The 115,343-nt window shown below is 32.4% G+C and carries 110 protein-coding genes (1 of these 110 running past the window's edge); 55 read left to right on the top strand and 55 right to left on the bottom strand.

The window, feature by feature from the left end:
* Positions 1-74, top strand: partial view of an aldo/keto reductase gene (locus BUC03_RS11495; protein WP_073152073.1) — the final stretch only. The gene continues 946 nt to the left of window position 1, outside the view; 74 of the gene's 1,020 nt are visible here — the last part of the coding sequence; the start codon falls outside the window, past its left edge; its stop codon occupies positions 72-74.
* A gap of 143 nt (positions 75-217) precedes the next feature.
* Complete coding sequence (locus BUC03_RS11490) at positions 218-754, top strand: TrmH family RNA methyltransferase (RefSeq protein WP_073152070.1); 537 nt, start codon at positions 218-220, stop codon at positions 752-754.
* Between the two features lie 8 nt (positions 755-762).
* On the opposite strand, the gene folK is transcribed toward BUC03_RS11490, so the two are convergent.
* The gene (folK, locus tag BUC03_RS11485) at positions 763-1,887 is read right to left on the bottom strand and encodes a 2-amino-4-hydroxy-6-hydroxymethyldihydropteridine diphosphokinase (RefSeq protein WP_073152314.1); all 1,125 of its coding nucleotides are present in this window, start codon (positions 1,885-1,887) and stop codon (positions 763-765) included.
* Positions 1,888-1,987: 100 nt separating this feature from the next.
* Between folK and BUC03_RS11480 the strand changes: the two genes are divergently transcribed.
* From BUC03_RS11480 to rpsU, 4 genes are all read left to right on the top strand, one after another.
* Entirely contained in the window at positions 1,988-2,677 is a 690-nt protein-coding gene (locus tag BUC03_RS11480) for a queuosine precursor transporter (protein WP_073152067.1), read from the top strand.
* A 1-nt stretch (position 2,678) separates the two neighbouring features.
* Positions 2,679-5,303 carry an AsmA family protein gene (locus BUC03_RS11475; RefSeq protein ID WP_073152065.1) on the top strand — a complete coding sequence of 875 codons (2,625 nt, stop codon included), beginning with the start codon at positions 2,679-2,681 and terminating at the stop codon, positions 5,301-5,303.
* A 30-nt stretch (positions 5,304-5,333) separates the two neighbouring features.
* Complete coding sequence (locus tag BUC03_RS11470; RefSeq protein ID WP_073152062.1) at positions 5,334-6,200, top strand: sigma-70 family RNA polymerase sigma factor; 867 nt, start codon at positions 5,334-5,336, stop codon at positions 6,198-6,200.
* Positions 6,201-6,373: 173 nt separating this feature from the next.
* The gene (rpsU, locus tag BUC03_RS11465; RefSeq protein ID WP_073152060.1) at positions 6,374-6,568 is read left to right on the top strand and encodes a 30S ribosomal protein S21; all 195 of its coding nucleotides are present in this window, start codon (positions 6,374-6,376) and stop codon (positions 6,566-6,568) included.
* Between the two features lie 285 nt (positions 6,569-6,853).
* On the opposite strand, the gene BUC03_RS11460 is transcribed toward rpsU, so the two are convergent.
* Positions 6,854-7,654 (bottom strand): DUF2797 domain-containing protein, encoded by an 801-nt coding sequence (locus tag BUC03_RS11460; protein WP_073152057.1) that lies wholly within the window; start codon positions 7,652-7,654, stop codon positions 6,854-6,856.
* 91 nt (positions 7,655-7,745) lie between these two features.
* Here BUC03_RS11460 and BUC03_RS11455 point away from each other — a divergent pair, with 91 nt between their 5' ends.
* Positions 7,746-9,266: a GH3 auxin-responsive promoter family protein gene (locus BUC03_RS11455; protein WP_073152054.1), complete on the top strand. Its 1,521-nt coding sequence runs from the start codon at positions 7,746-7,748 to the stop codon at positions 9,264-9,266.
* Positions 9,267-9,369: 103 nt separating this feature from the next.
* Here BUC03_RS11455 and BUC03_RS11450 read toward each other — a convergent pair whose 3' ends face one another.
* Genes BUC03_RS11450 through BUC03_RS11435 form a run of 4 tightly spaced genes read right to left on the bottom strand, consistent with a single transcriptional unit; the run spans position 9,370 to position 12,932 of the window.
* The gene (locus tag BUC03_RS11450) at positions 9,370-9,813 is read right to left on the bottom strand and encodes a GNAT family N-acetyltransferase (RefSeq protein WP_073152051.1); all 444 of its coding nucleotides are present in this window, start codon (positions 9,811-9,813) and stop codon (positions 9,370-9,372) included.
* A 25-nt stretch (positions 9,814-9,838) separates the two neighbouring features.
* Complete coding sequence (hemL, locus tag BUC03_RS11445; protein ID WP_073152048.1) at positions 9,839-11,128, bottom strand: glutamate-1-semialdehyde 2,1-aminomutase; 1,290 nt, start codon at positions 11,126-11,128, stop codon at positions 9,839-9,841.
* Between the two features lie 24 nt (positions 11,129-11,152).
* Complete coding sequence (locus BUC03_RS11440; RefSeq protein ID WP_073152045.1) at positions 11,153-12,022, bottom strand: glucosaminidase domain-containing protein; 870 nt, start codon at positions 12,020-12,022, stop codon at positions 11,153-11,155.
* Entirely contained in the window at positions 12,012-12,932 is a 921-nt protein-coding gene (locus BUC03_RS11435) for a 1-aminocyclopropane-1-carboxylate deaminase/D-cysteine desulfhydrase (protein ID WP_073152042.1), read from the bottom strand. The genes BUC03_RS11440 and BUC03_RS11435 overlap by 11 nt, the downstream gene beginning before the upstream one ends.
* A gap of 97 nt (positions 12,933-13,029) precedes the next feature.
* Between BUC03_RS11435 and BUC03_RS15205 the strand changes: the two genes are divergently transcribed.
* From BUC03_RS15205 to BUC03_RS11425, 3 genes are all read left to right on the top strand, one after another.
* The gene (locus BUC03_RS15205) at positions 13,030-13,200 is read left to right on the top strand and encodes a C1orf53 family protein (protein ID WP_159432717.1); all 171 of its coding nucleotides are present in this window, start codon (positions 13,030-13,032) and stop codon (positions 13,198-13,200) included.
* 122 nt (positions 13,201-13,322) lie between these two features.
* Positions 13,323-15,305, top strand: a complete 1,983-nt coding sequence (locus tag BUC03_RS11430; RefSeq protein ID WP_073152039.1) for a urocanate hydratase — start codon at positions 13,323-13,325, stop codon at positions 15,303-15,305.
* A 132-nt stretch (positions 15,306-15,437) separates the two neighbouring features.
* Positions 15,438-15,977 carry a DUF4136 domain-containing protein gene (locus BUC03_RS11425; protein WP_073152036.1) on the top strand — a complete coding sequence of 180 codons (540 nt, stop codon included), beginning with the start codon at positions 15,438-15,440 and terminating at the stop codon, positions 15,975-15,977.
* A 44-nt stretch (positions 15,978-16,021) separates the two neighbouring features.
* On the opposite strand, the gene BUC03_RS11420 is transcribed toward BUC03_RS11425, so the two are convergent.
* The 7 genes from BUC03_RS11420 to BUC03_RS11390 form a co-directional block, all read right to left on the bottom strand.
* Complete coding sequence (locus BUC03_RS11420; RefSeq protein WP_073152033.1) at positions 16,022-16,906, bottom strand: PPK2 family polyphosphate kinase; 885 nt, start codon at positions 16,904-16,906, stop codon at positions 16,022-16,024.
* 122 nt (positions 16,907-17,028) lie between these two features.
* A complete protein-coding gene (locus BUC03_RS11415) occupies positions 17,029-18,405 on the bottom strand; it encodes an MFS transporter (protein ID WP_073152030.1) in 1,377 nt (458 codons plus the stop codon).
* 46 nt (positions 18,406-18,451) lie between these two features.
* On the bottom strand, positions 18,452-19,783 hold the full coding sequence (locus tag BUC03_RS11410; RefSeq protein WP_073152028.1) for a DcaP family trimeric outer membrane transporter: 1,332 nt from the start codon (positions 19,781-19,783) through the stop codon (positions 18,452-18,454).
* Between the two features lie 276 nt (positions 19,784-20,059).
* Complete coding sequence (locus tag BUC03_RS11405) at positions 20,060-20,503, bottom strand: ferritin-like domain-containing protein (RefSeq protein ID WP_073152025.1); 444 nt, start codon at positions 20,501-20,503, stop codon at positions 20,060-20,062.
* 142 nt (positions 20,504-20,645) lie between these two features.
* Complete coding sequence (locus BUC03_RS11400; protein ID WP_073152311.1) at positions 20,646-22,703, bottom strand: alpha-ketoacid dehydrogenase subunit alpha/beta; 2,058 nt, start codon at positions 22,701-22,703, stop codon at positions 20,646-20,648.
* Positions 22,704-22,770: 67 nt separating this feature from the next.
* Complete coding sequence (locus BUC03_RS11395; protein ID WP_073152022.1) at positions 22,771-23,136, bottom strand: four helix bundle protein; 366 nt, start codon at positions 23,134-23,136, stop codon at positions 22,771-22,773.
* Between the two features lie 37 nt (positions 23,137-23,173).
* Positions 23,174-24,484, bottom strand: coding sequence for a dihydrolipoamide acetyltransferase family protein (locus tag BUC03_RS11390; RefSeq protein ID WP_073152019.1), 1,311 nt, complete (start codon positions 24,482-24,484; stop codon positions 23,174-23,176).
* 172 nt (positions 24,485-24,656) lie between these two features.
* On the opposite strand from BUC03_RS11390, the gene BUC03_RS11385 reads away from it, so the two are divergent.
* Positions 24,657-25,133, top strand: coding sequence for an Lrp/AsnC family transcriptional regulator (locus BUC03_RS11385; protein ID WP_073152016.1), 477 nt, complete (start codon positions 24,657-24,659; stop codon positions 25,131-25,133).
* On the opposite strand, the gene BUC03_RS11380 is transcribed toward BUC03_RS11385, so the two are convergent.
* The 19 genes from BUC03_RS11380 to alaS form a co-directional block, all read right to left on the bottom strand.
* Positions 25,134-25,733 carry a TetR/AcrR family transcriptional regulator gene (locus BUC03_RS11380; RefSeq protein WP_073152013.1) on the bottom strand — a complete coding sequence of 200 codons (600 nt, stop codon included), beginning with the start codon at positions 25,731-25,733 and terminating at the stop codon, positions 25,134-25,136.
* A gap of 13 nt (positions 25,734-25,746) precedes the next feature.
* Complete coding sequence (locus BUC03_RS11375) at positions 25,747-27,081, bottom strand: phenylacetate--CoA ligase family protein (RefSeq protein ID WP_073152010.1); 1,335 nt, start codon at positions 27,079-27,081, stop codon at positions 25,747-25,749.
* 195 nt (positions 27,082-27,276) lie between these two features.
* Complete coding sequence (locus BUC03_RS11370) at positions 27,277-27,873, bottom strand: acyltransferase (protein WP_073152007.1); 597 nt, start codon at positions 27,871-27,873, stop codon at positions 27,277-27,279.
* Positions 27,874-27,943: 70 nt separating this feature from the next.
* Positions 27,944-28,702, bottom strand: coding sequence for an enoyl-CoA hydratase/isomerase family protein (locus tag BUC03_RS11365; RefSeq protein WP_073152004.1), 759 nt, complete (start codon positions 28,700-28,702; stop codon positions 27,944-27,946).
* 181 nt (positions 28,703-28,883) lie between these two features.
* Positions 28,884-31,400 carry a phenylacetic acid degradation bifunctional protein PaaZ gene (gene paaZ, locus BUC03_RS11360; RefSeq protein WP_073152001.1) on the bottom strand — a complete coding sequence of 839 codons (2,517 nt, stop codon included), beginning with the start codon at positions 31,398-31,400 and terminating at the stop codon, positions 28,884-28,886.
* A gap of 76 nt (positions 31,401-31,476) precedes the next feature.
* Entirely contained in the window at positions 31,477-32,691 is a 1,215-nt protein-coding gene (gene pcaF, locus BUC03_RS11355; protein WP_073151998.1) for a 3-oxoadipyl-CoA thiolase, read from the bottom strand.
* A gap of 215 nt (positions 32,692-32,906) precedes the next feature.
* Positions 32,907-33,770, bottom strand: coding sequence for a KPN_02809 family neutral zinc metallopeptidase (gene ypfJ / locus BUC03_RS11350; protein ID WP_073151995.1), 864 nt, complete (start codon positions 33,768-33,770; stop codon positions 32,907-32,909).
* Positions 33,771-33,933: 163 nt separating this feature from the next.
* Complete coding sequence (locus BUC03_RS11345) at positions 33,934-34,341, bottom strand: PaaI family thioesterase (protein ID WP_200799138.1); 408 nt, start codon at positions 34,339-34,341, stop codon at positions 33,934-33,936.
* Positions 34,338-35,507, bottom strand: a complete 1,170-nt coding sequence (locus BUC03_RS11340; protein ID WP_073151992.1) for a 3-hydroxyacyl-CoA dehydrogenase NAD-binding domain-containing protein — start codon at positions 35,505-35,507, stop codon at positions 34,338-34,340. The genes BUC03_RS11345 and BUC03_RS11340 overlap by 4 nt, the downstream gene beginning before the upstream one ends.
* 152 nt (positions 35,508-35,659) lie before the next feature.
* Positions 35,660-36,442 (bottom strand): enoyl-CoA hydratase-related protein, encoded by a 783-nt coding sequence (locus BUC03_RS11335; protein ID WP_073151989.1) that lies wholly within the window; start codon positions 36,440-36,442, stop codon positions 35,660-35,662.
* Positions 36,443-36,478: 36 nt separating this feature from the next.
* Complete coding sequence (gene paaD, locus BUC03_RS11330; protein WP_073151985.1) at positions 36,479-36,979, bottom strand: 1,2-phenylacetyl-CoA epoxidase subunit PaaD; 501 nt, start codon at positions 36,977-36,979, stop codon at positions 36,479-36,481.
* 110 nt (positions 36,980-37,089) lie between these two features.
* Positions 37,090-37,845 carry a 1,2-phenylacetyl-CoA epoxidase subunit PaaC gene (paaC, locus tag BUC03_RS11325; RefSeq protein WP_073151982.1) on the bottom strand — a complete coding sequence of 252 codons (756 nt, stop codon included), beginning with the start codon at positions 37,843-37,845 and terminating at the stop codon, positions 37,090-37,092.
* Between the two features lie 80 nt (positions 37,846-37,925).
* Complete coding sequence (gene paaB, locus BUC03_RS11320) at positions 37,926-38,219, bottom strand: 1,2-phenylacetyl-CoA epoxidase subunit PaaB (protein ID WP_073151979.1); 294 nt, start codon at positions 38,217-38,219, stop codon at positions 37,926-37,928.
* A 236-nt stretch (positions 38,220-38,455) separates the two neighbouring features.
* Positions 38,456-39,412 carry a 1,2-phenylacetyl-CoA epoxidase subunit PaaA gene (paaA, locus tag BUC03_RS11315; RefSeq protein ID WP_073151976.1) on the bottom strand — a complete coding sequence of 319 codons (957 nt, stop codon included), beginning with the start codon at positions 39,410-39,412 and terminating at the stop codon, positions 38,456-38,458.
* Between the two features lie 77 nt (positions 39,413-39,489).
* A complete protein-coding gene (paaE, locus tag BUC03_RS11310; protein WP_073151973.1) occupies positions 39,490-40,563 on the bottom strand; it encodes a 1,2-phenylacetyl-CoA epoxidase subunit PaaE in 1,074 nt (357 codons plus the stop codon).
* Positions 40,564-40,639: 76 nt separating this feature from the next.
* Positions 40,640-41,215 (bottom strand): TetR/AcrR family transcriptional regulator, encoded by a 576-nt coding sequence (locus BUC03_RS11305; RefSeq protein ID WP_073151970.1) that lies wholly within the window; start codon positions 41,213-41,215, stop codon positions 40,640-40,642.
* 39 nt (positions 41,216-41,254) lie between these two features.
* The gene (locus BUC03_RS11300) at positions 41,255-41,869 is read right to left on the bottom strand and encodes a DUF4230 domain-containing protein (RefSeq protein WP_073151967.1); all 615 of its coding nucleotides are present in this window, start codon (positions 41,867-41,869) and stop codon (positions 41,255-41,257) included.
* Between the two features lie 93 nt (positions 41,870-41,962).
* Positions 41,963-42,910, bottom strand: a complete 948-nt coding sequence (locus tag BUC03_RS11295; RefSeq protein ID WP_073151964.1) for a GSCFA domain-containing protein — start codon at positions 42,908-42,910, stop codon at positions 41,963-41,965.
* A gap of 259 nt (positions 42,911-43,169) precedes the next feature.
* Positions 43,170-45,782: an alanine--tRNA ligase gene (alaS, locus tag BUC03_RS11290; protein WP_073151961.1), complete on the bottom strand. Its 2,613-nt coding sequence runs from the start codon at positions 45,780-45,782 to the stop codon at positions 43,170-43,172.
* A 122-nt stretch (positions 45,783-45,904) separates the two neighbouring features.
* On the opposite strand from alaS, the gene BUC03_RS11285 reads away from it, so the two are divergent.
* Genes BUC03_RS11285 through BUC03_RS11265 form a run of 5 tightly spaced genes read left to right on the top strand, consistent with a single transcriptional unit; the run spans position 45,905 to position 49,087 of the window.
* Positions 45,905-46,879 carry a M23 family metallopeptidase gene (locus tag BUC03_RS11285; RefSeq protein ID WP_073151957.1) on the top strand — a complete coding sequence of 325 codons (975 nt, stop codon included), beginning with the start codon at positions 45,905-45,907 and terminating at the stop codon, positions 46,877-46,879.
* On the top strand, positions 46,879-47,208 hold the full coding sequence (locus BUC03_RS11280; protein WP_073151954.1) for a MerR family transcriptional regulator: 330 nt from the start codon (positions 46,879-46,881) through the stop codon (positions 47,206-47,208). Before BUC03_RS11285 ends, BUC03_RS11280 begins: the two co-directional genes overlap by 1 nt.
* 11 nt (positions 47,209-47,219) lie before the next feature.
* Positions 47,220-47,810 (top strand): LemA family protein, encoded by a 591-nt coding sequence (locus tag BUC03_RS11275; protein WP_073151951.1) that lies wholly within the window; start codon positions 47,220-47,222, stop codon positions 47,808-47,810.
* 9 nt (positions 47,811-47,819) lie between these two features.
* A complete protein-coding gene (locus tag BUC03_RS11270) occupies positions 47,820-48,257 on the top strand; it encodes a TPM domain-containing protein (protein ID WP_073151947.1) in 438 nt (145 codons plus the stop codon).
* Entirely contained in the window at positions 48,257-49,087 is an 831-nt protein-coding gene (locus BUC03_RS11265) for a TPM domain-containing protein (protein ID WP_073151944.1), read from the top strand. The genes BUC03_RS11270 and BUC03_RS11265 overlap by 1 nt, the downstream gene beginning before the upstream one ends.
* Before the next feature lie 136 nt (positions 49,088-49,223).
* Here BUC03_RS11265 and BUC03_RS11260 read toward each other — a convergent pair whose 3' ends face one another.
* The 12 genes from BUC03_RS11260 to BUC03_RS11205 form a co-directional block, all read right to left on the bottom strand.
* Entirely contained in the window at positions 49,224-52,037 is a 2,814-nt protein-coding gene (locus tag BUC03_RS11260) for an outer membrane beta-barrel protein (protein WP_073151942.1), read from the bottom strand.
* Positions 52,038-52,098: 61 nt separating this feature from the next.
* Positions 52,099-52,563, bottom strand: coding sequence for a hypothetical protein (locus BUC03_RS11255; protein ID WP_073151939.1), 465 nt, complete (start codon positions 52,561-52,563; stop codon positions 52,099-52,101).
* Between the two features lie 169 nt (positions 52,564-52,732).
* Positions 52,733-54,037, bottom strand: coding sequence for a ribosome biogenesis GTPase Der (gene der / locus BUC03_RS11250; RefSeq protein WP_073151936.1), 1,305 nt, complete (start codon positions 54,035-54,037; stop codon positions 52,733-52,735).
* 81 nt (positions 54,038-54,118) lie between these two features.
* Positions 54,119-55,003 (bottom strand): GTPase Era, encoded by an 885-nt coding sequence (gene era, locus BUC03_RS11245; protein WP_073151933.1) that lies wholly within the window; start codon positions 55,001-55,003, stop codon positions 54,119-54,121.
* 114 nt (positions 55,004-55,117) lie between these two features.
* Positions 55,118-55,762 (bottom strand): PAQR family membrane homeostasis protein TrhA, encoded by a 645-nt coding sequence (gene trhA, locus BUC03_RS11240; RefSeq protein ID WP_073151930.1) that lies wholly within the window; start codon positions 55,760-55,762, stop codon positions 55,118-55,120.
* A gap of 186 nt (positions 55,763-55,948) precedes the next feature.
* A complete protein-coding gene (locus BUC03_RS11235) occupies positions 55,949-56,413 on the bottom strand; it encodes an RNA methyltransferase (RefSeq protein ID WP_073151927.1) in 465 nt (154 codons plus the stop codon).
* Between the two features lie 119 nt (positions 56,414-56,532).
* Positions 56,533-57,987 carry a TolC family protein gene (locus tag BUC03_RS11230; protein WP_394333513.1) on the bottom strand — a complete coding sequence of 485 codons (1,455 nt, stop codon included), beginning with the start codon at positions 57,985-57,987 and terminating at the stop codon, positions 56,533-56,535.
* Entirely contained in the window at positions 57,980-61,183 is a 3,204-nt protein-coding gene (locus BUC03_RS11225) for an efflux RND transporter permease subunit (protein WP_073151921.1), read from the bottom strand. Before BUC03_RS11225 ends, BUC03_RS11230 begins: the two co-directional genes overlap by 8 nt.
* A 24-nt stretch (positions 61,184-61,207) precedes the next feature.
* Positions 61,208-62,290 (bottom strand): efflux RND transporter periplasmic adaptor subunit, encoded by a 1,083-nt coding sequence (locus BUC03_RS11220; protein ID WP_073151918.1) that lies wholly within the window; start codon positions 62,288-62,290, stop codon positions 61,208-61,210.
* Positions 62,291-62,438: 148 nt separating this feature from the next.
* Positions 62,439-62,867, bottom strand: a complete 429-nt coding sequence (locus BUC03_RS11215) for a hypothetical protein (protein ID WP_073151915.1) — start codon at positions 62,865-62,867, stop codon at positions 62,439-62,441.
* Between the two features lie 121 nt (positions 62,868-62,988).
* Positions 62,989-63,495: a DUF3124 domain-containing protein gene (locus BUC03_RS11210; protein WP_073151912.1), complete on the bottom strand. Its 507-nt coding sequence runs from the start codon at positions 63,493-63,495 to the stop codon at positions 62,989-62,991.
* Between the two features lie 72 nt (positions 63,496-63,567).
* A complete protein-coding gene (locus BUC03_RS11205; protein ID WP_073151909.1) occupies positions 63,568-64,629 on the bottom strand; it encodes a sensor histidine kinase in 1,062 nt (353 codons plus the stop codon).
* 253 nt (positions 64,630-64,882) lie between these two features.
* Between BUC03_RS11205 and BUC03_RS11200 the strand changes: the two genes are divergently transcribed.
* The 4 genes from BUC03_RS11200 to BUC03_RS11185 all read left to right on the top strand — a co-directional run bounded on the left by BUC03_RS11200 (position 64,883) and on the right by BUC03_RS11185 (position 69,555).
* On the top strand, positions 64,883-65,977 hold the full coding sequence (locus BUC03_RS11200; protein ID WP_073151906.1) for a YHYH protein: 1,095 nt from the start codon (positions 64,883-64,885) through the stop codon (positions 65,975-65,977).
* A gap of 6 nt (positions 65,978-65,983) precedes the next feature.
* Entirely contained in the window at positions 65,984-66,598 is a 615-nt protein-coding gene (locus BUC03_RS11195) for a DUF6702 family protein (RefSeq protein ID WP_084112925.1), read from the top strand.
* Between the two features lie 31 nt (positions 66,599-66,629).
* Positions 66,630-67,592: a YHYH protein gene (locus tag BUC03_RS11190; protein ID WP_073151900.1), complete on the top strand. Its 963-nt coding sequence runs from the start codon at positions 66,630-66,632 to the stop codon at positions 67,590-67,592.
* Positions 67,593-68,088: 496 nt separating this feature from the next.
* Entirely contained in the window at positions 68,089-69,555 is a 1,467-nt protein-coding gene (locus BUC03_RS11185; protein WP_073151897.1) for an aryl-sulfate sulfotransferase, read from the top strand.
* A gap of 100 nt (positions 69,556-69,655) precedes the next feature.
* Here the strand turns inward: BUC03_RS11185 and tssO are convergent, their stop codons facing one another.
* The 5 genes from tssO to BUC03_RS11160 form a co-directional block, all read right to left on the bottom strand.
* Entirely contained in the window at positions 69,656-70,168 is a 513-nt protein-coding gene (tssO, locus tag BUC03_RS11180; RefSeq protein ID WP_073151895.1) for a type VI secretion system TssO, read from the bottom strand.
* 18 nt (positions 70,169-70,186) lie between these two features.
* On the bottom strand, positions 70,187-71,344 hold the full coding sequence (locus BUC03_RS11175; protein WP_073151893.1) for a hypothetical protein: 1,158 nt from the start codon (positions 71,342-71,344) through the stop codon (positions 70,187-70,189).
* A gap of 17 nt (positions 71,345-71,361) precedes the next feature.
* Positions 71,362-72,351, bottom strand: a complete 990-nt coding sequence (locus tag BUC03_RS11170; protein ID WP_073151891.1) for a PKD domain-containing protein — start codon at positions 72,349-72,351, stop codon at positions 71,362-71,364.
* 89 nt (positions 72,352-72,440) lie between these two features.
* Complete coding sequence (locus BUC03_RS11165) at positions 72,441-74,267, bottom strand: type VI secretion system baseplate subunit TssF (RefSeq protein ID WP_073151890.1); 1,827 nt, start codon at positions 74,265-74,267, stop codon at positions 72,441-72,443.
* Positions 74,268-74,326: 59 nt separating this feature from the next.
* A complete protein-coding gene (locus BUC03_RS11160; protein WP_073151888.1) occupies positions 74,327-74,758 on the bottom strand; it encodes a GPW/gp25 family protein in 432 nt (143 codons plus the stop codon).
* Positions 74,759-74,884: 126 nt separating this feature from the next.
* Between BUC03_RS11160 and BUC03_RS11155 the strand changes: the two genes are divergently transcribed.
* From BUC03_RS11155 to BUC03_RS11020, 29 genes are all read left to right on the top strand, one after another.
* On the top strand, positions 74,885-75,520 hold the full coding sequence (locus BUC03_RS11155; RefSeq protein ID WP_073151886.1) for a C40 family peptidase: 636 nt from the start codon (positions 74,885-74,887) through the stop codon (positions 75,518-75,520).
* 6 nt (positions 75,521-75,526) lie between these two features.
* The gene (locus BUC03_RS11150) at positions 75,527-76,453 is read left to right on the top strand and encodes a hypothetical protein (protein WP_073151884.1); all 927 of its coding nucleotides are present in this window, start codon (positions 75,527-75,529) and stop codon (positions 76,451-76,453) included.
* Complete coding sequence (locus BUC03_RS11145; protein WP_084112923.1) at positions 76,450-77,322, top strand: TssN family type VI secretion system protein; 873 nt, start codon at positions 76,450-76,452, stop codon at positions 77,320-77,322. Before BUC03_RS11150 ends, BUC03_RS11145 begins: the two co-directional genes overlap by 4 nt.
* Before the next feature lie 177 nt (positions 77,323-77,499).
* Complete coding sequence (tssD, locus tag BUC03_RS11140) at positions 77,500-77,889, top strand: type VI secretion system tube protein TssD (RefSeq protein ID WP_073151882.1); 390 nt, start codon at positions 77,500-77,502, stop codon at positions 77,887-77,889.
* 358 nt (positions 77,890-78,247) lie between these two features.
* Positions 78,248-78,637, top strand: coding sequence for a type VI secretion system tube protein TssD (tssD, locus tag BUC03_RS11135; RefSeq protein ID WP_073151880.1), 390 nt, complete (start codon positions 78,248-78,250; stop codon positions 78,635-78,637).
* 105 nt (positions 78,638-78,742) lie between these two features.
* The gene (gene tssD / locus BUC03_RS11130) at positions 78,743-79,138 is read left to right on the top strand and encodes a type VI secretion system tube protein TssD (RefSeq protein WP_073151878.1); all 396 of its coding nucleotides are present in this window, start codon (positions 78,743-78,745) and stop codon (positions 79,136-79,138) included.
* 3 nt (positions 79,139-79,141) lie between these two features.
* The gene (locus BUC03_RS11125; RefSeq protein ID WP_073151876.1) at positions 79,142-80,425 is read left to right on the top strand and encodes a hypothetical protein; all 1,284 of its coding nucleotides are present in this window, start codon (positions 79,142-79,144) and stop codon (positions 80,423-80,425) included.
* A 477-nt stretch (positions 80,426-80,902) separates the two neighbouring features.
* Positions 80,903-81,334 carry a hypothetical protein gene (locus BUC03_RS15125; RefSeq protein ID WP_143159187.1) on the top strand — a complete coding sequence of 144 codons (432 nt, stop codon included), beginning with the start codon at positions 80,903-80,905 and terminating at the stop codon, positions 81,332-81,334.
* 102 nt (positions 81,335-81,436) lie between these two features.
* Positions 81,437-81,877, top strand: coding sequence for a hypothetical protein (locus BUC03_RS11115; RefSeq protein ID WP_073151872.1), 441 nt, complete (start codon positions 81,437-81,439; stop codon positions 81,875-81,877).
* Between the two features lie 746 nt (positions 81,878-82,623).
* Positions 82,624-82,929, top strand: a complete 306-nt coding sequence (locus BUC03_RS15120; protein WP_143159186.1) for a hypothetical protein — start codon at positions 82,624-82,626, stop codon at positions 82,927-82,929.
* A gap of 10 nt (positions 82,930-82,939) precedes the next feature.
* Positions 82,940-84,724, top strand: coding sequence for a type VI secretion system Vgr family protein (locus BUC03_RS11100; protein ID WP_073151865.1), 1,785 nt, complete (start codon positions 82,940-82,942; stop codon positions 84,722-84,724).
* Between the two features lie 12 nt (positions 84,725-84,736).
* Positions 84,737-86,176 (top strand): phospholipase effector Tle1 domain-containing protein, encoded by a 1,440-nt coding sequence (locus BUC03_RS11095; RefSeq protein WP_073151863.1) that lies wholly within the window; start codon positions 84,737-84,739, stop codon positions 86,174-86,176.
* Positions 86,173-87,213 carry a DUF2931 family protein gene (locus tag BUC03_RS11090; protein ID WP_073151861.1) on the top strand — a complete coding sequence of 347 codons (1,041 nt, stop codon included), beginning with the start codon at positions 86,173-86,175 and terminating at the stop codon, positions 87,211-87,213. Before BUC03_RS11095 ends, BUC03_RS11090 begins: the two co-directional genes overlap by 4 nt.
* Position 87,214: 1 nt before the next feature.
* On the top strand, positions 87,215-88,102 hold the full coding sequence (locus BUC03_RS11085; RefSeq protein ID WP_073151859.1) for a hypothetical protein: 888 nt from the start codon (positions 87,215-87,217) through the stop codon (positions 88,100-88,102).
* A complete protein-coding gene (locus BUC03_RS11080) occupies positions 88,095-88,778 on the top strand; it encodes a DUF4280 domain-containing protein (RefSeq protein ID WP_073151857.1) in 684 nt (227 codons plus the stop codon). The genes BUC03_RS11085 and BUC03_RS11080 overlap by 8 nt, the downstream gene beginning before the upstream one ends.
* 3 nt (positions 88,779-88,781) lie before the next feature.
* Positions 88,782-90,743: a zinc metalloprotease gene (locus tag BUC03_RS11075; RefSeq protein WP_143159185.1), complete on the top strand. Its 1,962-nt coding sequence runs from the start codon at positions 88,782-88,784 to the stop codon at positions 90,741-90,743.
* A 6-nt stretch (positions 90,744-90,749) separates the two neighbouring features.
* Positions 90,750-91,280, top strand: coding sequence for a hypothetical protein (locus tag BUC03_RS11070; RefSeq protein ID WP_073151853.1), 531 nt, complete (start codon positions 90,750-90,752; stop codon positions 91,278-91,280).
* Positions 91,281-91,515: 235 nt separating this feature from the next.
* Entirely contained in the window at positions 91,516-91,644 is a 129-nt protein-coding gene (locus tag BUC03_RS15430) for a hypothetical protein (protein ID WP_262493977.1), read from the top strand.
* 6 nt (positions 91,645-91,650) lie between these two features.
* The gene (locus BUC03_RS11060; RefSeq protein WP_073151849.1) at positions 91,651-92,181 is read left to right on the top strand and encodes a hypothetical protein; all 531 of its coding nucleotides are present in this window, start codon (positions 91,651-91,653) and stop codon (positions 92,179-92,181) included.
* A 351-nt stretch (positions 92,182-92,532) separates the two neighbouring features.
* On the top strand, positions 92,533-93,180 hold the full coding sequence (locus BUC03_RS11055; RefSeq protein WP_143159184.1) for a hypothetical protein: 648 nt from the start codon (positions 92,533-92,535) through the stop codon (positions 93,178-93,180).
* Between the two features lie 86 nt (positions 93,181-93,266).
* Positions 93,267-93,419: a hypothetical protein gene (locus BUC03_RS15200; RefSeq protein WP_159432716.1), complete on the top strand. Its 153-nt coding sequence runs from the start codon at positions 93,267-93,269 to the stop codon at positions 93,417-93,419.
* Between the two features lie 118 nt (positions 93,420-93,537).
* A complete protein-coding gene (locus BUC03_RS11050) occupies positions 93,538-94,980 on the top strand; it encodes a hypothetical protein (protein WP_073151845.1) in 1,443 nt (480 codons plus the stop codon).
* Positions 94,977-95,543, top strand: a complete 567-nt coding sequence (locus BUC03_RS11045; protein ID WP_073151843.1) for a toxin-antitoxin system YwqK family antitoxin — start codon at positions 94,977-94,979, stop codon at positions 95,541-95,543. The genes BUC03_RS11050 and BUC03_RS11045 overlap by 4 nt, the downstream gene beginning before the upstream one ends.
* Complete coding sequence (locus BUC03_RS11040; protein WP_143159183.1) at positions 95,544-95,843, top strand: hypothetical protein; 300 nt, start codon at positions 95,544-95,546, stop codon at positions 95,841-95,843.
* A 215-nt stretch (positions 95,844-96,058) separates the two neighbouring features.
* Complete coding sequence (locus BUC03_RS15425; protein WP_262493976.1) at positions 96,059-96,190, top strand: hypothetical protein; 132 nt, start codon at positions 96,059-96,061, stop codon at positions 96,188-96,190.
* 325 nt (positions 96,191-96,515) lie between these two features.
* Positions 96,516-97,211: a hypothetical protein gene (locus BUC03_RS11035; protein ID WP_073151840.1), complete on the top strand. Its 696-nt coding sequence runs from the start codon at positions 96,516-96,518 to the stop codon at positions 97,209-97,211.
* A gap of 413 nt (positions 97,212-97,624) precedes the next feature.
* Positions 97,625-100,117 carry an ATP-dependent Clp protease ATP-binding subunit gene (locus BUC03_RS11030; protein WP_073151838.1) on the top strand — a complete coding sequence of 831 codons (2,493 nt, stop codon included), beginning with the start codon at positions 97,625-97,627 and terminating at the stop codon, positions 100,115-100,117.
* A gap of 43 nt (positions 100,118-100,160) precedes the next feature.
* The gene (locus tag BUC03_RS11025; RefSeq protein WP_073151836.1) at positions 100,161-100,613 is read left to right on the top strand and encodes a hypothetical protein; all 453 of its coding nucleotides are present in this window, start codon (positions 100,161-100,163) and stop codon (positions 100,611-100,613) included.
* Positions 100,614-100,615: 2 nt separating this feature from the next.
* A complete protein-coding gene (locus tag BUC03_RS11020) occupies positions 100,616-101,968 on the top strand; it encodes a DUF5458 family protein (protein WP_073151834.1) in 1,353 nt (450 codons plus the stop codon).
* Positions 101,969-102,055: 87 nt separating this feature from the next.
* Here BUC03_RS11020 and BUC03_RS11015 read toward each other — a convergent pair whose 3' ends face one another.
* Positions 102,056-103,462 (bottom strand): di-heme oxidoreductase family protein, encoded by a 1,407-nt coding sequence (locus BUC03_RS11015; RefSeq protein ID WP_073151832.1) that lies wholly within the window; start codon positions 103,460-103,462, stop codon positions 102,056-102,058.
* Positions 103,463-103,477: 15 nt separating this feature from the next.
* On the bottom strand, positions 103,478-104,656 hold the full coding sequence (locus BUC03_RS11010) for an imelysin family protein (RefSeq protein WP_073151830.1): 1,179 nt from the start codon (positions 104,654-104,656) through the stop codon (positions 103,478-103,480).
* Positions 104,657-104,798: 142 nt separating this feature from the next.
* On the opposite strand from BUC03_RS11010, the gene BUC03_RS11005 reads away from it, so the two are divergent.
* The 5 genes from BUC03_RS11005 (at position 104,799) to BUC03_RS10985 (ending at position 111,509) form a co-directional block, all read left to right on the top strand.
* Positions 104,799-105,902 carry an imelysin family protein gene (locus BUC03_RS11005; protein ID WP_073151827.1) on the top strand — a complete coding sequence of 368 codons (1,104 nt, stop codon included), beginning with the start codon at positions 104,799-104,801 and terminating at the stop codon, positions 105,900-105,902.
* Between the two features lie 42 nt (positions 105,903-105,944).
* Positions 105,945-107,312 (top strand): HTTM domain-containing protein, encoded by a 1,368-nt coding sequence (locus BUC03_RS11000; RefSeq protein WP_073151825.1) that lies wholly within the window; start codon positions 105,945-105,947, stop codon positions 107,310-107,312.
* Complete coding sequence (locus BUC03_RS10995; RefSeq protein WP_073151823.1) at positions 107,251-109,719, top strand: TonB-dependent receptor domain-containing protein; 2,469 nt, start codon at positions 107,251-107,253, stop codon at positions 109,717-109,719. The genes BUC03_RS11000 and BUC03_RS10995 overlap by 62 nt, the downstream gene beginning before the upstream one ends.
* A gap of 52 nt (positions 109,720-109,771) precedes the next feature.
* Complete coding sequence (locus BUC03_RS10990; protein WP_073151821.1) at positions 109,772-110,056, top strand: PLDc N-terminal domain-containing protein; 285 nt, start codon at positions 109,772-109,774, stop codon at positions 110,054-110,056.
* Between the two features lie 244 nt (positions 110,057-110,300).
* Positions 110,301-111,509 (top strand): site-specific integrase, encoded by a 1,209-nt coding sequence (locus BUC03_RS10985; RefSeq protein ID WP_073151819.1) that lies wholly within the window; start codon positions 110,301-110,303, stop codon positions 111,507-111,509.
* A gap of 438 nt (positions 111,510-111,947) precedes the next feature.
* Here BUC03_RS10985 and BUC03_RS10980 read toward each other — a convergent pair whose 3' ends face one another.
* Positions 111,948-112,643, bottom strand: a complete 696-nt coding sequence (locus BUC03_RS10980; protein ID WP_073151817.1) for a hypothetical protein — start codon at positions 112,641-112,643, stop codon at positions 111,948-111,950.
* Between the two features lie 85 nt (positions 112,644-112,728).
* Complete coding sequence (locus tag BUC03_RS10975) at positions 112,729-113,172, bottom strand: hypothetical protein (RefSeq protein WP_073151815.1); 444 nt, start codon at positions 113,170-113,172, stop codon at positions 112,729-112,731.
* A 607-nt stretch (positions 113,173-113,779) separates the two neighbouring features.
* Between BUC03_RS10975 and BUC03_RS15465 the strand changes: the two genes are divergently transcribed.
* The gene (locus BUC03_RS15465; RefSeq protein ID WP_159432715.1) at positions 113,780-114,034 is read left to right on the top strand and encodes a hypothetical protein; all 255 of its coding nucleotides are present in this window, start codon (positions 113,780-113,782) and stop codon (positions 114,032-114,034) included.
* 663 nt (positions 114,035-114,697) lie between these two features.
* Here BUC03_RS15465 and BUC03_RS10965 read toward each other — a convergent pair.
* Both BUC03_RS10965 and BUC03_RS10960 read right to left on the bottom strand, forming a co-directional pair.
* Positions 114,698-115,147 carry a JAB domain-containing protein gene (locus tag BUC03_RS10965; protein WP_073151811.1) on the bottom strand — a complete coding sequence of 150 codons (450 nt, stop codon included), beginning with the start codon at positions 115,145-115,147 and terminating at the stop codon, positions 114,698-114,700.
* Between the two features lie 79 nt (positions 115,148-115,226).
* Positions 115,227-115,343: single-stranded DNA-binding protein (locus BUC03_RS10960; RefSeq protein ID WP_143159182.1), on the bottom strand; the 117-nt coding region annotated here is incomplete at its 5' end.

Genomic DNA, 115,343 nt, shown 5'->3' with positions numbered 1-115,343 from the left:
ATAAAGTAAGTAAATTAGAAAGAGAATATCCAGGTTGGATGCTAGACCGCACTAAAGTAGACAGAGAATTATAATCACAAAAAAGGTCTAAAAGACAAGAAACGAAGTTTTTTTATAGACCTAATCTAGATGACAATTTCATTTTTAATTCGACTATAAAAATCTTTAAATGCAGCTTTCATTGGGCTGCATTTTCTTTTTTGATACTTTTGCAACTATGGAAAATAGAAAATTAAAAAACAGCGAACTAGACCGTAAATCTGTAGAAGAATTTAAAACGGCAGAGAAAACTCCACTAATAATAATTTTAGATAATATTAGAAGTCTAAACAATATTGGTTCTGTTTTTAGAACTGCAGATGCTTTTTTAATTGAAAAAATATTTCTTTGCGGTATTACCGCTACCCCTCCACACAAAGACATCCATAAAACCGCTTTAGGAGCTACAGACACTGTTAATTGGGAGTATGCAGAAAACACGCTTACTGTGGTAAAAAAACTACAACAAGAAAAAGTAGAAATTTTAGCTATTGAGCAGGCAGAAAACTCGGTGATGTTAAATAATTTTGTTCCGCAGAAAAGCACTACATATGCTATTGTTCTTGGTAATGAAGTAAAAGGTGTACAGCAAGAAGTAGTTTCTACTAGCAATCAAGTAATAGAAATTCCGCAATATGGTAGCAAGCATTCTTTAAACATTTCTGTAAGTACAGGAGTTGTGGTTTGGGATATTTTTGCTAAAATGAAGAAATAATACTTACTCTAGCTGTTATTAATTGCTTCTAGTACTTGTAAATAATCTTCTCTATAGTTTACAAAATCAAGTTCAGAAATATCAATAACTTTCACATTTAAGTGATGCTGATTTTTAATAAACTCTAAATACCCTCTATTAATATTTTCTAAGTAATCTGCAGGAATTTCTTGTTCGTAATTTCTGCCTCGCTTTTTAATATTTTCTAATAATCGCTCGGTATTTTGGTAGAGGTACACATATAAATCTGGCTTAGCCAAATCTTTATACATAATACTAAATAGCTTTTTATAAAGATTATATTCTTCTTCTTGCAAAGTAACTTTTGCAAAAATTAGCGATTTATAAACATCATAATCTGCCACCATAAAATCGCTAAACAAATCGTATTGAGAGATATCGTCTAATAATTGCTGATAACGATCTGCCAAAAAAGACATCTCTAAAGGGAAAGCGTATCTTGTTTGATCTTTATAAAATTTAGGAAGAAAGGGATTGTCTTTAAAACGCTCTGTTATTAATTTAGCTTTAAAATCTTCAGAAATCATAGTAGCCAAACTTGTTTTACCAGCACCAATATTCCCCTCTATTGCTAAATACTTAAAATTTTTAAAATTGAATTTTGGAGTTTCTAGTAAATCACTTACCGCTGTTATTTTAGAAGCATCTGTAGTTTCTTCAGCTAAAACTTGAATTGTTTTTTTTAATACAGGGTGTAAAAATTCTGCTGCAATATCTCTTAAAGGGTACAATACAAATTTACGCTCTGCAATACGCGGGTGTGGTAAAATTAATTGTTGTGAAGTTAAAATCTCGTCGCCATAAAAAAGAAGATCAATATCTATTAACCTATTTTCATAACCAAATTTTGTTTTTTTTGCTCTACCTAATAATTCTTCTATCAACAATAGCTTAGAAAGTACTGCTTCAGGAGAAAATCTAGTTTCTATCACTAAACAAGCATTGTAAAAATCTTCACCCTCAAAACCCCAAGCTGGAGTTTTATAAATTGGTGAAATTTGCACAATACCTCCTACTTTTTTAAAAATATGGTTAACCGCATTTTGCAGGTTTTGTAGTTTATCGCCCTGATTACTCCCTAGGGCTAAATATGCTAGAGTAGATTTTTTCAAAAAATTAACAAATAAAGTTTCAGAATTTTTGAACAAATTAAGTAAAAGAAAAGCAGATAGACTTATTTTTGTGTAAAAGAGTATTAACAAATTTTCTATATTGAAATCTAATCAAAAATTATTAGCCTATAAGATTTACTTAATATTGGCTTCTTTATTTATCACCTCATTGGTAGTCTCTAATCTAATATTTCAAAAGTTTTTCTATTGGGATTTTTTTGATTTATATAGATTTGAAATTTCTGTAGGAATATTACCATACCCTATTACCTTTTTAATCACAGATTTAATTAGTGAAATTTATGGTAAAAAGAAAGCTAACCAAATTGTCACCACAGGTATCTTCGCTTCTTTATTTTCACTAATAATTATCTACATTTCTAGCTACGTGCCTGCTATAGAAAACTCTCCCATTAATGACGCATTATTCATAAAAGTTTTCGGAAATACTGCCATTGCAGTTTTTGCTTCAATGATGGCATACTTATTGGCGCAATATATTGACATTCAGATTTATCATTTCTGGAAAAAGTTAACAAAAGGCAAACACCTATGGTTACGTAATAATTTTTCTACATTTTTATCACAGTTTGTAGATACTTTTAGTGTATTGTTTTTATTGTGCAGCTTTAATATTTTAAAATGGGAAATTTTTGGTAGTTTGCTACTAAGTGGTTTTTTATTTAAAATTATGATAGCTGTAATAGACACACCTTTACTATATTTAGGTGTGCATTTAATGAGAAAAAAATTTAACCTCCAGCAAGCAGAAGAATTAATTTTAGATTAGTATGAAAAAGTTTTTCAAAATATTAGGTATCACCCTTTTAGTATTAGTAATAATTATTATTGCAGCTCCTTTTTTATTTAAAGGTCCAATTGAAAGAGCAGTAAAAAAATCTATTAACCAAAATATTAACGCAACAGTAGAATGGGAAGACCTAGACCTTAGTTTAATTAGTAGTTTTCCAGATGCCGAACTAAAACTTAAAAATCTTAGCGTAATTAACAAAGCTCCTTTTGAAGGAGACACTCTTGCTACTACAGAAGAATTAGGTTTAAGTCTAGGGATCCCTCAACTTTTTAAAGGCGACTCTTACAGCATTAATGAGTTAAGTGTACAAAAAGCATATATTAATGTAAAAGTAGACTCTTTAGGAAATGCAAATTATGATATTGCTAAAGAAACTGCTACTACAGAAGAAACCAATACTACAGAAGAAGAAACAGAAAGTGCTTTATCTCTTGACATTCAACATTACGAAATCAATGATTCTAAGATTAACTACTTAGATGAAAGCACTAAAACATTTTTAAGAATAACAGACTTCACTCATTACGGAAATGGAGACTTTACAGCAGATAAAACTACGCTAGAAACAAATACAGAAGCAATAATTTCTTTTGAATTAGATGGCGTAAACTACTTAAACAATAACAGTTTAAAGCTAGATGCTGATTTTGAAATGGATTTAGCTAACCAAAAATATACTTTTTTAGATAATAAGTTATTAGTAAACCAACTACCATTAATTTTTGATGGTTATGTAAAAATTAATGAAACCAATCAAGAAGTAGATATTACATTTAATACACCTTCTTCAGATTTTAAAAACTTTTTAGCCATAGTACCAGAAACCTACGCTAAAAATCTTGACGGCGTTGAAACCAGCGGAGATTTTGAAATTAAAGGTCTTGTAAAAGGTATTGTAGATGAAGAACATATACCTACTTTAGATATATCTGTTTTAAGTAACAATGCTTCTTTTAAATATCCAGATTTACCTAAAAAAGTAGAAAATATAAGTATTGACGCGTCTCTAAAAAATGAAACAGGATTATTAGCAGACACTTATTTAAATTTGAATAAATTAAATTTTAAAATAGATCAAGACACGTTTGCAGCTAACGGAAGTTTTAAAAACGTCACAGAAAACATGCTAGTTAATCTTACCGCAAATGGTAGATTAAACCTTGCTAATTTAGAGCAAGCCTATCCGTTAGAATTAGATATGGATCTTAACGGAATATTGAATGCTAATTTTACTACCAATTTTGATATGAATTCTATAGAAAAAGAACAATATCAAAATGTAAAAAGTAGCGGTAGCGCAAGTATTTCTAATTTTAAATACAATTCACCAGAAATTCCTAACGAGGTTAACATCTCTAAAGCTAGCTTAAACTTTAATACAACTAAAGTAACCCTAGAAGAGATGCAAGTTCAGTCTGGGCAAACAGATGCTAATCTTACAGGTACTTTAGATAATTTTATGGGTTATTTCTTTTCAGACCAAGTACTAAAAGGAAGATTTAACGTAAAATCTAACACATTTGCCGTAAGTGATTTTATGGTGGCAGAAACCGTAGAAGTAACTGCAGAAGAAAATACTTCTTCAGAAAAAACAGTAACCACTACTACTGGAGAAGAAGCCATAAAAATACCTTCATTTTTAGATGCGCGTTTAGATTTCACTGCTAATAAAATTTTATACGACAACCTTACACTAACCAATGCTAAAGGAGCGTTAATCATAAAAGATGAAACTGCTACTCTAGAAAACATAACCTCAGATATATTTGGAGGTAATATAGGGATAAATGGAAGCGTATCTACAAAAGCAGAAACTCCTGTTTTTGATATGAAACTAAATTTAAACAGAATAGATATAGTAGAATCTTTTAAAGACTTAGAGTTACTTCAAAATTTAGCTCCATTAGCCAAAGCCTTACAAGGGTTATTAACTACCAACTTAACATTAAAAGGGCAATTAAATGACGATTTAACTCCAATTATGAACTCTCTTGGCGGAACCGCATTTGCAGAAATTTTAAACGCAAAAGTAACCACAACAGAAACCCCTTTACTTTCTAAGCTAGATGGTCAATTAAATTTCATAGATTTGAACAATCTAAATATAAAAGACTTAGCTACTAATTTAAAGTTTAATAACGGACAAATAGAAGTCTCTCCATTTAGCTTTAATATTAAAGATATTGCAATAACTGCAGGGGGTTCACACGGATTTGACAACAACATGAACTACAGCTTAGACTTAGACATACCTGCTAAATATTTAGGATCTGAATTGAGTAGCGGACTAGCAAATTTAACTCAAACTAATTTAGAAAGCACAAAAGTTGAGCTTCCTATCGGATTAAGCGGTACATTTGCAAGCCCAAATATTCAATTGAATATGAAAAATGCTATTTCAGATTTGAGTAAACAGATTATAGAAACTCAAAAAGATAAAGCAAAAGAAGAGGTAAAAGATAAAATAAAAGATTTACTGAGTGGCGGCAGTGACAGTAGCACTGCACAAGACTCTACTAATACAGAAGAGCCAAAAACAAAAGAAGAACAAATTAAAGATGCTGCAAGCGATGTTCTAAATGGGTTATTTGGCAAGAAATAGAAAGAATTAATAATGAAGAAAAAAAAGTAAATGAGACAGCTAAAAATAACCAAACAAGTTACCAATAGAGAATCTGTCTCTTTAGACAAGTATCTACAAGATATTAGTAAAGAAGAGTTAATTACAGCAGATGAAGAAGTAGAACTTGCACAACGAATAAGACAAGGAGACCAAATAGCACTAGAAAAACTTACCAAAGCAAATTTACGTTTTGTAGTTTCTGTGGCTAAGCAATACCAAAACCAAGGTTTAAAATTACCAGATTTAATTAATGAAGGTAATGTTGGTTTAGTAAAAGCAGCTAAACGTTTTGATGAAACTCGTGGTTTTAAATTTATTTCTTATGCCGTTTGGTGGATTAGACAATCTATCTTACAAGCATTAGCAGAACAGTCTAGAATTGTACGTTTACCTCTAAACAAAATTGGTAGCATTAGTAAAATTAATAAAGCTTTTGCTACTTTAGAACAAACTTACCAAAGACCTCCTACTCCAGAAGAACTTTCTGCAGAGTTAGATATGACGGTAACAGAAGTAAAGCAATCTCTAAAAAATTCTGGTAAGCACCTATCTATGGATGCGCCATTAAAAGAAGGAGAAAATAGCTCTAACCTATATGATGTAGTAAAATCTGGAGAATCACCAAACCCAGATGACAATTTAATATTAGAGTCTTTAAACACAGAAATTAATAGAGCTTTAGACACTTTAAACACTAGAGAAGCAGATGTTTTAAAACTTTTTTACGGTCTTAATGGAGAGCGCCCAATGAGCTTAGAAGAAATTGGAAGCACTTTTGGATTAACAAGAGAAAGAGTTAGACAAATTCGTGAAAAAGGAATTAGAAAACTTAGAAGTAGCTCGAAAAACAAGGTCTTGAAGAACTATCTAGGTTAAATTTCAAGAAAAACTTTTAAATTCTGTTATTTTCTACAAGTTATTTTATAAATTTGCAAACTGAATTTATAAATGTACCTGAGATTAACTCAGAATCATTTTATTTAGACTTAAAAATATTTCAGTTTTTTCTAGAAAGGTTCTAGAAAAAATAATCCTTTAAATACGTATTAATGCTTATTATAAAAGTAAAAGACGGAGAAAAAATAGAACGTGCTCTAAAAAGATTAAAGAGAAAATATAGAGACACTAAAACATTACAGAAGCTAAGAGACAACAAGCACTTTACTAAGCCTTCTGTTGCAAGAAGAAAGCAAATTCAAAAAGCTACTTATATCCAGTCTTTAAGAGAGAAAGAAGATATATAAGCCACAAATATCTTTTATCATTTTAAGATTTCTGTATAAATGATAAGTCTTTATAAACACGTTAAGTGTATATAGAGATAGAAGAACATACCCTAAAATAGATTTTAGGAATTCATAAATAAAAACCGGAACATCCAAAAATAAACTTGGTTATGTTCCGGTTTTTAGTGCTTATATCAAGCTAAATATTTTTTTGAATTTTTAATTTTCTATGAAATAAAAAAAATACACTTTTTAATTGATATAAAAGTGTACTTTTTTATTTATCTAAAGTATAATTTGAAATTAATTAGCTAGTATTTCTAAGTTTACTTTATAACCTTCATTACTACGTACGTTAAAAACTGTATTGTCTTCAAAAATTAAATACTGGCCTTTTATACCTTTTAAAACCGCTTTAAAGTCTGGAGTTTTATCTAAATTAAGGCTTTTAAGCTTAGTAGGGTATGCTAAAACAGGAAAGTTTATTTCTGTTTCTTTATTAGAGGCTAAAAAATATTGCTGTACTTCTTCTGGTAAATACTGTTTTAACTCATCACGCTTCTCTTCAAGATTTATATCTTCAATTTCATTTTTCAACATGGTACGCCAATTAGTTTTGTCAGATATGTAAGGCTTTAAAGCAACCTCTGCAATACCAGCTAAATAACGATTTGGTACTTCTACAATTTCTATAGCCTCGTGCGCACCTTGATCTATCCAACGCGTTGGCACTTGGGTTTTTCTTGTAACTCCTACTTTTACATTGCTAGAGTTTGCTAAATAAACAATGTGTGGTTGTAGCTGCACTCTTTTTTCATATTCTAAATCTCGATCTTCTTCATCTAAATGAGCCTTACTTAATTCAGGTTTCATAATCCAATCTCCAGCTAATGGAGTTTCATAAAAACAATCGTAACAAAAACCTTGTCTATAAATCTTCTTGTCTTTACCACAATTTAAACATTGGTACCCAATAAAAGTGATGCTTATCTCTTTATCTAATAATTGATTCATATGAATAAAATCATCTTCAAAATCCATAAAATACTGAACTTGAGAAGATAATTCTGTCTTCATTTTTTTTAGCACACCTTTAAATAGCATAATTGTATAATTTTTAATTGAAAGCCTTTGAAGAGCCTAAAATAATCTTATTTTTATAGTTAGACAATTAGGTTTAAATATACTCGATTAAATGCCAATTCCTATCGTAAATTCTATTGCTACTTGGTTTCTTAAGAAGCGTATTCATCAAATGGAACTTTTTATTAAGTACCCGCAAGAAGTACAAACAGAACTTCTACATCATCTAATTGAAAAAGCAAAATATACAGAAATAGGAAAAAAATACGGCTTTAGCTCTATTAAAAATTACAAAGATTTTGCAGAGCAAGTACCTATACAAAGTTATGAAGATGTAGAACCTTTAATTGAAAGAGCTCGTTTAGGAGAAGAAAATATTTTTTGGCCAACTCCCATAAAATGGTTTGCTAAATCTAGCGGTACTACTAATGCTAAAAGCAAATTTATACCTGTAAGTCCAGAGTCTTTAGAAGATTGCCATTATGCCGCTAGTAAAGATTTACTTTGTTTATACTTAAATAATAACGAAAACTCACAATTATTTACTGGTAAAAGTTTGCGCTTAGGAGGCAGTAAAGAACTTTACCGAGAAAACGGAACTGTTTTTGGAGATTTATCTGCCATCTTAATAGACAACATGCCTTTTTGGGCTACTTACAGTAGTACGCCAAATAACGAAATTTCTTTAATGAGTGATTTTGAAAAGAAAATGCAAGCGGTAGTAGATTTTACAATTAAAGAAAATGTTACCAGTATTGCAGGTGTACCTTCTTGGATGTTAGTTTTACTTAATAATGTGATGGAAACTACCCAAAAGAAAAGCTTAACAGAAGTTTGGCCAGACTTAGAAGTGTATTTTCACGGAGGGGTAAGTTTTGAGCCTTATAAAGAGCAATACAAAAAAATAATTCCGCATAGTAAATTTAAATACTATGAAATTTATAATGCTTCAGAAGGATTTTTTGCGGTGCAAGACCAAAACTATAGTAATGAGTTGTTACTAATGCTTGATTACGGAATTTTCTATGAGTTTATTCCTATGGATTCTTATGGTAGTCACGAAGAAAAAATAATTCCGCTAAGTGAAGTAGAAATGGGTAAAAACTATGCTGTAGTAATTACTACTAACGCAGGTTTATGGCGTTACAAAATTGGCGATACTATTAGATTTACCTCTCTAAGTCCATTCAGAATTAAAGTAACAGGGCGTACCAAACATCATATTAATGTTTTTGGAGAAGAATTAATTATTGAAAATGCAGAAGAAGCTTTGAAAAAAGTATCTAAACTCACCGATTGTGAAATAGTAGATTATACTGCTGGACCAATTTTTATGGATGGTAATACCAAAGGGGCTCACGAGTGGATTATAGAGTTTAAAACTCCGCCAGAAAACCTAAACCACTTTGAAAAGTCTTTAGATCAAATATTACAAACTTTAAACAGTGATTACGAAGCTAAAAGACATAACAATACTACTTTAAACCTACTAAAAGTGAATCAAGCAAAGTCTGGTTTGTTTTACCAATGGTCTAAAAAACACGATAAATTAGGCGGTCAACATAAAATACCTAGACTTTCTAACAAAAGAACTTATCTGGAAGAATTGTTAGAAATTAATAATAGTTTATAATTAAAATACTTCCTATAAACACTAAAAACCCATCTTATTTTAAATTAATACAGATGGGTTTTTAGTAAGTAAATTATTTTAATAACGTTAAGATTAATAAAATCTATTTTTTTAAGTTTTTACAAAAATGAAAACCTAAAACAGAATAATTATTAGTGTAATAAAATTTATGAGAACGCTTATTCTCTAGATATGTATTTAACTCTACAGAATTACATTCATTCTTTATTGCCCATTCTTCTATTTTTTCAAAAAAATACTTTCCGTAGCCTTTAGATTGAATATCTTGATCTATAATTACATTATCTACCTCTAATTGTTTACCAGAATAAAACCTAATAGTAATCCATCCGCTAGAAAGCCCTACCAATTTTCCTTGTTTTTTTAAGCCAAAGCAGTGGTAGGTAGAAAATTGAAACATTTGCTTTAAATAATCTTCTATTTCTATTTTAGATAATTTCGGATTTAATTGATGCCCTAAGGGTACAATTTTAGAAATATCTGAGGAGTTTAATACGCAAAACTCTAATGTAGAATCTATACTCATAACTAAATAAAAAACAAACTAATCGCTAAAAATTTTTATAAGTCACTTTATCTACCGCTTGAATAGTAGCATCTAGATCTGCAGTTGAAAGTGCTTCAGAAATAAACCAAGTTTCAAAGGAACTAGGAGCAATGTACACTCCATTATCTAACATCCCGTGGAAAAACTTTTTAAATCTATCATTATTCCCTAGAGCAGCAGACTCAAAATCTATTACAGGTTCTTTAGCAAAATGCACCGAAATCATAGATCCTATTTGATTAATGGTATAATCTATTTTATTTCTATTCAACACATTACTAATTCCATCACGTAAATACGTTGTTTTAGTATTAATGCTATTAAAAATTTCACGTTTTTCATTCAACTCTGTAAGCATTGCCAAACCGGCTGCCATTGCTAAAGGATTACCACTTAAAGTTCCCGCTTGATAAACAGGTCCGTTTGGTGCTAAATAATCCATAATTTCATTACGTGCAGCAAAAGCCCCTACAGGTAAACCGCCGCCTATAACTTTGCCAAAGGTCACAATATCTGCATTTACGCCTAATAATTCTTGTGCGCCACCAGCAGCCAGACGAAAACCAGTCATTACCTCATCAAAAATTAAGAGAATTTCATTTTCATCACAAAGTTTACGTAAACCTTCTAAAAAGCCTTCTTGTGGAGGAATACATCCCATATTACCTGCAACAGGCTCTAAAATAATACAAGCTATTTCATTTTTATTAGAAGCTATTAGCTCTTCTACAGAAAGTAAATTATTGTATTGAGCTAGTAAAGTATCTTGCGCAGTACCTTTAGTAACTCCAGGGCTATTAGGGGTACCAAAAGTTACAGCACCACTACCTGCTTGTATTAAAAATGAGTCACTATGTCCGTGATAACAACCTGCAAATTTTATTATTTTATCTTTTCCGGTAAAACCTCTAGCTAAACGCACAGCACTCATACAAGCTTCTGTACCACTGTTTACCATTCTTATTTTATCTATGTTTGGCACCATAGAGATTGCTAGTTTTGCAATTTCTGTCTCTATTTCTGTTGGTGTGCCAAAAGAAGTCCCTTTTTTAGTTTTCTCTATAACCGCATTAATTACAGGCTCGTGAGCGTGCCCTAAAATCATAGGTCCCCAAGAGTTTATGTAATCTATCAACTTATTTCCATCTTCATCATACAAATACGCTCCTTTCGCTTCTTTAATAAAAATAGGATCTCCACCTACTGCATTAAATGCTCTAACAGGAGAGTTTACTCCCCCAGGAATATATTTTTTTGCCTCCTTAAAAAGTTGACTACTTCTTTCATAAATCATAAATAATTCTCTTTTTATATTTTATTATAAAGACTTTACGTATAGTTTTTGACCTATAGACAAGGTATCACTACTTAAATTATTAAGTTGTTTTAACTCATCTATTGTTAGGTTATATTCTTCTGCAATACTATATAATGTGTCTCCTTTTTTTACCGTATATCTAATACTTGTAAAATCTACTTTTAACTCTTCTCTTTTATTTCCTTTTCTATCTCCATCTCCTAAAACTTCATTATCATATTTATGCAGTTCATATCTTTCTATAATACTAATTAATTTAGCTGGGTATTTAGGATCTGTTGCATAACCTGCAGATTTTAAACCCGATGCCCAAGATTTGTAATCATCTTTATCTAATTCAAAAAGAGAAGCATAACGCCTTCTATCTTTTAAAAACAAAGAATGGTCTCTAAATGAGTATTTTGGATTGTTATATTTTCTGAAACACTCATCTAACGCATCGTCATCGTGATACACCGTTTCACCTTCCCAACCATTACATTTTATACCAAAGTGATTGTTAGATTTTAAGGTAAGTTCTCCTTGCCCCGCACTACTTTCTAAAACCCCTTGTGCTAATGTAATACTTGCAGGAATACCGTAAAGCTTCATTTCTTCTTTAGCGATATCTGAAAAATTATAGATATACCTCTCTACATTATCTTTAAAAACTGGTGTTGCAGATTTTTCTGTTTTTACACTAGTCTCATTAGCTTTGTTATCTTCAACAACTTTTTCTGTTTTTGGTTGCTTTGTATCTTTTGGTTTTACAGGTTTTTCTACAGTTACCTCTCCTGCTCTTTTATTATAAGTATTTACCTTTTTCTTTGAACCACAGGCAGAAAAAATTAGCCCAATAATTACAGTTATTACAATTAATTTAGCCTTCATAAGTTAGTATAGACTTTTTTTTCTTTATCAATTTTTGATTCATTCCTTTTATACCTTGTAATCCTCCTGTATGAATCAATAATATTTTTTTGTTAGTAATTTTTTTTCGTCTAATTAAATCAAAGATACCAAATGCCATTTTACCTGTGTATATAGGGTCTAACGGAATTTGATTTTGCTTATAAAATTCATTTAAAAACTCTACAAGCTCATCATTAACCTTAGCATAACCACCAAAATGATAATCTATTATAAGTTGGTAGTTCTTTTTTTTTGCAAATTTACTTATTTCTTTCTTTAAAAAATCACCTTTTAAAGCAGGAAAACCCCAAACTTCTTGATGATCTGCAGAAGCATTGATTATACCAGATATAGTACCTGCTGTGCCTACTGCGCAACAAATCACATCAAATTGCTCATCTTTCTTGGTGAGTATTTCTTCACAACCTATAACTGCTAAGTGATTTGTCCCTCCTTCTGGTATAATATAACTATTTATATATTCATTTTGTAATTGTTCTAAAAATAGGCTGTCATCTTTTTTTCTATATGCTTCTCTAGAAATAAACTTAAAACGCATTCCCATTTGTTGAGCAAACCTTAAAGTATCGTTTCCTTTTAAAGTTTTTACTAGATCTTCACCTAGCTCTTCTCCTCTTATAATCCCTACACTTTGCAGCCCTTTTTCATGACAAGCAGCTGCGGTAGCTGCAATATGGTTAGAAAATGCTCCTCCAAACGTCACTATAGTTTTAGCTTTTAATTGCTCTGCTGCTTCTAAATTATACTTTAGTTTTCTAAATTTATTACCAGACACAAACGGATGTAGCAAATCTTCTCTCTTAATAAAAATCTCTACACTAGAATCTTTAATTGGATTCTCAATTTTTTCAATTCTACTACTTAGCATGTTGTTACAGTTGAAAGGCAAAATTAGGATTTATACAAATTGAAAGGCTATTTTATTTTAAAATTTCCAATATATAATCCTTATTTTTGAGAATTATATGAAAAAACGCATTCCTATAGAAGAAGGTGATTATTATCTAACTCCAGAAGGCTATCGTTGCTTTACTGAGCAATACCATTTAAAAAGAGGTTATTGCTGCAAAAGTGGATGCCGACACTGCCCTTATGGTTACGATAAAAAAACCGATAGTTTTAAAAATGACCAATGAAGCATTTAGTATTATTTTTTAAAATCGCCATAGTTACTAGTCGGCATCGGGTTGACATAAGATACCCTTAGTCTATTAAATTTTAATCTAAAATTTAATTACAAACTAAAACAAAAAACAAAATGTTAGACTTTAAACAGACGATACTACAAGGAATACCTAACGAGTTACCTCCCAAAAAAGAATACGATACCACTATAAATCACGCTCCCAAAAGAAAGGAAATTTTATCTGAAGACGATAAAAAATTAGCGCTGCAAAATGCATTACGTTATTTTGAACCTCAACACCACGCTACATTACTTCCTGAATTTAAAGAAGAATTAAATAACTACGGAAGAATTTACATGTACCGTTTTCGTCCAGATTATAAAATGTATGCGCGACCAATAGAAGAATATCCTGGTAAATCTCAACAAGCCAAAGCCATTATGTTAATGATTCAGAATAATCTGGATTATGCAGTGGCCCAACATCCGCATGAATTAATTACTTACGGCGGTAACGGAGCAGTTTTCCAAAACTGGGCGCAGTATTTATTAACTTTGAAGTATTTAGCAGAGATGACCGATGAGCAGACGCTTGCCATGTATAGCGGCCACCCAATGGGTTTATTTCCGTCTCATAAAGATGCTCCACGAGTTGTAGTAACTAACGGTATGATGATCCCAAATTACTCTCAACCTGACGATTGGGAAAAGTTTAATGCTCTTGGCGTTACTCAATACGGACAAATGACTGCGGGTAGCTATATGTATATCGGTCCGCAAGGTATTGTTCACGGGACTACCATTACTGTACTTAACGGATTTAGAAAAATTAAAAAAGAACCTAAAGGCGGTCTTTTTGTTACCTCTGGTTTAGGCGGTATGAGTGGAGCGCAACCAAAAGCTGGCGACATAGCAGGTTGTGTAACAGTTTGTGCAGAAGTAAATTTAAAAGCAACAAAAACTCGCCATTCTCAAGGTTGGGTAAAAGAAGTAATTAAAGATGTAAATCAATTAGTTACTCGTGTTAGAAAAGCACAGGAAGATAAAGAAACTATTTCTATCGCTTATGCTGGAAATATTGTCGACGTTTGGGAAAAGTTTGATGAAGAAAATCTGCATATCGACTTAGGAAGCGATCAAACCTCATTACACAACCCTTGGGCAGGGGGTTATTATCCAGTTGGTCTTTCTTATGAAGAAGCTAACGAGATGATGGCTAACAATCCCGAGCAGTTTAAAAAAGAAGTGCAGCGTAGTCTAAAACGACAAGCAGATGCAATTAATAAACATACTGCTAAAGGAACTTACTTTTTTGACTACGGAAATGCTTTCTTGCTAGAAGCCTCTCGCGCCGGAGCAGATATTATGAGTGAAGACGGCAAAAACTTTAAGTACCCAAGTTACGTACAAGACATTATGGGGCCAATGTGTTTTGATTATGGTTTTGGACCGTTTAGATGGGTGTGCGCTTCTGGGAAAGCTGAAGATTTACTGAAAACCGATGAAATTGCAACTTCGGTTCTTGAAGAATTGAAAAAAGAAGCACCGGAAGAAATACAGCAGCAAATGCAAGATAATATTACTTGGATTAAAGGTGCGCAAGAAAACAAACTCGTGGTTGGTTCTCAAGCACGAATTTTATATGCAGATGCTGAAGGAAGAATAGAAATTGCCAAGGCTTTTAACGAAGCTATTGAAGCTGGTAAGATTGGCCCGGTAGTATTAGGTAGAGATCATCATGATGTATCGGGTACAGATTCTCCTTACCGTGAAACTTCTAATATTTATGATGGTAGTCGTTTTACTGCAGATATGGCTATACAAAATGTTATTGGTGATAGTTTTAGAGGCGCAACTTGGGTAAGTATTCACAATGGCGGCGGTGTTGGCTGGGGAGAAGTTATTAATGGTGGTTTTGGTATGCTTCTTGATGGTAGTAAAGAAGCAGCAAGGCGCTTAGAGTCAATGCTTTTTTGGGATGTAAACAACGGAATTTCTAGAAGATCTTGGGCAAGAAATGATGAAGCTATTTTTGCTATTAAAAGAGCGATGGAAAAAGAGCCTAATTTGAAAGTTACTCTGCCTAATAAAGTAGACCCAAATTTGCTGAGTTAACCCGCGTTAGGGATGGAGCGATTTGTTGGAGCTCTTTTTATTTTGTCATTTCGAGCGGAGTCGAGAAATTATAACAAAATAAAAAAGCGACTCGCGAGAGCCCGCCCGAACGCCCTAATACAATTTTATATGATGAAGTTAAAAAACTTTTTTGCACCATTAGCATTTTTATTAGTGCTTAGTTCGTGTAGCTCTGTAAAAGTGGCTACAGATTATGACCGAGAAGTAGATTTTAATCAGTACAAAAGTTTTGCTTTTTATAAACCTGGTATTGATAAAGCAGATGTGTCTGACCTAGATAAAAAGCGAATTTTAAGAGCTATTGAGGCAGAATTAACTGCTAAAGGTTTTTCTAAAATGGCAAATCCAGATTTGTTGGTTAGTATTTTTACGAAGACGAAAGAGAATGTAAATGTTTACCAGAATAATTTTGGTTACGGTTATGGTTGGGGATGGAATCCTTGGTATTGGGGTAATGGGTATAATACGGTTTCTAGAACCACAGAAGGTACTTTATATATAGATTTAATTGATGCTAAATCTATGGAATTGGTTTGGCAAGGTATGGGTACTGGTGCGCTAACAATGGATATGAATGATAAAATTGAACGCATTAATGAAATTGTAAAAGAGATTATTGCTCGATATCCGCCGGGAAGCTATAAGAAATAATTAAAAAAAAATCCTCTTCTGTTGAAGAGGATTTTTTTTTGATTTTAACTAATTTCTTTAATTAGCTGTTCTTTGTACTGCTCTATATTAGCTTTTGTTTTTTCATCTAACTCTGGTTCTTGCACATCTTTAAGTTTGGTTAATTCTTCTAAAAGAATTTCTGTTAAAATTAAGCGGCTTTCCTTTTTGTTATCTGAGGGTACAATGTACCACGGTGCTTTTTCTGTAGAGGTTTTACTAATGGCTTCTGCGTAACATTCTTGGTAATTTTCCCATAAAGCACGTTCTTTTAAGTCTCCTGCAGAAAATTTCCAGTTTTTACTAGGTTTTTCTAGTCGTCTTAATAGTCTTTTCCCTTGTTCTTTTTTAGATATGTGAAGAAAAAATTTAAAAATTTTGGTTCCGTTATCCGAAATATCTTTTTCAAAATTATTTATTTCGTTATAACGCTGCTCCCAAAATTCTTCTGTAATATCACTTACGCTATTTATATGCGGTAAATTTTCTGAAAGAATATATTCTGGATGCACTTTTGTTACCAGTACATTTTCGTAATGCGTACGATTGAACACTCCAAATTTTCCTCGTTCTGGTAGAGCTATGTAATGCCTCCAAAGGTAATTATGGCTTAATTCTTTTTTTGATGGTGTTTTAAAACTGTGCACCACTACTCCTCTTGCGTTTAAATCTTTAAAAACCTCTCTTATTAAGCTATCTTTTCCTGCAGTATCCATACCCTGTATGCAAATAAGAACCGCATATTTACCATGAGCGTACATGGTGTTTTGAAAATCTGCCAGTTGCACTCTCTTTTTTTCTAGTTTTTTCTCTAACTTTTTATCAGATAATTGAAAATCTGCTTCGGTTTTAAATTGAGCTAAATCTATAGAACCCTTAGCTTGGTATGCACTACTTTTTATTTTTGTCATAATTAAAAGAAATAGGAAGGTTAATTATTTCTTTTAAAATACAGTAATTATCTAGAAATAAAAAAATCTGCTAATAAATAATAATTAGCAGATTTTATATGATGTTTACTTTTGCTTTATTTCTATTCTATATCTTCTGTAAGATCTCTTTTATAAGTTTCTGGTACAAAGAAAGCATTTACAATAATTGCAATTACTACAATACCCACAGGATAAATTAAACCTATATATGGTGCCATTACTGCGCTTACCACAAAAGATGATTTTATAAGCTCGGTTACAAAAGTAGTTGCACCACCAACTAAACCATTACCTGTATTTTGAGCAAAGCCCATACTGGTATAACGAATTTTAGTAGGAAATAACTCTAACATAAATGCACCTAAAGGTCCGTAAGTTGCTGCTCCTGCTACAGATAACATAAAACTAACCCCTATTAGCTGCATGGTTGCAGTAGTACTAATTTCATGAATTTCATTTAAACCATCTGGATTTCCTATTTGAATAAATAAGTAAAATGATAATGGAATAAGTATTAAGCTGGCTATTAACCCACCTAAAAGAACTGGCTTTCTCCCTAACCTGTCACTTATGGCTCCAAAATATTGATAAAAATAAGCGCTACAAAAAGTTACAATAGTAGTAATTAATAAAACAGTAGTTTCTGGTAACAGAACTGTTCTTTGTAAGAAAAATAGAGTGACAAACAAACTGGTTTGCATTACTGTACTTTGTGCTGCGTTACCTCCAAAAATTGCTTTAAAAATTAAAGCAATATTACCTTTTGCTTTAAAGGCATCTTTAATTGGAGATTTGCTGGTTTTTCCTTTGCTTTTTAACTCTTCAAAAACAGGACTTTCATGTAATTTTTTTCTAGCAAAATAACTCAATATTACTAAAACTGAACTTAGTAAAAAGGGAATTCTCCAACCGTAACTAACAAAATCTTCTGCACTCATAGAGCTTCTTACAATATACACTACCAACAAACAAATTAGTAAACCAATAGGTACCGTTGCTTGAATAAAACCAGTATAAAAACCACGTTTTTCTTTTGGTGCGTGTTCTGCTACATAAATTACAGCACCAGCATACTCGCCACTAATTGCAAGACCTTGTAATAACCTAAACACTAATAATAGTATAGGCGCTGCCCAACCAATGGTGGCAAAGTTTGGAATACACCCTATTAAAAAGGTTGAAGCTCCCATAATTATTAAAGAAAGTAAAAATGAATATTTTCTACCTACTCTATCTCCTATACTTCCAAACAAAAGAGAACCAATTGGTCTAATCATAAAAGAAGAAGCAACCACCGCTAAAGTTTCTAAAAAGTGAGAACCATCTGCCTGAAAAAAGTTGACAGATAAGGTACTTGCCATAATGATAGCCAAAAACATATCGTACCATTCAATTAAAGTTCCTGCAGAAGAAGCTATAATTACGGTTAAAATATCGTTCTTCTTTTGGGGCTGTATTTCTGTAGTATTTGTATTCATAAAAATTGGTTTTTTAAAGGTTAATAACTAAATCGTTTTCGTTTTTTTAGAAAGTAAAAAATGTAGCTAGATGCACGCGATAATTGGTAGCGGTAATCTCATTACCAACACCAGTAGCATCTATTTGCGCATCTGCCCATTCTGCGGCAGTTCGTTCTACTTCAAATCTAAATTTGAAAGATTTATTCAGGTTAAAATCTATTCTAGGCACTACTCTATACAAATGATTTATGGTTCTGTCTCCTTCTGTAGCAGAAACTGCACCCCAAGCAGAAGTTACTCCGTAAGTAGTTGCTATTGCTCCTTCTACCGGATTGCTTACTCCAGCATTTTTTACGCCTCCTAGATATAGACCTAAAGCTATTTTTTTAGTAGTTAATTGCTGAAAATCTATCCATGCACTTCGAGTATTCATCGTTTCAAAAACATCTACCTCACCAGGTCTAGAATAGCCTACATAACCACCCAACATTACTAATGACGCTGCATTTTGAGCCAACATTACGGCAGAACTAATTTTTAATGGTTTTGTTTTTAATGACGCATAAGCCATCGTGGTAAAGCTATGTACTCGCTCATTAGAAGCCAATAGAATTTCTCCTGAAGTAGTAGAAAGTTGAGGACGTAAATTTTCATACTGCTGAGCTATACCTGCTACAAACTTTTCAGATTTATACTGAAATTGCAAATGCATAGAAGGCATACTTGCATTACGATAAGCAGTATTATCTGGTGTAAAATCTCGCTGAGAAATAGCTGCTGCCATTACTTTAAATTTAGAATTTAGCTTCTGCGTAAGTCTAACTTGCGGATTCCTATTTAAGGCAAATATGGGTGAGCCTGTACTATAATTTACCACATTTGGTAAACATTCTAAAACTACCATTGGGTGCCAAAACTGACCAATACCTAGTTGTGTGTTCTCCCAATCTAATGTAACGTATGCGTGCCTTACTCTAAATTGATTAATCCCAGCCTCGCTAGAACCAAAAAACTCGCCTTCTAAAATTCCAGAAGTTTTAGCATTTAAAACATCTGGACCTTTTAATTTAATTCCTGCTCTAGATAAAACAGAAAGCATATGAAATTGAGAAGCTGCATTAATATCTTCGCCATTTACATCTTTTACCTCATCTGCAGGGTAAAGAGGCACTATATTTTCTCCAGCGCCTATTACTTGTCTTGAATCAAAAAAAGCATCATGCCTTATAAAACCATAAAAATCTACAGTCACATTTTTATTTGCTGGAACTTCTACTTTTTCTGCAAGGGTAAGTGAATCTGACTGTTTTTGTTTAGGAAAATTTTGCTGAGCAAAGGCTTTAGAAAACACCGATGAAGCAAAAATCGTTAGAATTAATAAATATTTTTTTTTCATAAGTTATAGTTTATTTGATAGTAAAATACCTTCATAAATTTACTAACAAACGTTAGTTAGAGTATCAAATATAATATTTAGAAACATACAAAAGTGATAATTCTATATTTTTTTGTAAAAAATTTTATTATATAATCATTTTTCGAGGTAAATAAATTCTGATATAATATTTTTAATAGAAAAAATATACCGCCATTAATGCTCAAAATAACTCATGAAAAAAGCCGTCAAATTTGTATTTGACGGCCTATAATTAAATTAGTCTGTTCTTCTTTATTAAGAAATAATTTCAAAATTTTTGGCGCTTTGCTGAGCCTTGGCAATTTTATTTCTTTGCCTATTTAATATGCTTGTAGTTGTTGGTGGCAAATCTTTTTTTAAGATATCATCGTATTCATTAATGGCTGCTTGTTCACCGCGTTGCACTTCTTCCATTACTTTTTCGTTACTATCTGAAGATACTGCGGCTTTTAAATCCATCCAACTTCTGTGAAGTGCTCCTTTTACACTTCCTCCTTTATCTGGCTCTTCTCCAAAGTTTCTAATTTCATCTTTCAACTCATGTCCAAAATCATAACGATCTTGCGCTTGTTGCTCGAGAAAATCTTTCATTGTAGAGTTTTCTACTCTTTCTGCCGCATCTTTATATCCTTTTTCTGCGTCATAGTTTTTCTCTAGTAATTCATTTAAACTTTTTGATACTTCTTCTGTAAATTTCATAACTTTTTTATTTTAAAGATAGAAACTTATGCAATTGTAACTAAACAGATTAACGAAGCTTAACAACGATTTTAATGAAGATTAACGAAAAACAAAAAGCTCTTAAAAATTTTAAGAGCTTTTATGAGAATTATATATATTATTAATAACTGAAGAGTTCTTCTATCTTCTTTTTTACTTTTTCTGTTGAAGGAATCATCGTTTGCTCTAAGGTGGAGTTTAACGGAATTGCCGGCATATTTTCTGAACCTATTGTCATTACTGGAGCGTCTAAATACTTAAAGCATTCTTCTTGTATCTTTCCTGAAAGTGCTCTTGCAAAGGTATTGTTAGATGGCTCTTCTGTAACTACTAAACATTTTCCTGTTTTTTTAACCGATTTCATTACCGTTGCTTCATCTAGCGGAGCAAGCGTTCTAAGATCTATTATTTCAATCTGATCTTGCATACCTAATTCTTCGGAAGCATTCATTGCCCAATGCACACCCATACCATAAGTAACAATAGATATGGTTTCTTTTTCTTCTTGCTTCCAGATTTCTTGTAACACCCAAGCTTTACCAAAAGGCAATACATAGTCTTCTGCTGGCTCTACAGAGGTTGCTCCGCTTGTACCAGGAACTTTACTCCAATATAAACCTTTATGCTCAAAAATTACTACAGGATTTGGGTCTAAATAAGCTGCTTTCATTAACCCTTTTAAATCTGCTCCGTTACTTGGATAAGCAATTTTTAGTCCGCGAATATTACTTACTACACTTTCTACAGAGGAAGAATGGTAAGGACCACCACTACCGTACGCCCCAATTGGCACACGTAACACCATAGAAACCGGCCATTTACCATTACTCAAATAACAGCTTCTACTTACTTCTGTAAATAACTGATTAAGTCCTGGCCAGATATAATCTGCAAACTGTACCTCTACAATTGGTTTTAAGCCAACCGCAGACATACCAACGGTAGAACCTACGATAAATGCTTCTTGAATAGGTGTATTAAATACTCGGTTATCTCCAAATTTTTGCGCTAGAGTTGCTGCTTCTCTAAAAACACCTCCTAATCGACCACCTACATCTTGCCCGTAGAGCAAGCTGGTTTTATCGTTACGCATAATTTCTTCAATAGCATGTAATGCACAATCTACCATTACTACTTTTTCTGCATTTGCAGGAGTACGTTCTCCTACCTCTTCTGTAACAGGTGTTGGAGCAAAATCGTGTGTAAATAAATCTGCTGGTGTGGGATTTTCTGCTTTTTGAGCTTCTATAAAATCTTCTTTTACTTTTACTCTTGCTAAAACTTCAATTGCTTCGATTTCGTCTTCTGTAAATCCGTTTTCTGCAAGTTGTTGTTTCATTTTAGGATACGGATCTCTAGATCTAGCTTCCTCTAAATCATCTCTGTACCATTCCATTCTTACTCCAGAAGTATGGTGATTTAATAAAGGTACTTTAGCGTGTACTAAAATTGGTCTACGTTCTTCGCGTATAGTTTTAATAGCTTTATTAAGCGTAGTATAGCTTTCTATAAAATCTGTACCATCTATAGTAATAGCTTCTAATCCATTAAAACCACGAGCATACTCATAAGCACTTTGCGCTCTTGTTTCTGCTTCATTTGCAGAAATATCCCAACCATTATCTTGTACCAAATATAAAATTGGAAGTTGCTTTAACGCTGCCATTTGAAAGGCTTCAGAAATTTCTCCTTCCGTCACACAGGCATCTCCTAAAGAACAAACTACTATTGGCTTTTCTGGGGAGGCTGAATTATGACTAATATCTTCATTTTCTTTATACCACATACCCATTGCTACTCCCGTTGCAGGAATAGCTTGCATACCTGTTGCAGAACTTTGATGCGGTATTTTTGGTTTATCTTCGTCTTTTAAACTTGGGTGAGAATAATAACTTCTTCCGCCAGAAAAAGGATCGTCTTTTTTAGCCAATAATTGCAACATTAAATCTTTTGGCTCCATCCCAATTGCTAATAAAATAGAATCGTCTCTATAATACGGAAATGCATAATCTTGCGGTAACAATTGCATTCCTACTGCAGTTTGTATTACTTCGTGACCTCTAGAAGTGGCGTGCACGTATTTAGAAACTGTTTTAAAATTATCTTCATACAATTCTGTTAACGCCTTTGCTTTACACAGGTTAGAAAAAGCCTTTTTAAATATATCTTTGTTTATCATTGAATCTTTATTGGAGGCAGGAAACATGATTTTTTGAAACAGGATGCTTACTGCACTAAATTAATAATTAGTTATTCACATCTAGTGAATCGATGAAATTTGAAATTTTACTTTGTAACTTTTGAACTTTCTTTTCAAGATTTTGAAAATTATCTTCTGAAATAAAATTTTGTCGAAAACAAACATTTAATTGAGTTTCCCACTCAAATGCTGAACCTAAACTGTCATCTAAATATTTTATAAAATGTTTATTTGTTCGTTTACTAGAGCCTTCAGAAATATTTGATGCAATTGATACTGAAGAGCGATTCATTTGTGTTTGCAAACCAAACTTTTCATAATCAGGCAATTTTGAAGTTAACAGATAATTTTCATCTATTAAATCCATAGCTTCAATCCAGATTTGCAATTTTTTAAAGTTATGTCTTCTCATCAAAAACCTTATTTATCTTGTTTCAAAATATCTTGTCTCAATAAGTCCTATTCATATCAAAATCTTCAAAATAATCTGCTACGCGACGAAGAAAGCTTCCGCCTAGAAAACCATCTACAACTCTATGATCAAAAGATAATGACAGGTACATCATTTGTCTAATTTCAATTTTATCTCCGTCTTCATACTCCATCACTTCTGCACGTTTTTTTATAATTCCTGTAGCAAGAATAGCTACTTCTGGCTGATTAATAATAGGCGTACCCATTATGCTACCAAACGTACCTACGTTAGATATGGTAAAAGAGCTTCCGCTAGTTTCATCGTGCTTTAACTTGTTGTTTCTTGCTTTTTCTGCCAAACTATTTACCTCTGCAGCAATGGTTGGAAGATCTTTTTGATCTGCATTTTTTACTACTGGTACAATTAAATTTCCGCTAGGTAAAGCGGTTGCCATACCAATATTAATTTGATCTTTTACAATGATGTTTTTACCATCAACAGAAACATTAATCATTGGGAAATCTTTTACCGCCTTGGCTACTGCTTCTACAAAAAGCGGGGTAAAAGTTAATCGTTGCCCATATTTTTCTTGAAAAGCATTTTTGTTAGCATTACGCCAATTTACCATTTCTGTTAAATCTGCTTCTACATATGCTGTTACGTGCGGAGAAGTATGTTTGGAGTACACCATGTGATCTGCAATCATTTGGCGCATACGATCCATCTCTACAATTCTACCTTTTCCTTTATCTAATTTTAAGTCTGGTACTTGAAAGCCAGAAGGTTCTGGTATTGATTGTGCAAACTGTGCAGGGCGACCCTCTTCTATGTATTTAAAAATATCACTTTTTCTTAGTCGGCCTTCATTTCCTGTAGCAGGTATTCTTGCTAATTCTTCAAAACTAATATGATGTTCTTTTGCTATACTTACTACTAAAGGTGAAAAAAAGGTATTTTGATTTTCGTTTAGGGTATAACTTTTTGAAGTTGATTTTTGTGCCGCAGAGGTTTTTACCTTCGGAAGAGTTACTTTTTCTTTTTTTGAATCAACTTTTGAAGAAGCTTTTTCTTCCGCAGGTTTTGTAACACTAGCAGATTGATTTTCTGAAGCTTCCATAGTTGCCATTACTTGACCAACTTGCACTACTTCATTGGCTTGTACCATAAGTTTGGTGATTTTACCAGAAGCTGGTGCAGGTACTTCAGAATCTACTTTATCTGTAGCTACTTCTAAAATAACTTGGTCTTGCGTAACCTCATCACCTTCATTCACCAACCAATTAATAATGGTGGCTTCTGAAATACTTTCTCCCATTCGGGGCAATTTTATTTCTAAAGTAGACATATTTAAATTTTTATTACTAACAGAACGAATATAACACTTACACTATCAAATCTATTGGGTTTGTTTACCTTATGGTTTTATTATAGAAAATTATTCTTTAAAAGTTAATTTTAGTTTACTTTTATTCTTTTTAAAGCGAAATAATCTCTTATTCTGTATAAAAATTAGGTAAATGCCATTAAAATTAGATAAAATAGATTTAAAAATTCTTAAGTTATTGCAAGACAATAGTAATAGAACCACTAAAAGTTTAGCCGAAGAATTAAACCTCTCTACCACTCCCGTTTTTGAACGTATAAAGAAATTAGAAAAAGCTGGTTACATTAAACAATATGCTGCTTTGCTAGATGCACAACGTTTAGGTTTTAAGCAAACTGTATTTATTGGCATAACTATACAAGGACATACTAGAAGTTATTTAGAAAAATTTGTAAATCAAATTAATAGCTTTCCAGAGGTGGTAGAATGTCACCGAGTTTCTGGTAATTTTGATTACTTACTAAAACTGATAGTAAAAGATATTGAAGCTTATGAAAATTTTATATTGACTAAGCTTACTTTAATTCCGTATTTGGGTAGTGTGCAAAGTCTTATTTCACTTTCTCAAGGAAAACAAACACATCACTTAGATTTGGAAAGTTTAGAATAATTAACCTGAAATACCTTGAAAAATAAAATCTATGATACTTTCTTCATACTCTTGTGCAGATATTTTTGAGGTATTGCTATATAAATATTGATTGTAAATGGAGCGCACAGAAGATAGAATATGATTAAGTATTAATTCTGGGTTTCCTTTTTTGATTGCTCCAGAGTTGATTGCGTCTATAACTAAACCCTTAAAAAGATCTTGATATTCTTTTCTTAACATAAGGTACCTTGTAAGCTCTGGTTCTTCTAAATGTTTCCAATCTTCAAGAATAAGGTGGGTTTTATTTCTATTTTCTAAAGAAACTTGAATATGCATTCTAATAGCTTCTTCTAGTTTGTCTCTAGAAGAAGCTTTTTTGATTACAATTTCGTGAATACCAATACTAAAGCTATCTGCTAAACCACCTAACAACACCACTAAAATCTCTTGTTTATTTTTTATGTGGTTATATAAACTTGCAGCTTCTACACCTATTACTGCAGCTATATCTTTCATAGAAGTGGCTTTAAAACCTTTTACCACAAATAGCTTTGCTGCTTCTTCTAAAATAAATTCTCTTTTACTAAGTGTTTGTTCTTCTGGTTTGGTATTGGTCATTCTTTATTTTAGCTTATCTAAGATCTAAAATACGTTGAAGTTTACCTCCTTCACTTTTAGGTATTTCTCCATAAGCTTTTAAACTTAGTTTCATGCCTAAACCCGTACAGTCTCTAATTTTTTTACATAATTCTCGATTTAAAGATAACAAACTTTCATGAGTTAAAGCTTCTTCATCTGTAAAGCCATTAGATAAAGCAATTTCTTTTTGAAAATCTAAAGAGGTTTCTACTTTTACTTCTACTCTATCTGTCACTCCTTCTTTGGTAACAATTAATTGATAGTTAGGTGTTAATTTAGGGCAATCTTTAAATACTTCTTCTACTTGTGTGTGAAAAAGATTTACACCGCGAATAATTAACATATCATCTGCGCGTCCTTTAATCTGACTCATTTTGATATGCGTTCTAGACTTACTTTCATCATAATAAATGCTACAAATATCATTGGTCCAATAACGTAACATTGGCATAGCCTCTTTGGTTAGAGTGGTAAATACCAAAACACCCTCTTCTCCATAAGGTAAAGGTTCACCGGTATCTTTATCTACTACTTCTGGAAAAAAATGATCTTCCCAAATATAGCTTCCTGTATTTTGCTCATCAAAAGCTTCTTGAGAAACGCCAGGCCCAATCACCTCGCTTAAACCATAAATATTAGTAGCTTTTACTCCCAAAGATTTTTCTATATCTTTTCTAATTGCATCTGTCCAAGGTTCTGCACCAAGTACTGCGTATTTTAAATTTAAATCTGAAAGCGGTATTCCTTGCTTCTCCAATTCAAAAGCAATGGTTTGTGCGTAAGATGGAGTGCAGCAAATTACTTCTGACTGAAAATCTTTAAGAAGCTGAATTTGTCTATCTGTTCTTCCGCCAGAAACAGGAATTACAGACATACCTAGTTTTTCTGCTCCGTAATGAAGCCCTATTCCGCCAGTAAATAAACCGTAACCGTAAGAGTTATGCAATTTCATTTTAGAAGTTGCTCCTCCTGCAGCTAAAGATCTTGCTACAACTTCAGAAAAAATATCTAAATCTTTTTGTGTATAAGCTACTACTGTTGGTTTTCCGGTAGTACCGCTAGAACAATGAATTCTAGCTAAATCGTTTTCGGGTAAAGTTAAAAACCCAAATGGATATTGATCTCTTAAATCGGTTTTCTTGGTGAAAGGAAGTTTGTGTAAATCTTCTATAGATTTAATATCAGAAGGTTTTACTCCTTTTTCATCTAAAGCTTTTTTGTAAAATGGAACTTTAGCATAAACTCTCTCTACTAGTTTTATCAAACGTTCGCTTTGTAATTTACGTAGTTGAGGTATAGGCAGTGTTTCTATTTCTTTATTAAACATATTTTAGTAGGTTTTAAAAAACAAACATTAACTAACGTTTGTTAGTCAAATATAATAAAATATAAATGAATTTAATAAAAAATGAGAGTTAAAATCAATAAACTCTCATTTTAAAGCTTGTTTTTTAACAAGTATAGAATTTTATAAGCACTTTTTATATGAAATTGATAACTTCAATTTCATATAAAAACATATTTATTCTTTCTGAAACTCTCGTAAGGTTTTATAAAAATCTTCTTGCGTAGGTCTATTTTTTGGTATTTCTCGTAACGGTTCTACCTCTTGTAAACTTTCGTGACAATCTTTTGGTAAGCGTTGATATAGTTTTGTTCCTGCAGTTTTCCAAGCTATCATCTCATCAGAAACTTGCTTTATTACTTTAGCGGGATTACCTACTACTAAACTTCTTCTTTCTATTTTAGTTTCTGCTCTTACAAATGCCATTGCTCCAACAATACATTCGTCACCAATTTCGGCATCATCCATAATTACAGAATTCATCCCAATCAAGCAATTTTCACCTAGATTAGCACCGTGTATAATTGCTCCGTGACCAACGTGTGCTCCCTTTTTAAGTACTATACTTTTGCCAGGAAACATATGTACCGTACAATTTTCTTGTACATTAACACCATCTTGTAAAATAATTTCACCCCAATCTCCACGTATAGCTGCACCCGGACCTATATAACAGTTTTTACCAATAATAACATTACCAGTTACTGCTGCAAAAGGATGTACAAAACTCGTTTCATGAACCACAGGAATATGGCCTTTAAAAGAATAGATCATAGAGAGTAGTATTTGAGAAGTTTGAGATTCTGAAATTAATTCAGAATCTCACTTTATAATTCTATTTTATTTATTTAAAACGCTCCAACTTTTCTTTAGTAAAAGTAGAAAGTACTAGGCGTCCGCTAATTTTTGCACGCTCTTGTAAAAGCTCGTCCCAATCTTCTGTACCTCTCCAAAACATCTGCTTCATTTCTTTTACTGCTTCTGGGTTGTACTCACAAAGATTTTTAGCAAAGCTAGCAACAGCCTCATCTAACTCTTCTGTAGAATCGTAAACATTAGCATACAATCCTTTTTGCTTTGCCCATTCTGGCGAGTAGAAGGTATTCGCATCTATAGCTATTTGCGTCATCCCACTTACTCCCAATTTACGCTCTACCGCAGGACCAACTACAAACGGACCAATACCTAAATTTAACTCACTTAATTTTACAGAGGCAAATTTAGTTGCCATACAATAATCTACTGCAGAAGCTAAACCTACACCACCACCTACAGTTTTACCTTGTATACGCCCAATAATAAATTTAGGGCATTTACGCATTGCATTGATAACATTAGCAAAACCGCTAAAAAACTTCTCTCCTTCTTCTTCATCTTGAATAGAGATTAATTCTGTAAAACTAGCTCCCGCACAAAAAGTACGTTCTCCTCCAGATTTTAAAACAATTACCAATACCTCATCATCTTGCCCAACTTCTGAAATAGTATTGGCTAATTTTTCCAAGATATTTCCTGGTAAAGAATTATGCGCTGGATGAAAAAATTCTATTGTAGCTACTTTATTTTCTATATGTTTTTTTACGTATGCTTCTTCTGTACTCATAAAATTACTTTTTCTATTTATTATGGTGTTTCCCTTTGGGTCGGGCTATTCGCTATATCTTTTTGCTTATTAGTTCTACTTCTGTAGAAAGCAAAAAAGGATGCCGCTACTATCCCTAACACAACCGCTTTATAAAGTTCCCTTTTTTAAATGAAAGGGAACTTTTATAGTTTATACTTTATTATTGATCTAACAATCCAAACTGATTAAAATGATGATTCAGATGTTTTCTATCTAGTAAATACCATTCGTATTTGGTCATCTCTCCAAACACTGCATTTTTGGTAATCGCTTTTGGGTTTTCTCTAAAAAATTCTTGGTATTGCTTTCTAGCTTCTTTCAATTTTAATTTTGCCGTCGCTAAATCTTCGTGCTTCAACTCAAATATCTCTCCTTCTTTGTATAACGGAAAATTGTAATTTTTAGGCATTTCTTTATAATTCCAAAGTGTTTCTTGCACCTTCTCCAAATGCTCTTCTGGTGTAGCTATTTCAAAATCTTGTATCTCATTAGCTGCAATTCTATAACTTAACTCAATATGCTCTAGCATATGCTGTGGTGTCATATTACCCCAAGATGCTTTCGTATCTGTAGTTAGTTTTGCCAATGCATTATCAAATACTTCGTCTGTAATTTCTGTAAAAGTAGTTTGCTTTTTTTGTACCATTGTTAAAATAGTAGCAATAGCAACTAACTTATCTTCGTCTTCTGTAGCATTTACATCAAAAACTTCTACATACCATTTTACTATTCCGCTAGGTAGTTCTTTTCCTTTTTGGTCACGATCTACTTTTTGCTTACAAGTTAATCTAACATTTACGGTATCGTTGTGGTATAACGGACGTAAAAATCTAATTTCTTCTAAACCATAATTTGCCGCAACCGGACCTTTATTTGGATATACAAACAAGCCTGCTGCTGCAGAAATAATAAAGTAACCGTGTGCAGTTCTTTGTTCAAAAATACTTCCTTCTAAAGAAGTGATATCTGTATGCGCATAAAAATGATCCCAAGTAAGGTTTCCGAAGTTAACAATATCTGTATCTGTAATTGTTCTGTTATGCGTTTTTAAAGACATACCCGGCTGAATATCTTCCCAATGATAAGCAAACGGATGTTTCTCTGCTTCTTTGTAAGCTGCATTAGGCTGATAAATACCTGTAATTTCTGTAAGCGTAGTTGGAGAACCTTGAATAGCACAACGTTGTAAATAGTGTTTTATACCACGAACGCCACCCATTTCTTCTCCGCCTCCTGCACGACCTGGCCCTCCGTGTACCAAGCTTGGTAATGGCGAACCATGACCAGTACTTTGTTTAGCACTTTCACGATTTAAAACCAAAATTCTTCCGTGGTGCGTAGCTGCATTTACGGTATAATCTTTCGCTATTTTATCGTCGTTGGTGGTAATAGAACTTACTAAAGAACCTTTACCCATTCTAGCCAACTGAATAGCTTCATCTAAATTTTTATAAGGCATTAAAGTACTTACTGGCCCAAAAGCTTCTGTTACGTGAGCCGCTTCATTATTAAAAGGATCATCTTCTCTTAGCAAGATTGGTTTTATAAATGCACCTTTTTCAAAATCTGCTCCTATTGCCTCCCCTTTATCAAAATCGCCATAGACAATTTGTGCTGTCTTTGCTATTTCTCTTACTTGATTTTTAACTGACTCTACTTGTTTTTTATCTATTAAAGAGCCCATTCTCACCTCTTTTAAACGAGGATCTCCGTAGGTTACTTTATCTAAAGCTTTGCCTAAAGCAATTTGCACATCTTCCATTAGGTTTTCTGGAACCACTACTCTTCTAATTGCCGTACATTTTTGTCCGCACTTGGTAGTCATTTCATTTCTTACCTCTTTAATAAACAAATCAAACTCTGGAGTACCTGGCACAGCATCTTCGCCTAGAATAGAAGCGTTTAAAGAATCTGCTTCCATCGTAAATGGCACCGACTCTTCTATTAATCTTGGATGCGTTTTTAATTTTCTACCTGTAGCTGCAGAACCTGTAAAAGTTACAATATCTTGAGACTCTACTGTATCTAGTATATCTTTTCTAGTACCACTAATTAACTGCAATGCACCTTCTGGTAAAATACCTGAAGCAATAATTACTTTTACTACTGCTTCTGTTAAATAAGCACTTTGCGGTGCTGGCAAAACTACTGCTGGAACACCCGCCATCCAGTTAACAGCACATTTTTCTAACATTCCCCAAACAGGAAAGTTAAATGCATTAATATGTACCGCTACTCCTTGCTTTGGCACCATAATGTGATGCGCCATAAAACGCCCACCTCTAGATAGATCTATAGGATCTCCCTCTACGTGATAAGGTTGATTTGGGAATAATTTTCTTAGAGAAGCATTGGCAAATAAATTACCAAAACCACCTTCTATATCTACCCAACTATCAATTTTAGTAGCTCCTGTTTTAAAACTTACTTCATAAAAAGAACGTTTGTGCTTTTGCAAGTGAAATGCTAGTTTTTTAAGCATTAAACCACGTTCTTGAAATGTCATTTTTCTTAATGCATCTCCTTTTGTTCTTCCGTATTGCAATACTTCAGGAACGTCTATTCCTTCAGCAGTGATATTGGTAAAATGCTCTCCAGTAACAGAATCTAGAATCGGAGTTCCTTCTCCTTTTCCATCTACCCATTGCCCTTGTATATAATGTTGTGTTTTTTGCATATTTATTTTATTTTGCTAACTACCTCTCGACTATGCTAGAGGTGACATTCAGCATAATATTCGATTTTTAGATTTTCTATTTATCAGAAACATTTTCTATTACTGCGGCATAACCTTGCCCTACCCCCACACACATAGTAATTAAAGCATATTTTTTACCTGTAAGTTGTAATTGTAAAGCTGCGGTATGAGCTAGTCTAGCACCTGTAACTCCTAACGGATGACCTAAAGCAATAGCTCCTCCATTTGGATTAAGTCTAGGATCGTTGTCTTTTAACCCCCATTCTCTAATACAAGCTAAAGCTTGTGCAGCAAAGGCTTCATTTAACTCGATAATATCCATATCGTCCATGGTTAAACCCGCTTTTTCTAAAGCTTTATTAGAAGCTTGTACCGGACCAATACCCATTATTCTTGGTTCTACCCCAACCACAGCAGAACTTAAAATTTTTGCCATTGGTTGCAATCCGTATTTTTTTACAGCGCTATCTGAAGCTATAATTGTTGCTGCTGCACCATCGTTTAAACCAGAAGAATTTCCTGCAGTCACACTACCACCTTCTTTACGAAAAGCTGGGCGTAGTTTTGCTAAAATTTCTTTGGTGGTAGTAGGTTTTATAAACTCGTCTTTACTAAACTGAATAGGATCTTTTTTTCGCTGCGGAATTTCTACCGTCACAATTTCTTTAGCTAGACGTCCGTTTTTTTGTGCTTCTGAAGCTTTTGTTTGACTCCAATATGCAAAAGCATCTTGATCTTCTCTAGAAATATTATACTTATCTACTAAATTTTCTGCAGTGTTACCCATTCCGTCTGTACCGTAAGCATCGTGCATTTTAGGATTTACAAAACGCCACCCAAAACTAGTGTCGTACATTTTAGCATCGTTACCAAAAGCACTAGAAGGTTTTGCAATAGCGTACGGCCCGCGCGTCATATGTTCTACTCCGCCAGAAATAAATACATCTCCATCACCTGCTTTTATAGCTCTGTTAGCGTGAATAATTGCAGAAAGACCACTACTACATAATCTATTTACGGTTTCTCCAGGAACGGTATATGGTAAACCTGCTAGTAATGAACACATTCTAGCAACATTACGGTTATCTTCTCCTGCTTGGTTAGCACAACCCATAATAACATCTGCATAAGCTTCTTTAGGAATATTTGGATTTCTTTTTACTATTTCTTTGATTACTAAAGCACCTAAATCGTCTGTTCTAACGGGAGATAAAGTTCCTTTATAATTACCTATTGGAGTTCTAATTCCGTCTATTATATATGCGTCCATTTCTTATTTTTATTGATTTTCAATTCTTAAAAATAAGTAAAACTATTTGAAATTTACAATAATTGGACTGTTAAAACTAATAAGTGTTAGTTTGAATGCAAAAAACTGATAAAATCGCAAAATGGAGTTATGTGAAGCTTGTATTATTTCATAAAAAAACTCCTTCAGAATAAAGATTCTAAGGAGTTTTGATGAATAATTTTAGGTGCATTCTTTTATCTAGTAAGCGCCGAAAACGTATCGTGTTGACTTAAATCTCCAGATTGATATCCTTTTAAAAACCAATCTATACGTTGCTGTGAAGTACCGTGTGTAAATGAGTCTGGGTTTACGTGGCCTTGTACTCTTTTTTGAATAGCATCATCTCCCACTGCATTGGCTGCACTCAGCGCCTCTTCTATATCTCCTTCTTCTAAATATTCTTTGTTGTAATGCGCCCATAAACCTGCATAAAAATCTGCTTGTAACTCTAAGGCAACAGATAGTTTGTTTGCCTCTGTTTGACTTAAGTTTTGTTGTGCTTGTCTAACTTTTAAAGAAGTACCTAAAATGGTTTGTACGTGATGCCCAACCTCATGAGCGGTTACATACGCCATGGCAAAGTCTCCTTTTTTAGCTCCGTAACGGCTATAAAGCTCATTAAAAAATGCTAAATCCATATAAACATTTTTATCTGCAGGACAATAAAAAGGACCTGATGCAGATGTAGCGTTACCGCAAGCTGTTTGTACTGCATCTGTAAATAGTATCATTTCTGGCTCTTCATAATTACCTAAGTTATTTTCTCTAAAAATAGCATTCCACACATCTTCTGTATCTGCTAAGACAGTAGCCATAAAATCTCCTAATTCTTTTTCTTCTGCTGTAAGTTCTCTTTCTCTAACTTGTGTAGCGGTTTGTTGCCCTGTATTTATTTGATCTAAAACTGGTGCTATGGCCTGACCTGTTTCTCCGCCAAATACTTGCAATAGAATAACTATTATCCCAATAATACCTCCTCCGGCTACTACTTTACCTTTAGTGCTTACTCCGCGTTGATCTTTAAGGTTGTCGCTTTTTCTTCTTCCTTTCCATTTCATAATACAAGTGTGTGTTTTGCGCAAGGGATAGCAGCGGCATCCTTTTTATTTTTGCACAAGCGTTAGTTGCTTCAAAAATAAAAAGATATAGCGAATAGCCCGACCTTTTTTTAAAGGTTGCGCCCTAATTATTTTGAAATAAGAAAAGATATAACTTGAAAAACTACTCCCACACAGCGCTTGTTCTATAAACCACGCCTTTAAATAAGGCTACCAACTCTTCGCCTTTTTTTACTTCTACTAAATAAAAACCGACTTTGTTTTTGAGTGTTTTTACTTCTGACTCTGCGGTAATTACATCACCTTCGTTTAAGGCTTCTATGTGATTTATACTACAGTCTATGGAAACGGCTTTTCTGCCGTGAGTATTAGAAGCAAAGCCAAATGCGGTGTCTGCTAAAGAAAATGTAATGCCGCCGTGCGCCTTGCCCATACTGTTGAGCATTTCTTTACGAATAGTCATTTGTACTTTGCAATAACCTTCTTTTACTTCTACCAACTCTATGCCTAACCATTGACTAAAGCCATCTAGCTCGAGCATTTTTTGGGGAATTTCAGTTCCTTTTATCATAATTGAAATTGGTTTTTTTCTAGTTTCATTTTACGTAATAAAGGACTGCAACGGTAACGATCTTCGTGATACTCGTTGTAAAGTGCGTCTAATTTTTCTACACACCAATCAATTCCTTTTTCATTTGCCCAAGCAAGTAAACCTTTAGGGTAATTAACTCCTTTGGTCATTGCTAAATCTATATCTTTTGCGGTAGCAATGTTTAAAAATAAAGCATCTGCTGCCTCATTAATAAGCATTACTAAAACACGATCTAGAATTTGTTGAGAAAGCTCTGAATTACTAAATTTCTCGACTTCGCTTGAAGCGACAGGCTTTCCGTCTTTATAATCGTAAAAACCTTTTCCTGTTTTGCGTCCTAAATAACCTGCTTCTTTTAGACGTTTTTGTGTGAAAGATGGTTTGTAACGCGGGTCGTAATAGAACTCTTTAAAAACAGTTTCTGTAACGGTATAATTTACATCGTGACCAATAAAATCCATTAACTGAAAAGGCCCCATTCTAAAACCACCTAAATCTTTTAAAGCATTGTCTATAGTAGAAATATCGGCTTTACCTTCTTCATAAATTCTAAGCGCTTCTCCATAAAACGGTCTAGCAACACGGTTAACAATAAAACCAGGAGTATCTTTTGCAAGAACCCCTACTTTTTTCCAATCGGCTATAATTTGAACTACTTTATTTTTTACTTCTTCTGAAGTTTGTACCGCTGGTATAATTTCTACCAATGGCATTAATGGTGCTGGATTAAAAAAATGAATACCAATTACTCGGCTTGGTTTTTTTAATGCTGAAGCAATAGAAGCTATAGATAAAGAACTGGTGTTAGAAGCTATAATGGCATCTTCATTTTGGCAAGCTTCTAACTCTTGAAAAACCTTTTGTTTTATTTCTAGATTTTCAATAATGGCTTCTATAGTTAGATTGGCACCTGCTAATTCTTGTATCGTATTTACGTAAGAAATATTAGATTGAATTCTGTCTTTTTCTGTAGTATCAATTTTACCTTTTTCAATTAAGCGAAGCATTACTTGTTCTAATTTCGCTTCACTTTTTTGCAAGGCTTCTTGATTGGTATCATAAACTTTTACTTGACAACCAGCAGTTGCTGCCACTTGTGCAATACCGCTACCCATTGTTCCGCTACCTATAATTCCGATGGTCATATTGATCTTAATTTTTTTTCAAATTCAACTAAAAAATTGAAACTGTGTTTTTTGGTTTAAAAATCGTCATGCTGAACTTTATTCTGCATCTCATCATCATATTTTATTGATGCTACCTTGAATCAAGTTTAGGGTGACAAAAATCTTATTAGTTACTCTCCTTTAAAATTTGGTTTTCTTTTTTCTATAAAAGCATTTACACCTTCTTTATAATCTGCTGTAGAAGCGGCTTCTATTTGGTATTGAGATTCTAAATTTAATTGCTCTTCTAGATTATTAGTTAATGATTTATTAAGCGCAGCCTTAGTTAATGCTAATGCTTTGGTTGGCATTTTAGCAAGTTTTTCTGCAAGTTTCATGCTTTCTTCTTCAAACTCTTCTGTAGTGAAATATTTGTAAATCATCCCTAAACGCTCTGCTTCTTCCGCTGAAATTTTGTCTCCCAGCATAGCTAAAGCAGATGCTTTTTGAAAACCAATTAATCTTGGTAAAAAGAAAGTACCTGCGCTATCTGGTACTAAACCAATTTTACTAAACGCCTGTATAAATGCAGCGTTTTGTGTTGCTACCACTACATCACAAGCTAAAGCAATATTTGCTCCTGCACCTGCTGCTACACCATTTACTGCTGCAACAATTGGTTTTTCTATACTTCTTATAAGTTGAATTATAGGATTATAATGCTCTTCTAATATAGATTTGAAGCCTGGGTTTAATTCTGGATCTGTAACTTCTTTTAAGTCTTGTCCTGCACAAAATGCTTTGCCATTACCAGTTAACAAAATAGCACGTACTTCTTTATTAGATGCACACTCTTTTAATTGGTCTTGTAATGCAAATGCCATTTCTCGATTAAAGCTATTAAAAACCTCTGGTCGGTTAAGACTAATTTTTGCTACATTATTAATAATTTCTACAGCTATCGATTTACTCATTTTTTTTATAAAAAAAGATTCCCGCCAAGGCAGGAATTATATTAAACATTTAAAATAATCAAACGGTTCTTGGCAGTCATTACACTTAAATAATGCTTTGCAAGCCGTAGAACCAAACTGACTTACTAAATGGGTATTGGTAGACCCACAATTTGTGCACTTTACAATTTTTTCTTCTCCTAATAATGCTTTTTTATCTGAAGTAGCATCCATAGGTGGAGCTATACCATATTCTCGTAAAGCATTTTTACCTTCTTCTGTAATCCACTCGGTAGACCAGGCTGGCGATAAAATTAAATTTACTTTAGAGGCATAACCTGCTTCTTTTAAAGCTTGCTCAATATCATCTCCTATAACATCCATTGCGGGACAACCGCTATAAGTTGGAGTTATTTTAATTTGAGCAACATTATCGATAATTTCTGCTGAACGAACAACACCTAGATCTAGAATAGAAAGTACAGGAATTTCTGGATCCGAAATTTGTTTTAAAATCGGTTCTAATTCTTCTGAAATATGTACTTTTTCTTCTGTCATTTTATGTCTTTACACTGATGAGATGCTGAAACGAGTTCAGCGTGACGTTCTAACTAAATATTTATACTTCAATAAGCTTAATAATATTAGGATTGCTACCTAAATAAAATTTACCACTTCATACCTGGGTAGGTACGTTGCATAAATTGCATATCACTTAACAAATAGCCCATTTGCTCTGAGTGTATTCCTTTTTTACCTCCGCTTTGAAAAAACTGAAGTTCTGGTTTTTCTAGCGTAGCTTCTGTTAAAACTTCTGAAACATTAGCTAAATAAGTATCTTTCAACGCAGTTACATTTACCCCAATACCTGCTTCAATTGCTTCTTGATCTGCTTCTGTAGTTTCAAACAATTCTTCTGTAAACCTCCATAAATCATTTATAGCAGTTTGCATTTTTTGCTTACTTTCTTCTGTACCATCACCAAGACGCTTTACCCAATCTGAAGAAAAACGCTTGTGGTAACTTACTTCTTTTAAACTCTTTTTAGCTATTGCTACTAAGGTTTCATCTTTACTCTTTTGTAATTCATTCAGCAATAAAAAATGAAAATGATCAAACAAAAATTGGCGTCCTATTACGTATGCAAAATCTTTATTGGTTTGCTCTACCAACAATACGTTTACATATTCTCTTTCTGTACGTAAAAAAGCAAAATCATCTTCTGTTTTCTCTTCTTCTGAAATTTGTGCTGCGTATTGAAAGTAACTACGAACTTGACCAAATAAATCTAAAGAAATATTGGTAAGTGCAATATCTACTTCTAGACTAGGTCCGTGACCAGTTAACTCTCCTAAACGTTGACCTAAAATCAAAGAGTTGTCTGCAATACCTAATATATATTTTATTAAATTTTCTTTATTCATTGTATGAAATTGAAATTATCGAGCCGTATTTTTTTTATAGCTCGGTTTCTAACTAATATTTCCACTTCCGCAGAAATGAATTACATATGTTTTACCTCGTCTGGTAAATCGTAAAAAGTAGGATGACGATAAACTTTATCTTCTGCAGGCTCAAACATCTCTCCGTTTTCATCTGGATTAGAAGCTTTTATATGTTTAGACTCTACCACCCAAATGCTCACTCCCTCTTTTCTTCTAGTATACACATCTCGTGCATTTTCTAGTGCCATATCTTCATCTGCTGCGTGTAAGCTACCAAAATGACGATGTTCTAGTCCGTTTTTACTTCTTACAAATACTTCCCAAAGAGGCCAATTTTTTTTCTTGTCTGCCATTATATTGTAATTAATAGTGAGTATTTAGAGATGAGTAACTCCAACTTGCTATACTCACTAATTTTATTTTCTGTTATTTTTCAGTTTAAAAAAACTTCTTAAAATCCCAATCGCGTGAGATGCTGCATCAAATTCAGCACGACGATTCGAATTGTTATTTATAATATTTCAAATTGAATGAAGACCCTTTGACTCAGCTTAGGGTGAGCTTCATTTTCGAATTCAAATTCTTTTATCTAGCTTGCTTTCTGAACTTTTTTAGCGGCTTGTTTTTCTGCATAAGCCATTGCTGCATCTCTTACCCAAGCGCCACCTTCCCAAGCGTTCACTCTAGTTTCTAAACGTTCTTTATTACAAGGACCTTGGCCTTTTACTACTTGCCAAAACTCATCCCAGTTAATTTCTCCAAAATCGTAATGACCAGTTTCTTCGTTCCATTTTAAGTCTGGATCTGGAACAGTGATTCCTAAAATATCTGCTTGCGGAATGGTTTGATCTATAAATTGCTGACGTAATTCATCGTTAGTTTTACGTTTTAATTTCCATTTCATAGATTGTGCAGTGTGTACAGAAGCATCATCTGTTGGCCCAAGCATCATTAACGCTGGCCACCACCAACGGTTTAATGCATCTTGCGCCATTTGTTTTTGCTCTTCTGTACCACGACAAAGCGTTAGCATAATCTCATACCCTTGACGCTGATGGAAACTTTCTTCTTTACAAACTCGTACCATAGCTCTTGCATAGGGCCCGTAAGAAGTGCTACAAAGCGGAACTTGGTTAATAATTGCCGCACCATCTACTAACCAACCAATAGCTCCAATATCTGCCCAAGTAATGGTTGGGTAATTAAAAATACTAGAGTATTTTGCTTTCCCTGAGTGTAACTGATCGTACAATTCTTCTCTAGAAACGCCTAAAGTTTCACAAGCACTATACAAATAAAGACCGTGCCCAGCCTCATCTTGTACTTTTGCTAACAATGCTACTTTTCTTCTTAAAGAAGGGGCGCGAGTTATCCAGTTACCTTCTGGCAACATCCCTACAATTTCTGAATGCGCGTGTTGAGACATTTGCCTAATATGCGTTTTTCTATACTTCTCAGGCATCCAATCTTTAGGTTCTATTTTTTCATCTCTAGCAATTTTTTGCTCAAAGATTTCTTCTAAATTTTTTACTTCTTTCTCACTCATAATTCATTTTTTTAATTAAAAGAACACTTAAAAATTAATCATTATTTAATTGATAATGAAAATTTTAACGCTCTTTATTAAACATCAAAATCTACTACCAGCTTTTCTGAAGTTGGTACAGATTGGCAACTCAATACAAAATTATTAGTTACCTCATCATCTTCTAAAGCATAATTTATTTTCATTTCTACGCTACCCTCTATCACTTGACATTTACAAGTACTACAAACTCCACCTTTGCAAGCAAATGGTAAATCTGCACCTGCACCTAAAGCAGCATCTAAAATATTATCGTACTCTTCTGTCATACCAAAATGAAACTCTTTACCACCATCTACAATGGTAACTTGTGTACCTTCTACTTTGTTTTCTATAATTTTAGCGGCTTTCTTTTTATCTTCTTCAGAAATACCGGTAACAAATAATTCATAATGAATTTTATTTCGAGAAAGTCCTGCTTTTTCTAGCTCATCTCTCAACATAAAAATCATTTTTTCTGGTCCGCAGATAAAACACTCATCTATCTGCTCTACATCAATCAAACTTTTGGTAAGTAGATTTATTTTTTCTTCATCAAATCTTCCATTAAATAAAGGAATATCTCTTTGCTCTCTCGTTAAGAAATAGAAAATTTCAAAACGCCCAAAATATTTATTTCTTAATTGCTCTAACTCTTCTTTAAAGATGATAGATTTAGCGTTTTTATTAAGATAAAATAACTTAAAAGTACTTTCTGGCTCTTTTGCTAAATGGGTCTTAATCATAGAAAGAATTGGCGTTATACCACTTCCTGCTGCGAAAACGATATAATTTTTAGGTAAATTTGCTTCGTTTTTCACTCCAAATTTACCACTAGGCACCATCACTTCTAGTTGGTCTCCACTCTTTAATTCTTCATTCACAAATGAAGAAAACTTACCGGTTGGTATTTGCTTTACCGCAACCTTCCATTTATTTTCTATAGGGCTAGAGCATAAAGAATAAGATCTTCTTACATCCTCACCATTTATATCTTTTTTTAAAGTTAAATGCTGCCCTTGTTCATATTTAAAATCTTCTTTTAAATTCTCCGGAACATCAAATTCTATAACTGTACAATCTTTTGTTTCTTTATAAACCTCTTTTACAGTTAATGTGTGAAATTTTGCCATTAATATTTATTTGTTACCTAACAAAACTAACGATTGTTAGTTTAATTTACAAACCTATCTTGTTAAATTATTTTTTCTAATTTTTTACTATGCCGTGAAGTAAGGTTTTTGGCAAGTCTTTTTTTAATACCTCAACCTCTACCGATGATTTTTTAGAATACCACAAATAAAGAGCTCTTAATGTAGTAAGTATTGAGAATATAACAATTTCTGAATTTTGGTTTTCAAGCTCATTTTTAGCTATTCCCTCTTGCAAAATTTTTCTAAAAGAGGCCTCGTAAGCATTACGTAACTTTAGATAAGTAGCTAAATTTTCTTCATCTAAGTGCATCCAATCATTATTCATACAAGCTAAAAAATCTGTTTTTTGCACCGTTATATCTATATGATTTTGAATAATAGCTTCTAATTTTTGAATGGAGTTTATAGATTGCGGATAAATTTGCTCCATATGGTTGGTAAAACTTTCTGCTACATTAAGCACAATGTCTGAAAGAATTTCTTGCTTAGACTTAATATGGTTGTATAAACTAGCTGCTTTTATACCTAGCTCTTGTGCTATATCACGCATAGAAACAGCGTTGTAACCTCTTTTTTTAAAAAGTTTGGCTGCTGTAACTATTATTTCTGATTTTCTGTCTGTTATTTTCATAGACAAAGCAAGATAATATTTTTTTAGCTGTTGTAAACACTAGTCTTTTATAGACTTAAAATCTTCTTGAGAATTTAGCTGCTCTTGGTTATATTTTATTGTCCACCCCATAGAATTGGTAAGCACAAACAATTTTTGTAACTCAGATATTAATCGGTTTTCTGCATTTTTTACAAGTACAGAATTATTAATTTGTTTTTTTAAATCGGTATTAATTCTTGTTTTAATTTTATTATAATCTTTCTCATCAAACTGGTTTAGGTAATCTTGAGTTACATCATAATACTTGATATCTGGATTAATACTTAATTCTGGCTCTGGTATAGAGGTAATGGTAAGTGTTTTATTTTCTTGATCTATATGGTAAGTTAGCGCTCTTAAATCGTAACTTACAGTTGCTTTTGCATTAACTAAGATTAGTGCTTTTTTACGTGCAGATAGAAATTTAAAAACAAAGCTTTCTTTGTTTTCATAATTGTAAATTTTAGCATAACTCCCTTCAGAAACTACTAGCTTACTCACATTTTTAATTTCTTGCTCTATTAAATTAGAAGCCTCTAGTAAATCTTCTTTTTCTTGCCACTCATTTTTAAAATATTGGTAACCCAACAAACACACTAATGCTACAACTACCCCAAGTAAAAATTTTTTCATGAATTTAAAATTTATTTCTAAAATACATGAATGCTTTTCAATTTAAGCTTATTTGAAATTAGATTAACAGTTTTACAACTTTAACCAGCGTGATTAAAATTTGAAAAAGGAAAATTGCTGCTGAAGTTTTTCTACTTTTTGTTGAAGTTTTTTCTGAAATTTTTGATGCGCATCAGAATGTGCATTAAAAGGTTTATGCGCTAAACCTTGCTGAATTTGCTTTACCTCTTTCATCACTGCAAGTGTAGAAGAAGAAAACCAAGTATCTACAAATTTATCCCAGATATAATCTACAGCTATTTGGTTGGGATGTAACAAATCTGCCGCATAAAAACGGTAATCTCTCAGCTCATCCATCATAATCTCATAAGAAGGAAAATAATACAAGTTTTCTAGCTTTTTGCGTATTTGATGAAGTGCTGCAATTAGATGCGCCTTACTTTGCTGATTTTCTACCAAACCATCTTTAGCGTGTCTAACGGGAGAAATGGTAAAAATAAATTTACCATTAGTATTTATTTGCTGAATGTAAGCTATTATATTCTGTAAACTTTTTTCTATACCTTCTACGGAAGAAAGTTCTTTTTGAAAATTTTTCTGCGGAATTTTATGGCAATTTGCAACATATTTATTTTGCTCAATATGTTTATAAATCCAAGCAGTACCCAAGGTGATTGTTATGTGAGTTGCTTTTTTTAAAAACTGAAACGTTTCTACCAAAGCAGAATTTAGATTACTTAGCAATTCTTCTTTAGAAAGTGCATTTAACCTAGAGTGAGCATCAAAACAGCTAAATATTTCTTGGTGTTCAAAAATTTCTTGTTCGGTATATTTTTGCTGAGAAACTACTTTTTTGATAAAACTTTCTATTGCAAATGGATGAAATAAAATTCCGAATGGATTTTGTAATTGCTGAAATTGATAATACGCGAACTTCTCTCCTATATTTTCTGAAAAACAAGAACCCAACAATAAAACCTTAGACGAGTAGTCTATTTTAGGTTTCTCTTCTGGTATATTAATATGGGTTTGAAGTTGCATAAATTTTTAAAGTTGAAATTGAAGCTGAAATTGAGTTACTTTAACGAAGCTATCTTGAACGGTATCGAAATGCTCAGCATAAAAATCTAAAAATTACTAAGATAATGAGATGCTGAATCAAGTTCAGCATGACGATAATTTAATATTAAAAGCGTCATCCCGGACTTGATCCGGGATCGCATTCTACTATTCTACCACCTTGTCAAAAACAAAACTTTGACAACCTCAGTTTGACGAGTTGAAAAAAATTAAAAACTCACTAACCAACGTACTTTTTCCCTTCTTCTAAAGCTTTAGCAATACCATCAGGGTTTTTACCACCTGCAGTTGCAAAAAATGCCTGGCCGCCACCGCCACCTTGAATATGTTTACCTAGCTCTCTTACCATTTGCCCAGCATTTAAGCTTTTTTCTTCTGCTAATTGCTTATCAATATAAACAGAAAGTAACGCTTTACCGTTTTGTTTAGAACCTAAAATCATGAATAGATTTTCTACCTCGCCACCTATTTGAAAAGACAAATCTTTCATTGCTCCAGCATCTAAATCTACTTCTGTAGCTAAAAACTGAACTCCGTTTACTTCTGTAATTGCATTTTTTAAATCGCCTTTTACATTTTTCGCTTTTTCTTTAAGCAATGCCTCTATTTCCTTTTTTAAAGCAGTATTCTCTTCTTGTAAATCGGTTACTGCTTTGATAGTATCTTTCGGGTTTTTAAGTAGAGATTTTACTTGATTAAAACTTTCACTCTGTTGAGTAAAAAAGTCTTTAGCTGCATCTCCTGTAATTGCTTCAATTCTTCTTACTCCAGAAGCTACAGCGCTTTCAGCAGTAATTTTAAAATGCCAAATTTCTGATGTGTTAGACACGTGAGTACCTCCGCAAAGTTCCATAGAATCTCCAAAACGAATGGTTCTTACCGCATCGCCATATTTCTCTCCAAATAAAGCAATTGCACCTTGTTCTATAGCTTCATTATAAGGCAATCTTCTATTTTCTTCTAACGGAAGTTGTTCTTGAATACGAGCATTTACAAAGTTTTCTACTTGTTTTAATTCTTCTGCAGAAACTTTACTGAAATGAGAAAAATCAAAACGTAAATAACCGCTATGTACCATAGATCCTTTTTGCTCTACGTGTGTACCTAAAATACTACGTAACGCTTGATGTAATAAATGGGTAGCAGAGTGGTTAGAAGCAGATCTATTTCTTTGTTTTTTGTCTACTACTGCTCTAAATGTACCTGGTAAATTTTCTGGTAAATTTTTAGTAATATGAATAATTTGATTATTCTCTTTTTTGGTATCTATAATGTAAGTAACATTACCATTGGCACTTTCTAAGTAACCTTTATCTCCTACTTGCCCGCCTCCTTCTGCGTAAAATGGAGTTAAATTGAATACTAATTGAAATAAAGCACCATCTTTTTTACTTTCAACTTTTCTAAACTTGGTAATTTTTACAGAAGTTTCTAGACGATCGTAACCTACAAATTCTTCTTCGTCATCTTCTCTTAAAATTTGCCAATCTTCTGCTTTGGTTTGTGCTGCAGAACGAGAACGGTCTTTTTGTTTTTGCAGTTCTTTCTCAAATTCAGTTTCATTTAAATCTAAACCACGTTCACTTAAAATTAAAGCAGTTAAATCTATAGGAAATCCGTAAGTATCATACAACTCAAAAGCTTTTTTACCAGAAATCTCTTTGCTATCTGCATTTTGTATAATTTGATCTAACAATACTAAACCTTGATCTAAAGTTCTTAAAAATGAATTTTCTTCTTCTTTAATTACATTTTCACAAAGATTTTTTTGTTTTTGTATTTCAGGAAAAGTCTCTTTCATTTGTAAACTTAGTGTTTCTACTAGCTTATAAATAAAAGGTTCTTTAGTATTTAAAAATGTAAAACCATAACGTATAGCACGACGTAAAATTCTTCTAATTACGTAACCTGCACCGTTATTGCTTGGTAACTGACCATCTGCTATAGCAAATGCTACTGCTCTAACGTGATCTGCAATTACTCTAATTGCAATATCTGTTTCTTCTTCTTTACCGTAGGTAGAGTTGGTAATAGTTTCTATCTCTCTAATTAGTGGTGTAAATACATCTGTATCATAATTAGATTGTACGCCTTGCATTACCATACATAAACGCTCAAACCCCATACCTGTATCTATATGCTTGTTTGGTAACTCTACTAAAGAGCCATCTGCCTTTCTGTTGTATTGCATAAACACCAAGTTCCAGATTTCTACTACTTGTGGGTGATCTTGGTTTACTAATTCTTTACCAGAGATTTTAGCTTTTTCTTCTTCTGAACGAATATCTATATGAATTTCTGAAGCAGGACCGCAAGGGCCTTGATCTCCCATTTCCCAAAAATTGTCTTTTTTATTACCTAACAAAATTTGATTTTCAGGGACAATTGCTTTCCAAAAATTATAAGCTTCTTCATCTTTCCCAGTACCATCTGCATCGTCTCCTTCAAATACGGTTACATAAAGATTATCTGGGTTAATTTTATACACTTCAGTTAATAACTCCCAAGCCCATGCAATTGCTTCTTTCTTAAAATAATCACCAAAACTCCAGTTACCTAGCATCTCAAACATTGTATGGTGGTAGGTATCTTTACCAACTTCTTCTAAATCGTTATGCTTTCCGCTAACTCTTAAACACTTTTGAGTATCTGTAACCCTAGCATTTTTTGGAGTAGCATTACCTAAAAAATATTCTTTAAACTGATTCATCCCTGCATTGGTAAACATCAATGTAGGGTCATTTTTCATCACCATAGGTGCAGAAGAAACAATTTCATGTTTCTTAGATTCAAAAAAAGTAAGGAATTGAGCTCTGATTTCTTTAGATTTCATATACGGTATTTCTAGACTGAAATGTTAAATTATGTTACTATTGAAACAATTTTTATATTTGTTCGTCTTACTAAGCAAAAGCGCTTAATAAGTTGAACGCAAAAATAGCATAATTTACTACAATGTCGAAGGTTAAATATTATTACGATAGCGAAACACTTTCTTACCGAAAAATTGAACGTAAGAAAGGTAGAAAGTTAGGCTTTGCACTTTTAGGTATTACTGCATCTTTCTTAGCTGGTTTTTTATTACTGTTGGTATATTTAAACCTTCCGCAAATAGAAACACCTAAAGAAAAAGCAATGAAGCGAGAGCTAGAGCACACTAAATTACAATACAATGTGCTTAACAAAAAAATGACTCAAGCTCAAAAAGTACTTGCAGAAGTAGAAAATAGAGACAACAATATTTACAGAGTTTATTTTGAAACTAACCCAATACCAGAAGAGCAACGTAAAGCTGGGTTTGGGGGTATAAACCGTTATAAAGATTTAGAGGGTTATGACAATTCTCAATTAATTATTGAAACTAGCAAAAAATTAGATGTGCTACTAAAACAAATTGTAGTACAATCTAAATCTCTTGACGAAATTGCCAAACTAGCCGAAGAAAAAGAAAAACTACTTACTGCTATCCCTGCTATACAACCCGTTAAAAATGAAAATTTAAAACGAATGGCTTCTGGTTACGGAATGCGTATGCACCCTATTTTAAAATACAGAAAAATGCATAATGGTATGGATTTTACTGCAAAAAAAGGAACAGAAGTTTATGCTACAGGAGATGCAGTGGTAAAAAAAGCTTCTAGATCTACCGGGTTTGGAAACTTGATTATTCTAGATCATGGGTTTGGCTACGAAACTTACTATGCCCACCTAAGTAAATTTAAAGTAAAAAAGGGTGACAAAATAAAACGTGGAGAAATAATTGGTGAAGTAGGAAGTACAGGCTTATCTACAGGGGCACATTTACATTACGAAGTACATAAAAACGGAAAAGTTGTAAACCCAATTAACTTTTACCACGGTGACCTTACTGCAGAAGAGTATGATATTATGCTTAACCAATCTTCTCTGGAGAATCAATCTTTAGATTAATGCACGTAAACCTACCAGATAAACTTTATTACAGCATAGGTGAAGTATCTAAAGCATTTCAGGTAAACGCTTCTTTAATAAGATTTTGGGAGAAAGAATTTGATGTAATTAAGCCAAAGAAAAATGCAAAAGGCAACCGGAAATTTACCAAAGAAGACATCAAAAATTTAGAATTAATTTATCATTTAGTAAAAGAACGTGGATTTACTTTAGAGGGAGCTAAAACTCATTTAAAAGAAGAAAAAGCAGAAACGTTGAACAACTTTGAGATAATTCGTAAATTAGAGCATATTAAATCTGAACTAATCAACATAAAAAATCAACTTTAAAATATTTTGCAATGAAAAAATGGCTTATCCCAGTAATTATAATAGTAGTTATAGGTATTATAGGTTACAGTTTAACCGCAGGTGTAAATAATACCGCGGTAGAATTAGATGAAAATGTAAAAGCCTCTTGGGCTAACGTAGAAAGTGCCTACCAACGTAGAACAGACCTTATACCTAATTTAGTAAGTACCGTAAAAGGTGCTGCAGATTTTGAACAAGAAACCTTAACAGGTGTAATAGAAGCAAGAGCAAAAGCAACCTCTGTAAATATTAACGCAGATAACTTAGATAGCGAATCTCTACAGAAATTTCAGCAAGCGCAAAGCGGCCTTTCTTCTGCATTAAGTAAATTAATGGTTAGTGTAGAGAGATACCCACAGTTAACCGCTACACAAAACTTCTCTAACTTACAATCTCAATTAGAAGGTACAGAAAATAGAATAAATGTAGAGCGTAATCGTTTTAATGAAACGGTAAGGGAATACAACACCTACATTAGAAAATTTCCTAATAATATTTTTGCAGGAATGTTTGGCTTTGAGAAAATGGCATCTTTCACGGCTGATGAAGGAGCTGAAAATGCACCAACTGTAGAATTTTAATTAAAAATTATGAGCAACCCTAACAATTTTATTTCACATCTAGAGGAAGAAGAAGTAATTGAAGCTATAAAAACTTCTGAAAAAAACACCTCTGGAGAAATTAGGGTGCATATAGAAAGTAGATGTACTAAAGATATTTTAGAGCGTGCTAAAGAAGTTTTTTACGAGCTAAAAATGGATCAAACTAAACTTAAAAACGGGGTACTTATCTATTTAGCTATAGACGACCATAAATTTTATATTATGGGAGATCAAGGAATTAATGACGTGGTTGCAGATGATTTTTGGCAAAGCACCAAAGATGTGATGCAAGCACATTTTAGAAAAGGAAACTTTAAACAAGGATTAGTAGACGGCATTTTAAAGGCAGGAGACCAACTGAAATATCATTTTCCTTGGGCTTCAGATGATGTGAACGAACTTTCTGACGAAATATCTAGAGGATAATGCATAGTAAGATTTCAGTTAAAAAAATTCAACATCCACTTATTCTATTGTTTTTATTACTGGTAAGCTTTACCAGTTTTGCTCAATTAAATATACCAGAGAAACCATCTGAAGAAACTAGTGTTTATGATGGTGCTAGTGTTTTAAGTACTTCAGAAAAAAATGCTTTAACGCAAAAATTAGTACGTTATGCTGATACTACCTCTACCCAAATTGTAATTGCTACTATCCCAACTTTAAATGGAGAGTATATTGCTACTTATGCAACAGAATGGGCACACAAGTGGGGTATTGGGCAAAAGGGGAAAGATAATGGCTTATTGATATTACTATCTAAAAACGATAGAGAAATATCGATTGCAAATGGTTATGGCTTAGAAGAATACATGACAGATGCGGTAACCAAAACCATTATTGATCAAGTTATTTTACCCGAGTTTAGAAGCGGAAGCTATTACCGTGGTTTAGATGAAGGAACTACAGCTATTATGCAAGTTTTAAACGGTACTTTTGAAGCTAATCGTAATCAAAAAAATATAGATTTTAATCCGTTTCCTTTAATTATCATCTTCATCATTTTTATTGTTATTATTATTTCTGTTATAAAGAAAAATAATGGCGGCGGTGGCAGCAATGGTGGCCGTAGAAGTAGAACTGGATCTGACACTATTTTAGACGCTCTTATTTTAAGTAGCCTAGGCCGAGGTATGTTTGGCGGAGGTTCTTCTGGTGGTGGTTTTGGTAGTAGCGGTGGCGGTTTTGGCGGCGGCTTTGGTGGTGGTTTTGGCGGCGGCGGCTTTGGCGGCGGCGGCGCTAGCGGAAGCTGGTAAAAAATATCTTAATATTATTTAAAAAGCTAAAATTTAATTTAGATTTTAAGTTTTAGCTTTTTTATTTTAAAAAAACTAAAAAGCCACTTCTAAAAATTAAGAAGTGGCTTTTACCAACATTTATATAAACACTAATTTAAAATCTTCCTCCTCGACCTCTTCCGCCGCCTCCTCGGCCTCCAGGTCCTCCTCTTCTGGTTGGAGCGGTTTTACTACCTCCAAATTGGCTAAACTTGTAGGTAAAACTAAACATTACATACTGCTTTAAAACTAACTGCTCTGTATCTTGTATATAATCTTCTCCAGTATATCTTGAGGTTGATAAGTTTTCATCTAACACATCAAAAACTTTAACTTTTATTATTCCGTCTTCTCCTAGCAACTCATACCCTAGACTTAAATTCCATAATACATAGTTATTTTTAAATCCAGGAGAAATATTACCTAAATGTTGGTAACTTAAATCACTACCAATAATAAATTTTTCTGGCCAATAAGAGGTTATTTCTAACCCTAAACTATGGTTGGTATAATTTTGATCTAAGCCTGTACTTAAACTATATTCTGCTTGATTGTAAGTTAATTGGTAACTAGGATCAAAAACAAATAAATCACCTATTTCATACCTTAAAGATAATTGTGGTGTTAGTGTGTATGTTTCTGCATCATATTGCTGTGCGTTAGAAAAACCAACACTTCTATTTACACTCGCTCTAAAACCTAATTTTGGTTTTAAAGTATTCTCATTTTGAAGCTCGTAACTTTTTGTAAAATTAAAACCACTATATAAGTTATAAGCTCCGTTTACATTAGTATAAGTTGTTGTTCTTACCAAATCTTCATCTGTAGTTGTAAAAGACACTATTTGATCGTTATAAAAACTACCACCTAAATACAAGTAAAATCCTGTTCTTGATCTAAAATCGTAGTTATTAAAATTCGTATAAAAGCTATGGGTTAATGTAGGGTCTAGATTTGGATTACCAGTTACAATATTTAATGGGTTAGTGGTATTAGTTACTGGCTGTAACTGAGTAATAGAAGGTGTGTTTCTTGAGTTTCTATAATTTACATAAAGAGATTTTGTTTTGGTAATTCTATACCTTAAATAAGAATTCACAAATAAATTATTGTAAGTATTATCAAAAGAGCTACTAGTGAAGATATCTTCATTTTTAATTCTTATATTTTGTAAACCTCCAGAAACACTTCCTCTTAATTTATCATTTTCAAACACTAAACCTAATTGTGGTTGATGTGTAAACGTTTCTGAAATAAAATCACTACTTAAACTATTGTCTAATACATCATAGCTTTCTGTGTTTTGATCTTTATTATATACTAAACGGCTACTAGTTCTATCTGCTTTAGCGTAAGAGTATTCTACATCTAGCGAAAGCTCATCTGTTAAAGGAAGACGGGACTCTAACTCTAATTCATACTCATCTTCTCTTGTATCTTGCTCTATAAACTGATCTTGAAGAAGGGTTTCGTTTAAATTTCCATCTTCATAAATTTCTGTGGTAGAGTTATATATCTGATCTTCTCTAGAATCTGTATTACTATTATTAAAACCTACTCTTACATAAGCACCTTTGCTCCCAAACCTTCTTGTAACATCTAATTGGTTGCTAAAGTCTGAACTTACAATATCTGTAGACTCGTTGGTGGTAGCATTGTTAATTGGAGATCCATCTTCTAAAAAAGATTCTGTAAAAGAATTACTGCTAGAGTAACCATTATTTACGGTTAAATTTGGTCTAAAAGAGATTCTAGTTAAGGTGTCTAACCTATATTCAAAATTTAATCCTGCTCTGTGGTTATTGTTTACTTTATCTGAAGAAGAAACTGAATTGTTAAAATACCTGCTATCTGGTAAAATATTTTCTCTTTCTAACTTCGTAGCAGTTTGGTTATCTGCTCTGTTATAAAAATAGTTGGCATTTACTTCTATTTTATCATTCCACTCGTTAGCAAAATTTAAACCTCCGTTTTCTGCTTTAGTTACTCCACTACTACCTCCAGAATCTGAACCATCACTATTTCTTGAAATAGAATAAGCACTACGGCCCATTGCATCAAAAACCTCATCAAAAGTAAAACCAGAAGAGTTTATATTATTAGAACTACCTAACACACTTAACCTTAAATCTTCTTTAAAGTAATTAGCAATTCCGCTTAACTCATAACGCTCATCTGTACCTCCACCGGCAGTTAGTCTAGAAAAATAACCTTCATTTTTATCTTTCTGTATGGTTATGTTTATGGTTTTATTTTCTGAGTCTCCCTCTTTACCTGTAAATTCTTGGGCTTTAGTTTTGGTATCTACTACTTGAATTTTATCTATAATTTCTTTTGGCAAGTTTTTAGTAGCAATTAGTGGGTCGTCACCAAAAAACTCTTTTCCGTTCACTAAAATTCTAGATACTGTTTTCCCGTTAACGGTAATATTACCATCTGAGTCTACATCTACCCCTGGCAATTGTTTTAAGGTTTCTTCTAAATTTGCATCTGGTCTAGTTTTAAAAGATGCTGCATTAAACTCTAAGGTATCTTTTTTGATGGTTACAGGAGCTCTATCTGCTTTTACCAAAACTTCTTCTAAACTATTGGTTGAAAATTCTAAAAGAATGTTTTTTAAATCTATAGAAGAATTTTCTTTTAGGCTTAATTGTTTTTGGTAAGTATTAAAACCTGTATAACTAATAAAGATATTTACTAAATCTGCATCTGTGTCTCCTTCTAAAATAAAATTACCTGCGATATCAGAAATAGTGTAAGTAACAAGGGTGCTGTCTTTCACTTTTTCTATATAAACAGTAGCAGACTCTAATGGGGTTTGCTCGTTGTCTATTACTTTTCCTTTTATTTCAAAGTCTTGAGCATTTCCTGTAAAGGAATAAAAAAGGGCGATTAATAAAGTAAAGATTACTCTAGGGTAGAATTTCATAAGTTAATATTGAGTAGTTAAGTTATATGCTTAGACTACTCAAAATCTTAATAGTTTAACTTCAATAGGAAATAATTTTCATGCTTTTACATTTTTTAGTGGTATCACAGTAAAGTGTTTCACCACAACCCCAATATTTTTTACCTTCCATTATTGCTATATTAGGGTAACAATCATCTACCCCAACACAAATCATATACATGCTATAAAAACTACCATCTTCTTTAAAAAACAGCTTTTCCTCCTCTTCTACAAAAATTCTTGCCACTCTTATTTTCTGGATGGTATCCTCTAAAATTACACAGTGATAACTTTCTTGTTTTTCTGCTAACGTTATATTTTGATGAACGAATATGTTATGAAAATTAGGCTGTACACTATCTTTTATAAAAAGTTTATTTACCACTTTTTTCAAGGAATCTTGATTTTTGAGCACCCACTCTCCAGAAACTTTCTCTGCAACAGCTTGTTGAGCATTACCTAAATTATAAATACAAAAACAACAAATAAAAATAAATAACCTCATAAGATTTAAAATTTAATTAAAGAAGATTAATAAAGTTAGACACTTGATTTTTTATTCCAAAATTACAAACCACTTCTAGATATAACCTTTGGGTATAAAAAAATCACTCTAAATATAAACAATTATATCTAGTGTGATCTTTATTATAAAATTTTAAAAGTGGGTTTGTTTACTTTTTACGCATATAAACAGAAACCGGAACTCCGTTAAAATCGAATTTCTCTCTTAATTTATTCTCTAAAAACCTTTTGTATGGTTCTCTTACATATTGTGGTAAGTTACAGAAAAATGCAAATTGTGGTTGCGGAGTAGGTAATTGCGTGATAAACTTAATTTTTACAAATTTACCTTTATATGCTGGTGGCGGATAGTTTTCTATTAAAGGAAGTAAAGTATCATTTAACTCACTTGTTTTAATCTTTTTACTTCTGTTTTTATAAACCTCTACAGCCGTTTCTATCGCTTTAAATATTCTTTGCTTTTCTAAAACAGAAATAAATACAATTGGCACATCTGTAAATGGCTCAATTTCTCTTCTAATATCTGCTTCTATTTTTTTCATGGTATTGGTTTCTTTCTCTACCAAATCCCATTTATTTACAAGAATTACAATTCCTTTTCTGTTACGCTGTGCTAGCCAAAAAATATTTTGAACTTGCCCATCAAAACCACGAGTTGCATCTAATATTAAAATACAAACATCTGAGTGTTCTATAGCTCTTACACTACGCATTACCGAGTAAAACTCTAAATCTTCCTTTACCTTAGCTTTACGTCTAATACCTGCTGTATCTACTAAGTTAAACTCAAAACCAAAACGATTGTATTTAGTATCTATAGCATCACGAGTAGTACCAGCTATGTCTGTTACAATGTAGCGCTCTTCCCCAATTAAAGCATTGATAAAAGAAGATTTTCCTGCATTTGGACGACCTACTACTGCAAATCTTGGTAAATCTACCTCTACTTCTTCTTCTTTTTCTGGTAATGCTTCAACTAAAGCATCTAATAACTCTCCTGTACCACTACCGTTAATCCCTGCAATGGTATAAAATTCACCTAAACCAAGAGAATAGAACTCTACTGCATCTGCTTGTCTAGAACTATTATCTACTTTGTTTACCGCTAAAAAAATAGGCTTTTTAATTTTTCTTAGCAATTTTGCTACCTCTTCATCCATTGGGGTAATCCCACTATCTACATCTACCATAAAAATAATAGCATCTGCCTCATCAATAGCAAGCTCTACTTGTTTGTCTATTTCTGTTTCAAACTCATCATCACTTCCTACTACATAACCACCGGTATCTATTAGAGAGAATTCTTTTCCGTTCCAATCAGATTTTCCGTAATGACGGTCTCTTGTAACACCGCTAACCGAATCTACAATTGCCTCTCTACGTTGAATTAAACGGTTAAAAAAAGTAGATTTCCCAACATTAGGACGACCTACGATAGCTACAATATTGCTCATAATCAATTTATTTTCGGCACAAAAATACGGCTTAAAAAATGGATTTTAAGCAACTAATGTATTTTTATGTTTAATAGAATTTTATTTCTGGTTATAACCGAACCTTTTTAGTTGGCGTTCGTCACTTCTCCAATTCTTATTCACCTTTACGTAAAGTTCTAAATGCACTTGTTTACCAAAGAATTTTTCTAGGTCTTTTCTTGCTTCTACCCCTACTCTTTTTAATGCGCTTCCTTTATGGCCAATAATGATTCCCTTTTGGGTTTCTCTCTCTACCATAATAACACTTCGCATTCTAATAATAGTGTCTTCTTCTAAAAACTCTTCTGTATCAATTTCTACACTATAAGGAATTTCTTTTTTATAATGCAAAAGTATTTTTTCTCTTATAATTTCATTTACAAAGAAACGCTCTGGCTTATCTGTTAATGCTTCTTTATCGTAAAACGGAGGAGAATCTGGTAACAACGCTAGTATACGGTTAAAAACCTCTGAAACTCCAAAATTTTCTAATGCTGAAATTGCAAAAACTTCTGCATTTGGCACTTTAGCTTTCCAGATGCCAACTTGCTCTTCTACAGAAATTTGGTCTCCTTTATCTACTTTATTCAGCAATAATAAAACTGGAATTTTTGCAGAAGTAATTTTTTCAAAAAACGCTTCGTCTTTTAGTTCTTTTTCTCCTAGCTCTACTAAATAGATAAGTACATCTGCATCTTCAAAAGCAGATTTTACAAAATCCATCATAGAAGATTGAAGCTCATAAGCTGGTTTAATAATACCAGGTGTATCACTTAAAACTACCTGAAAATCTTCTCCATTAACAATTCCTAAGATACGATGTCTCGTGGTTTGTGCCTTACTAGTAATAATAGACAAACGCTCTCCTACAAATGCATTCATTAAAGTAGATTTACCTACGTTTGGATTACCTACAATATTTACAAAACCTGCTTTGTGTGCCATAATTTTTATTTATGCTGCAAAGATACTTCAAATTCTGTTACCATTTAAAAGGGAAGTTTAAAGCTATTTTACGTTTTATAAAAAAACAACTTACTTATTAACAACAAGATAACCCTAAACAATTATGTATTGATAAATTGCGAAGAAATGAGACAAAGAGCCTAGTAATACAAATAGGTGAAAAATAGCATGGTTAAATTTAAGTTTTTCAATCATAAACAAAACTGCGCCAAGGGTATAAAAAACTCCTCCTGCAAATAGTAAATATAAACCTTGTGTAGCTAAATTATCTATTAAGGGATTAATAACAAAAATTACTAACCATCCCATTAACACATATAATATTGTAGAGAGTAATTTAAACTTACCTGTAAAGAAAATTTTTAAAATCACTCCAAAAAATGCAATAGTCCAAACTACAAAAAACAAAATAAGTCCTGTATTTTTAGGTAATGTAATTAAAGTAAAAGGAGTGTAGGTACCTGCTATTAAAACATAAATTGCAGCGTGATCTAAAATATTAAGTTTTGTTCTTAAAATTCTATTTTTAGTGGCATGATAAAAAGTAGAAGCACTATAAAGAATTATTAAACTTATCCCATATACTACTACACTAGCTACGTAATTATTCTGATTTAATTTTAATGCTTTATAAACCAGAAAAAATAACCCTACCACGCTAAGCAACAAACCAATTGCGTGAGAGATAACGTTTAACTTTTCTTCTTGATGTGAATAGTAAGAGGTTTTTGTTTTCACAGGTATTTTAAAATTGAAAATGTGCTCAAAATTACTATTTCTACGAAAAAAAAGAATTAATTAACTATCAATTAATCTTTTAAAAACTTTTAGCCTCTATTACATAACTTAAAAAATCCCTCTCCAAACCAGAAGTTCGAAAAGGGATTTCTCTAATATAAAGAAATTATATGTTCTATGCAAATTTTAAAGAACCACAGTTCCTTTTAAACTTCTGTCGTACAACACGATACTACCCGCCACAGATACGTTTAAACTAAGGGGAGTTTTAAATTTCACTATTTTATGACATTTCTCTATTGCTTCATTAGTTAAGCCATGATCTTCTGCACCTAATAAGTAAACACACCTTCTAGGATGTTGAAATTCTTCTAACCACTCTGCATTATCTGTTAACTCTACCCCAATTAATAAAGCACTTTTAGGCAAGTGCTTATAAAACTCTGTAAAACTATCATAATGAAAATAAGGTATAGCACCCACAGCTTTGTGGGTATCACAAGCTTGTTTTTGGTATCTGTTACCTATGGTGAAAATAAAACTTGCTCCAAAATTTTGTGCAGACCTCCACAAAACACCAAGATTTTCTGGAGTTTTACCGTTTTGTATACCAATACCAAAATACCCTTGGGCTAAACTATCTATTGCCATGAATTACAATTGAGTGATTTTGCAGACAAAGTTATAAAAACCTAATTGTAACAAAAAAAGCCCTCTTATGAAAAAACATAAGAGGGCCATCAATTAAAACCAAACTATAAATCAAACAACTAATTTATTTTTTGCCTGCTCCAACCGCCACCTAGGGCTTGGTACATATTGACTAAAGCACTCATTTGCTCTTTTTTTGTTTCAACTAATTCAAATTTAGACTCTAAGGCATCTCGCTGAGTTAAAAGTACCTCCATATAATCTGCTCTTGCAGAGATAAACAAATCATTAGAAATTTTTATAGACTTAGTTAAAGCTACAACCTCTTGCTCTTTTAAACCATAACTTTTTTCTAGATTATTTATTTTTGAAAGCTGGTTAGAGACTTCTATATAAGCATTTAAAATGCTTCTTTCATAATTATAAACCGCTTGCAACTGCTTAGAGTTTGCTGTTGAATAAGCTGCTTTAATTGCATTTCTATTGATTAACGGCGCCGCTATATCTCCCGCTATAGAATATAGTAAAGACTCTGGTGTATTTAATAAATACTTAGTATTAAACGCGCTAAAACCAACACCTGCAGATATACCCAAAGATGGGTAAAACCTAGCTCTTGCTACTTTTACATCTAATTTTGCGGCAGCTAAATCTAACTCTGCTTGTTTAACATCTGGTCTATTTTGTAATAATTGAGATGGTAAACCTGCTTGCAATGTATCTGGAATTAGGTTTGAGAAAGTTTCTGAATTTCTTTCTATTGGTTGAGGATATCTACCAAGCAAGAAGTTAATTTTATTTTCTGTTTCTGTAACTTTTTGTTGAATTTCAAATTGAAGACTCTTTGTTTTAAAGACTTCTGCCTCAAATTTTTGAACTGCTAACTCGGTAACTCTTGCCGTTTGCTTTTGAAGTTTTACAATACGTAATGCATTACTCTGAATTTCAATATTTCGTTTTAAAATTTCTAGTTGATTATCTAATGCTAACAATTCATAATAAGAATTAGAAACCTCAGCAATTAAATTAGTAATCATAAAATTTCTTCCTTCAACAGTAGATAGGTAACGCATCACCGCAGCTTTTTTAGCATTTCTTAATTTTCCCCAAATATCTAACTCCCAATTGGCATAAGCACCAATCATATAGTTAGGAAGAGGGTCTGGCATTGCCGTACCCTCTTTAATATCTAAGTTTTCTTCTACCGCCCCATCTCTAGTGTATTTACCAGATTTTTCAAGCTCTGCACTACCTTGAATTCCTACAAAAGGTAAATATTCTCCTTTTCTAGCTCTTACTTCATTTTTTGCTATTTGAAGTTCTTGTAGTGTAATATTTAATTCTTGATTATTTTCTAAAGCAACCTCTATAAGATTATTTAAATAAGGATCTATAAAAAACTCTCTCCAATCTATTAAAGCAGAATTAATACTATCTTGAGCCTCTTTATTAAAGCTATCGGGAACCTTGGTGTTTGCATCCCTTAAAGCTACATCTGGAGCTCCACAACTAGCCAAGATTAAAACTATAATGGCTAGTATACCAACATTTTTATAATTTGCTATTCTATTCATTTTTATCATTATCTTGAGTTGAATCAAATTGATCTATTCCGTGAACAAATTCTTCAGATAAAGATTCATCTTCTTCATCTCTAATTAATTTTCTGCCGCTTGCTAAGCTACCAAAGATGTAATACAAGCCAGGCACTATAATTACACCAAATACAGTCCCAAATAACATACCTCCTAATGCAGATGCACCTAAAGTTCTGTTACCTATAGCTCCTGCTCCGCTTGCTAACATTAACGGGATTAGCCCTGCAATAAATGCAAACGATGTCATTAAAATTGGTCTAAAACGTACTTTTGCACCTTCTATAGCCGCTTCTAATATTGTAGCTCCCTCGTGATGCTTTAATACAGCAAACTCTACAATAAGTACTGCATTTTTACCTAGAAGACCAACTAACATTATTAACCCTATTTGTGCATAGATATCGTTTTGAAGTCCCATCATTTTTAATAATAAGAACGAACCAAAAACACCTACTGGAAGTGAGAAAACCACCGTTAACGGAATAATAAAACTCTCATATTGAGCAGCTAACACAAAGTAAACAAATACCAACACTATTAAGAATATATAAATAGACTCGTTACCTCTTGTTGCTTCGTCATATGATAAACCTTCCCAAGCAATATCATAGTTTTTAGGTAATGTCTCTGCTGCTACTTCTTTTATAGCAACAATAGCATCTGCCGTGGTATAACCATCTGCTGGTAAACCTCTAATTGCTGCCGAGTTGTACATATTAAATCTTGTTACCTCATTTGGTCCCTGCATTTTTTTAAGTGTCATAAATGCAGAATAAGGTACCATTTCGTCATGATCATTTTTTACATACATATTCAAAATATCTGATGGCAACCTTCTAAATTTAGGATCAGATTGTACGTAAACCTTGAAGAATCTATTAAATTTAATAAAACCTTGCTCGTAAGTACTACCAATAAGAATATTTAAATTTTCCATAGCATCACCTATAGACACTCCTTTTTGCATTGCAAGCTCATTATTAATCTCTAGTTCATATTGAGGGTAGTTAGCAGCAAAGAAGGTAAAAAGACCTTTTAGTTCTTTTCTTTTTCTTAGATTACCCATAAACTCTTGATTAATTCTATCAAACTCTTGGTAATCTGTATCTGTATTTTCATCTAGCAAACGCATAGAAAAACCACCAGATGAACCAAAACCAGGAATTGCTGGCGGCTCAAAAAATTCTACCACGGCACCAAGGTCTTTAGATTTCTCTTCTAATTCTTCCATGATTTCTGTTACCGTATGCTCACGATCTAACCAGTTTTTAAGGTTAATTAAACACGTACCCGCGTTAGACCCTCTACCTTCTGTCATAATCTCATACCCTGCTAATGAAGAAACAGACTCTATACCATCTACCTCTTCACAAATAGCTTGAAGTTTTTTAGATACTTCGTTTGTTCTTTCTAAAGTTGCTCCTGGTGGGGTTTGTATAATTGCATAAATAGTACCTTGATCTTCACTAGGTACAAAACCAGATGGCAATACTTGACTCTCTAAGTATATACCAGCACAAAAAGCTATTAAAATACCAAAGGTTAGCCATCTTCTACTAACAATTTTCTTTAAAAGAACAACGTATTTACCAGTAAGTTTATCAAATCCTGCGTTGAATTTATCTAACCCTTTTGTTAATAAATTTTTCTTACGCTCTTTACCATGATTGTTTTTTAGCAACATTGCACACAATACTGGAGTAAGTGTTAATGCTATTAATGCTGAAATTACAATAGCACTTGCCATAGTAATTGAAAACTGTCTATAAAAAGTACCTACCGGCCCAGACATAAATGAAATTGGCAAGAATACAGAAACCATTACCATGGTAATTGCTATAATAGCTCCACTAATTTCACCCAATACTTTTTTTACAGCTAGATATGGAGAGATGTGCGGAAACTCTTCAAACTTAGCGTGAACGGCTTCTACCACCACAATAGCATCATCTACCACAATACCAATTGCCAGTACTAAGGCAAATAAGGTTACTAGGTTAATAGAAATTCCGAAAAATTGTATTACAAAAAAGGCTCCTACTAAAGAAACTGGTACCGCCAAAATAGGTATTAAGGTAGAGCGCCAATCTCCTAAGAAAATAAATACTACAATAGCTACCAAAATAAAGGCATCTCGCAAAGTATCTACCACTTGTTCTATAGAAGCATCTAAGAATTGAGAAACGTCATAACTCAATTTATAATCCATCCCCGGAGGGAAGTCTGCTTTCATATCTTCAAGCTCTTCTTTCACTTTATCTATTACATCACTTGCATTACTACCGTAACTTTGCTTTAGTACAATAGCTGCAGAAGGATGCCCGTCTAGATTAGAGTAAATATCAAAAAACTCACTACCTAATTCTACTCTACCAATATCTTTTAAATGAAGACTTTCTCCATCTGCATTGGCCCTAATTATAATATTTTCATATTCTTCTGGTTCGTTGTACCTCCCTTTATAAGTAAGTACATATTCTAACGATTGTGCTTCTATTCCAGAACTTCTACCCAATCTACCAGGTCTACCTACAATACTTTGTTCTTGCATGGCCTCCATCACCTCATCTACAGAAACATCGTAGGCACGCATACGATCTGGATTTAACCATACACGCATTGCGTATCTACGGCTACCCAAAATTTGTGATCTTGCAATCCCTTTTATCCTGTTTATTTCAGGAATCATTTTTACATTGGCATAATTGTATAGAAATTTTTCATCCATACTTTCATTTTTCGAGTATAGGTTAACGTACATTAACATACTCGGTTGGATAGGTGTAATGGTAACCCCTTCTCGTTGCACTAATTCTGGCAGTAAAGGCATTACCTGATCTACCCTGGTTTTAACCCGTACTACTGCTTCATTTGGGTCTGTACCTGGTTCAAAAATAATTCTTAATGTTGCTTCCCCTGCACTTGTTGCATCTGTAGCCATATAGCGCATATCTTGAACCCCGTTAATAGAGTTTTCTAGGGTAATTAAGGTAGATTTTACTAATACATCTGCACTTGCTCCTGGGTAAGCTATAAAAATATTTACCGTGGTAGGTGCAATTTGTGGGAACTGCGATATTGGCAGTTGTTTTATTGCGAGAGACCCCATAAAAACTATAATAATCGAAATCACTATAGCAAATACAGGTCTATGTATAAATTTACTAAACATGTTTTTATATTTTACTATTGATGATTACTCTGCATACAGCTGTAAGTGGCGTAGCATATCTTTAGGCTCTTCATAATCAAAAGAAATTTCATCTCCTTCTCTTACTTTTCTTAGACCTTCTAAAAGAATTTTATCTTCTTCTGTTAAGCCTTCTGTCACCACATAGATATGTGGTATTTCTCCTCCTATTTTTATTTCTCTAGAGTGAATTTTATTGTCTTCTGAAACCACATACACATAGTGCTTATCTAGTACTTCAAAAGTTGCTTTTTGAGGAATTAATAATGCATTATTAAAAGGTATAGTAGAGAGTATACTACCAGTTTCTCCGTGTCTTAAAAGCCCATCTGGATTAGAAAATGTTGCTCTAAAAGGAATATTACCAGTTTCATTATTAAAGTCTGCTTCAATAGTTTCTACTAGACCTTCTTCTGTAAATTTTTTATTATTTGCCATTAAAAGGCTTACTTTAGCTTGTGTACTATCTTGATGATTCATTTTAAAATCTAAGTACTCTGCCTCTGGTACATTGTAATACACCCACATTTTACTATTATCTGAAAGGTTAGATAACAGTTCACCTTCATCTACTAAACTACCTTCTCTTACTCTAAAACGGTCTATAATACCATCAAAAGGGGCTCTAATTTCTGTAAATTGTAAATGTACTTTAGCTAATTCTAGTTCTGCATTGGCTTTATCAAATTTTGCTTTTGCCATAGCAAGCTCATTAGATGCTACTACATTACTATCTGCCAAGGTAGTGGTGTTTTGATATTCTATTTTAGCAAACTCTGCTTCTGCTTTTGCCTTTTGCATTTCTGCTCTATAAAGGTTAGGCATAATTTGAAATAAAAGCTGTCCTTTTTTTACAGCCTGACCTTCATCTACATAAATATCTTGCACATAACCTCTTTCTTGTGCTCTTAACTCAATGTGACGAATAGATTGAATTTGACTTACATACTCTTTAGTTGTAATCGTATCTTTGATAATAGGACTAGTTACTAAAAGTTTTGATTTTTCTTCTTTATGTTCTTTTTTTGATTCACAGCTAGTATTTAAAACTACTGCAAACAAGCTTATTAGCATGAGAATTCTCCTCATCATAACTTAATTTTTTTATAATCTGAATGGATATATTTATTTTGTAAGAGTAATACATACACTTACAGTAGTCTGTTTAAAACAAAACAGCTACTAATAAAGGGAAGTAGGTATTCTTATATTTCTATAAGTACCAAACTAAACACTATCAAATTCTATAAACGCAAAAAGTTATGTACAGTGGACGTACAGATGGGAAATTTGGAATATCCTTATTAATAAGGATTTTATTATTCTCTTCTTTAAAGAAATAGTCTGAAAATAAGGTGTAAAAAAGAGCCGTAAGATTTCTATTACGCTCTATAATTTTTTTTACAGAAACCCACTCATACTCTTCTACCTCAATATCATCTATAGCTTTTATATGCAAGCTATCTTCTGAAGAAGAAGGGGTTTTAACGTATTGAAATATTTCTGGATTAATTAAAGATTTTAACTCTTCTTGTTCTGTTTGAATTAAATCTTGTAGGGTAAAAGAGTTCTTTACCTCTTTAGGTTGATGTTCTATTGCATGAGCAAAAACACCTACCAGAAGTAAAAATAATGTTGTGAAATATTTAAAAAAAACTCTTTTCATTTAGTACACAAAATTAAGCCATGCTATTTATTCTGCCAAACATTATATCTAAAATGTACAATTAATAAATTAAAATGATACTAATTCTTAGTAAACAAGCACATTTTAGCTCTAAATTCTTTTATTGTATTCTTCTTGCCTGGGTGGTAAAAGAAAGTCCTTGTTGGCTCATGGTAGAGTTCATTACTGCTTCAAACAAAGGCTCTGGAGTGTTTTTAGGTATTTTCCATTCAAATAAAAAATTAGAACCTGTGCCTCCAGCAATGTTTTTTTCGTCTATAATTATTTCTACTGTTTCTAAAGGAGATAAAAATATAGGCTTATCAAAATACGTTTTTACTAATTTACCATGCGTATCAAAATACTTTGTATTTAAAATATAAATAGTATCTACATCACTTACATTTCTTAGACTAACCATAGCGGTAAGATTATGGGTAGTATGCTCTGTATTACTGTAAATTTGAGAATAAACAGATAGATAAGATTTGCCAAATTCTAAAGAATCGGCAGCATTTAATGTAGCTATTCTTGTATTCCAATTTTCAGAAGTAATAGATTTTTTTGAATTATTTTTTCCGCAGCTTATAAAAGCTATCACCAACATTACCAAAAAACATTTCTTCATTATTACAAATATTTAAGTAAAAATAGCAATTATAAAGTAAGTCTCTTTGGTTAAATGAGAAACATCTTTTTTTTAACCTCTAGTTACTTGCAAGTAAACTTTAAATGTCCTGGTGGTATTAATAGTTAATTTGTGCTTATCTGGATATAAAATATTTAACCTTTTTTGCACATTTTTTAAACCAATACCTCCGTGCTTATCTTTAGTTAACTGTTTTTGAGGTATGCTATTTTCTACAACAAAATCTATACTTTCTCCAGAAGATTTTAATGATATATTTACAAAACTATCTCCTCCTTTTTCTATTCCGCTATGTTTAAAAGCATTCTCTATAAAAGGTATGAAAATCATAGGTGCTACCATAGCCATATCATCTTGTACATCTTCTGTAAAGCTAATATTAAAATCTTTACTGCTTTTGAGTTTAAACAGCCTTATAAAATTTGTAATATACTCTAACTCTCTTCTTATGGGTACTTCTGGCCTTTCACAATCATAAAGTACATACCTCAACATAAGAGAAAGCGTGCTTATTGCCTCTTGTGTTTTATCTGAATTTGTAACAGAAAGCGCATAAATATTATTTAGGGCATTGAATAAAAAATGCGGATTAATCTGCATTTTTAAAAATTTTAACTCTGCCTCTTTTAATTCTGATTTTGCTAAAGCAATACCTTTTTCTTTTTTTTGAATAAATACAAATGTTTCTATAAGAGTAGCTAGAATAAAAGAGATACTTATCATTAAAAGATGAACAAAAAACTTGGTTGGAGTTTGCCCAGGTCTCTGCCTCATTATTTCTGGTCTTGCTTCAGCCAAAGCTCTACCTTCTATAGGACGTCTACCTTCTAAAGGCGGAATATTTTCTATTGGAGGTGAAATTAATTCTGAAGAAGCGTAAGCACATATAAATAAAACTACTATAGAAGTAATAATAAAAGTGAAGTATTTTTTTTGAAAAATAAACTTTGGTGCAGCATAAAAAACTAAACCTGCAAGCAATACTATTTGAAAAACAAAAGCCAATCCATTTGCCTCAATAAAAATTGGCTCTACACCGCTATAAACCCATAGACTTCCCCAAATAGAAAACCATAGTAGCGCTTGAAAAATAAATCTTTGTGTTGCATTCATCTTGCAAAGAAAATAAATTAATTTTCAGTAGTATGCTTAAATGAAGAATTAGAAATGCAAACATCCCTAGTTTTAAAAACCATATCACCTCATTCACTTAAAAGTCTTCGTGTTTTACTGAAATTTAAAATTATACGTTTTACAAATCATCATCTTTGTACTAATAATACCTAATATAAAACACTAAGACGTATTATATATCTTTATAAAAGTTAGTTCTATACTTTAGTGAATAACCACAAACCAAAAAATTATGAAATTTAAATTCATTAAAAAATATTTTATAGGTTTAAGTCTTATTGCGTTAGGGTCTCTAAGCTTTATAGCTTGTTCTGGCACCAATAAAAAAAAATCAAATACTACAGAAACAGCTAAAGATAGTTTAAAAGTTATCAAGGTAGACCCTGCAAATTTTGTAACAGATGGGGTCACCGTAACCATTGTACCTTGCACCTTATCTAACGGTACTAAAACAGACTGCTACCAAATTGTAGCTAACAGTATACCGTCAGATCATCAGGTTGGGCCCTGGTGCCCTACTAATATTTCAGATGATGCAGCAGCTGGCGGAATTTGGTTAGAAAATGGAGAGGTTTATGATGTTGATGGAGAATTTATTAAAGAGCTGGCTACTTTTTATGACGATTCTACTTGGCTAATGTATGATAATCAGGGTGATATTTTTGTCACAAATTCTCTAGAAGACTGTGAAAATGCTGCCAACCCTAATGTTGGGGAAGAGTACAAAAATTTCTGTGTAGAGTGTCTTCCTTCTTACATTACAGAGGTATCCCCTAGCTTTTTAATACCCGTAACTCCTATTCTACAAGAAACACCTATTCTTTTTTCTAGCGGACCTAGAGGACCTAAACCAAGCGAAGAAGCCGATGGCCACCAGCCCCCAGAAAGACCTAGAAACGGAGAAAGACCAGAACATCCAGATAGACCAGAACACCCTAGAGGCAATAATATTCCCTCTACTAGAGGTGTAGCGCTTAACGGAATTGAATTTTCTGCTCCTGCCCCTACAGATAATATACTTAGCGCCTACACCCTAGCTCCTTTTGATGATGCTGGAGGCCATATTAATGTACACCAAGGCTACCATTATCATGCAGCTACAGGTTTTAGTACTAAAATAAAACAAGAAGATGGACACGCAGCATTAATTGGATATGCTTTAGACGGAATTGGTATTTATGAATTGAAAGACATAAATGGAAATGAAGCCTCAGGTTTAGATAAATTACGTGGGCATAGCGATAATACACGTGGGTATCATTACCATGTAGATAAAGCAGGAAGCAATAATTTTATAAACGGTTTAAAAGGAGCATACCCTAACTAAAAAATTATGAAAAACCAATTATCATTATTTATTACAATACTAATTTGCTTTACAGGTTTTACGCATCAACCAGATATTGCAACCACCGTTTTAGTAGAACAAGAAAATAACACGTGGATTTTACAAATTGATGCTTCTTTAACTGCATTTCAACAAGAAGTGAAAACGCATTTTGCTGATACGCCATATAAAACTCCTGAAGAATTTCGTGAAATGACGTTACAGCATATTAGAAATAATTTTGAAATTATATTTAATGGTAGTGAATGCCCTACTCTTACTAACGGTTTTGTTCAATTAGGCCATGAATCTAAAGTAGTTTTTAATGTAATTGGTGTTCCTTCAAAAATTAATTCTGTAGAAATTGTTAACACTATTTTTAAAGATATTTACAGAAGTCAAAATGCTCTTATTATTTTAAAAAAAGACTTCAACAAAAAGAAATTTATACTTAATAAAGCTAATAATTACCACTTAACTTTAAAAACAAATAAAAATGACTTTATAGAAATAATAGAGCAAAGAGCCTCTTTAATTTCTACCAAAACGTTTTTCATTATTCTTGGTGTATTTCTATTAGGCATTATTATTAAATACAATTACAAAACGTTAAAAAAATAATGTAACCCACTATTTAAAAAACAATCACACCATGAATATTTCTAAACTTCACCCCTTATTACTGCTAATTATATTTTTAATAAGCTGTAATAGCACAGATAATGATATTATTGAAGAAGATGATGACCAAGAAATAATTACAGATAATTGTTATACAGATCAAGCATTAGATAGTTCTAGAGGTCTTTGTGATGTTACTTTACCTTATACTAATAATTTTGAAGAAACAACCTCTTCTACTGTAAGAATAATTTCTACCAATAGCATCCCTAACCACGATGTAGGTTTATTTGGTGCAGTACAAGGCTCGTTAAACCCAAACGCTATCACAGAACAATCAGAAGTATATCATATAACGTTAACCCCTACCATTTCTAGTGAATTAACCTCTTTACTATCTTCTACAGGGCCTGCCTATTCTTTTGGAGTTTTATTAAATGGGGTAGAGTTAGATCCAGTAGCTGCAGAACCATTTCCTCATGAAGGTTTTGATAGTCCTAATGCCAATTGGGAGTGGAATTTAGAGGCTTTAAATGTGAATCTTGGTTTAGATTGTACGAATGCTCACGTACAACCTACGGGTAAATACCATTATCACGGCACTCCTACCTCTTTTTTAGAACATCTAAATATTAGTAATCAAGAAATGACATTAATTGGCTATGCCGCAGATGGCTTCCCTATATACTATAGATATGCATACGCTAATGCTAATAGTAGTTCTTCAGAAGTGATAGAAATGACCTCTAGTTATCAATTAAAATCTGGTAATAGACCTGGTGATGGCATTACAGCTCCTTGTGATGTTTACAATGGTATTTATACCAATGACTACGAGTATGTAGAAGGTTTAGGCTCTTTAGATGAAAGTAATGGTAGAACCGGTGTTACACCAGAATACCCAGAAGGGATTTATTATTATATAATTACTGAAGATTTTCCAAGTATCCCTAGATACTTTAGAGGCACACCTTCTGATGATTTCAGAATTTAAAATCTATATATAATCCATTAATTAACTTGATCCCCTTCCAATTTTATAAAATTAGAAGGGGATTTTGTTTCTATTCTTATTTTCAAGATAAAACCCATATAGCTCGTATAAGATTTTATTTTTTTATCTAATTTCAGTTACAATACCAAACACAAAAAACTAGCTGTCAATATATTTAGCTAACAAATAACATAGTCTCTCTTTTTAAATTCTATTTATTTTCTTCAACTGAATTAAACCCCCTTTTTACTTAATAAAAGAGGGCATACACAGATTTACAAAAAACTGAGCCTATCTAGTTTCTATATTGGTATTTCCTAAGGTGAACACTTAATAACATAACTAAAATTAAGGCTATGAAATTTACAAAATCTTTAGAAGGTAACTTTTTATTCTCTGCTGGTTCTAATTTTGAACTGCAGACTGAGCAAAATGATAAACCTATTCAACAAATTTCAGTTTTGAAATAAAACCACTAACCATAAATAAAAACCCTATGAAAAAAAATCTATTGAAAAATCCATTTGTCTTTTTATTATTCTGCACTTTTTTAATTAGCTGCAGTAGCGATGATGACTTTGTAAGCACCGAAGAAGAGGAAGAAGAGGAAGAAATAATAGGTAGTACAGTAAATGATGATTACACTGTAGGTTTACTTTTAAATACAGAAGATGCTTATGATGCTTATACTCTATTTTCTCCTATACCAAGTAATAACACCTATTTAATTAATAATTGTGGTGAGCAAATGTATAGTTGGGAGTCTAATTATACACCTGCCCATTCTTTCTACCTTTTAGAAAACGGGTATTTACTAAGACCAGGAAACACTAACAATGCTAATTTTAATGCCGGAGGCCAAGGAGGTATTATTGAAATGATTGACGCAGACGGAAATGTAGTATGGGATTACACTATCTCTTCATCTACAGAATGCCAACACCACGATGTAGAATATCTAGATAACGGAAATATTTTAGCTATTGTTTGGGATATGAAAACTTCTGCAGAAGCAACTGCGGCAGGTAGAACAGATTATATCTCAGAAATGTGGTCTGAAAAGATAATAGAAATTAAACCAAATATTGAAGCAGGTACTGCAGAAATTGTTTGGGAATGGTATGCTTGGGATCATATTGTACAAGATGAAAATGCAAGTGCAGATAACTATGCTGTAGTTTCTGAGCATCCAGAATTATTAAATATCAATTTTGATTACGAAAGTGATGAAGAGCAAGACTGGTTACACTTTAATGCTATAGACTACAATGAAGACCTAGACCAAATTTTGGTAAGTAGTAGAAGTTATAGTGAATTTTTTATTATAGACCACTCTACCACTACAGCGCAAGCAGCTTCACATACTGGAGGTACTTATGGCAAAGGCGGAGATTTCTTATACAGATGGGGTAACCCACAAACTTATGATATGGGAGATGATAACGACCAACAACTTTATAACCAACACGATGCTAACTGGATTAATAGCAGTTTTGAAGACGGAAATATGATAATGGTATTTAACAACCAAGCGGGCAGTGCTAACGGCTCTAACTACTCCACAGTAAATGTAATTGATACACAAGTTAATGCTGATGGATCTTACACTATTACCGATGAAGGAACTTATGATCCAGCAGAATTTCAATGGACTTACTCTGCTAGCACACCAACAGATATGTACTCTGCCTATATTTCTGGAGCAAGAAGATTAGCTAACGGTAACACCTTAATATGTGTAGGAAGCACAGGAACTTTTAAAGAAGTTGATTATGATGGAGAAACAGTTTGGGAATATATTAACCCTATTTCTGCTGCTGGAATTTACGATCAATATGAAGTTCCGAGTGCTAATATTGTTTTTAGAGCAGAAAAATATGATACAGATTATATTGGTTTAGATACTTACGAGCTAACCAATGTTGGTACTATTGAAAGCGGATCTGATTACACTTGTGAATAAAACAAAACACCCCAAACCCTAATTTTATAAAATAGCACCTCTTTTATTAGAGGTGCTATTTTTGTAAATATATTATTAACTATTTGTATTAGTTTTATACTTATTGATTGCTTCTTCTTAATGCATCTACTGTTCTTTTTTCTTCTTGTAATTCACTTCTACACTTATCTAATGCTTCTTTATATTTTGAAATACGTTCTTCTACGTCTGAATAAGAATTCAATTCCTCTTTCAGCTTTTGAATTTCTGCAAAAGACCAAATTATATTATTATACATGTCATACCGATAAGTAGAATCTTTCACAGGAACTTTTTCTTGTAATTTAACAATTTGAGAGCCTAAAATATTGTTTAAAAACGCTCTATTTTGCCCAGGAATATCTAATGAATCTATCATATCTCTTACTAGCTTAATATCTTCAGAAAATTCTGCTTGAAATTGAATTTCCTTTTCAATTTTAATAGCTTGAGTTCTTAAAACTTCATTCTCTTTTAGTGGTATGGCATTAAAATCAAAAAATAATGCAAGTACAATCATACCTGTTGTTAATATAAATAATAAGAAAAATTTTAAAAAACTGTTTCTACGAGCTTTTCCATTTTTTGCTTTCATAAGGTAAAGGTTGTTTTTTTAATCTAACAAGAAACTTCTCCTGTTTTTAACTTCGTTTTTTGCTATAATTTCTTCTTTTACAAATATTTTTGAATCAGATTTTTTTCCTATATAGTCTAATTCGTTTAACTTCTTAAACAATGATAGCATTAATTTTGTAAATGCAGATACTTTTGACAACGCTTTATTAATATCTGTATGCTGATATTCTAACTCTATCATTTCTACCAGTATATTTTCAAACGCCCCTTGATTAACATTACACCAATCAGAAAGGTAATTTAATAATTCTTCTTTTCCTGTGCCCACATAAACATCCATACTATTTTTAATAACTCTTGACACAGCCATTAATTTAGTAATCATGTTAATAGGTGGGTTGTATTTATCTTGCTGTCTAAACTCTGGTAATTGAGCGCTTAGATACTGTAATAAATTTTCAGAAATATACTTAACCATTACCGCTAAATCATTAGTTTGCTTTTTTTGATGTATTTTTTGAATAATTTGTAAAGAGTATCTCTCTAAAGCATTTAAAAAAGTATCAATTTCAATATATGTATATTTAAGATCTTCGTGGCTTTGTATAGAAGCGCAAGGGGGTATAAATTCTTCTATTAAAGTTGCTAACCCATCTTTAAAAGCAATTTTCCCTATTGTTATATGATATCTTCCAAATTCACTTTGATTTATATGTTCTTCTGGTATAATATCTAACGTATATTCTGGAATAACATTTGGATGTCTAGGTGGTTCTTCTTCTTCATCTGACTCACCTATTGGCACTCTATTATAAGGATGAATGGTTAACACCACGTAACTCACAGCATTTTCATCTTGAAAGGTATGGCTTGCTGCTATTATTTTATTTAAATTTTCAAGTTGGGCACTTTCTGTTTTTGTGATATTTATAAGATAACCTCCTTGTGTAACAGCTCTACATCTATTCAATTTTAAATGAACGGTATTTTGCCCATCCATAGATAGTGTCAAATCTAAAGCGTCTTCTATGGAAGCGTCTGGGAGAAGCCCAAAATTAACAGCCGAAATATCTTTCTGTAGAGCTTCATTAATCATTTTTACGGTGGCATTGTCTTGATCTATAAAATGTGATTTATTAATCTTCATTCCATCAATCCAATTTACTCTGTTATATGTCATCCTTTCTTTGCTCATAGTCTTTATTGTTCTGTTTAAAACCAACCTATATTTATGTCAATTAAAACATCTGTTATACAATTGCTCTCTTTATCTCGTATAATTTGTAGGTCTTTCACTTTTATATTTTTACCCGTTATTCTTTGGCAGAGCACTAATAATTTTTCTTCTTTTTTATTTACAATGACAGGGATATTTAAATTACCACATACGTAAGGTTTAAAAGCTTCAGGGGTTAATTTTTCTTCTGAAATATCTACAAATATTTGAGCAAAATCTTTTTTAGAAATATCTGGAGCTTTTTCTTTTTTGGGTTTTTCTTCTTTTAATCCAATATCAGGCTTCACATTTATATTTACACCAGAAGGAGCTGTAGGTATAATTTCATCTAACATATCATCTGTTTCTTTAGGCTTAGGTAATACCTTTATTTTTTTCTTAGCAATATATTTTAAGTCTCCATTTACTACTAAAGAAATTGTTTTTAGCCCTGGCTCTTCGTAAGTGTAGTGTGATTTTTGATCGTATGCATTTACCTTAGCTGTCTCACCAAAACGCCACTCCCAACTAGTAGCTCCTTCTGTTTTATCTTCTACCCAAATTTTATCACCTACAAAAACTTCTTTAGGGGCTATAAATTTTGGTAGTTTGGTAGAATCTAAGACAAAAATCTTTTCTTCTATTACAATGGTTTTAATAAGCTCACAACTTTTATTTACCAATAACCTAACATCGTATTTACCTGGTTTTACAAATGTATGATACGGGTTACGCTCTTTTCTTACATTAGTACTATCATCAAATTGCCACTCCCAAGAGTTGGCTCCTTCAGTATAATCTGTAAATCTTATAAGGGTACCTGCCCTAAAATTTTTAGCTTCTGTTTTAAACTGAACTAATGGACAGTCTTCTGTAGAATAAAATTTATATGCAAAAAGTGAACTAAAACAAAGTATTGTTACTGCAAAAAATATCAATACTGATTTATCTAGATGGTAATTAAAAGTATTTTTCTTTTCTTCCATAATTTTTATTTAAAGCTACTAATTTTTTAAAAGAAAATAATAATTAAGACAACATATCCAATTTTCATATCTACATCTTGTAAAAAACTTTATTTTTTCACCTCTATAACATATGGAAATACATTGGTTGATTTATCTTCTAATATTGACAATAAATTATCATTAAGAGACTCCCATTCTTGCTCTTGCAGTATGTTTTGCCTGTTTGGATACAAGGTTATTTTTATACAAGGCAACACACCTTTATCTGTAGAAACATCTGAAGTATATGATTTTTGTACCTCAACATTTTCTATGCAATTATTATAGATTGCATAACACAAAGCACTTACATCTTTTTTTGTTACTATTCTATCTCTAGATAACAATGAGCTTCTATAATTATTAAGTCGCTCATCCATACTCAAAATATCTTTTCCATTAAATGAGTTAGTAATAAGCTTAGCACTTTTTTGTTTTATGTCTACCCCTTCATAATTATTTAACAAGCTACCTCTTTTAATTTTATTGGCGAGGCTACCATTTGTTGTCCAATACTTAACCATTAACACCTCTTTAGCGTCGTAAGGTTGCACAGACAAATAAACGGTCTCGTTAGATTTCTCTGTTAAATCTTCAGATCTTTTCTCTAACAATAGTATGGTTTGGTTAAGCTTATTGATGTTGCTTTGTAAAAAATCATTCCCTAAAAAAGAAAATGCTGCACTTTCTTCTTTCATTAACTCCATCATATGTCCTAAAAATTGCTTTGCATTTCTAGAATCTAATTTTCCTGCCTGATCTTCTCTTAGTATAAAAGTACCTTTACGCTGACTTCCCGTACTATTTTGCCTTAAAATATATTTTTCTCCCTCCGTATTCTCAACACTTTCTATATCTAAAAACAAATCGTTGGTTTTTATAGGAACGATATGAATAAAATCTTTTAACTGATAAGAAAAACTAGTCAACTTTCTATTTATTACCGGAAATGCGTTTAAAGAAATAGTAATTTCTTCTAAAATTTCTGCACCAATAATTCTAGGGAATTTAATTTCTAGCCAATCTAAATCTTTTAATTCAGGGTTATTCTTTAAATCTGCATTGGTAAATAAATCTTTTGGTAAATTGTTTTGTGTAGATAAATATGAAAGTGATTTTATAGAGACAAAATGCTTTTCATAAAATTGATTTACTCTACCTTCTATACTTTTAGTTTTATTAGTAACTGAATTGAATATAGACTCTACATCTATACGTTCTTGGTCTTTTTTATCAAAAAAACCTTGATTAACAATTAACTTCTCTGAGTTTAAAAAGCATTCTATATTTTTAAGATGGTGATAAAACAAATTACTCTTAGATGCATCTTGACACTCAAAATATAAAGAAACATTTTTTAAAGGAATATTTTCTTTATTGCTTTTAATCCCAACATAAATTTTTGATGGTTCTATTCTTTTTTCTAGCAAACCTGCGTATTGTCTCTCTTGATCACTATTATGCGAAAAAATTTTATTACCACATAGAGTATGTGTTATTTCTGCATCTATTAAACGTATTTCTCTTGATGGAGAAAAAAATATATTTCTTTGCTCTTCTACATGAGATGTAATTGATTTTTTATAATAAAACTGATTATCTGGTTTTAAAGTTACACTACTGCCTACTGGTGCAGCATATGCAATAGCGTGAGCAGGATTTGCTCCATAAATTGCCTCAGGTGTCATTAATTGAATAAGACGCTCAGTAATGCGTGTTTGAGAATTATAAATCTCGCCTTCAATTTTTCCTATTTCAGAAGCACAAGCGCTTATAAGTAGAGAAACTAAAGGATCAAACGAACTATCTATATCTTTAGCAGGTATCCCCCATATAGATGCTGCTTTTTGTAGCATTCTATACTTTATATCCTTTTCTTTATTTTCTGTATGCATGTAAGTATCTTTAGAGAAGATGTTTTTTTAATAAACCTTTAGTAATAATGCAGGTGTTCTTAAAAAGCCATTGGAGCTATATAAAAACTTTCTACAAAAGAAAATAACTCATTGGTTTGTGTAATAGTTCCTGATATAAAAATATCAATTCGCTTTCTTACAATCTGTAAGTTTTTACCTTCAGAAATACTCTCTTGCCGTAGTTTAATATCTACCGTAATTTTAGTTAATCTTTTTTCATAATGTTTAATGCTGTCTTGCATAGATTCGGTAATTACTCCTCTTAACTTATCGTTACTGGTTAAATTATCAAAGTCTACTTCCCAAAGCGCGTTTCCAAAACTCTCATCAAATGTACACTCTCCAAAATAAGTGGTAGCAAGTAAGTGTAAAAAACCAGAAATAGATTCTTTTATAGAACATTTATTATGAGTGTTGTTATTAATAAAAACACTCGGTTTAAAAGGTAGAGAGTAATAATTGTTAGGCATTACATTTTGGTTTTTTATGATTTTCTTTGAAGCAAATTACTAATTAGTATGTTTAATAATGTTAAGATTTTATAAAAATTGTTAAATGAATACTCTTTATTTATATTTGTAGTAAAACCTTTTCTTATGAAAAAAATACTATCCCTTACCATTCTATTACTATTAATTATTAATTTGTGTAGCTGTAAAGGATCTATTAATGCTGTAGAAGAAACCCCTCTTGCAAAGGTAGCTGACACTTCTTTAGTTGAAAAAGAGCCAGTATTTAAACCTATTCAAATTAAATATGCTAACATTCTAGATGTAGAACCCTCTGAATTAAAAAACATAAAACTTTATACTTTTGTTGATAAATGGTTAGGCTCCCCATATTTAATGGGTGGTGAAGATATGAATGGAATTGATTGTTCTTCTTTTGCTCAACATTTATACGTTAATGCATATAACTATTTAGTAGAACGTACTTCTGTAAGACAATACGAAGCTGAAAGTACCTCTAGATTCTCTGGTCAAGAGTATTTAGAAGAAGGTGACTTACTTTTTTTTAAACGTCCAAATTCTGCAGACCAGACAATAACACACGTAGGTATTTATCTTAAAAACAATAAATTTATTAGTGCTTCTGGCTATAGTGGCCCAGAAAATATTAGAGGGGTAAAAATTAGTGATTTAAGTGACGATTGGTGGCAAGAAAGATTTATATGTGGAGGAAGAAAACCTCTACCTATATATGTTGAACCTGAAATTGATAGCCTTAAATAATTAAAAATGATTAAAAAAGAGCTAGAAGATATACTCAACGAACTTAAATCTGTTTATGAAGACATAAGAGCTGAAGTAATAATATCTGAAATATTAGAGAATTCTAACGCAGGGCTCTCAGACATTACTATACGCAATAAAAGTACATTTAAAAGACCTTACAGAAGAGACATTTTAGATTATAAGCAATCTCTAGTTAATAAAAATAATTACACACTTAATTTTAATTTGACTAGAAATGGAATTTATGACAGCCTTCCTGAAGGTGTTTTTCACAACCCATCAAACCCTAACTTTAAAAACCTCTCTTACCAGAAAAAAAGAGAAAAACAAAAACTAGAAGAAAAAGAAGCTCGGTTATTTTTTCAGCCAATTGAGAATGAAATATTTAATCAATATTTAGGTATAGAAAAAGAAGAAAGAGCTTTAATTGATAATTTTTCCGACATCAAAAACAACTTTTTATTAGAGTTTTGGCAAGTAGATAAAACTTTACCCAAAAAATATCTCTTAAAATTAATTAAATTACTCCCTTATATTCATAAATTTTCTGGAGATTTAGAAATTACAGCTTTATGCCTTGAGCAAATTATTAATGAAAAAGTATCACTAAAAAAAATAAATAAAGCTTCACAACATCCTTATAAAAAACAAGAAAAAGAAAATCGGCTAGGAGTAGATTTGGTTTTACATGTAGAAAAATCTACTATTTATTGCCCAGAAGTAAATGCTAAAATAGGACCTATAAATAAAGAGAATATAAAAAATTATTTAGATGGATCTCCCACTATTCAATTCATCCAAACATTTTTTGATTATTTTATTCCTATGGAAATGAATGTAAAAATAAACATAGAATTTGATAAAAACCCAAAAGGTTTCAAATTAAACAATCAAGAACCTGCCTTAATAGGACTAACCACTAAATTATGATTACACTTATGCTTTCCTCATTTAGCCCAGCTTTAATTAAGACAGCAATACTATTTCTAGTTATTGGTGTTCTTATGATGGTAGTAATGAAAGGGGTAAAAAAATTAATCTCTAAGAAAAAAAAACAATTAATTGTTTACATATTGTTTTTGGCACTTATGTTTGCATTAACAGCACTCTTGAGTAACGATAAAGTGCTTAATAATACACCACTCTATACATTTATTGCATTTCAAATAGTTTTTTTATGTATAGGAGTATTACACGTATATATATGTCGTCAATATTTTCAAATATTATCTGAAAAACCTAATGCATTTTGGTCTGAGTTTTTATTTACTATTGCAGTAAATTGTTTTTCTCTTATTAGTTTTGCTTTTGTAGTTAATCTCTTTAAGCCAGAATATACATTTTATTTTTTAGGAGCCTCTATTTGGTTTGTTATTCCGATATTGGTAACTAAGACTTACGAGTTTTCAACCTCTATACCTCTACCAGTCTATAAAAAATGGTTTTATCCTGTAGGTAAACACATAAAAGACCCGAAAGATGAAGAATTAGTTAACCCTCAAGTAATATCATTTGAATTTCATAAGGATGAGAAAACTTCAGAATTAAGTAATTTTAGACTTAAAGCTCCTGAAAAAATGCCTTTTGGTAAACTCTTCTATTTTTTTATAAATGATTATAATGACCGCCACCCTGAAAATAAAATAGTCTACATTGATTCTAAAAATGAACCCCATGGTTGGGTATTTTACCGTAAACCAAAATGGTATTTAGGGATGAAGTATATTGATTTTGCACGAACAATAGATAGTAATAATATTAAGGAGGATAGCGTGATTATATGCAGAAGAGTAGATTAAAGTTTAACAACTACCATAGTGATGCTATAGTCTAACTATTATTTAACATAAAACACCTTTTAATTATTACTTATACAAGTACTTCTCAGGCTACTCGCTATTAATTTTATAAGTTTATGTCATATTTAATATTTATTTAGGCACTATTGCCATTATTTAACTTAAAGTAAAATTATTATGTCATTTAAAGCAAAATTAGTCTTAAACGGACAAGAGTACAATGTACTGAATTGTACGTATGATCTTTTTCAAGAAACAGATGCTACAGGTAGACCTTCTTCTGTTACTAGAGGCGGGCGTGTAAAACTTACATTAGAATCGACTGCAGACACAAGTTTAGTAGAATGGATGTTCAATAACTTTGAGCGTCGTGACGGGTCTGTAAAATTTTTAAAAAGAGACAATGAAGCTACAGCTAAAGAATTGAAATTTCACGAAGGATATGTTGTAAAATACGTAGAAAATTTTGATCATTCTGGTGATAGCCCTATGCATGAATCTATTGTTATTTCTGCTCGCTCTATTACTATGGGTTCTGGAGAGCACGTTAATAATTGGCCTATATAAATTTTAAGCTATATATAATACAATTGAAAAAGGAGTACTTTTATTTAAGTACTCCTTTTTATATATATGAAATTGAGACAATTAAACTCTTTTATCTCCTTAAAAATTAACATTCATCTATTTTAAAATGTTAAAAAACCTAGACAATTATGTTAAATCTATTTTAATATAAATTTTAGCTTAAATTTAACAAATGTCTCTATCTGTTACTATTCCTACCTTTACCAATTGTTAACATATAATAGATAAGTAACTCTTTATTTTATTAACATATTACTTAATTACTTTTTATAACTTTATAATGTATTTAATATTTATAAGGCATTATTGCCATTTTTTAACTTAAAGTAAAACTATTATGTCATTTAAAGCAAAATTGAGCCTCAACGGCAAAGAGTACAATGTATTAAACAGCAGCTATGATCTTTTTCAAGAAACAGACGCTACAGGAAGACCATCATCTGTAACAAGAGGAGGGCGTATTAAATTAACTGTTGAAGCAACTGCAGACACAAGTTTAGCAGAATGGATGTTTAATAATTTTGAACGCCGTGATGGGTCTGTAAAATTTTTAAAGAGAGATAACGAAGCTACAGCTAAAGAACTTAAGTTCTCTGAAGGTTATATGGTTAAATATGTAGAAAATTTTGATCATTCTGGAGACAATCCTATGAGTGAGTCTATCGTTATTTCTGCACGCTCTATATCTATGGGTACAGGAGAACATGTAAATGATTGGCCTATGTAATTGGCAAAAGCATTCAAATAAAGTGCAATTAACCCAAAAAAGGGAGTGTATATTGCACTCCCTTTTTTTACCCTTCTTCTTTGAGAAAAATTAATATAGTTCATTATGTCATTTCTATCACAACTTGAAATAAACGATAAAAAGTATAAGATACTAGAGTGTACCTTCGATTTTGACCAACCTTTAGACGATAGCGGTAGGCCGAGCGGTAGACCAAGAGGTGGTATAATTTTATTGACCTTAGAATTTACAAACGAAACCAATCTTTTAACCTGGATGGTAAGTCCTACTCAACAAGAAGACGGCAAAGTAACCTTTTTCAGACAGGATGGAATGTCCAAAATGCTTTCAATTGAGTTTACAAAAGCATATTGTGCAAAACTGAGCGGTTATTTTAACCATACTGGAAACCAACCACTTAAACTGCGAATCAAAATCACAGCCGAAGAGATGAACCTTAACAACGTTCCTTTTAAAAATAACTGGCCTGTAAAACAATAATGTATGTACACTTCCAACGAAACTTTACGAGAGCTGGACAGCATATTAAAACCAGCTATTGAAAAGGCTGCTCTACAGGTTAGAGAGCGTAAGTATTCTAAGGACAGTATTCCCATGCATTTGGCACAAGCTGTAAAACGTGAAATTGACAATACTCGAACGGCACTCTCTGAAAAAATTTACCATATAGACCTTGCCATGCAAGGCTATGATGACCGTGTTGAACGTGTGTTATGTGAAATGCGAGAGCATCAAGAAACAAAGCCTCCTCAAATAGATCCAGATAAATATATTAAGGAAGCCAACGGTGGTTATCAAGTATGGGATGGTTTTAATTGGATACAGTTATCCAATCAAGCCACTATCGATATTTCTATTGAAGAAGATGAACAATACGGTGGACGGAGCGTTTTAAAAATCCAGGCTAGTGACCCAAAAACCAATACGGCTATTTTGTTTATCGATGATGATGTCAATACTCCAGGCTTTAATATTTCCTATAGCGGTTCTGGAAGTTTTGGGCTGGATGGCGAGCCACAAGGATTTGAAGAACGCTATATGCACTGGAAAGACCCTCGTTACAATGTATTCAAAACCACAGTAGCCACAGGCGGTATCGTAGCTGGCGCTTTAGAAGCACGGCAAATTGGTAATTTCACCCCTTGGAACGCTGGCGAGAGCCTTAAAAACTCCAAAGGCTGGTACCGCACCAACGAAGGTCTATATAACAAACTGAGCCACCAAAAAGGCTTTGCTAGAGGAGCTGGTGGGCACCAATTGGGAGCGAGAAATGCTGTAGGAAGGTCTTTAAAATGGCATAAACTTGGTAAAAAACTTTTTTATATTTCTGTTGCCGTCAGCCTTTATGAAGCTAGAGAGTCAATTATTCATGATGATTCAAATCGAAATGAAGTTGTTACCAAAGCTACTATTGATATTGCTATGGGCGCTATAGGCATATGGGGTGGTCCTGTTGGATGGGTAGTCTCTGGGACATATTTTATATTAGATGTATCTGGTGCTTTTGGCGATTGGGGCCAGCCCAGCGGGATTCGTAGCGACGGAGTACCTTATAATACCAATCAATTTGGATCCGGCAGGCTTGGCACTTTCGGTCAACATAGTATGCCCCATCCCTATCAACTGGACTTTGAAATGGAATATGAGCCTCCAATTGAGCATATTCAACAAGAATTTTTAAATGAACGCTATGAAGCTAAGAAAGAAATAGATAACACCGACACTCGAAAAATAATTGTTAAACAAAATGATTTTAAATTTGATTGAACGAATTAAGCAGCCAAGAGTCTTACGGTATATTTATTATTGGCTTTTTCAAATTGCTAATAAAACAAATAATTCAACTCCCAAAACATCGGTTTCGATAACACTTGCTTTTACCCATATTTTGCAGATCGTGTTTTTTATAAATCTTTTTGGTTATATAGTAGATTTTGATATTTGGAGAAGTTTTTTTACAAATACCAGTATTATTTTTATAATTATCACAGCTTTAATGTTTTTATATTTTGTAGAAATTGTATATCATTTTAGAGACAAGCATCTTTTATACATCAAAGAATTTGAAAAAGAAAATTCCAAACAGAAGCGAAGTGGCACAATTGTATTGGCTTTATATTTTATTATAAGCTTTTCGATTTTTTTTGGCATCTTGTATTTGATAAAACTTAATTCACCTTTTTATACCTGATGTATTGACAACACCTATGTAGCGTCCAATAAATTAATTAAAACCAATACAGAATGGAATGGTTAGAAAAAAAAAGGCCGCCCTTAATATTTAGGTCATTGTATTATGGGTTTTATAAGCTGGCCATAAAAACTAATAATTCAACACCTAGATTGACAGCCTCTTTATCAATGGCATTTACGCATTTAATTCAGGTTCTCTTTTTGATAGATATCTTAAGGGCATTGAAAGTTATTGATGTATGGGCTTTATTTTTCAATAGTAATGGAAAATTAATTTTTGGAGTTTTTGCCATAGTATTTTACTATATAGTCGATGCCTACTACTCTTATAGGAACAAACACTTGAAATATGGCAAAGAAATCGAATTGAAAATAAAAAGCAATAGCCTAAATAGTTATGTTTATATTTATTTATTTATTACATTTTTGTTACTTATTTTTTCCTTTTGGAGCCTAACTCTCAACAATTCAAACTATGTATAAGCCAATAAAACACATTCAAAGAAACTTTAAAGAGGAGCGGTATGAAACGAAGGTTGACAATACGTATGTATCTCCTAATAAATTAATTAAAACCAATACAGAATGGAATGGTTGGAAAAAATGAGACCCCAAAAACCTTATAGGTATATTTTTTACCGATTAAATATCATATCTAAAAAATTAGGAAACAATCCACCTGAGTTTTCGACAATGCTCATAATTGCGATAACTACTCTTTTTCAATTTTTTTTTATTCTTTTAGGTATCGGTGCTCTTCTAGGTGAAGATGTTTGGGGTCTATTTTTTTCAGGTTCAAATTTTGTAAGCAAAATTATTTTTCTTGGAGTTTTCCTTTACACAAATTATTTAATATTTATTTATAAGGGTAAATGGAAGTTTTTTTATGAAGAATTTAAAAATGAAAGTAGTGAAGAAAAAAAAATGGGTTCAGTCTATTTATTTATTTATATGGTAGTAAGCATACTGTGCATAGTAGGGGCGGGATATATGGTACATATAACATCTCCTTATACTGCTAATTAAAATGCAAAACCTATATAAACTGAATTTTGAAATGGACTATAAAACCCCAATTGAACAGTTAAAACACGAAATGCAAAGGGAAACACAGACCAAGGATATAGATAATACACGGACACCCCCAAAAACCATTTTTAAAACCTTTCATTAATGAAGGAACTTTTAACAAACATACGCCCACCAAAATATCTGCGTTACTTTTTTTATATTATTTATAGTTTTTACCGAAATTATAAAAGTGAGCGGACAGATGCACATATTACAGCTACTATTTTTTTAGCTTTTATGCATATGTTGTTCTTTCTATCTCTGGTTTTTATTGTTGAAGATTATTATTCTTTAGACACCTATCAAGGTTATACCAATACATACTTGACTATATTTATAACGGGAGTAATTTTCTATTTTGGTTTTTTCTTTTAATAAAAAATGGAAAAGAATTATAAAAGAATATGAAAACACTACCATAAATCAAAGAAAAATAGGAGCTATTTATTTATCTATTTGTTTTTTATTTTATCTGTGGTTTTTTATCCATATATCTCTTATTTTAGATGAAATCACTTAGTGTCTTTCTGTGCAAGTAATAGATAAAATAACTAAGGCAAAAACTGTATAAACTGGATTTTGAAATGGAATATGCTCCACCCATAGAGCATATTAAAAAAAGCTTTGACGAGAAGCGGTATGAAACGAGGATAGACAAATACTTATGTAGCCTCTAAAAAATTAATTAAAACTGAATTAAAATGGAATGGTTGGAAAAAATAAGGTCGCCGTTAATATTTAGGTCATTGTATTATGGGTTTTGTAAGTTGGCCATAAAAACTAATAATTCAACACCTAGATTGACAGCCTCTTTATCAATGGCATTTACGCATTTAATTCAGGTTCTCTTTTTGATAGATATCTTAAGGGCATTGAAAGTTATTAATGTTTTTGAAGCTACTTGGGCCAAAACTGACACAACAAACCTTACTCTTTGGTATACAAAAAAAGGAAAAGAATGGCTTACAATAGATTATTACAAATGGAATAAAGAGTTAGAATTTTAAACAAAAAAACATGGCACTACAAAGCACTATAAGTATCTATATAGCAGGAAACTCAATTCCTGCTTTTCAAGAGTTTAGCTTACACCAAACCCTCGGTTCCCATCACTCTTTTGAACTGGTATGCCGTATGGATGTTTTAGAAAAAGTAACGTTGGGTGGGCTTGCCGAAGATTCTAAAAACCACTTGGGAGAAACTTTTACCTTTCAAGTAAATGCTATTGATGAATTTAGCGGATATAAAACCCTTGAATTTAAAGGTTTAGTCACCTCTATAAATAGTTTAAAAGCATTTAATCATAAAAATGGAGACCTTGTAATTATAGGAGGACACAGCACCACTATTCTTGCCGAAGATGGTGGGCACTACAGTTCGCACAACGAAGTAACGCTAAAAGATATCCTCGATAAAACCTTTGCCGGTTATGATAAAGGTAAATTAGAAACTGCCTTTCAACCTAATACTACTGCCCCACTTCACTACTCTGTACAAAACAACGAAAGCTCATGGCAATACACGGCAAGGTTAGCCTCTCAATATAGTGAATGGTTTTATTATAACGGTAAAAAGCTAGTTTTTGGTACTCCAGAAAAAGCAGAACCAATTGAACTTACCTATGGACATGATTTGCAAGAATTTAGTATGGAACTAAATCCACAGCCTAATAAATTTAATTATTTCACTAACGATTATCTAAATAACGAATATCATCAAAAAAATACCGCAGAGGTATCAAAGCCTAGTGGCTATAATGGTTTTAGTAGTGAAAAAGCAGCTACATTATACTCCAAAGAAACCAACATCTTTATAAATAATTATAATGACCCAACTTTAAAAAAACGTCTAGATAGCCAAGTAGAGCAGCAAAAAAAGACAGCAGATCAAAGACAGGTCACTTTAAAAGGTGTTAGTGATAATCCAGGTGTAGGTCTAGGGAAAACAATAAAAATTAAAGGTCAAGATGAGCATTATGGTAGTTATATAGTTACAAAAGTTAACCATATAGCGAATGAGAACGGGAGATATCAAAATACTTTTGAAGCAGTTAGTGCAGACATAGATGTATATCCGCTTACTAATTTCAACGCCATCCCAAGAAGTGAAACTCAAACAGCTATTGTAACAGAAAATATAGACCCAGAAGGGATGGGACGTATAAAAGTACAGTTTTATTGGCAAAAAATGACTGGAGAGATGACTCCTTGGATACGAGTTATTACGCCTCACTCAGGTGCAGATAAAGGTTTTCATTTTATTCCTGAAATTGGAGAAGAAGTTTTAATAGGTTTTGAAGGTGGTAATGCAGAAAGACCATATGTAATGGGGTCTCTTTACCACGGTAGCCATAGACCACAGAGTTGGAAAACAGATAAAAATGATATTAAAGCTATACGTACAAGAAGCGGCCATACTTTTGAGTTGAATGATGCCAATGGTAGCGAAAGTATTACCATTACTGATAAAAATGGAAATGTAATTCGAATTGATACTGCCAACAACGACATTATGATTTCAGCTTTAGAAAATATGACGCTCAATGCAAAAAACATGCAGATTAATGTAGAAGAAAATATGGATGTTTCTATAGGTAAAAATAAATCAGAAAACATTACTGAAACTAGCTTTATTACAGCTAACAATGAGGATAAACAAATTAGCGAAGAAATAAAGATTTTAAGCAGTACCTATAAACAAGAAGCTCAAGAAATTACTACTGATGCAAGTGGTGAAATAAAGACCAACGCAGGTGGTAAAATCACCATTGCCAGTGCAGAAACCGTAAATTATGGAGAGTAAAAACATTATATTATGCCAATTGATTTAACATCTTCACCTACAGGCGCAGAAAACACCAAAAGTTTTCTGGATGAAATTGATGTACAAACCGCACCCACCTTTGTGGAAGAATCTAGCCACGAAGACTTTGAAGAATCAGAATCAAAAAACGTGATGGTGGGCGTTTTTATAGATGGTACCTGGAACAACCGTAACAACACTGATGCCCGTTTAGAATATGAGAAAGCAGATGATGATCCTTCAAAAAACTTTGAATTGGCTGCGCGCTATATTAATGATGATGTAGCTAGTTTTGAAAATTATTACAGTAATATAGCTCGTATGGAGCCTTATTATGAAAACCTCAACACTGAAAAACTTATAACCTTCAAGTTATACATAGAAGGTATTGGAACCGAAAATTTTGAAGACGACTCTACCATTGGCGGAGGTTTTGGGACTGGAAGTACAGGTATTCTTGCTAAAGTAGAGAAAGCCTGCGAGCAAATCGTTAATTTAACTAAAAAAAAGGAAGTTGAAAATATAAACACATTAACCATAGACGTTTTTGGTTTTAGTCGTGGTGCCGCCGCTGCAAGAAATTTAGTACACGAAGTAAGCAAACCTTTTCAAGCTGAAAAAGTAGTGTACAACTACAACAGATCAGGAAGTGCTAGAAAAACTATTATTCCAGAAAAACCACGTCACGGCCATTTGGGAAGTGAATTAAAAAAGAACGGCATTCCTTTACGCATGCTAATCATTCGTTTTGTGGGGATTTACGATACCGTTTCCTCCCATGGCGCAGGAGTTGTTTTTAGTTATGACAATGACACCGAAGCTTTAGGCTTAGATGCAATTCGAAAAGCTCAATTTACATTACACTTAACTGCAGCAGATGAACACCGAAAGAATTTTTCGCTAACCAATATACAAAGTGCATTACAATCTGGTAGGGGTAAAGAGTTTTCACTACCTGGCGTACATGGTGATTTAGGAGGAAGTTACAACGATAAAGAAGAAGAAAAACGAAGGTTTTCTTATAATGACCGTGACTTTGTTATTAATCAAGGTTGGTATAGTCCAGAACAACTCGAAGTTGTACAATGGGATCAAGACGGAATGGGAGCATCAGTTATTGAAGGTACACGTACTTTATCTAATACTTATACACATATCCCTCTTTCTATAATGGCAAGTTTTACTACACAAAAAAATCTTCCCCTTAAAGCAGAACAATTAAAAAGTGCTTATGCTATTCCCTCTGCCCTTACAGCTATAAAGAATAGGATTGATGAGTATGTATTTAACAATGGAAATCCGTTAGATTTTGAAAATGAAGAAGACAAGCTTTTGCTAATACCAGTACGTCGTGATTATTTACATTTTTCTGCTCAATTTGCAAGCCTTACCATGGGACCACGTAGAAAATTTTGGAGCAGAGAACGTTACAGAAAAATAATTACTGGATGAAAAATCAACTAAAAATAATGCTTTTAATATGTTTTTGTTCCTTTCTTCAAAGTTCATGTCAACAAAAAAACACTACTCAAATGAATAAATTTGAATGGCTACCCACAGAAACTGCGCCTAAAGATTACCCGGTTTATCTCTATAAAGCTAATTTTATAACAGAAGATAACTCATATATACGTATTCCAGATAAAAGAACTGTCTATTATGGATGGGGTGAAATTGGGTCTATACATATATTGGGAGATGATTATAAAGCAGTACCAAAAAAGATGAACTTAATTTGGCTTGCTTACACTGAAAATAAATATTATAAAGCTGAGGTTGAACTTCCACACAAAAAAATTGATAGCTTATTTCAACTAGAATTAAAAGATCCTAAAACTCAAAATATTCAGCATTTTGATTATATATCTGTTGGGATTGCTCCTGGTGGTATGTTTACTGTATGGATGGTTGCTACTGCTTATCAAATTGAAATAGGAACTTACTATGGTACAAAGACCGAAGTTGATTTTAAAGAAATGATTCCTACAACTAATCTTAGCGAAAAAGAATTTATAAATTCCACACTAAAAGATGAAGTGTCAGATAGCATTTTAAAAGAAATAAAAGCAGGAAACATTCCTTTTAACCGTTGGAAGAATTATCGTAATAAATACAATTGGAAAATGGCCTTATCGCATAAAGAGGAGTTTAACCCGGGACAAGCAAGGATAACCATGGTCAACGGTGAACAAGATGTACAATATTTAGACAAAGACATTAAACCTTTGTTAGAAAGTTGGGCGTTGCCAAGTTCTGCCAGAATACAATGGCAAGACAAAAACGGGAACCTATTTGCTGCCAAGTTATTATTTGATGAACAAGAAACTACCAAAGCTTTCAAAACTCTCTTTACAGAAAACAAAAAAGAAGCTGTCTTAACAGCCCACATAAGCACATTTAACGATACAATTAAAACTACCCTAAGTAATAATGAAAATGAAATAGAACTAACGAAAACACAGATAAAAGTATATTCTAAAACCTATTAAATTGTCAGAAACCCATTTACATACCACCCGCAAACTAAAGCTTAACGGCCAGCGTGTTTCCCGAGACTACACGGCAATACTTAGTAATATAGAAACAAAGGGCAAGAAATCCATAGCCACAAAAATGGCTTGGGAATTTAGTCTAGAGTTTTTTGGGCAGGACAATGAAGGAGAACTACAATATACCTTAACCACCCAACGTCGCTTTTTTTTAAATGAAAGAAATAGTCTAATAAAAAAATTAAACAAAGCTCAAACTATTGCACTGCAGGTAGCAAGTATTAATGATGAGCTAAGGATAGTGGTAAGCAAGAATTACAAATTGCTTGAAGTAAAGAATACTCAGCAAATCCGCGATAAGTGGCTGGCAGTTAAAACAGAATTGTTAGACACCTACCCCGATCTAAAAGAAATGGCGGCCGATTTTGATTGGCAACTACAGGAAAATGAGATACAAAATGTGTTTTTAAACGATAATTTTTATAACTTTCTATTTGCCAATATCTTTTACCGGGAGTTTGAAGGTGATGCTGTAATAAAAGATAAAAAAATATTGGCAAACGGATTAGGAAATATTGATATTCCCATACAAGAGGAAAAGAAAATCACCAAACAGGATATCACCTTTAGTGAAGTAACCATGGAACTTTCTGGCGAATTGGACACCGAGGCTAAAAACTTCCCCTTAGCAAAAATGAATGCTTTTCTAGGCAGCTTACCTACCGAGCCTGGCTCACAACATAATTTAGATTTTGAATACCACGGAAGCTATGAGCTACGTCCCGAAGTTGGTTTAATAATTAACGGGCAGTTATCTTATACCACGAGTATAGGAGACCTTTATAGAAAAGAAACAACGATAACATTTAAACTGGAAGAAGATGGGTAAAAAATATGTACTAGATGGAGCGATGCTACAATGCAATCAAGGCATGAAACCAGCAAAGCTTTTGGTCACGCAAAATAAAAAAGTAAAAATACAGGGCAAATTCCAGGCGACCGATAAAGAAACCCAGGTGCCAGAAACTTTCGGACAGTGTAAACTAAAGCCTTCGGGCAGTAGTTATTTACCTTGTGTTCCTGCCTTACAACCGTGGACAAAAACGGCTCAAAAATCTACCTTGGGCGGCAGTAAAAAATTTTTGTTTGACGACAGTGAGTGCATGTGCGCCACAGGCGGTAAAGTTACGATTATGCAACACGCCCAAATAAACAGTGCTGGTAGCGTAAAAGAAACCTTTAAAAACATTGCCATGATGATCCCCGGTGCCATGATGGGTAACGACAAAGCACCAAAAGTAGTAGAGAGCTATTGGATGGATGAAGCAGGGAAAGAACGGATAGACAGTTTAGATTACGGAGAGAAGGCCAAGTTATTTGTGCTGACCGAGAATATGGGTGCTGGAGAAACTGTGACTGTGAATGTAAAAGACAAAGACAAACAGGATTTTGCCCAAGGTGAAAGAAAATTAAAATATACCGGCACCGTACGAGCAGATGGCACGGCATCCTTGGATAATGTTACGATAGATGAAAACTGGATAGAAACCGAAACAAAAGACTAAATTATGGCACGTACCTTAGTTATAGATACGATTGAAGCCGCTGGACGGACGTTTGACTCGAGAGAGGAATTGATTGTAATAAAAGGGAAATATAACGCAGTAATAAATTTTTATCGTTCTGTACTCAATAGTGAAGATAATTTTGGTAAAAAAGATACTGGCTATTCTGGAGAATTTGGTTTTGATCGTTTCAATGAAAAAGTAATGGGTGAAGGCCTTATTGAAAAGTATAAAAATTTGGCTTCAGTTGAAACAAAGAAGGAAGCTATAAAAGATAACCACAGTTATTTTTGTGCCTATCTATCCATTTGGCCGCCAAATGTAAATGGAAATTCTGACCCTAAAAACCCGAAGCATATTGTCGATGTTTTTGTGAAAGCTGAAGAGAACAACACAAAAAAAGAAGCTACAGATATAACTACAGAGCAAGTTGAGTTTGAAAGTTCAGATCCAAGTAGCGTATCTATTGACGGAAGTGATGCTAAGGGTATAAAGAAATTATCTTTAACTATTGGGGCAACCGCACAAGCCATGAAAATTAATTGTATTAAATCTTTTAGTTCTGAAATTACTATAACCGCCAAAGCCCAAGGCTATGTTATTGGTAAATTAATTATATATCCAAATGCTACGCGCTATAAAACAGTTATACAACCCGTAAAATTAAACTTTAAAGGAGTTGAAGGCAAAACTGTTACTAAAATACCACATACTTCATTTTTTACTAATTTGGTACAGGATTTTAATACCAAAGCTTTTAACCAAGCCTACATTTATGGAGAATTGGCGCCTCAAACACACGTTATAGACTTGAGCAAAAACCAATTCTTTAATCCAAAAATGCTTTCGTCAAAAACAGACCAGAATACTGGTAAATCTGACATTTATCTTAAAAAAGACGCTGAGGATGATGGTGACACAAAAATCTATAATGATTTAGTTGAAAATAGATATGCAGCGCTTCTCTCAGGTCAAACTTCCCAGAACAAAGCAGAAGAAAACCTAAAAGAAAAAATACAAAACCTATTGGTTGTTTTTGATAAGCATTATAGTTATAGAGGAGGTAACTCAAGTTATACAGAGCGACAGCATAAGAAAAAAATTGTAACCAAAGCTTGGAACGAACCTGATGTAATAAAAGCGAAAGCTGATTATGACAGCGCTCTAATAGCCTTTAACAATACCGGTACAACTTCCGGTTTAAATAAAGAGCATACCATCCATCTTTTTTACAGTCACGATATTTATGCGGCCAGAAACCCATTAAATAAGGTTTTGGCATATTCATATACTGGTTATGGTGTAGTGCATATATTTGAAGCTGCACTTATTAACAAAGCTGCAAACCCAACAGTTTTACACGAGATTGGGCATTCTTTGGGTTTACAACATACGTTTGCTGAGAGTTTAGGAAAATATGCTATTAAAGTACCTGGAACAATATATAAAGAAGATTTAGAGGAAGAAATTGAGAAATTAGAAAATGAAGTAAAATCAAAAGAAGAGCAATTAAAATCATTAGAACAAGGAGGAGAGCTATTGAGAATGTTAAATTTTTATTATTTACAAATCCAGAGAGATACGCAAAAAAAAGAATGGTTTTTAAATCTTGCAAATGACTTACAAACAAATTTTATAGATATAGTTAAAAAAGCTAAATCTTTTGAAAGTAAATCACTTGGTGCAAATACAAATTCTTCTGAGATTTCAAAAATAAAAATAGACATTCAACGCATAAACAACTTGATTGACACAAAGAAAATCCAGAGAAAGACAGCAATAAAAAGAGATGATTTCCCCAAGTATAAAAACCAGTCAAAAACCGATGAAAATTATATGGATTATCACCAAGACACTAACGGTAATGAAAATAAAAGTATGGAGCGTAAGGTCTTTTATAAATGGCAATGGGATGAAATGTGTAAGACAGGAATTGAGGGGAAATATTTACAAAAAGAAAAATAACAAATTATGAAGAAACTAATTTTATTATCATTTACTCTGCTCTTATTTTCTTGTAGTAAAAGTATTTATTATGAATATTCTAATAATGGAAAATATGCTACTTTAGAAATTAAAAATAAAATTTTGGCTATATACAGAAGTAATAGCGGTAATTTTATTTATACTGAAAGTGCCCTGTTCCAAAGACCCACCGATACAACAAGTGAAATTAGTTTCAGTTTGCCCTTTTGGATGTACTACATAGACGAAGATCAAGAAAAATTCAATATATGTAGCTTTAAACGTAAATCGGCTGAAGATGATTTCAAGGTTATAACCTATGCAGAAATAAATAAAGACAGCATAGTTTCAGTCAGCAAATCAGACAGAAAATATTTCATAGATAATGGAACTTGCTTTAAAGAAAAAAATATTAATTGGTTTCCACCCTATTTTACAAAAGTTAAGAAAATAGATTATAAAAAATTCAATCTACCTCAAATAGAGAATAAATATTTAAAAGATCCTATTAAGGCACCTATGGTTTACGATAAATAATATTTAGAGTTTTAAACCATAATCGTTCTTTGATAATCCTTCACATTACCAAAAAATCATTTCTGAAAGCAAATCACTTGGTGCAAATATAAATACCTCTGAGATTTCAAAAATAAAAATAGACATTCAACGCATAAACAACTTGATTGACACAAAGAAAATCCAGAGAAAGACAGCAATAAAAAGAGATGATTTCCCCAAGTATAAAAACCAGTCAAAAACCGATGAAAATTATATGGATTATCACCAAGACACTAACGGTAATGAAAATAAAAGTATGGAGCGTAAGGTCTTTTATAAATGGCAATGGGATGAAATGTGTAAGACAGGAATTGAGGGGAAATATTTACAAAAAGAAAAATAACAAATTATGAAGAAACTAATTTTATTATCATTTATTCTGCTCTTATTTTCTTGTAGTAAAAGCATTTATTATGAATATTCTAATAATGAGAAGTATGCAATATTGGAGATTGAAAATAATAACATAGCAATTTACAGAAGCACTGGTGCTAAATTTATTTATATCGAAAGCGCCAAAATATTCACAACTACTGATGCGAAAAATTATATTGAATTTAGCTCACCTTATTGGATGTATCTTATTGAAAAAAATGAAAATGAATTTAACTTATGCGGGTTTGAATATAAAATACGTGAAGATAAATACAGACTTGTATCCTATCAAAAAATAAATGAGGACAGTATAGTGTCAATCAGTAAATTGAATAGAGATCAATTTTTAGAAAATGGATCTTGCTTTACAGAAAACAACATTGATTGGCTTCCACCTTATTTTACAAGGGTCAAGAAAATAGATTATAAAAAATTCAATCTTCCACAGATAGAAGATAAATATTTAAAAGACCCTTCTAAAGCTCTAAAAGTTTATGATAAATAATAAAAAATCTTTAAAGATTCAAGCCATAATCGTTCTTTGACAAATCTACACTTTTAATAATCTTATCTCTGGCTTCAAATCACTTGGTGCAAACACAAATACTCCTGAGATTTCTATATTAAAAATTGAAATTGAAGGAATAAACAAATCGATTTACTCAAAGAAAATTCAAAAAAGAACAGCGATAAAAAGAGATGATTTCCCTAATTATGAAGACCAGTTTAAAACCGACGAGAACTATATGGATTATAACCAAGACACTAACGGGAATGAAAATACAGATATGGAGCGCAAGGTTTTTTATAAATGGCAATGGGAAAAATTATGGGATTGGCACCCAAAAAAATAATTATGAAAAATATTTTAGGAATTTTCTTGAGTGTGCTCGTTCTAAGTTGTGGAGCGCAAAATTATATAGTTAATGATAATATAAATAACTGTACGGAAAATGGTATCTCAAAAAACAAATATAATTTTGATATTCAAGATTTTCAACAAAAGTTGGAAGAGCCAGAATCTTATCAGTTGGAAATCAATACAGATAGTTCCAAAGTGTTGCTGATGGAAAGTTTCCCCAACGAAATTGAAAAAAAATACACGCTATATCTAACCTCAAAAACAAATAAATTAAGTTCTGTATTTGTATATGACAGTATTGGCAGATTAATAAGAAAATATAATAACCATACAAACACTAAAGTTGGCGAAGAAATAAAATTTAAATACAGCAATGCCAAATCCACCACTCCCATAGAAACCTATCGAGTAAACTACGACACCATTTACCCTGTGTGTTGGAAAGAGGCTTTGCAACTTGCAACTAAAAAAGGAGTCGATCCAAGTAAGGCAGAAGTAAACATTGTAATGCCTCTTAAAGGGTGGGAACCAGAAAAACCAATGGTCTGGAAAATATTTGACAGAAAAAAAGTAGTGCACGTAGATGCTTACACTGGCAAAGTGGTATTGGTCGGGAAACCGACTCCATTCTCCCAATATTAATCTATTTCGAACCCATACATTTTTTCGCTATTAAAATTTTTGTCAGTTTTGATGAAATGGTATTGGTACACGAGGTGTTACACTGTATGAGCCTAAAACACAGTTTTGGCAGTATTAGTGAGCATAGTTTTAAAGCCTTAAAGACCGAGAATATAATGGACTTTAATGTTGAAGGCACTGCAGCAATGAAACGGGTAAGCATAGACGAAAACTGGACAGAAACCGAAACAAAAGACTAAATTATGGCACGTACCTTAGTTATAGATACCATTGAAGCCGCTAGACGGAGTTTTAGCTCTGGAGAAGAACTCGCTATCGGTCCAATTTATGTTACATTTTAGGCGATCCACTGGTTATATGGGTGAGTATGGCTTCGACTGGTTACGTGATGAATATATATATCCTATAGTTACCGTAGCAAAAGATCATGATGGAAACCCTCATAATGCTAAGTTAGCACTCTGTGATGACGTCCCAGACTTAAAAAAAGAATACAAAACCCCAGACGTCAAGAACCCTATTTCAACTTATGGTAAGGACTATTATCCTGCTTGGCTTACCATGTACCCAGATACGCCAGAAGCACAGAACACTCATGGAAACCTTGTTCAAACGTATGGCGTTAGTCTAAATTTAGAAATAGAAGAGCTTGAACCTTTGGTCGTAGATCCCACCGAACTCATATTCGAAGCAAGTAACCCAAATATTAAAATTGAACTAAAAAGCCCTAAACTATACCTGAAAAATATTATTTCTAACACTCCCACGGAAGTTAAATGGGATAGCAAAGTCCAAAAAAAAATATATACCGCCTCTTATATTCTCAAGATTAAATGCAAAGGAAACCTAACCCAACACGAAGAAATTAAAGTATTTGCTAAACTGAACGACCAAAAAGAAGAAGTGGGCATGTTAATGGTATTTAAAAATGCCAACTACAAAGAACTGGAGTTTGATATTACCCCTGTACGAATCGTCCGGAAAGGCACCGTTGTTTCAGACCAGTCGGCCATAGAAAACCAGATGGACAAGGGTTTTGGCGATCCATCTAAGCCCATAACGGACGACCTTAAAAACCTCGAAACCTATTTAAACACCCAAAGCTTAAACCAAGCACTTTTAAAAGCTAACATTGGCACTGTTTATGATTTAGAGATAGATGAGGCACAGTGGATTGCAGATGGATTGATTTTTAGTTCAACAAAAATTTTTAAAGATGTAGAAATTTTAGATAAGCTATTTGAGGAATTCCAGAAACAACATCCAAGTGCTGCCAAAAATAGTGGGCTGATTTCATTTCTATCACCTCTCAGGCGAGATGGAGCAGGAGGTCAAGGCGACCTATATGATATCGATGCCAAAAGCTTTGTTATTTATAACACCAATTTAAGTTCTAAAGACTCCTTTGCTCATGAGATAGGACATGTTTTGGGGCTTAAACACTCTTTTCATAAATATTCGCAAACAAGGTTAAATCAATATAACTTATTTGTAAAGCAAGTAGATAATCGAATTAATTATATGTTTGATAATAAGTATCCTGAAAATGAAATTGCAGAATTTTGGAAAGATTACAAGAAGGATTACGCAGATGCTCGCGGTTATCTAAAAACCTATTATCATTATTTTAAAACTAAAGATGTGTTCAAACAAGCTACTACTGAAAATATGATGGATTATTCTAATGAAAAGGATGCCCAAAAAAATATCATTCAAACAAATAATAACAGCAGAATCTCTTTTTGGAAACATCAATGGAATATAATGCAATCAGAAATAACTAATTATTACTCGAAATGAAAAATTTAATTTTATTAATTGTTTTAATGCAATTTGGAAAAGGTTTCTCACAAAAAGAGCCACCAATTCCAACAATTTGGATTTCCCCAATTGATATATACATTAAAACAGAGGCTGGTATAAAAACTTATTACAAAAAAAGAAACAAAAAAAAATTAAATTCAAAATATGCCATTTTCTTGGAAAGAACCATTCCCACAGACACACCCATAAAAGATTATTACGAGTATATAGTAGAAGAAGGGATTTTCAAACACGGCTACAAACTTGGCCTATGGAAAACTACTTACGAAAACAAGCTGGTCAAGACCGAAAACTACAACAATGGCCTAATGGTAGGCCACTACCGCGTGTTCAATACCAATGGTGATGTATTGTACAAAACAACTTTTGGCCCGCAAGGCAATGGTAAATACAAGGATTATTACTACACTACTGGAACCCTTAAAGAAGAGGGCAATTACGAAAACGGTAAAAAACAAGACGAATGGTGCCGCTTTGATGAAAAGGGCGATCTTGTGGAGACCCTTCACTATAATGAGGGAATGCCAAAAAAAGAATAAGTGTTAACACATACACTTCAAAGAAAAGGGATACTATCATTAAAAGTTATTTGCCTTATACTCTTAGTCTTATTGATTGGGTGTAAGCTTAAGTCACAAATAAAACCTCCAATTTTACAACCAGATAATATAAAAATTGTAGTCAATCCAGAAAAAGATGAAGTCATGAAATACATTGCCGATGAAGGGTACAAAGACGATTACTGGTTTTTTGTGCTTTTAACTAAACATGAATCAGGAACACATAATCAAAATGAATACAGACAATTTAATCCTGGCAACAATTATGGACCAGATTGAACAGATTTTGTAGGATGCCCTAATTTTGGACCTCCAAGAGGTTGGGGGCTCTATCAACTTGATAATTACGGAACTTATTTTATATCTGATTTGAATCAAACAATCAAAGACGGGATAAATACTTTACAGGAAGGTGAAGTTTTTGTTGATAATGAGGAAAGACACTTTACCATGACACAAACTAACCGAAATGGGGATAGCACCACCAGAGTAGTTTGTTCGAATCAGGCAATGTGGGATTGAAAAAAAATATTGATGAAGCCAAAGAACTATTGGATAATAAGAAAGAAACGGTTATAAATGCATATCGAAATTGGGATGGTGCTGCTAACGAATGGAATAGATAAAATGAGGATGACAATATTGAACTTATTGATGATCAAGAAGAAGGGGGTATAACTTTTGATAATGTTTCAAGTGATTTAGAGAATGTCCCTCAAGAAGTCAATGATTACTTTAATCTTGAAAACACTGATCCTGATAATATAAAATCATTCATTGATGCTACCTTATTAAGGTATTTTAATGGGGGTTATTACCATCGTCTTAGAAGACCAGGTAATGATAAGCCGTATTGGGTTTTAGACAGAGAATCAGCTCAATCTGGGTTTTATGTTGAACATGTTTGTAATGAGAATGATGAAGATTTAAGTGAATATTAAAAACTAAATAATGAAAAAGTTCATTTTAACAGTGTTGGCTGTTACTATTTTATCGGGATGTCTCGATAAAGCAGATAAGAAGAAATCCACAACAGCACTTAAACGTGTGGCATCTGTGGACGGGAATAATACCGTAAAACAATCCCAAAAGGCTCGAGTATTATACGAAAACAGGAATTATAAAATATTATATGAGATTATTGGCAGTTCCTTTGATGTGCCCTCGCTTTCAATTTATACCAATAAATCAGATACATTATTAAATTTTAGACCTAATGGAACGGATTACCTTAGTGTAATGCCTCCAAGACTATTTAAAGAAAACAAAAAATATTTTATTTATATTAACGAATATAGCGAAGGCAGTGGTAATCTAAATAAAAAACATTTTTATTATTTAGATACTTTAGGTATAAAGCTTAGAGCTGTAAAAATAATTGAAGGAAGCAATGTTTACAAAGATTCTCTAAAATTAAAAGATAAAGTTTTCTTGAAAAAAGGAGAATACTTTTCTTTGGATGGAACGGGACAACCTCTTTTTCTTAAAGATAGCCTAAGCTTTATGTTTAATATTTATAAAGGAGACACACTAAAACGAAAGGGGAAATACTATAAAACGGTGTTCGGTAAATATAAGATTTTAAAAAACAAAGAGGGAGATTATAAACTCATACCAGTTAACTTTGAAACAGAAGAAATAAATTAACTACCAAAAATAAAAAAAGGAGAAAACATTACTTTAAAAAAGATTATGTAAAACATCGGTGCAGAAACAGATTTGTATGGTGATAGAAACCAGAGGTTTTAATAATAAATATTTGCTTGCGACTATGAAATAATTCTGGAATTAGCATTAACACTGAAAATATAAATTCAATGAAAAGCTGATAAGCTTTCAGTTACACCTATTGCTAAATCTTAACCCCATTCTAGAAGTAAAATTAAACTTAAAATTTAACGCTTCTATCTATTATCTTAAAAGGCCTAAGAAAATAAAATATTCTGAAATTTATCTCTTTAAACACATTTTAACAAAAAGTTTGCTTTTTGTAATGTTAACATTGTATAAAATTATAGTAGTTTTAAAACACATAAAATTAGCACCTTACAATTATATTTATGCAAACCCTTACCTATTCTCTTTCTTCATCAACCAAAGAACTCTTACATATTGCAGAAGCAAACGCTAAAGGATATCATGCAAATCAATACAATGCTGCTCATTTATTAAGAGCATTATTGCATAAAAACTTTAACCTAAGATCGTTTATTGAAGAAATTAGTGAAGACATCTATTATGTAGAAGAATGGGCAGACGTACGTATGGAAATGTTGCCAAGAGCTGCTACAATACCTGATCAACTCAGTGCAGATAATAGTATAGAGGCTATTTTTAATGAAGCCGATATGGTAAGACTAAAATTAAACGAAGAAGAGATCACTCCTACTTCCATATTAGTTGCTATTTGTACTCCTGGAGTAGGCTTTACTTATGAGCAGTTAAAAACATTTCCCATAAAAAGAGAAGATGTTTTAAATCTACTAACCAACTCTTCCACTACAACCTCTAACAATATTTATAAAAAAGAATTCTCTAGTACACACGCCAAACCTATAAATACAGATGTATTAAACAAGTATTGTATAGATAAAACTTCGCAAGCACGTAATCAAGAACTAACAAATATATACGGGCGTGATGGAGAAATTAAAATGATTACTGAAATTTTAGGAAGACATTCTAAACCCAATGTACTTATTACAGGAGAACCTGGCGTAGGCAAATCAGCTCTATTAAATGGCTTTAGCAATACCGTTATTAATGGAAATGTACAAGAAACTTTAAAGGACGCGCAGATTTATGAGCTAAATTTTATCGAGTTAGTGTCTAGTGCTAGCTATAATGGTGAGATTGAAGATCGTTTTAAAAAAATTATAAACGCCATAAAACAATTTAAAAAACCTATTTTATTAATTGATGAACTTGATAATTTATTAGATAAAAACAGCCAACAAAAAGGGTTAATCAATATTCTTAAATCTGAACTAGCAAAAGGTAATATTACAATCATTGGAAGTATGACTAATGATACTTTTAGAAAACAAGTAGAAAGTGACGACACACTTTCTAGAAGGTTTGAAATAATCCATTTAGAAGAACCTAATGAACAAACCACGGCTAGAATGATTAATTATATAATTGACAGTTATGTAAATCATCATAAATTTAACATAGAATACAAAACTATTGAAGAAGCCATTAAGCTTTCTAAGCGTTTTAACAAAGAACGTAGCTTACCAGACTCTGCTATAGATTTAATTGACAGAACTATGTCTTCTGCACGTTTTATGTTAGAAACTTCCTCTCTAATTATTGAAAATATTACACAAGAGTTAACTGTTATTTTAGAAAAAGAAGAATTTTCTGAAACACAAAAAATACATGAATTAGAATGGTTATATAACGATCTAGGTAACCGAATAAGCTACCTTCTATTCACGGCATTAAAAGAAGAAGATCATTTAATAATTGACGGTAATACTACTACCTCTACACAAATTGCTGAAAAATTTAAAAATAATCTTCAAAAATTACTAAAAGAAGCAAATACAGAAAAAAATAGCATCGTAAAAAAAGACGTAACAGCAACTATATCTAACAAAACAGGAATTCCTGTAGGAGAGCTATTAGCAGATGAAAAAGAACGCTTGCTTTCTATGGAAGAAGAATTAAAAAGGCGTGTTGTGGGGCAAGATCACGCAGTAAAAACTATTACTGCAGCTGTACATGAATCTAGATCAGGCTTAAGCAAACCAGGACTACCAACAGGTTCTTTCTTTTTTACAGGTCCCACAGGTACAGGTAAAACAGAACTAGCCAAGGCTCTAGCAGAGTTTTTGTTTCAAACCGAAGATGCTATAATCCGTTTTGATATGTCAGAATTTAAAGAAGAACATTCTGCAGCTCTACTTTATGGTGCTCCTCCGGGTTATGTTGGCTATGAAGAAGGTGGACTTTTAGTAAATAAAATAAGACAAAAACCCTACTCTATTGTACTTTTTGATGAAATTGAAAAAGCACACCCTTCTGTTTTTGATATTTTTCTTCAAATATTAGATGAAGGTAAACTTCACGATCGTTTAGGTAAAACTGGTGATTTTTCACATGCAGTAATATTGTTTACTTCTAATGTAGGAAGTAAACACGTAGAAAAATCATTTCAGGCTGGAGAAATCCCTAAACCAACAGATTTAATGGAAATTATGGGTAACCATTTTAGACCTGAATTTTTAGGGAGACTTACAGAGATAGTACCTTTTAGTCCTATCACAAAGGAAAACATCATTAAGATTTTTAAAATTCAACTTAAAGATTTATTAAAAGCATTAGAAAAGCAAGAAATAACCATCGAGCTTTCTGATGAAGTATATCAATTTCTTTCAATTAAAGGGTTTACTCCTCAATATGGAGCTAGACCATTACGTGGTGTAATACGCACAGAATTGAGAGGCCCATTGTCTAAAATGTTAATTACAGGTAAAATCAAAAAAGGAAATCATATAAAAGTTAGTCTTGAAAACGAAGCCCTAAAATGGGAAATAAGCATATAAAAACCCTATATTTATTCTTAATAACCAAAAAAAACTAAAATTTATGAGCGATAACACATACGGCCTTGGTGGTACAGAAGTTAGGCAAGACTCTGCCGAAGCTTTAAATGAAATACCACAAAATAGAACTTTACTAGTTGAAAAGCTTACGCAAAACCAACCAGTAAAAGCTGAAATGATTAGAGATCTCAAAAAAATTGATGATGTTTTTAATCATTACCAGCCTAATGTAGAAATAGAATTTTCAGACAAAGATGGGGTAGAATCTAAAGAAACACTCCACTTTTCTAACCTAGGTGATTTTGGTAAAAATGGTATAATTAACCAAAGTGATTTTTTAAAAGACCTAGATACAGAGAAAGAACAATATGTAAAGATTATAAAACAACTTAAAACTAATAAAATTCTTAAAGCTGCATTAACAGATCCTGAAGCAAAGCAAGCTTTGTTAACCTCAATTCAATCTTTAATTTCAGAACTTGAACCTAATAAATAATTATGGCTAAATTAGAAAAAATGCAGCAACAAGCAATCTCACAAAACCCTTCTAAACAATTAGAAGAAAGCAGCGAAAAATTAGCAAAATATGGTGGGTTTGATCTTTTAGAAGCAACTATAGACGGGGTTCAAAACATGAATCCAGAACGAAAAGCGAGAAAAAAAATATTTTTAACAGAAAGTACAAAAGAGAAAGAAAGAAAGAAAGTTAAAAAAACATTAGAGATGTGGGCTTCTATTCTTTCTAGTTCTGAAGATATTTCTACAATGGTTGAAGAGTCTGAAAAAAGAACTCAAATAGCAGATCAAACTTTAAAAGAAAATGTAGGAAAAGCAATAAATGAAACTCGTGATTTAGAGCGTTCTTACCGATCAATGGCTTTGTTTTTTAAAAATACAGAGGCAGATAAAATTAAAAATATAACAATTGTAAATGCAGATTTAGAACAATTAAAAGATTTAGACAATACCCGTTTTATTGATGCTATTTCTTCTGAATTAAGAGACAATTACGATCGTTTAGACCTTCGAGATAATTATGGCCTTATGGTTATACCAGGCTATTTAGGAAACAACGCCGTTGTAGAAAAATGGGCTAAAATTGCTTATGAAAATAAAGTAATGTTAGTTACAGATTTTGAACATTTAGATGAGCCAGATGATGTTATGGAAATGTTTGAAGCGGCTAATCTAACTGGAGGCGAAAATCACCGCTCTAATGTAGTAATGGCCTGTAATTGGCTTGTAGGTAGAGGCAAAGAAGATGAATACGGAGAAGAAGATGACCTTTTTGTACCTCCATCTGGAGCATTAGCAGGTAAAATATATAAAACTCTTATGTCTCAAGTCACTGCTGGTAAAAAATATGGAGGAATTAATGAAATTAGTGGTGTTAGATTTGATTTAAAAAAGAGCGAAATTGCAAACCTAGAAAAACTTGGTTTAGTACCAATGGTTAATGAGTATGGTAAAGTAATGGCTTTTTCTGCTAAAACACTTTTTAATGGCGATAATTTAGGCCTACAAACCTACTCTGTGGTTCGTGTTTTTGATTATGTTACAAAAGTACTTATGGACTTTTTAAATAGAAGGGCTTTTGAAAACTTTAATGCACGTACTCGTAAAGAATTAATGGGGCAAATTGTGAAGTTTTTAGATAATATATCTGGGCCAGATAAACTTATAGAAGATTTTTCTATTAAACGTTTTGAGCAAGACCCAAATCAAAAAGATAGAGTTCATCTTGATATACACATGAAACCATATTTTCCTGCTAAAAACTTTTTAATAAAATTGGATGGTCAAAAAGGGGATGATGGTAATGATTGGGATGCGGAATATGAACAACAGTAAAAGACATTTTGTTAATCAAAAAACAAAAAAACCTTCACATCTCTGTGAAGGTTTTTTTTAAACTATAACCACTTAACTTTTTTTGTTTTATAATGAATTTATAAAAGCTAATAAATCTTCTCGATCACTTGTGCTTAACTCTTTAAACTGTTCTTTTGCTGCTAGAGCTTCACCACCGTGCCATAAAATAGCCTCTGTAATATTATCTGCTCGTCCGTCGTGTAGCAGCTGTGTATGTCCATTTACTGTATTAATTAAACCTATACCCCATAATGGTTGGGTACGCCACTCATTGCCATCTGCTAAATAATCTGGAGCATTATCACTCAAACCTTCTCCCATATCATGTAAAAGCATATCTGTATATGGACGTATAGTTTGGTTTCTAAAACCTTCTATATAATAGGTACTACCTGTTTCTATTTTAGGTATGTGGCAGCTTGTACATTGTATACTACTAAAAATTTCTTTTCCATTTAGTACGCTTTGATCTTCATAATCTCTACGTACAGGAACAGCTAACGATTGAGAATACAGTACTACTTTAGCTAAATTATCATCTGAAATTTCTGGATCACCTCCGTTAGGTATTTCATCGCAATCTACACCTTGTGGGCAATCTGCATCTGGAAAGATAGAAGAAGTAATACCCATATCTCCAGAAAATGCACCTGCTACTTGCTGTCTTACAGAAGGCTGATTTGCTTTCCACCCAAAACGACCCATTTTGGTGGAATTACTTTCTACATCGTACACATAATTTGGTCTACCTGAAATTCCATCGTTATTAGCATCGTTTTCATCTGCTAATTCTAAAAGAGTACTTTCTGGTATAGCCTCTAAAAGTCCCAATCCAATCATTTGGTTAGCTACACGTGGTGATATTAAAACACCAGAGGCAGTAGCTCCATAATTAAGATTAGTAATGGTGTAGATAGGTTTTTTTAATGTTACTTCGGTTCCATCTGCTAGAGTTTCTGTAAAAGTTTCATAAGTAATACTCATTTGCCCCTCACTATCTGGACCTAAAATAGAAGAGTCTTGTAATTGATGCCCATAAACAGGATCTGATATTGCTGCACCATATTCATCTTTACCTGGTAGACTTAATCTGAATAATAATCCGAAGCCAACTTCACCTTCATATAAAGGAGGACGACCTCTACCATCTTTAAAATGGCAAGAAGAACAAGAAACTGCATTAAAAAAAGGACCTAAACCGTCTCTTGCAGTGGTAGATGCCGGTGAAGAAACCCAACTTTGTCTAAAAAATGAATTTCCTACGCCAAAATCTATTGTTTGTGAAGTGGTGAGAGCAGAACTTGAAAAACCAAAGGCTTCTTCTGATGCGTTTATCACTGTAGATATGCCTCCTAAATTCTGCTCTCCCTCTTCTGGGGTTAAAGTAGTATAATCACTATCATCTGTGCTACAGCTTGTATGCAATAACATTAATGAAGAAAACAAAAAAACTACTAAACCTCTTTTATACATTATAAAAATTTATAATTATCCGTTTACTGTAACACCTATTGCAGATGCTCCTGCTAATAAATTAGCTCCTAAATCTAATAATGCATTTACTGCATCACTTACTTTTTGACCTTCTGTAGAGCTTTCTCCTCCAGAAATAGCATAATCAAAAGGAATATAAATAGCATCTACTTTAGATTCTGCTTCGTCAATTGCATCTGCAGTACTTTCAAAAAACTCAGAATTTGCTTCTTCTACTAGATCTGCAAGTGAAGCACCGCTAATATCTCCATAAGTACCATTATATACATTAATTACTCCTTCTAGATTAAGAATAATATCTCTGTGTGTGTTATCACTAAAACAAGAGTGCTCGTCTTCTTGATCTGCATTACTTAATGCTACAGACATACGCTCTATTGGTAACTCTGCAGATACAAGAGTAGTTATACCTAAATACATATTTTGTAAAGCCTCATCTTCTTCTAGAGCTAAAAACTCTGTTCTGTAAGTACCACCTGGAGCCCATAAATCTGATAAATAAGTTAAATTATCAATAATTAGCTCTGCACAAATATTAAGGTAAGCTCTACGTCTGTCTTGGTTAAGTGCAGTACCTCCATCTACAAAATCTGTGTATGGTCTTTGTCCTGTAAGAAAATCTGATGGATCTGTTAAATCTTGACCCCAAAGTAAAAACTCAATAGCGTGGTACCCAACGCTAATGTTTTTTTCTCCTCCATTTTCATTAAGGCTTTCTAATAAATCTTTGGTAATACTTGGGTAGTCTTCTGTACTATTAATTATTCCTCCGTTAATTACTTCTCCATTATTATCTACGTAATCAATAAAGTTTTCATCTAACGGCCAAGCGTTTAATAAACCTTCTGGTCCATTTTCATCATCTATCGGTCCATTTGCAAAACGATATGCTTCACTAACACCGTAGCTTTCTCTAGATTCTAACCATTCTTCTTTAGCTTCGTCAAAATTTTCTTGAGTTGGGTTAGCAGTAAAAGTCTCTATTGCTGTTTGTAACTCTACCGCGTCACTAAGAGCGTCTTGATAATTTTGATAAACTATGTTTGCGTAATTTTCTATTACATCAGATTTTGTAACTGTTTCTTGAGAGTTAGAGTTATCATCATCACTACTACAACCTACGTAGATTATAGCACTTGCCGCTAAAGCAATGGTTAGTAAATTTTTTTTCATTATATACTTCTTATTTAGATTAATTAAAAACTACACAAAAGTAATCTAATTAAAATTTTTAGCAAATATATCTACAAAAAAATTAATTTAGAATAAATAAACATTAATTGGCGTCTGTTTTATAATTTTGCAAAAAAAAGTAATGAGAAAATTAGTATTTATCTTATCTGTCTTATTTATAGCGAGCTGCTCATCAGACAATGGCTCCGATTCTGGAAGTGATACATCTAACTACGATAAAGAAGAGATGTTAACTAGTTGGGCAGATAATATTATTGTTCCTTCATTTGAAAATTACCAACAAAAAGTAAATTTATTAAATACAGAGGTAGATACATTTAGTGAAAATATAAATGCACCTAACTTAAATAATTTAAGAGATGCTTGGCTAGAAGCGTATAAAGCATACCAATATGTAGGAATATTTGATATTGGGAAAGCTACAGATCTTAAATTAACCGATAAAACAAATATTTATCCTACCGATACTGAAAATATATTAAATAATATTAATGGTGCCGATTATAATTTAGAGACGCAAGCTCAATATGCTAGTCAAGGTTTTCCTGCAATAGATTATTTATTATACGGTATTGCAGAAAATGATGAAGACATATTAGCTCTTTATATAAATGAAAGTGGTTATGCTAATTACCTAGCCGCAGTAAGCGCACAATTAAAAAATACTGCAGATGCCATTGTAACCGACTGGAATAATGGTTACAGAGAAACTTTTATAAACAACTCTAACGTGGTAACAGGCTCTGTTAATCAGATGGCTAATAATTACATTGAAAATTTTGAAAAAGATGTACGTGCACCTAAATTAGGTATACCTGCAGGCGTTTTTAGTAATGGTGTTCTTTATCCTGAAAGTGTAGAGGCATACTACAAAAACGACATTAGCAAAACTCTTTTAATAGATGCTACACAAGCTTCTCAAAATTTTTTTAACGGAGTTACTTTTGGCACTTCTACAACTGGACCTGGATTAAAAGAATTTTTAGATGCGGTAGATGCAACATCAGACGGTGAAAAATTAAGTACTATTATTAATAACCAATATGCTACAATTTTTAGTAAAATTGATAACTTAGATGATAGTTTTAGCGATCAAATTTCTACTAATAATAGCGCAATGCTTACTACTTACAATGCTCTACAACAAAATGTAGTTTACATTAAACTAGATATGATTAGCGCTCTTAGTTTAACAATTGATTATGTAGATGGTGATGGTGACTAGTATCTAAATACCAATTTAATTTATCCTTTAGTTAGGTTAATAATGCTTCAAAAAATAAACGCATATATAAATACCTACACAAATGCCGCACCTCTTGCTTTTTATAGAATGGCATTTGGTATTATGATGTTTTTTAGTCTATTAAGATTTACTCTTAATGGATGGATTGAAAAGTTTTATATAATTCCGCAATTTCATTTTACCTATTACGGATTTAGTTGGGTAAAGCCTTTAGGTATTTATACATATGTAATTTTTCTTCTCTGTGCTATTTCTGCAATAACCGTAGCTATTGGTTATAAGTACAGACTAAGTATTATTATATTTTTTCTGAGTTTTACTTACATTGAATTAATGGATAAAACTTATTACTTAAATCATTATTATTTTATTTCTGTAGTAAGTTTTGTCATGATTTTTCTTCCTGCAAATACTTATTTTTCTGTAGATGCAAAGCAAAAGCCTAATAAAGCTAGCAAAGTAATACCACGTTATGGAACAGATATTTTAAAAATTCTTATTGGTATTGTTTATCTGTATGCAGGTATTGCCAAATTAAACTCAGATTGGTTATTTAATGCAATGCCATTAAAAATTTGGCTTCCTTCTAAAGCAGATTTACCTATACTAGGTGCTTTGTTAATAAAACCTTGGGTGGCTTATGCATTTAGTTGGATTGGCGCTTTATATGATTTAGCAATTGTTTTTTTGCTAATTAATAAACGTACAAGGATAGTAGGTTTTATTTTTGTAGTAATATTTCATTTACTAACGCGCTTACTTTTTCCTATTGGGGTTTTTCCTTTTGTAATGATTGTTTCTTCTTTAATATTTTTTGACCCAAAATTTCACGAGAAAATATTAAATTTTTTAGAGAGGTTTCTAAAAATAATTCCTAAAAAAACAAACTTAAACACTTCTAAAAAACAAACTTACTTTGCTTCTAAAATTGCTCCAAGCGTACTTATAATAGTTGTATTACTTCAACTTATAATTCCGTTTAGGTATTTATTATATGAGAATGAACTTTTTTGGACAGAAGAAGGCTACAGGTTTTCTTGGCGTGTTATGCTAATGGAAAAAGCAGGTTATACAGAATTTTCTATTTTAGACCCTGAAACGGGAAAATTTAAAATTGTAGACAACACCAAACATCTTACTCGTTTTCAAGAAAAACAAATGTCTTTTCAGCCAGACTTTATTTTAGAATATGCACATTACCTGTATGATTATTATAAGAAAAACATGGGAATGACAGACCCCGAAATAAAAGTAAAATCTTATGTTAGCCTAAATGGTAGGCTTAGCAAACCTTACATAAACCCCCATATAAACCTTGCAAAACAAGATGAATCTTTTAAACAAAAAACCTGGATACTTCCTTTTAAAGACACCATCTTGGGTTTTTAATATTTTATTACTTTTTACTGTTTCATTTACTTGGGCACAAAATAATATTTCTGGTACCGTAGTAAACCAACATGGCAAACCTCTTGCAAATGTAGAGGTGTTTGATAGCTTAGGAAAATCTACTATTACAGATACCGATGGACGTTTTTCTATTTCTTCAGAAAAAGAAACTATTACTTTATATTTCTATAAAGACTATTTTCTAGTAGAAGAGCAGCAATTTAGCACCAATCAAAAAGAAATATTTGTCATTTTACAAGATATTGTTGCTTTAAATGAAGTGGTTATTCAGCGTAATAAAGACCGTGTATTTGCTTTAAAACACCTTAAAGATATTGAAGAAACAGCTATTTATGCTGGAAAAAAAACGGAGACGGTACTCGTTAATAAATTAGTTGCCAACAAGTCTGTTAATACTGCTAGACAAATTTATGCACAAGTTTCTGGAATTACTTTTAGTGAAAATTCTGACGGTGGTTTGCAGTTAAATATTGGTGGTAGGGGTTTAAACCCTAACCGCACCAGTAACTTTAATACTAGACAAAATGGCTATGACATTAGTGCAGATGTACTTGGTTACCCAGAGAGTTATTACACGCCCCCTACAGAAGCTTTAAAAGAAATACAGGTAGTGAAAGGTGCAGCATCACTACAATACGGAACACAATTTGGAGGTTTGGTCAATTTTCAATTTCAAGACCCTTCTAAAAAAAGTATTGAGCTTATAAGTAGAAATACGCTAGGCTCTTACAATCTATTTACCAATTTTACGAGTTTAAGTGGCACAAAAGGCAAATTTAGCTACTACACCTTTTTCAACTATAAACAAGGAGACGGTTTTAGACCAAATTCTAACTTTAATAGCAGAAACTTTTTTGTAAATCTTAATTACCAATTTAACGAGAAAACTTCACTTCATTTTGATTATACTCTTTTTGATTATCTAGCAAAACAACCTGGAGGTCTTACTGATTTTATGTTTAATGAAGATATGTTTCAAAGCAATAGAGAACGTAATTGGTTTGATGTAAATTGGAATTTATTAGCTTTACGTTTAAAACATAAATTTACAGATAAAGCCAATTTCTCTTTACAACTATTTGGTTTAGATGCTAGCAGAAGTACGGTTGGCTATCTATCAAACCGAGTAAGTAATGCAGACACTCCCGGGACTGTTAGAGACTTAATTTTGGGTGATTTTGTAAACTGGGGAGCAGAGGCTAGATTTCTTCAAGAATATAAAATAAACAATCAAAAAAGTGCTTTTTTAATAGGAGGTAAATATTACCAAGCTAGAAATACAGCCATACAAGGACCTGGTAGCAGCGGTGGTGACGCTAATTTTAATCTTGCTACTAGTGAGTTTCCTGATTATGCTAGCCAGAGCGACTACGTGTATCCTAATCAAAATTTTTCTTTATTTGGAGAGAATATATTCAGAATTTCTTCTGAATTCACTGTTACGCCAGGCTTTAGATTTGAAAATATAAGAACCAAAGCAGATGGTTATTATAGAAATATAAATACAGATTTAGCGGGGAATGTTATTTTAGATGAATTGGTAGAAGAAGATATTGTAAAAGAACGTAATTTTTTATTACTAGGTGTAGGTCTAAGTTACAAACCATTTAATAGAACCGAATTCTACGGAAATATTTCTCAGAATTATAGATCTGTAACTTTTAGCGATATAAGAACCGTTTCTCCCAGCCAGGTAATAGACCCTAATATTACAGACGAAAAAGGTTTTACCTCAGATATTGGAGTACGCGGTAAAATAAATAATGTTTTAAGTTACGATACTAGTATCTATGCACTTTTATATGACGATAAAATTGGTGAATACCAAACCTCTAACCCTAATGGTAGTGCGGCGGTAGTAAGCTACAGAAGCAATTTAGGTACTGCTTTAACCTACGGATGGGAAGCTTTAGTAGATTGGGATATTAGTAATACTTTTTTTAATCAAAATCAAAATATTTCTTGGAATGCCTTTATAAATAATGCTATTACAAACGGAGAATACATTAAAAGTGATGTAACTGGCATAGAAGGTAATAAAGTAGAATTTGTACCTTTATTTAATATTAAAACAGGTACTACGCTAGGCTATAAAAATTTTAAAGTTAGTACACAATTAACTTACGTGTCTTCTCAATACACAGATAGTAATAACACACCTACCAACACTAGCGATAATACGTATGGTATTTTTGGAGAAATACCTTCTTACTACGTGGCAGATTTATCTGCTAGTTACACTTACAAAAATTTTAAAATAGAAGCAGGTATAAACAATTTTACCAATAACTATTACTTCACTAAACGAGCTACAGGTTATCCTGGTCCTGGTATTTTACCAAGTGAACCAAGAACTTTTTATACTACTTTACAAATACAATTATAATTTTTAACTTTAGTATTATAAAATTTTCGCAGTAACAATATTAATTTTAAAAATGTATATAATATTAATTATTTCACTTATAATTTTAACCATTGTATTATGGTTTGCAGCTATCATAGATATTACTAGGTCTAGATTTAAAGAACCCTATATAAATACAATTTCACTTCTTGCTGTTTTATTTTTTCCTGTTTTAGGCTCAATTATTTATTTTTTACTAAAAAAACAACTAACAACAAAGGCTCCTAAAAAGTTTCAACCAAATTTTAATACAAATGAGATAAGCTTTAAAGTGAGTTCTTATTATAATATTACCACAAGAGACATTAAAATTTAGGTAATAAAAAAAGCTTCACATTTCTGTGAAGCTTTGCTTAGTAGCGGGAACTGGACTCGAACCAGTGACCTTCGGGTTATGAGTGTTTAACCATACTGCAACAACAACAAACAAAAACATTGATTTTCAATTCTTTAATTAAATTTAAATAGTATTTACAATCAAGTAATATCAATTAAATACACAAAATGTTGTACCTATGTTGTACCTGTTTTTATTATCTTTATAGTCTAAAACATTTATTATGGCCACCGTTAAAGCAGTACTCAGAAAAAAAAGAAATCCTGAAGGTCAATATCCAATCGCTGTCAGGATTACCAAAGATAGAAAAAGTTCTTATTTAGGAACTGGTCAATATATTGAAGAAAAGTATTGGGATGAGAAGAATAGATGCGTTAGGAAATCTCATCCTAATGCGAATATCATTAATAACTTTTTACTTACTAAAGTTGCCGAAGCAAATAAAAAAGTTCTAGAAGCTGAAAATAATTCCGATTACCAGACCGTAAAAATGATTAAGAAAAATCTTAGGCAGAACAAAAAAGTTGACTTTTTTGTAGTTGCAGATTTGCATCTGAAAAACCTAAAGGACAGAGAAAAACATCATCAATACGATACCGAGCTTGGTCGCCTTAAAAAGTTTAAGAGTTTTCTCAGAAAAAATGAGTTATCTTTTAATGAACTTAATGTCCCCCTTCTAAGGAAATTTGAAACATATTTACTACACAATAAAAAACGCTCACCAAGAACAGTTGTAAATTATCTGATCTTAATAAGAACCATTTACAATTTGGCGATATCTGAATCTTTAGTGGATAGAGGAAGATATCCATTTGGAAAAGGGAAAGTCCAGATACGAATTCCTGAATCACAAAAAATTGGACTGAACCGCAAAGAAATTAAGAAATTAGAGAGCAGTACAGATTTGACAGAGGCTCAGCAAAAAGCGGTCGATGTATGGCTTATTAGTTTTTATTTTGCTGGTATAAGAGTAGGTGATGTTTTAAAGCTAAAGTGGTCTGATTTTTATGATAATAGATTAAGATACCGGATGAATAAAAACAGTAAGCTTGTAACGCTAAAAACACCTGATAAGGCTATTTCAATTTTTAAAAAATATCGACAAAACAGTCCATTGAATAATGATTTAATTTTCGATTATTTAACAGGCACGGATTTGAATGACACTCAAAAGGTTTCTATAAGAACACAAACTGTAACTCGAAACCTGAATAGACATTTGAAAAAAGTTGCTGCCAAACTAGGCATTAACAAAAAAATGAGTATGCATATTGCTAGACATAGTTTTGGTAATATTTCCGGCGATAAAATTCCAATTCAAATGCTTCAGAAACTTTATCGCCATTCTTCGGTTACCACTACGATAAATTACCAAGCTAACTTTATTCATAAAGATGCAGATGATGCTCTAGATACTGTTATTAATTTTTAGAAATTTAGTAATCTTCACTATAGACTAAAGCCAGAGCTTTGAGGGATACAGTCCAACAGGAAATTCCTTTGAATATAAGTTACAAGTTAAATAAAAATAATTTGATAATGGTTTAAATTATTTTAGGATTTGACAAGTTTTTGATTTAAACTAAAATTGTGCTTATATAGTTTGTTTCCAATAATAACACCGCAATCCGATATTAACAAGTATATTAATTAATATTGTAGTAATTTATTAAAGTTAAAGTATTCATAAATAAAGTAAGACTATCAAATATATAAAGTATTTAAATGATTTAATATGTTAAAGTTTATAATAGGATGATTTACTCAATAGCTAGTTTATGTGATACCTTTGATTCTTTAAACTGCATTATATTAAATTACAGGAAAAAAATTTCGAAGTACTCAAATTTAGAAACCGTTTTAACTTCCATCACAAAAAAAATGGCTTGATTTTGGTGCAATTGGTAGAGCTAAAATCATTTAATTCCAATTTAGAAATTTGTTCGGATGTTGCATTTTCAACATGAATAAGTTTTGTTAATTTTTTTTTATTTTTATCGTAAACTTTCGATACTCCATAAGGAAACATTTGATTTGCAAATAGGGCAGGTTGAATTTTCCAGTGCAAAGTGGAATCGATAACTATAATAAAATTACCATCTTCGTGAACGTATGCGCTTTCTGTAGGTTCAAGCTTGAACATATCAAATTTTTGCATTTTTTTGAATTTGACAGATTCAAATTCGTAACATTCATCAGATGACACATCCATCTTGAAATTTCCTTGTCGGTATGAGATCACAAAATCTTGATGCTCAAAATTCACCGATACACCTGGATCGAGATTAGGAAAAGTATAACCATCTAAAAGAAGAACATTTGAATTTGCTATAAAATCTCTTTGAAAATTATCAAATGCAGATTTGGCTATTTTTTCTTCTAAAGAAATATCTGTCCCAAAATCATTTGTAATAATTGTCTTATATGAAAAGAATGAAGGCACAAATTTTTTGGGATCATGTTTGGAATTTTGTAGAGAAGAAACTTGGGGAAATAAAGAAAGATGATTAAGTAATAAAAACACGATTACTAAACCACTATTAAAATTAATTTTTTTAGTTTTCATAATATTCACCTTAAAGTTATCTAGTTTAAGAAAAAAGAGCCATTCTATACAACTTAGAGTGGCTCTTATAAAAGTAATAATATTTTTAGTTTTTGATTATAGCATTATTAATCTCTGTAACAAGGAATTGTTCAAATTCACCCTGATAATTAATATCTTTATCGATGACCGGCAATTCATTAATTGTACCATCACTATTAGACCTCAATGCTATATCAAAATCGACCGAACCTGAGCATGAACCACTGAAAGTTAAACTTCCACTTACATTAGTGACCTCATCTTTTAATATGTTATAAGATACAACAATATCATAAGTCATAGTGCAACCGCTGATAGTTAATGTTCCTTTTAAAGGGATTTTAACGAAATATAGCATATCTGAGGCAGACATTTTTTTTTCAAATGAAAAATCATTCTCCACATAGCCGTCTGTACTTTCAGCATTTCTATTCAGCTCGTTAACAGCATAATTTGGTAACCACACTGCTAAAAATAATACAATAATAATTTTTTGAAAATTTTTCATAATAATTAAGTTATAAAGTTAAACGTTATTAAAATTACAACTTGCATTATTTTATTTTGTTAAAAATAAGTTAATTTCTTGTTTTATAAATATTGCGCAGTAATCAAGTCATTTTGTAATTTTTCATTTGCATTATTGTTGAAACGATTGATAGAATAAATATGATTTTACCTAGATATATTATATTCTTAAAGCTAAATCACTTAATGGCAGTCTGCCCCAAAACCACCTGATTTGCTTTTAAAAATAAAATAAATTGGTATAAAAAATATTGATTTCGGTTCCTTTTTGATTCGATCCTTTAAAAAATTCATCTCCCCTTACATAAGTGTCTTTGAGTTCCCTGAGTCTTAAAAAGTGGTTTAGTAGCAGTTGCATAAGATCTGTTTTACTATGGAACAACCATCTTAGATTATAGGCTAGAACGATAATCAACTGAAGCTGCTTTGATACCTCTTTATGGTATTATATGATCAAATCCCATTGACACTTGATGGTAGCATAAGGATGCTTAAATAGCGCTTGCCATTTCTTATAAAGTTCTCCGCTTTGCTCTTCTCACTTGCAGCTAAAAAACGGAAAGACCTATTGGCTGGCTGTTTTTGAAATGGAAAAAGAGAAACATCCGTTAAAACCGGCAAAGGTGGCAGAAGCATCGCTATCGCTTGCACATCCTATTGTAGTTAAAGTAGGAGACAGTAAACTCCACATTGGGAATAAAGAAGAGTTTTTACATCGACGCTTAGCGATACAGGCAGCAGCGCAACGGGCAAAAAGTGCGGTCACCTATACCAAATCCGGCAAAGGGAGAAAGCGCAAATTAAAAGCGATGAATCATTTTAAAGAAAAAGAACTCCGATAAGTACGTTCTCGGTTAAAACTCTATAGCCGTCAGCTGATTAATTTTTGTGTGCAGCACCAGGCAGGCACTTTGATGCTGATGAATTAGGAAAGTAAAATTAAACTAGCCAAATAAGAAGAATTTGTATTGCGCAACTGGAGCTATTACGATTTGATCACCAAAATAAAGTACAAAGCACAAAAAGCCGGCATCGAATTGATTGTAGGCTAACAGATTTTTGAGGGTGCTTGCAAACCCGCAAGGGGAGGTTTTAAATACACTCAAAACGTGAGCTATACTCATCTGCAACGGAGTGGGCTAAATATTTTTTTTAGATTATTCTAGTCAGAAATAAAATAAAGACCTAATTAATTACTGAGTTAAAATATTATTTGCTGCAAATAGTATCCTGCTTTTAGGGCGGTCGAGACTATTTGCAGCAAATTTTTAGGAAATTTCAAAATCGAAAAATTTGAAAGCCCTATCTATAAAGGAAGTCAGGAAAAGTAACACCGCTCTGCGTGTTACCCTCTTGCTTTTCCTTTTCCTCTGCGATGCATTGAAAAATAAAAACCTTTTAGCAGACTAACGGCTTTACAAATAACTAAAGAAATAAGCTGATAAAAAACCCTCAATCCTTGAGGGCTTTTCTATCATTCCAATTAAATTTTTGTTTTCAGTGGTTTACAAAACTCCCTGATCGGCAAAACTGTAATACTCTTTTTTAGGAGTAATGATAAGATGATCGAGAACTTTGACATCCAATAATTCTCCCGCTTTGATAATCTTTTGGGTAAGCTGTCGATCAGCTTCACTAGGTTTTAAAGTACCGCTTGGGTGGTTATGCAAAAGTATGATCGCTGTAGACAAACTTTTTAAAACAACGGCAAATAAGATTCTAAGATCTACTAAGGTTCCGGTAATGCCACCTTTTGAAACCTCATAAATACCTTTGACAATATTGGAATTATTGAGCAATAGAATTTTAAAATGCTCCTGCATTTCGATATGGTTTTGATCCCAATGTTCAAAAGCCAGTTGGGCAGCATCTTGTGAACATCCAATTTTAAAAGTGGTATTTATCGTTTGATTTCCGTGGTAGCTGATTTGAATTTCATTAACTTTGGTTTTCATGATACTTTTATTTTTTTTTAAAGATTAACAATGAAAAAGAGGGCAAAACTTTAGACGGATATGCCCTCTTTATTTTAACTTATTCCGCAACTTGATTTCCAAGAAATAAAATTTCCTGTACCACCACTTCGGTTACATATCTTTTTTCACCCGTTTGGGTTTCATAAGATCTGGAGGTCAATTTTCCCTGAATGGC

Source organism: Mesonia phycicola, assembly GCF_900141885.1.
GTDB lineage: Bacteria > Bacteroidota > Bacteroidia > Flavobacteriales > Flavobacteriaceae > Mesonia > Mesonia phycicola.
This window is presented reverse-complemented; position numbering and strand designations above follow the sequence as displayed.

Bases quoted from the DNA above. Each gene is read 5' to 3' on its own strand.
- BUC03_RS11490 (WP_073152070.1), top strand. From the start codon at position 218: ATGGAAAATAGAAAATTAAAAAACAGCGAACTAGACCGTAAATCTGTA.
- BUC03_RS11475 (WP_073152065.1), top strand. From the start codon at position 2,679: ATGAAAAAGTTTTTCAAAATATTAGGTATCACCCTTTTAGTATTAGTA.
- BUC03_RS11470 (WP_073152062.1), top strand. From the start codon at position 5,334: ATGAGACAGCTAAAAATAACCAAACAAGTTACCAATAGAGAATCTGTC.
- rpsU (WP_073152060.1), top strand. From the start codon at position 6,374: ATGCTTATTATAAAAGTAAAAGACGGAGAAAAAATAGAACGTGCTCTA.
- BUC03_RS11460 (WP_073152057.1), bottom strand. From the start codon at position 7,654: ATGCTATTTAAAGGTGTGCTAAAAAAAATGAAGACAGAATTATCTTCT.
- BUC03_RS11455 (WP_073152054.1), top strand. From the start codon at position 7,746: ATGCCAATTCCTATCGTAAATTCTATTGCTACTTGGTTTCTTAAGAAG.
- BUC03_RS11450 (WP_073152051.1), bottom strand. From the start codon at position 9,813: ATGAGTATAGATTCTACATTAGAGTTTTGCGTATTAAACTCCTCAGAT.
- hemL (WP_073152048.1), bottom strand. From the start codon at position 11,128: ATGATTTATGAAAGAAGTAGTCAACTTTTTAAGGAGGCAAAAAAATAT.
- BUC03_RS11440 (WP_073152045.1), bottom strand. From the start codon at position 12,022: ATGAAGGCTAAATTAATTGTAATAACTGTAATTATTGGGCTAATTTTT.
- BUC03_RS11435 (WP_073152042.1), bottom strand. From the start codon at position 12,932: ATGCTAAGTAGTAGAATTGAAAAAATTGAGAATCCAATTAAAGATTCT.
- BUC03_RS15205 (WP_159432717.1), top strand. From the start codon at position 13,030: ATGAAAAAACGCATTCCTATAGAAGAAGGTGATTATTATCTAACTCCA.
- BUC03_RS11430 (WP_073152039.1), top strand. From the start codon at position 13,323: ATGTTAGACTTTAAACAGACGATACTACAAGGAATACCTAACGAGTTA.
- BUC03_RS11425 (WP_073152036.1), top strand. From the start codon at position 15,438: ATGAAGTTAAAAAACTTTTTTGCACCATTAGCATTTTTATTAGTGCTT.
- BUC03_RS11420 (WP_073152033.1), bottom strand. From the start codon at position 16,906: ATGACAAAAATAAAAAGTAGTGCATACCAAGCTAAGGGTTCTATAGAT.
- BUC03_RS11415 (WP_073152030.1), bottom strand. From the start codon at position 18,405: ATGAATACAAATACTACAGAAATACAGCCCCAAAAGAAGAACGATATT.
- BUC03_RS11410 (WP_073152028.1), bottom strand. From the start codon at position 19,783: ATGAAAAAAAAATATTTATTAATTCTAACGATTTTTGCTTCATCGGTG.
- BUC03_RS11405 (WP_073152025.1), bottom strand. From the start codon at position 20,503: ATGAAATTTACAGAAGAAGTATCAAAAAGTTTAAATGAATTACTAGAG.
- BUC03_RS11400 (WP_073152311.1), bottom strand. From the start codon at position 22,703: ATGATAAACAAAGATATATTTAAAAAGGCTTTTTCTAACCTGTGTAAA.
- BUC03_RS11395 (WP_073152022.1), bottom strand. From the start codon at position 23,136: ATGAGAAGACATAACTTTAAAAAATTGCAAATCTGGATTGAAGCTATG.
- BUC03_RS11390 (WP_073152019.1), bottom strand. From the start codon at position 24,484: ATGTCTACTTTAGAAATAAAATTGCCCCGAATGGGAGAAAGTATTTCA.
- BUC03_RS11385 (WP_073152016.1), top strand. From the start codon at position 24,657: ATGCCATTAAAATTAGATAAAATAGATTTAAAAATTCTTAAGTTATTG.
- BUC03_RS11380 (WP_073152013.1), bottom strand. From the start codon at position 25,733: ATGACCAATACCAAACCAGAAGAACAAACACTTAGTAAAAGAGAATTT.
- BUC03_RS11375 (WP_073152010.1), bottom strand. From the start codon at position 27,081: ATGTTTAATAAAGAAATAGAAACACTGCCTATACCTCAACTACGTAAA.
- BUC03_RS11370 (WP_073152007.1), bottom strand. From the start codon at position 27,873: ATGATCTATTCTTTTAAAGGCCATATTCCTGTGGTTCATGAAACGAGT.
- BUC03_RS11365 (WP_073152004.1), bottom strand. From the start codon at position 28,702: ATGAGTACAGAAGAAGCATACGTAAAAAAACATATAGAAAATAAAGTA.
- paaZ (WP_073152001.1), bottom strand. From the start codon at position 31,400: ATGCAAAAAACACAACATTATATACAAGGGCAATGGGTAGATGGAAAA.
- pcaF (WP_073151998.1), bottom strand. From the start codon at position 32,691: ATGGACGCATATATAATAGACGGAATTAGAACTCCAATAGGTAATTAT.
- ypfJ (WP_073151995.1), bottom strand. From the start codon at position 33,770: ATGAAATGGAAAGGAAGAAGAAAAAGCGACAACCTTAAAGATCAACGC.
- BUC03_RS11345 (WP_200799138.1), bottom strand. From the start codon at position 34,341: ATGATAAAAGGAACTGAAATTCCCCAAAAAATGCTCGAGCTAGATGGC.
- BUC03_RS11340 (WP_073151992.1), bottom strand. From the start codon at position 35,507: ATGACCATCGGAATTATAGGTAGCGGAACAATGGGTAGCGGTATTGCA.
- BUC03_RS11335 (WP_073151989.1), bottom strand. From the start codon at position 36,442: ATGAGTAAATCGATAGCTGTAGAAATTATTAATAATGTAGCAAAAATT.
- paaD (WP_073151985.1), bottom strand. From the start codon at position 36,979: ATGACAGAAGAAAAAGTACATATTTCAGAAGAATTAGAACCGATTTTA.
- paaC (WP_073151982.1), bottom strand. From the start codon at position 37,845: ATGAATAAAGAAAATTTAATAAAATATATATTAGGTATTGCAGACAAC.
- paaB (WP_073151979.1), bottom strand. From the start codon at position 38,219: ATGGCAGACAAGAAAAAAAATTGGCCTCTTTGGGAAGTATTTGTAAGA.
- paaA (WP_073151976.1), bottom strand. From the start codon at position 39,412: ATGAGTGAGAAAGAAGTAAAAAATTTAGAAGAAATCTTTGAGCAAAAA.
- paaE (WP_073151973.1), bottom strand. From the start codon at position 40,563: ATGGCAAAATTTCACACATTAACTGTAAAAGAGGTTTATAAAGAAACA.
- BUC03_RS11305 (WP_073151970.1), bottom strand. From the start codon at position 41,215: ATGAAAATAACAGACAGAAAATCAGAAATAATAGTTACAGCAGCCAAA.
- BUC03_RS11300 (WP_073151967.1), bottom strand. From the start codon at position 41,869: ATGAAAAAATTTTTACTTGGGGTAGTTGTAGCATTAGTGTGTTTGTTG.
- BUC03_RS11295 (WP_073151964.1), bottom strand. From the start codon at position 42,910: ATGCAACTTCAAACCCATATTAATATACCAGAAGAGAAACCTAAAATA.
- alaS (WP_073151961.1), bottom strand. From the start codon at position 45,782: ATGAAATCTAAAGAAATCAGAGCTCAATTCCTTACTTTTTTTGAATCT.
- BUC03_RS11285 (WP_073151957.1), top strand. From the start codon at position 45,905: ATGTCGAAGGTTAAATATTATTACGATAGCGAAACACTTTCTTACCGA.
- BUC03_RS11280 (WP_073151954.1), top strand. From the start codon at position 46,879: ATGCACGTAAACCTACCAGATAAACTTTATTACAGCATAGGTGAAGTA.
- BUC03_RS11275 (WP_073151951.1), top strand. From the start codon at position 47,220: ATGAAAAAATGGCTTATCCCAGTAATTATAATAGTAGTTATAGGTATT.
- BUC03_RS11270 (WP_073151947.1), top strand. From the start codon at position 47,820: ATGAGCAACCCTAACAATTTTATTTCACATCTAGAGGAAGAAGAAGTA.
- BUC03_RS11265 (WP_073151944.1), top strand. From the start codon at position 48,257: ATGCATAGTAAGATTTCAGTTAAAAAAATTCAACATCCACTTATTCTA.
- BUC03_RS11260 (WP_073151942.1), bottom strand. From the start codon at position 52,037: ATGAAATTCTACCCTAGAGTAATCTTTACTTTATTAATCGCCCTTTTT.
- BUC03_RS11255 (WP_073151939.1), bottom strand. From the start codon at position 52,563: ATGAGGTTATTTATTTTTATTTGTTGTTTTTGTATTTATAATTTAGGT.
- der (WP_073151936.1), bottom strand. From the start codon at position 54,037: ATGAGCAATATTGTAGCTATCGTAGGTCGTCCTAATGTTGGGAAATCT.
- era (WP_073151933.1), bottom strand. From the start codon at position 55,003: ATGGCACACAAAGCAGGTTTTGTAAATATTGTAGGTAATCCAAACGTA.
- BUC03_RS11235 (WP_073151927.1), bottom strand. From the start codon at position 56,413: ATGGCAATAGATAGTTTAGCCCAAGGGTATTTTGGTATTGGTATACAA.
- BUC03_RS11230 (WP_394333513.1), bottom strand. From the start codon at position 57,987: ATGAATAGAATAGCAAATTATAAAAATGTTGGTATACTAGCCATTATA.
- BUC03_RS11225 (WP_073151921.1), bottom strand. From the start codon at position 61,183: ATGTTTAGTAAATTTATACATAGACCTGTATTTGCTATAGTGATTTCG.
- BUC03_RS11220 (WP_073151918.1), bottom strand. From the start codon at position 62,290: ATGAGGAGAATTCTCATGCTAATAAGCTTGTTTGCAGTAGTTTTAAAT.
- BUC03_RS11215 (WP_073151915.1), bottom strand. From the start codon at position 62,867: ATGAAAAGAGTTTTTTTTAAATATTTCACAACATTATTTTTACTTCTG.
- BUC03_RS11210 (WP_073151912.1), bottom strand. From the start codon at position 63,495: ATGAAGAAATGTTTTTTGGTAATGTTGGTGATAGCTTTTATAAGCTGC.
- BUC03_RS11205 (WP_073151909.1), bottom strand. From the start codon at position 64,629: ATGAATGCAACACAAAGATTTATTTTTCAAGCGCTACTATGGTTTTCT.
- BUC03_RS11200 (WP_073151906.1), top strand. From the start codon at position 64,883: ATGAAATTTAAATTCATTAAAAAATATTTTATAGGTTTAAGTCTTATT.
- BUC03_RS11195 (WP_084112925.1), top strand. From the start codon at position 65,984: ATGAAAAACCAATTATCATTATTTATTACAATACTAATTTGCTTTACA.
- BUC03_RS11190 (WP_073151900.1), top strand. From the start codon at position 66,630: ATGAATATTTCTAAACTTCACCCCTTATTACTGCTAATTATATTTTTA.
- BUC03_RS11185 (WP_073151897.1), top strand. From the start codon at position 68,089: ATGAAAAAAAATCTATTGAAAAATCCATTTGTCTTTTTATTATTCTGC.
- tssO (WP_073151895.1), bottom strand. From the start codon at position 70,168: ATGAAAGCAAAAAATGGAAAAGCTCGTAGAAACAGTTTTTTAAAATTT.
- BUC03_RS11175 (WP_073151893.1), bottom strand. From the start codon at position 71,344: ATGAGCAAAGAAAGGATGACATATAACAGAGTAAATTGGATTGATGGA.
- BUC03_RS11170 (WP_073151891.1), bottom strand. From the start codon at position 72,351: ATGGAAGAAAAGAAAAATACTTTTAATTACCATCTAGATAAATCAGTA.
- BUC03_RS11165 (WP_073151890.1), bottom strand. From the start codon at position 74,267: ATGCATACAGAAAATAAAGAAAAGGATATAAAGTATAGAATGCTACAA.
- BUC03_RS11160 (WP_073151888.1), bottom strand. From the start codon at position 74,758: ATGCCTAACAATTATTACTCTCTACCTTTTAAACCGAGTGTTTTTATT.
- BUC03_RS11155 (WP_073151886.1), top strand. From the start codon at position 74,885: ATGAAAAAAATACTATCCCTTACCATTCTATTACTATTAATTATTAAT.
- BUC03_RS11150 (WP_073151884.1), top strand. From the start codon at position 75,527: ATGATTAAAAAAGAGCTAGAAGATATACTCAACGAACTTAAATCTGTT.
- BUC03_RS11145 (WP_084112923.1), top strand. From the start codon at position 76,450: ATGATTACACTTATGCTTTCCTCATTTAGCCCAGCTTTAATTAAGACA.
- tssD (WP_073151882.1), top strand. From the start codon at position 77,500: ATGTCATTTAAAGCAAAATTAGTCTTAAACGGACAAGAGTACAATGTA.
- tssD (WP_073151880.1), top strand. From the start codon at position 78,248: ATGTCATTTAAAGCAAAATTGAGCCTCAACGGCAAAGAGTACAATGTA.
- tssD (WP_073151878.1), top strand. From the start codon at position 78,743: ATGTCATTTCTATCACAACTTGAAATAAACGATAAAAAGTATAAGATA.
- BUC03_RS11125 (WP_073151876.1), top strand. From the start codon at position 79,142: ATGTACACTTCCAACGAAACTTTACGAGAGCTGGACAGCATATTAAAA.
- BUC03_RS15125 (WP_143159187.1), top strand. From the start codon at position 80,903: ATGGAATGGTTAGAAAAAAAAAGGCCGCCCTTAATATTTAGGTCATTG.
- BUC03_RS11115 (WP_073151872.1), top strand. From the start codon at position 81,437: ATGGAATGGTTGGAAAAAATGAGACCCCAAAAACCTTATAGGTATATT.
- BUC03_RS15120 (WP_143159186.1), top strand. From the start codon at position 82,624: ATGGAATGGTTGGAAAAAATAAGGTCGCCGTTAATATTTAGGTCATTG.
- BUC03_RS11100 (WP_073151865.1), top strand. From the start codon at position 82,940: ATGGCACTACAAAGCACTATAAGTATCTATATAGCAGGAAACTCAATT.
- BUC03_RS11095 (WP_073151863.1), top strand. From the start codon at position 84,737: ATGCCAATTGATTTAACATCTTCACCTACAGGCGCAGAAAACACCAAA.
- BUC03_RS11090 (WP_073151861.1), top strand. From the start codon at position 86,173: ATGAAAAATCAACTAAAAATAATGCTTTTAATATGTTTTTGTTCCTTT.
- BUC03_RS11080 (WP_073151857.1), top strand. From the start codon at position 88,095: ATGGGTAAAAAATATGTACTAGATGGAGCGATGCTACAATGCAATCAA.
- BUC03_RS11075 (WP_143159185.1), top strand. From the start codon at position 88,782: ATGGCACGTACCTTAGTTATAGATACGATTGAAGCCGCTGGACGGACG.
- BUC03_RS11070 (WP_073151853.1), top strand. From the start codon at position 90,750: ATGAAGAAACTAATTTTATTATCATTTACTCTGCTCTTATTTTCTTGT.
- BUC03_RS15430 (WP_262493977.1), top strand. From the start codon at position 91,516: ATGGATTATCACCAAGACACTAACGGTAATGAAAATAAAAGTATGGAG.
- BUC03_RS11060 (WP_073151849.1), top strand. From the start codon at position 91,651: ATGAAGAAACTAATTTTATTATCATTTATTCTGCTCTTATTTTCTTGT.
- BUC03_RS11055 (WP_143159184.1), top strand. From the start codon at position 92,533: ATGAAAAATATTTTAGGAATTTTCTTGAGTGTGCTCGTTCTAAGTTGT.
- BUC03_RS15200 (WP_159432716.1), top strand. From the start codon at position 93,267: ATGAGCCTAAAACACAGTTTTGGCAGTATTAGTGAGCATAGTTTTAAA.
- BUC03_RS11050 (WP_073151845.1), top strand. From the start codon at position 93,538: ATGGGTGAGTATGGCTTCGACTGGTTACGTGATGAATATATATATCCT.
- BUC03_RS11045 (WP_073151843.1), top strand. From the start codon at position 94,977: ATGAAAAATTTAATTTTATTAATTGTTTTAATGCAATTTGGAAAAGGT.
- BUC03_RS11035 (WP_073151840.1), top strand. From the start codon at position 96,516: ATGAAAAAGTTCATTTTAACAGTGTTGGCTGTTACTATTTTATCGGGA.
- BUC03_RS11030 (WP_073151838.1), top strand. From the start codon at position 97,625: ATGCAAACCCTTACCTATTCTCTTTCTTCATCAACCAAAGAACTCTTA.
- BUC03_RS11025 (WP_073151836.1), top strand. From the start codon at position 100,161: ATGAGCGATAACACATACGGCCTTGGTGGTACAGAAGTTAGGCAAGAC.
- BUC03_RS11020 (WP_073151834.1), top strand. From the start codon at position 100,616: ATGGCTAAATTAGAAAAAATGCAGCAACAAGCAATCTCACAAAACCCT.
- BUC03_RS11015 (WP_073151832.1), bottom strand. From the start codon at position 103,462: ATGTATAAAAGAGGTTTAGTAGTTTTTTTGTTTTCTTCATTAATGTTA.
- BUC03_RS11010 (WP_073151830.1), bottom strand. From the start codon at position 104,656: ATGAAAAAAAATTTACTAACCATTGCTTTAGCGGCAAGTGCTATAATC.
- BUC03_RS11005 (WP_073151827.1), top strand. From the start codon at position 104,799: ATGAGAAAATTAGTATTTATCTTATCTGTCTTATTTATAGCGAGCTGC.
- BUC03_RS11000 (WP_073151825.1), top strand. From the start codon at position 105,945: ATGCTTCAAAAAATAAACGCATATATAAATACCTACACAAATGCCGCA.
- BUC03_RS10995 (WP_073151823.1), top strand. From the start codon at position 107,251: ATGAATCTTTTAAACAAAAAACCTGGATACTTCCTTTTAAAGACACCA.
- BUC03_RS10990 (WP_073151821.1), top strand. From the start codon at position 109,772: ATGTATATAATATTAATTATTTCACTTATAATTTTAACCATTGTATTA.
- BUC03_RS10985 (WP_073151819.1), top strand. From the start codon at position 110,301: ATGGCCACCGTTAAAGCAGTACTCAGAAAAAAAAGAAATCCTGAAGGT.
- BUC03_RS10980 (WP_073151817.1), bottom strand. From the start codon at position 112,643: ATGAAAACTAAAAAAATTAATTTTAATAGTGGTTTAGTAATCGTGTTT.
- BUC03_RS10975 (WP_073151815.1), bottom strand. From the start codon at position 113,172: ATGAAAAATTTTCAAAAAATTATTATTGTATTATTTTTAGCAGTGTGG.
- BUC03_RS15465 (WP_159432715.1), top strand. From the start codon at position 113,780: ATGGAAAAAGAGAAACATCCGTTAAAACCGGCAAAGGTGGCAGAAGCA.
- BUC03_RS10965 (WP_073151811.1), bottom strand. From the start codon at position 115,147: ATGAAAACCAAAGTTAATGAAATTCAAATCAGCTACCACGGAAATCAA.